This is a genomic window from Pseudoalteromonas sp. NEC-BIFX-2020_015 (assembly GCF_012952265.1).
Lineage (GTDB): Bacteria > Pseudomonadota > Gammaproteobacteria > Enterobacterales > Alteromonadaceae > Pseudoalteromonas > Pseudoalteromonas neustonica.
In genome coordinates, this window is sequence record NZ_JABCJL010000016.1 from 1 (window position 1) to 115343 (window position 115343).

The 115343-nt window shown below is 40.2% G+C and carries 92 protein-coding genes, 1 tRNA gene and 1 other RNA gene; 70 read left to right on the plus strand and 24 right to left on the minus strand.

Going from position 1 to position 115343, the window contains the following annotated elements; all coding sequences use genetic code 11:
* Positions 1 to 8 precede the first annotated feature (8 nt).
* The 3 genes from HH219_RS12905 (at position 9) to HH219_RS22030 (ending at position 11214) form a co-directional block, all read left to right on the plus strand.
* Positions 9 to 9746 (plus strand): Ig-like domain-containing protein, encoded by a 9738-nt coding sequence (locus HH219_RS12905; RefSeq protein ID WP_349251622.1) that lies wholly within the window; start codon positions 9 to 11, stop codon positions 9744 to 9746.
* A 148-nt stretch (positions 9747 to 9894) separates the two neighbouring features.
* Complete coding sequence (gene yeiP / locus HH219_RS12910) at positions 9895 to 10467, plus strand: elongation factor P-like protein YeiP (RefSeq protein WP_054206052.1); 573 nt, start codon at positions 9895 to 9897, stop codon at positions 10465 to 10467.
* A 552-nt stretch (positions 10468 to 11019) separates the two neighbouring features.
* Positions 11020 to 11214, plus strand: coding sequence for a hypothetical protein (locus HH219_RS22030; RefSeq protein ID WP_054206051.1), 195 nt, complete (start codon positions 11020 to 11022; stop codon positions 11212 to 11214).
* On the opposite strand, the gene HH219_RS12915 is transcribed toward HH219_RS22030, so the two are convergent.
* Positions 11211 to 13448 carry an EAL domain-containing protein gene (locus HH219_RS12915; RefSeq protein WP_054206050.1) on the minus strand — a complete coding sequence of 746 codons (2238 nt, stop codon included), beginning with the start codon at positions 13446 to 13448 and terminating at the stop codon, positions 11211 to 11213. The two genes, HH219_RS22030 and HH219_RS12915, sit on opposite strands and share 4 nt — an antisense overlap.
* Positions 13449 to 13500: 52 nt before the next feature.
* Entirely contained in the window at positions 13501 to 16221 is a 2721-nt protein-coding gene (locus tag HH219_RS12920; RefSeq protein WP_169327699.1) for an insulinase family protein, read from the minus strand.
* 181 nt (positions 16222 to 16402) lie between these two features.
* On the opposite strand from HH219_RS12920, the gene sixA reads away from it, so the two are divergent.
* The 4 genes from sixA to HH219_RS12940 all read left to right on the plus strand — a co-directional run bounded on the left by sixA (position 16403) and on the right by HH219_RS12940 (position 18644).
* Positions 16403 to 16879, plus strand: a complete 477-nt coding sequence (gene sixA, locus HH219_RS12925; RefSeq protein WP_211842132.1) for a phosphohistidine phosphatase SixA — start codon at positions 16403 to 16405, stop codon at positions 16877 to 16879.
* A gap of 211 nt (positions 16880 to 17090) precedes the next feature.
* On the plus strand, positions 17091 to 17441 hold the full coding sequence (locus HH219_RS12930; protein ID WP_054455223.1) for a RidA family protein: 351 nt from the start codon (positions 17091 to 17093) through the stop codon (positions 17439 to 17441).
* The gene (locus tag HH219_RS12935; RefSeq protein ID WP_054206046.1) at positions 17422 to 17895 is read left to right on the plus strand and encodes an ASCH domain-containing protein; all 474 of its coding nucleotides are present in this window, start codon (positions 17422 to 17424) and stop codon (positions 17893 to 17895) included. The genes HH219_RS12930 and HH219_RS12935 overlap by 20 nt, the downstream gene beginning before the upstream one ends.
* Before the next feature lie 11 nt (positions 17896 to 17906).
* Complete coding sequence (locus HH219_RS12940; RefSeq protein WP_169327700.1) at positions 17907 to 18644, plus strand: SDR family oxidoreductase; 738 nt, start codon at positions 17907 to 17909, stop codon at positions 18642 to 18644.
* Between the two features lie 4 nt (positions 18645 to 18648).
* On the opposite strand, the gene HH219_RS12945 is transcribed toward HH219_RS12940, so the two are convergent.
* Together HH219_RS12945 and smrB are read right to left on the minus strand one after the other, a co-directional pair.
* Positions 18649 to 19572 (minus strand): AEC family transporter, encoded by a 924-nt coding sequence (locus HH219_RS12945; protein WP_169327701.1) that lies wholly within the window; start codon positions 19570 to 19572, stop codon positions 18649 to 18651.
* Between the two features lie 26 nt (positions 19573 to 19598).
* Positions 19599 to 20156 (minus strand): endonuclease SmrB, encoded by a 558-nt coding sequence (gene smrB / locus HH219_RS12950; RefSeq protein WP_054206043.1) that lies wholly within the window; start codon positions 20154 to 20156, stop codon positions 19599 to 19601.
* A gap of 128 nt (positions 20157 to 20284) precedes the next feature.
* Here smrB and prmB point away from each other — a divergent pair, with 128 nt between their 5' ends.
* The 8 genes from prmB (at position 20285) to HH219_RS12990 (ending at position 27459) form a co-directional block, all read left to right on the plus strand.
* On the plus strand, positions 20285 to 21220 hold the full coding sequence (gene prmB, locus HH219_RS12955; RefSeq protein ID WP_054206042.1) for a 50S ribosomal protein L3 N(5)-glutamine methyltransferase: 936 nt from the start codon (positions 20285 to 20287) through the stop codon (positions 21218 to 21220).
* A 65-nt stretch (positions 21221 to 21285) separates the two neighbouring features.
* Positions 21286 to 22383, plus strand: a complete 1098-nt coding sequence (gene aroC / locus HH219_RS12960) for a chorismate synthase (protein WP_054206041.1) — start codon at positions 21286 to 21288, stop codon at positions 22381 to 22383.
* A gap of 131 nt (positions 22384 to 22514) precedes the next feature.
* A complete protein-coding gene (locus HH219_RS12965; RefSeq protein ID WP_169327702.1) occupies positions 22515 to 22919 on the plus strand; it encodes a DUF4112 domain-containing protein in 405 nt (134 codons plus the stop codon).
* An 84-nt stretch (positions 22920 to 23003) separates the two neighbouring features.
* On the plus strand, positions 23004 to 23651 hold the full coding sequence (locus HH219_RS12970; protein ID WP_169327703.1) for a glutathione S-transferase family protein: 648 nt from the start codon (positions 23004 to 23006) through the stop codon (positions 23649 to 23651).
* A gap of 111 nt (positions 23652 to 23762) precedes the next feature.
* Complete coding sequence (locus tag HH219_RS12975; RefSeq protein ID WP_169327704.1) at positions 23763 to 24317, plus strand: elongation factor P hydroxylase; 555 nt, start codon at positions 23763 to 23765, stop codon at positions 24315 to 24317.
* Positions 24307 to 25428, plus strand: a complete 1122-nt coding sequence (locus HH219_RS12980; protein ID WP_169327705.1) for an ATP-NAD kinase family protein — start codon at positions 24307 to 24309, stop codon at positions 25426 to 25428. The genes HH219_RS12975 and HH219_RS12980 overlap by 11 nt, the downstream gene beginning before the upstream one ends.
* A 35-nt stretch (positions 25429 to 25463) precedes the next feature.
* Positions 25464 to 25739 (plus strand): YfcL family protein, encoded by a 276-nt coding sequence (locus tag HH219_RS12985; protein ID WP_054206036.1) that lies wholly within the window; start codon positions 25464 to 25466, stop codon positions 25737 to 25739.
* Positions 25740 to 25899: 160 nt separating this feature from the next.
* Positions 25900 to 27459, plus strand: coding sequence for an AbgT family transporter (locus HH219_RS12990; RefSeq protein WP_054455213.1), 1560 nt, complete (start codon positions 25900 to 25902; stop codon positions 27457 to 27459).
* Positions 27460 to 27971: 512 nt separating this feature from the next.
* On the opposite strand, the gene HH219_RS12995 is transcribed toward HH219_RS12990, so the two are convergent.
* The 4 genes from HH219_RS12995 to HH219_RS13010 form a co-directional block, all read right to left on the minus strand.
* Positions 27972 to 29804 carry a DEAD/DEAH box helicase gene (locus HH219_RS12995; protein WP_054206034.1) on the minus strand — a complete coding sequence of 611 codons (1833 nt, stop codon included), beginning with the start codon at positions 29802 to 29804 and terminating at the stop codon, positions 27972 to 27974.
* A 160-nt stretch (positions 29805 to 29964) separates the two neighbouring features.
* On the minus strand, positions 29965 to 30228 hold the full coding sequence (locus tag HH219_RS13000; RefSeq protein WP_054206033.1) for a GrxA family glutaredoxin: 264 nt from the start codon (positions 30226 to 30228) through the stop codon (positions 29965 to 29967).
* A 169-nt stretch (positions 30229 to 30397) separates the two neighbouring features.
* The gene (locus HH219_RS13005) at positions 30398 to 32482 is read right to left on the minus strand and encodes a TonB-dependent receptor (RefSeq protein ID WP_211842133.1); all 2085 of its coding nucleotides are present in this window, start codon (positions 32480 to 32482) and stop codon (positions 30398 to 30400) included.
* 127 nt (positions 32483 to 32609) lie between these two features.
* On the minus strand, positions 32610 to 33104 hold the full coding sequence (locus HH219_RS13010) for a TlpA disulfide reductase family protein (RefSeq protein WP_169327706.1): 495 nt from the start codon (positions 33102 to 33104) through the stop codon (positions 32610 to 32612).
* Between the two features lie 280 nt (positions 33105 to 33384).
* On the opposite strand from HH219_RS13010, the gene HH219_RS13015 reads away from it, so the two are divergent.
* Positions 33385 to 33831, plus strand: a complete 447-nt coding sequence (locus HH219_RS13015; RefSeq protein ID WP_054206031.1) for an Hsp20 family protein — start codon at positions 33385 to 33387, stop codon at positions 33829 to 33831.
* Between the two features lie 112 nt (positions 33832 to 33943).
* Here HH219_RS13015 and HH219_RS13020 read toward each other — a convergent pair whose 3' ends face one another.
* The 4 genes from HH219_RS13020 to HH219_RS13035 all read right to left on the minus strand — a co-directional run bounded on the left by HH219_RS13020 (position 33944) and on the right by HH219_RS13035 (position 38662).
* Positions 33944 to 34483 (minus strand): hypothetical protein, encoded by a 540-nt coding sequence (locus tag HH219_RS13020; RefSeq protein ID WP_169327707.1) that lies wholly within the window; start codon positions 34481 to 34483, stop codon positions 33944 to 33946.
* Complete coding sequence (locus HH219_RS13025; RefSeq protein ID WP_169327708.1) at positions 34480 to 35673, minus strand: peptidylprolyl isomerase; 1194 nt, start codon at positions 35671 to 35673, stop codon at positions 34480 to 34482. Before HH219_RS13025 ends, HH219_RS13020 begins: the two co-directional genes overlap by 4 nt.
* Positions 35670 to 36683 (minus strand): phospholipase, encoded by a 1014-nt coding sequence (locus HH219_RS13030; RefSeq protein WP_054455203.1) that lies wholly within the window; start codon positions 36681 to 36683, stop codon positions 35670 to 35672. The genes HH219_RS13025 and HH219_RS13030 overlap by 4 nt, the downstream gene beginning before the upstream one ends.
* A gap of 425 nt (positions 36684 to 37108) precedes the next feature.
* Complete coding sequence (locus tag HH219_RS13035; protein WP_169327709.1) at positions 37109 to 38662, minus strand: cryptochrome/photolyase family protein; 1554 nt, start codon at positions 38660 to 38662, stop codon at positions 37109 to 37111.
* 382 nt (positions 38663 to 39044) lie between these two features.
* On the opposite strand from HH219_RS13035, the gene HH219_RS13040 reads away from it, so the two are divergent.
* The 22 genes from HH219_RS13040 to HH219_RS13145 all read left to right on the plus strand — a co-directional run bounded on the left by HH219_RS13040 (position 39045) and on the right by HH219_RS13145 (position 64561).
* Positions 39045 to 39737 carry a hypothetical protein gene (locus HH219_RS13040; RefSeq protein ID WP_169327710.1) on the plus strand — a complete coding sequence of 231 codons (693 nt, stop codon included), beginning with the start codon at positions 39045 to 39047 and terminating at the stop codon, positions 39735 to 39737.
* 276 nt (positions 39738 to 40013) lie between these two features.
* Positions 40014 to 40090 (plus strand) — tRNA-Met (locus HH219_RS13045).
* 268 nt (positions 40091 to 40358) lie between these two features.
* Complete coding sequence (gene rimP / locus HH219_RS13050) at positions 40359 to 40814, plus strand: ribosome maturation factor RimP (protein ID WP_054206025.1); 456 nt, start codon at positions 40359 to 40361, stop codon at positions 40812 to 40814.
* Between the two features lie 38 nt (positions 40815 to 40852).
* Positions 40853 to 42352, plus strand: coding sequence for a transcription termination factor NusA (nusA, locus tag HH219_RS13055; RefSeq protein WP_054206024.1), 1500 nt, complete (start codon positions 40853 to 40855; stop codon positions 42350 to 42352).
* Positions 42353 to 42377: 25 nt separating this feature from the next.
* Positions 42378 to 45035 carry a translation initiation factor IF-2 gene (gene infB, locus HH219_RS13060; RefSeq protein WP_054206023.1) on the plus strand — a complete coding sequence of 886 codons (2658 nt, stop codon included), beginning with the start codon at positions 42378 to 42380 and terminating at the stop codon, positions 45033 to 45035.
* A 110-nt stretch (positions 45036 to 45145) separates the two neighbouring features.
* Positions 45146 to 45607: a 30S ribosome-binding factor RbfA gene (gene rbfA, locus HH219_RS13065; RefSeq protein WP_054206022.1), complete on the plus strand. Its 462-nt coding sequence runs from the start codon at positions 45146 to 45148 to the stop codon at positions 45605 to 45607.
* Positions 45591 to 46550: a tRNA pseudouridine(55) synthase TruB gene (gene truB, locus HH219_RS13070; RefSeq protein WP_054206021.1), complete on the plus strand. Its 960-nt coding sequence runs from the start codon at positions 45591 to 45593 to the stop codon at positions 46548 to 46550. The genes rbfA and truB overlap by 17 nt, the downstream gene beginning before the upstream one ends.
* A gap of 152 nt (positions 46551 to 46702) precedes the next feature.
* Positions 46703 to 46972, plus strand: a complete 270-nt coding sequence (gene rpsO, locus HH219_RS13075; RefSeq protein ID WP_016707659.1) for a 30S ribosomal protein S15 — start codon at positions 46703 to 46705, stop codon at positions 46970 to 46972.
* Positions 46973 to 47326: 354 nt separating this feature from the next.
* Positions 47327 to 49453, plus strand: coding sequence for a polyribonucleotide nucleotidyltransferase (gene pnp, locus HH219_RS13080; protein ID WP_054206020.1), 2127 nt, complete (start codon positions 47327 to 47329; stop codon positions 49451 to 49453).
* 139 nt (positions 49454 to 49592) lie between these two features.
* Positions 49593 to 50471, plus strand: a complete 879-nt coding sequence (gene nlpI, locus HH219_RS13085; RefSeq protein WP_054206019.1) for a lipoprotein NlpI — start codon at positions 49593 to 49595, stop codon at positions 50469 to 50471.
* 52 nt (positions 50472 to 50523) lie between these two features.
* Positions 50524 to 51633, plus strand: coding sequence for a hypothetical protein (locus tag HH219_RS13090; protein WP_169327711.1), 1110 nt, complete (start codon positions 50524 to 50526; stop codon positions 51631 to 51633).
* 246 nt (positions 51634 to 51879) lie between these two features.
* Positions 51880 to 54672: a monovalent cation/H+ antiporter subunit A gene (locus HH219_RS13095; protein ID WP_054206017.1), complete on the plus strand. Its 2793-nt coding sequence runs from the start codon at positions 51880 to 51882 to the stop codon at positions 54670 to 54672.
* Positions 54672 to 55019 (plus strand): Na+/H+ antiporter subunit C, encoded by a 348-nt coding sequence (locus HH219_RS13100; RefSeq protein WP_054206016.1) that lies wholly within the window; start codon positions 54672 to 54674, stop codon positions 55017 to 55019. Before HH219_RS13095 ends, HH219_RS13100 begins: the two co-directional genes overlap by 1 nt.
* Positions 55016 to 56533 (plus strand): monovalent cation/H+ antiporter subunit D, encoded by a 1518-nt coding sequence (locus HH219_RS13105; RefSeq protein WP_054206015.1) that lies wholly within the window; start codon positions 55016 to 55018, stop codon positions 56531 to 56533. Before HH219_RS13100 ends, HH219_RS13105 begins: the two co-directional genes overlap by 4 nt.
* Entirely contained in the window at positions 56533 to 57069 is a 537-nt protein-coding gene (locus HH219_RS13110; protein ID WP_054206014.1) for a Na+/H+ antiporter subunit E, read from the plus strand. The genes HH219_RS13105 and HH219_RS13110 overlap by 1 nt, the downstream gene beginning before the upstream one ends.
* On the plus strand, positions 57063 to 57332 hold the full coding sequence (locus tag HH219_RS13115) for a K+/H+ antiporter subunit F (RefSeq protein ID WP_016707651.1): 270 nt from the start codon (positions 57063 to 57065) through the stop codon (positions 57330 to 57332). Before HH219_RS13110 ends, HH219_RS13115 begins: the two co-directional genes overlap by 7 nt.
* A 9-nt stretch (positions 57333 to 57341) precedes the next feature.
* A complete protein-coding gene (locus tag HH219_RS13120) occupies positions 57342 to 57674 on the plus strand; it encodes a Na+/H+ antiporter subunit G (protein ID WP_054206013.1) in 333 nt (110 codons plus the stop codon).
* Positions 57675 to 57787: 113 nt separating this feature from the next.
* On the plus strand, positions 57788 to 58393 hold the full coding sequence (locus tag HH219_RS13125) for a hypothetical protein (RefSeq protein ID WP_169327712.1): 606 nt from the start codon (positions 57788 to 57790) through the stop codon (positions 58391 to 58393).
* Positions 58394 to 59126: 733 nt separating this feature from the next.
* Positions 59127 to 60548 carry a DNA methyltransferase gene (locus HH219_RS13130; protein ID WP_169327713.1) on the plus strand — a complete coding sequence of 474 codons (1422 nt, stop codon included), beginning with the start codon at positions 59127 to 59129 and terminating at the stop codon, positions 60546 to 60548.
* Entirely contained in the window at positions 60545 to 61513 is a 969-nt protein-coding gene (locus HH219_RS13135) for a hypothetical protein (protein ID WP_169327714.1), read from the plus strand. The genes HH219_RS13130 and HH219_RS13135 overlap by 4 nt, the downstream gene beginning before the upstream one ends.
* Before the next feature lie 16 nt (positions 61514 to 61529).
* The gene (locus HH219_RS13140) at positions 61530 to 63623 is read left to right on the plus strand and encodes a hypothetical protein (protein WP_169327715.1); all 2094 of its coding nucleotides are present in this window, start codon (positions 61530 to 61532) and stop codon (positions 63621 to 63623) included.
* Complete coding sequence (locus HH219_RS13145; RefSeq protein ID WP_169327716.1) at positions 63623 to 64561, plus strand: hypothetical protein; 939 nt, start codon at positions 63623 to 63625, stop codon at positions 64559 to 64561. Before HH219_RS13140 ends, HH219_RS13145 begins: the two co-directional genes overlap by 1 nt.
* Positions 64562 to 64722: 161 nt before the next feature.
* On the opposite strand, the gene dapD is transcribed toward HH219_RS13145, so the two are convergent.
* The 3 genes from dapD to map all read right to left on the minus strand — a co-directional run bounded on the left by dapD (position 64723) and on the right by map (position 69031).
* Positions 64723 to 65550, minus strand: coding sequence for a 2,3,4,5-tetrahydropyridine-2,6-dicarboxylate N-succinyltransferase (gene dapD / locus HH219_RS13150; RefSeq protein WP_169327717.1), 828 nt, complete (start codon positions 65548 to 65550; stop codon positions 64723 to 64725).
* A gap of 9 nt (positions 65551 to 65559) precedes the next feature.
* Complete coding sequence (gene glnD, locus HH219_RS13155) at positions 65560 to 68175, minus strand: [protein-PII] uridylyltransferase (RefSeq protein ID WP_054206009.1); 2616 nt, start codon at positions 68173 to 68175, stop codon at positions 65560 to 65562.
* A gap of 70 nt (positions 68176 to 68245) precedes the next feature.
* Positions 68246 to 69031 carry a type I methionyl aminopeptidase gene (map, locus tag HH219_RS13160; protein WP_054206008.1) on the minus strand — a complete coding sequence of 262 codons (786 nt, stop codon included), beginning with the start codon at positions 69029 to 69031 and terminating at the stop codon, positions 68246 to 68248.
* Positions 69032 to 69304: 273 nt separating this feature from the next.
* Here map and rpsB point away from each other — a divergent pair, with 273 nt between their 5' ends.
* The 13 genes from rpsB (at position 69305) to lpxA (ending at position 82158) form a co-directional block, all read left to right on the plus strand.
* Positions 69305 to 70033 carry a 30S ribosomal protein S2 gene (gene rpsB, locus HH219_RS13165; protein ID WP_054206007.1) on the plus strand — a complete coding sequence of 243 codons (729 nt, stop codon included), beginning with the start codon at positions 69305 to 69307 and terminating at the stop codon, positions 70031 to 70033.
* A 103-nt stretch (positions 70034 to 70136) separates the two neighbouring features.
* Positions 70137 to 70988 carry a translation elongation factor Ts gene (gene tsf, locus HH219_RS13170; protein ID WP_054206006.1) on the plus strand — a complete coding sequence of 284 codons (852 nt, stop codon included), beginning with the start codon at positions 70137 to 70139 and terminating at the stop codon, positions 70986 to 70988.
* A gap of 156 nt (positions 70989 to 71144) precedes the next feature.
* Positions 71145 to 71894, plus strand: a complete 750-nt coding sequence (pyrH, locus tag HH219_RS13175) for a UMP kinase (RefSeq protein ID WP_016707641.1) — start codon at positions 71145 to 71147, stop codon at positions 71892 to 71894.
* A gap of 14 nt (positions 71895 to 71908) precedes the next feature.
* Positions 71909 to 72466, plus strand: coding sequence for a ribosome recycling factor (gene frr, locus HH219_RS13180; RefSeq protein WP_054206005.1), 558 nt, complete (start codon positions 71909 to 71911; stop codon positions 72464 to 72466).
* Positions 72467 to 72547: 81 nt separating this feature from the next.
* Complete coding sequence (locus HH219_RS13185) at positions 72548 to 73327, plus strand: isoprenyl transferase (RefSeq protein ID WP_169327718.1); 780 nt, start codon at positions 72548 to 72550, stop codon at positions 73325 to 73327.
* 16 nt (positions 73328 to 73343) lie between these two features.
* Positions 73344 to 74210 (plus strand): phosphatidate cytidylyltransferase, encoded by an 867-nt coding sequence (locus HH219_RS13190; RefSeq protein WP_054206003.1) that lies wholly within the window; start codon positions 73344 to 73346, stop codon positions 74208 to 74210.
* Positions 74207 to 75412 (plus strand): 1-deoxy-D-xylulose-5-phosphate reductoisomerase, encoded by a 1206-nt coding sequence (gene ispC / locus HH219_RS13195; protein ID WP_169327719.1) that lies wholly within the window; start codon positions 74207 to 74209, stop codon positions 75410 to 75412. The genes HH219_RS13190 and ispC overlap by 4 nt, the downstream gene beginning before the upstream one ends.
* A 1-nt stretch (position 75413) precedes the next feature.
* Positions 75414 to 76766: a sigma E protease regulator RseP gene (gene rseP, locus HH219_RS13200; RefSeq protein ID WP_169327720.1), complete on the plus strand. Its 1353-nt coding sequence runs from the start codon at positions 75414 to 75416 to the stop codon at positions 76764 to 76766.
* A 104-nt stretch (positions 76767 to 76870) separates the two neighbouring features.
* The gene (gene bamA, locus HH219_RS13205; protein WP_169327721.1) at positions 76871 to 79342 is read left to right on the plus strand and encodes an outer membrane protein assembly factor BamA; all 2472 of its coding nucleotides are present in this window, start codon (positions 76871 to 76873) and stop codon (positions 79340 to 79342) included.
* Positions 79343 to 79353: 11 nt separating this feature from the next.
* Complete coding sequence (locus tag HH219_RS13210; RefSeq protein WP_054206000.1) at positions 79354 to 79872, plus strand: OmpH family outer membrane protein; 519 nt, start codon at positions 79354 to 79356, stop codon at positions 79870 to 79872.
* Between the two features lie 9 nt (positions 79873 to 79881).
* Positions 79882 to 80922 (plus strand): UDP-3-O-(3-hydroxymyristoyl)glucosamine N-acyltransferase, encoded by a 1041-nt coding sequence (lpxD, locus tag HH219_RS13215; protein ID WP_169327722.1) that lies wholly within the window; start codon positions 79882 to 79884, stop codon positions 80920 to 80922.
* Positions 80923 to 80932: 10 nt separating this feature from the next.
* A complete protein-coding gene (fabZ, locus tag HH219_RS13220; RefSeq protein ID WP_054205998.1) occupies positions 80933 to 81385 on the plus strand; it encodes a 3-hydroxyacyl-ACP dehydratase FabZ in 453 nt (150 codons plus the stop codon).
* 2 nt (positions 81386 to 81387) lie between these two features.
* Complete coding sequence (lpxA, locus tag HH219_RS13225; protein ID WP_054205997.1) at positions 81388 to 82158, plus strand: acyl-ACP--UDP-N-acetylglucosamine O-acyltransferase; 771 nt, start codon at positions 81388 to 81390, stop codon at positions 82156 to 82158.
* A 100-nt stretch (positions 82159 to 82258) separates the two neighbouring features.
* Here the strand turns inward: lpxA and cydC are convergent, their stop codons facing one another.
* Genes cydC through HH219_RS13250 form a run of 5 tightly spaced genes read right to left on the minus strand, consistent with a single transcriptional unit; the run spans position 82259 to position 88662 of the window.
* Positions 82259 to 83992, minus strand: a complete 1734-nt coding sequence (gene cydC / locus HH219_RS13230; protein ID WP_169327723.1) for a thiol reductant ABC exporter subunit CydC — start codon at positions 83990 to 83992, stop codon at positions 82259 to 82261.
* Positions 83985 to 85769, minus strand: a complete 1785-nt coding sequence (gene cydD / locus HH219_RS13235) for a thiol reductant ABC exporter subunit CydD (RefSeq protein WP_169327724.1) — start codon at positions 85767 to 85769, stop codon at positions 83985 to 83987. Before cydD ends, cydC begins: the two co-directional genes overlap by 8 nt.
* A complete protein-coding gene (cydX, locus tag HH219_RS13240; protein ID WP_054205994.1) occupies positions 85759 to 85911 on the minus strand; it encodes a cytochrome bd-I oxidase subunit CydX in 153 nt (50 codons plus the stop codon). Before cydX ends, cydD begins: the two co-directional genes overlap by 11 nt.
* 13 nt (positions 85912 to 85924) lie before the next feature.
* Positions 85925 to 87064 (minus strand): cytochrome d ubiquinol oxidase subunit II, encoded by a 1140-nt coding sequence (gene cydB / locus HH219_RS13245; protein WP_054205993.1) that lies wholly within the window; start codon positions 87062 to 87064, stop codon positions 85925 to 85927.
* The gene (locus HH219_RS13250) at positions 87064 to 88662 is read right to left on the minus strand and encodes a cytochrome ubiquinol oxidase subunit I (RefSeq protein WP_054205992.1); all 1599 of its coding nucleotides are present in this window, start codon (positions 88660 to 88662) and stop codon (positions 87064 to 87066) included. The genes cydB and HH219_RS13250 overlap by 1 nt, the downstream gene beginning before the upstream one ends.
* Before the next feature lie 301 nt (positions 88663 to 88963).
* Between HH219_RS13250 and lpxB the strand changes: the two genes are divergently transcribed.
* From lpxB to HH219_RS13280, 6 genes are all read left to right on the plus strand, one after another.
* Positions 88964 to 90121 (plus strand): lipid-A-disaccharide synthase, encoded by a 1158-nt coding sequence (lpxB, locus tag HH219_RS13255; protein ID WP_169327725.1) that lies wholly within the window; start codon positions 88964 to 88966, stop codon positions 90119 to 90121.
* Entirely contained in the window at positions 90111 to 90707 is a 597-nt protein-coding gene (rnhB, locus tag HH219_RS13260) for a ribonuclease HII (RefSeq protein ID WP_054205990.1), read from the plus strand. Before lpxB ends, rnhB begins: the two co-directional genes overlap by 11 nt.
* Positions 90707 to 94198 carry a DNA polymerase III subunit alpha gene (gene dnaE / locus HH219_RS13265; protein WP_169327726.1) on the plus strand — a complete coding sequence of 1164 codons (3492 nt, stop codon included), beginning with the start codon at positions 90707 to 90709 and terminating at the stop codon, positions 94196 to 94198. Before rnhB ends, dnaE begins: the two co-directional genes overlap by 1 nt.
* Positions 94199 to 94214: 16 nt before the next feature.
* Positions 94215 to 95171, plus strand: a complete 957-nt coding sequence (gene accA / locus HH219_RS13270) for an acetyl-CoA carboxylase carboxyl transferase subunit alpha (RefSeq protein WP_054205988.1) — start codon at positions 94215 to 94217, stop codon at positions 95169 to 95171.
* Positions 95172 to 95313: 142 nt separating this feature from the next.
* Positions 95314 to 96624: a tRNA lysidine(34) synthetase TilS gene (tilS, locus tag HH219_RS13275; RefSeq protein WP_169327727.1), complete on the plus strand. Its 1311-nt coding sequence runs from the start codon at positions 95314 to 95316 to the stop codon at positions 96622 to 96624.
* Positions 96621 to 96959, plus strand: a complete 339-nt coding sequence (locus tag HH219_RS13280; RefSeq protein ID WP_169327746.1) for a hypothetical protein — start codon at positions 96621 to 96623, stop codon at positions 96957 to 96959. The genes tilS and HH219_RS13280 overlap by 4 nt, the downstream gene beginning before the upstream one ends.
* Positions 96960 to 96999: 40 nt before the next feature.
* Here the strand turns inward: HH219_RS13280 and HH219_RS13285 are convergent, their stop codons facing one another.
* Positions 97000 to 97896: a GGDEF domain-containing protein gene (locus tag HH219_RS13285; protein ID WP_054205986.1), complete on the minus strand. Its 897-nt coding sequence runs from the start codon at positions 97894 to 97896 to the stop codon at positions 97000 to 97002.
* Positions 97897 to 98039: 143 nt separating this feature from the next.
* On the opposite strand from HH219_RS13285, the gene HH219_RS13290 reads away from it, so the two are divergent.
* Positions 98040 to 100016 (plus strand): cation:proton antiporter, encoded by a 1977-nt coding sequence (locus HH219_RS13290; RefSeq protein ID WP_169327728.1) that lies wholly within the window; start codon positions 98040 to 98042, stop codon positions 100014 to 100016.
* Between the two features lie 110 nt (positions 100017 to 100126).
* Here the strand turns inward: HH219_RS13290 and HH219_RS13295 are convergent, their stop codons facing one another.
* A complete protein-coding gene (locus tag HH219_RS13295; RefSeq protein ID WP_054205984.1) occupies positions 100127 to 101272 on the minus strand; it encodes a patatin-like phospholipase family protein in 1146 nt (381 codons plus the stop codon).
* Positions 101273 to 101448: 176 nt separating this feature from the next.
* On the opposite strand from HH219_RS13295, the gene HH219_RS13300 reads away from it, so the two are divergent.
* The 6 genes from HH219_RS13300 (at position 101449) to HH219_RS13325 (ending at position 107553) form a co-directional block, all read left to right on the plus strand.
* The gene (locus HH219_RS13300; RefSeq protein WP_054455170.1) at positions 101449 to 102321 is read left to right on the plus strand and encodes a DUF3014 domain-containing protein; all 873 of its coding nucleotides are present in this window, start codon (positions 101449 to 101451) and stop codon (positions 102319 to 102321) included.
* A gap of 140 nt (positions 102322 to 102461) precedes the next feature.
* Positions 102462 to 102558, plus strand: an RNA gene (gene ffs, locus HH219_RS13305) — signal recognition particle sRNA small type.
* Between the two features lie 133 nt (positions 102559 to 102691).
* Entirely contained in the window at positions 102692 to 103321 is a 630-nt protein-coding gene (locus HH219_RS13310; protein WP_169327729.1) for a TnsA endonuclease N-terminal domain-containing protein, read from the plus strand.
* Positions 103314 to 105137 carry a Mu transposase C-terminal domain-containing protein gene (locus tag HH219_RS13315; protein WP_169327730.1) on the plus strand — a complete coding sequence of 608 codons (1824 nt, stop codon included), beginning with the start codon at positions 103314 to 103316 and terminating at the stop codon, positions 105135 to 105137. The genes HH219_RS13310 and HH219_RS13315 overlap by 8 nt, the downstream gene beginning before the upstream one ends.
* Positions 105138 to 105139: 2 nt before the next feature.
* Positions 105140 to 106141 (plus strand): TniB family NTP-binding protein, encoded by a 1002-nt coding sequence (locus tag HH219_RS13320; protein WP_169327731.1) that lies wholly within the window; start codon positions 105140 to 105142, stop codon positions 106139 to 106141.
* A gap of 68 nt (positions 106142 to 106209) precedes the next feature.
* Positions 106210 to 107553, plus strand: coding sequence for a P-loop NTPase fold protein (locus tag HH219_RS13325; protein ID WP_169327732.1), 1344 nt, complete (start codon positions 106210 to 106212; stop codon positions 107551 to 107553).
* Position 107554: 1 nt separating this feature from the next.
* Here HH219_RS13325 and HH219_RS22035 read toward each other — a convergent pair whose 3' ends face one another.
* Both HH219_RS22035 and HH219_RS22040 read right to left on the minus strand, forming a co-directional pair.
* The gene (locus HH219_RS22035; RefSeq protein WP_249118525.1) at positions 107555 to 108268 is read right to left on the minus strand and encodes a hypothetical protein; all 714 of its coding nucleotides are present in this window, start codon (positions 108266 to 108268) and stop codon (positions 107555 to 107557) included.
* A 176-nt stretch (positions 108269 to 108444) separates the two neighbouring features.
* On the minus strand, positions 108445 to 109143 hold the full coding sequence (locus HH219_RS22040; protein ID WP_249118526.1) for a hypothetical protein: 699 nt from the start codon (positions 109141 to 109143) through the stop codon (positions 108445 to 108447).
* Positions 109144 to 109284: 141 nt separating this feature from the next.
* Here HH219_RS22040 and HH219_RS13335 point away from each other — a divergent pair, with 141 nt between their 5' ends.
* Genes HH219_RS13335 through cas6f form a run of 6 tightly spaced genes read left to right on the plus strand, consistent with a single transcriptional unit; the run spans position 109285 to position 115198 of the window.
* Positions 109285 to 109602, plus strand: a complete 318-nt coding sequence (locus HH219_RS13335) for a helix-turn-helix transcriptional regulator (protein WP_169327733.1) — start codon at positions 109285 to 109287, stop codon at positions 109600 to 109602.
* 11 nt (positions 109603 to 109613) lie between these two features.
* Complete coding sequence (locus HH219_RS13340; protein ID WP_169327734.1) at positions 109614 to 110306, plus strand: hypothetical protein; 693 nt, start codon at positions 109614 to 109616, stop codon at positions 110304 to 110306.
* 34 nt (positions 110307 to 110340) lie between these two features.
* Positions 110341 to 111516 carry a TniQ family protein gene (locus tag HH219_RS13345; RefSeq protein WP_169327735.1) on the plus strand — a complete coding sequence of 392 codons (1176 nt, stop codon included), beginning with the start codon at positions 110341 to 110343 and terminating at the stop codon, positions 111514 to 111516.
* Positions 111517 to 111519: 3 nt separating this feature from the next.
* On the plus strand, positions 111520 to 113571 hold the full coding sequence (locus tag HH219_RS13350; protein ID WP_169327736.1) for a type I-F CRISPR-associated protein Csy2: 2052 nt from the start codon (positions 111520 to 111522) through the stop codon (positions 113569 to 113571).
* Positions 113571 to 114599: a type I-F CRISPR-associated protein Csy3 gene (gene csy3, locus HH219_RS13355; RefSeq protein WP_169327737.1), complete on the plus strand. Its 1029-nt coding sequence runs from the start codon at positions 113571 to 113573 to the stop codon at positions 114597 to 114599. Before HH219_RS13350 ends, csy3 begins: the two co-directional genes overlap by 1 nt.
* Entirely contained in the window at positions 114596 to 115198 is a 603-nt protein-coding gene (gene cas6f / locus HH219_RS13360) for a type I-F CRISPR-associated endoribonuclease Cas6/Csy4 (RefSeq protein ID WP_169327738.1), read from the plus strand. Before csy3 ends, cas6f begins: the two co-directional genes overlap by 4 nt.
* The last annotated feature ends 145 nt before the right edge of the window (positions 115199 to 115343 follow it).

Below are 115343 nucleotides of genomic sequence, written 5' to 3' on the forward strand. Positions count from 1 at the left end.
TTGACGGTGTGACTAAAACCACCACAGCTGACACGAGCGGTAATTGGAGCTTGTCAGGTAACGAACTAGATATTAGCGCGTTGAATAATGGCACGCTTACGGTATCAGCAACACAAGCCGACAGCGCGGGGAATAGCTCAACGGCGGCCACAACGACGATTTTTTTAGATAATCAAACACCGAGTACACTCGTCATTAATACACCTATAGAGGGTGACGGCATTGTTAATAAAGATGAAGATAGCGATGTTGAGATCACAGGTTCGGGGGCTGAATCAGGTGCGACTGTATCCGTGGATATCGCAGGAGTAAGCCAAAATGTTGTTGCGAATGCCAGCGGTAACTGGACATTATCAGGTAGTGAATTGGATATTAGTTCACTAAATAATGGCACGCTAACGGTTAGCGCAACTCAGACGGATAGTGCGGGTAACCTGTCTGATTTAGCAACAAAAGTAATTACGCTTGATAATGTTGACCCTACAGGGCACAGTGCAGCAATTACGCAAACTGAAATTAATCGAAGCAATGAAGCAGCGTTAAGCTTTACTTTGAGTTCTCTAGAGGGAAGTGGCTCATTTACATACCAAATAACAGATGGTTCAAATATAGTATCTAGCAGTGCTGCTACCACCATAAGTGCGGTAACGGCAGAAATTACTGGCGTGGATGTAACCAATTTAAATGAGGGGACATTAACATTATCAGTGGCAGTATCGGATTCAGCTGGAAATGAAGCAGATGACGTAACTACTTCGGTTATCAAGCGTTACAATATCAAACCTGTGTTATCTGGTTCGCCAACAACGTCTATAGATGAAGATGCTGAATATAGCTTTACGCCAACACTCACAGATCCTGATACAGCTGACACACAAACCTTTAGCATAACAAATAAGCCTAGCTGGGCTACATTTGATACTGCGACAGGTTTACTTTCAGGCACACCTACCGATCAGGATGTTGGTACCACGACGAATGTGAGTATACAGGTATCAGATGGGACCGAGGACAGTGATCCACTGACATTTAATATTGAAGTAAAAAATACCAATGATGCGCCTATTGGCGAACACTTTGGGTTTAGCTTAGATGAAGGTGCGCTACTTACCAAAGTGGCTGCAGATGGTGTATTGAGTACGGCGACCGATGACGACACGGATAGTGATGATACATTAACAGCTGTAAAAGTAACCGACCCAACATCGGGGACATTAACATTTAATAGTGATGGTAGCTTTAGTTATCAACACGATGGCAGTGAAACAACAACTGACAGCTTTACTTATCAAGTAGTAGATACCGCAGGCGAAAAATCAGCAATCCAAACGGTGAGCTTTACAATTACATCGATAGAAGATGCGCCAGAGGTTGTTAATGATTCAGCTACTACAGATGAAGACACCCCGATTACCTTTAACGTGGTTGCTAACGACAGTGATGCTGAGAATAACATGGTTGTTTCTTCAGCGGCTGTTGTTGATGCAGCAACAAAGGGGCAGGTTAGTATTGCTAATGGCGTGGTAATCTATACACCATCGAGTAACGTATCAGGCACAGACACGTTTACTTATACAGTGAAAGACAGCACGGGGTTAACCTCTGAAAAAGCGACCGTAACAGTCGTTATTACCCCTGTAAATGATGCACCTGTAGCGAGTAACTTTAATGAAATGGTGGATGAAGATACACCAACAAGTGCATTAACAGTAAGAAGCACGGCCACTGATGTGGAAGATACTGTACCGACCGGTGATATTTCGCTTATCGCCCAACCAGTCAAAGGGTCTGTGAGTATTAACCAAAATGATGGCACTTTAATCTATACGCCTGCGGCTAATGAAAATGGCCAAGACACCTTCACGTACACCATTGCAGACAGTGATGGTTTAGTATCAAACACCGCAACAGTCACCGTTAACATAGGTGCAGTGAATGACCGTCCGGTTGTTGCGAATGATGCGGTGACTACCGATGAAGACACAGCGACAAGTGTGGCCATTTTAGCGAATGATTCAGACGTTGAAGACCAAGGGTTTAACGGCGCGAATGTATTGTTAGAAGATAAAGGCGACGGCGTCGGTGAATACAGCTTTGCCAGTGTAAGCGTGAATTTAGATGGTAGTTTAGCCATCACGCCAAAAGCGGATATAAATGGCGTTCACAGCTTTACTTACACAGTGACAGACAGTGAAGGGCTAGCCTCACAAGCAGCCACAGTGACACTGACGATTAACGCCATTAATGACGCACCAGTTGCGCTTGATAATACGGCGCAACTGCAAGAGGAAGGGCAGTTTGAGGTCAACGTACTGGGTAATGACAGTGACGTAGATGAAGGCGACAGCCTAGATGTAAGCAGTGTAACAATTGTGAGTGATGCAGCGAACGGGCAAACGCAAGTGACCAGTGCAGGGGCGATTATTTATACAGCCAATGCCAACTTCTTTGGTGACGACAGCTTTACCTACACAGTAAAAGACAGTCATGGTGCACTCTCAAATGTTGCCACAGTGACGATGACAGTAACGTCAGTGAACGACAAACCCGTGGCCAGCGCACAAGCGCAAACACTGGATGAAGATGGTTCAATCTTGTTGACGTTAGTCGCGACAGATGTAGACCAAGATACACTGAGCTATCGCATTGTGGATGAGGTTACAAAAGGAAGCCTAATCCAACAAAGTAATGACAGCTGGCTTTACACCCCGACAGCGAACGCGAATGGCGCAGACAGCTTTACGTTTGTGGCCAATGATGGCGAGGTTGATTCGGATGAAGTCACCGTATCATTAACGATAACCCCGATTAACGACAAGCCAACGCTCGCAGGGCAAGCAGTCTCAACAGATGAAGACACGGCATTAACCGTGACCTTATCGGGCGAAGACATTGAAGGGCAAAGCCTGAGTTATACCGTGGTGACGGATGCGGTCAATGGCAGCGTAAGCTTAACGGGCAATAGTTTGGTGTACACACCAAACAGTGACTTTAATGGCAGTGACTCAGTCAGCGTTGTCGCCAATGACGGCGAGTTAAATTCAGAGGTGGCGAATATTGCCATCACAGTGACGAGTGTTAATGACGCACCGTTGATAAGTGGTACGCCTGCGACGTCAGTGAACGAAGACAGCGGCTATCAATTTATCCCTACAGCAAGTGATACAGACAACGACACCTTAACGTTTAGTATCAGTAACAAACCAAGTTGGTTAAGCTTTAACAGCGCAACGGGCGAATTAAGCGGCACCCCGCTGAATGAGCAAGTAGGCAGTTACAGCAATATAATTATCAGTGTGAGTGATGGCACGCAAACGCAAAGCTTAGCGCCATTTAGCATTACGGTAATCAATACCAATGATGCACCAAGTATCAGTGGGGTACCCGCAACGCAAGTGAACGAGGATGAAGCGTATAGCTTTACACCAAGCGCACAAGACATGGACGGTGATACGCTGAGCTTTAGCATCACGAACAAGCCAAGTTGGGCAAACTTCGATGCAGCGACAGGTCAGCTTAGTGGCACCCCGACAAATGATGATGTAGGCACGCAAGCAGGCATTGTGATCAGCGTCAGTGATGGCAGTATGAGCACCGCGTTACCAGCCTTTAACCTGGAAGTTATTAATATCAATGACGCCCCAGTTCTATCGGGCACACCGAGTACAACCGTAGCAGAAGACAGTGCGTATTTATTCACGCCAACAATCAGTGATGTTGATAACAGTGTGTTTGTGTTCTCTATCAGTAATAAGCCAAGCTGGCTCAATTTTGATGTTAATACTGGCACGCTCAGCGGTACGCCAGCAGATGAACATGTCGGTATACAGCAAGGGATCGTAATAAGTGCATCAGATGGAACTGCGAGCGTAAGCTTACCGGCCTTTGCAATTGAAGTGACAAACACCAACGATGCACCGGTAGGAAAAAATGCAACATTCACATTGAATGAAGCACAAACGCTGACGGTGACAAGTGCCAATGGATTGTTAAATAACGCCACTGATGACGACACCGATAGTGGAGATAGTTTATCTTTGGTCATTGTAAGTGAGCCGCAATTTGGTGAACTCTCAGCGCAAGCGGACGGTAGCTTTAGTTATGCTCATAATGGTGGGGAGGATGTCAGCGACAGCTTTACTTATCAAATCAAAGATAGTTCAGGTGAGTTATCACCTTTATACACCGCAACCCTGACAATCAATGCAATAGCAGATGCACCAGTAGCACAAGATGATACCGCGCAGACCAATGAAGACACTGGTGTAACATTTAGTCTGACCAATAACGACACAGACGCCGAAGGCGATATGGTCGTAGCATCTGCTGCTGTGTTAGTGGCGCCTACAAAAGGTAATGTGACCATTGCCAATGGGGTTGCGACATATACACCTGCGCTAAACGAAACAGGCACTGATAGCTTTACGTATACAGTTAAAGACGCGGCAGGAAATACATCAAATACCGCAACAGTGACCATCGATATTACCCCTGTCAATGATGCACCGGTTGCGGCTACGATAGTAATTAGTACGCAAGAAGATACGGTATCTGACGCGACAGCACTCAAAGCACAAGCAACCGATGTTGAAGATACAATACCAACAGGCGCAATTACCGTGGTTCGCTCGCCAAGTAAAGGGCAAGTGGTTATTGATGAAACCGCAGGGACTTTTGTATACACACCAAATAGTAATGAAGTAGGCCAAGACACCTTCACGTACACTATTGCAGACAGTGATGGTTTAGTATCAAACACCGCAACAGTCACCGTTAACATAGGTGCAGTGAATGACCGTCCGGTTGTTGCGAATGATGCGGTGACTACCGATGAAGACACAGCGACAAGTGTGGCCATTTTAGCGAATGATTCAGACGTTGAAGACCAAGGGTTTAACGGCGCGAATGTATTGTTAGAAGATAAAGGCGACGGCGTCGGTGAATACAGCTTTGCCAGTGTAAGCGTGAATTTAGATGGTAGTTTAGCCATCACGCCAAAAGCGGATATAAATGGCGTTCACAGCTTTACTTACACAGTGACAGACAGTGAAGGGCTAGCCTCACAAGCAGCCACAGTGACACTGACGATTAACGCCATTAATGACGCACCAGTTGCGCTTGATAATACGGCGCAACTGCAAGAGGAAGGGCAGTTTGAGGTCAACGTACTGGGTAATGACAGTGACGTAGATGAAGGCGACAGCCTAGATGTAAGCAGTGTAACAATTGTGAGTGATGCAGCGAACGGGCAAACGCAAGTGACCAGTGCAGGGGCGATTATTTATACAGCCAATGCCAACTTCTTTGGTGACGACAGCTTTACCTACACAGTAAAAGACAGTCATGGTGCACTCTCAAATGTTGCCACAGTGACGATGACAGTAACGTCAGTGAACGACAAACCCGTGGCCAGCGCACAAGCGCAAACACTGGATGAAGATGGTTCAATCTTGTTGACGTTAGTCGCGACAGATGTAGACCAAGATACACTGAGCTATCGCATTGTGGATGAGGTTACAAAAGGAAGCCTAATCCAACAAAGTAATGACAGCTGGCTTTACACCCCGACAGCGAACGCGAATGGCGCAGACAGCTTTACGTTTGTGGCCAATGATGGCGAGGTTGATTCGGATGAAGTCACCGTATCATTAACGATAACCCCGATTAACGACAAGCCAACGCTCGCAGGGCAAGCAGTCTCAACAGATGAAGACACGGCATTAACCGTGACCTTATCGGGCGAAGACATTGAAGGGCAAAGCCTGAGTTATACCGTGGTGACGGATGCGGTCAATGGCAGCGTAAGCTTAACGGGCAATAGTTTGGTGTACACACCAAACAGTGACTTTAATGGCAGTGACTCAGTCAGCGTTGTCGCCAATGACGGCGAGTTAAATTCAGAGGTGGCGAATATTGCCATCACAGTGACGAGTGTTAATGACGCACCGTTGATAAGTGGTACGCCTGCGACGTCAGTGAACGAAGACAGCGGCTATCAATTTATCCCTACAGCAAGTGATACAGACAACGACACCTTAACGTTTAGTATCAGTAACAAACCAAGTTGGTTAAGCTTTAACAGCGCAACGGGCGAATTAAGCGGCACCCCGCTGAATGAGCAAGTAGGCAGTTACAGCAATATAATTATCAGTGTGAGTGATGGCACGCAAACGCAAAGCTTAGCGCCATTTAGCATTACGGTAATCAATACCAATGATGCACCAAGTATCAGTGGGGTACCCGCAACGCAAGTGAACGAGGATGAAGCGTATAGCTTTACACCAAGCGCACAAGACATGGACGGTGATACGCTGAGCTTTAGCATCACGAACAAGCCAAGTTGGGCAAACTTCGATGCAGCGACAGGTCAGCTTAGTGGCACCCCGACAAATGATGATGTAGGCACGCAAGCAGGCATTGTGATCAGCGTCAGTGATGCGCAGTTAAGTGCTAGCTTAGTATCGTTTTCAATTACGGTTAATGACACAAATGAAGCGCCAGTTGCGCAAAGTATTTCGCTGAGTTTACTTGAAGATAACGCAATTTCGTTTTCACCAACGATAACAGATGCTGATGGGGATGTATTAACATTAGTTATTATGTCACAACCGCAGTTTGGTACATTAAGTCAGCAAGGAACGTCGTTTACTTACACGCCAAACCTGAACTACTTTGGTGCTGATGGCTTTACGTATTTAGCAAGTGATGGCGCAGAACAATCTGCAGTCGCTACAGCGAGCTTAAATGTAACCTCGGTGAATGACCTTCCTGTGGCAAATCCTGATGTATTCTCGTTTGATGAAAACGAGCAGAACATTTACACGCTTGATGTGCTGGCAAACGACACGGACGCTGATGAGCAGCAATTAAATATAATAGGAGTAAATGCAAGCGTAGGGTCTGTCACTATTGAAAATGGATTGGTTGTTTATAATGCGCAAGCAAGTACGCAGGGTACTATTCAAATTAATTATTTGATTGAAGACCCTGATAAAGCGCGCAGTAAATCAACGGCTAAGTTAACAATAAATCAACTGGACATAGGTTTGCCAACTATTGAAACACCGGCCGATGTTAATGTTAATGCGAAGGGGTTATTTACTAAAGTGAACTTAGGGGTTCCGCTTGCATCCGACAGTCAAGGTAATCGAATCGGGGTATCATTGGTAAGCCCAAATATACTCTTTGCTCCAGGTAGCCATTTAGTGTATTGGAAAGCAGTTGATGGTAATGGACTTGAGGCAATCGCGACACAAAACATTAATATTAATCCACTGATTTCTTTGAGCAAAGATAGTCAAGTTGCTGAAGATCAGACACACATGTTTAGTGTATTCTTAAATGGTGAATCACCTGTATATCCAGTAACTATACCGTATACAGTTTTAGGAACTGCTGATAGTTCAGATCACAATTTAACATCAGGTGAATTAATCATTGAAAGTGGTGTTCAAGGGCGAGTTAACTTCACTGTATTTGCTGACTCAGAGCTTGAAGGCAATGAAACAATTACAATTTCACTGGCTGATACGCTGAACCTAGGCGCGAGATCAACAGCCACGATTACTATTGTTGAAGATAACGTAGCACCAACAATTACAACATCTGTTCATCAAGGTGGGCAAGGTAGATCGTTGGTGACTATCGGTGAGGAACTTGTCACCATTACAGGGCTTGTCGAGGATGTGAATCCAAACGATAACGTTAGCTTGAGTTGGCTATCTATTGATAATGAGCTTATCAATACCAGTGCGAATGAGAGTGAATTTACTTTCTCAACACAGTCTCTTACTGCGGGTATTTACAAAGTATCAGTAACGGCAGAAGATGATGGTGAACCTCGTTTATCAACAACCAAAGAAGTCTATGTTGAGGTTATTGAGGCTCTTGCAACATTAACAGAGCAAGACTCCGATGGAGATTTAATTCCAGATGATCAAGAAGGTTACAGCGATAGCGATAATGACGGTATTCCTGATTACCTTGATGCCATCAGTGAATGTAATGTTATGCAAGAGCAAGCCAAAGATAGTGATGAGTTCTTGGTTGAAGGTGAACCTGGCGTTTGCATCAGAAAAGGGATCACGGTCTCACAAAATGCAACAGGTGGTGTACAATTGCTCGATAGTGAATTGCCAGCAGATAATGATGCGGTAAATATTGGCGGGTTATTTGACTTTATCGCCTCAGGTTTACCTAATGCAGGCGATACTTACAGTATTGTGCTGCCACAAAGAAACCCAATTTCGCAAAACTCGGTTTATAGAAAGCTAAAAGAAGGCGAGTGGGTTGATTTTGTAACAACAGGCGAGAACCAAATACTCTCGGCGGCAGGCGAGCCAGGTTATTGTCCACCACCACGCAGTAATGAATGGACCACAGGGCTAATTGAAGGGTCATGGTGTGTACAACTACAAATTGTTGATGGCGGCCCAAATGATGATGATGGAAAAGCAAACCGCTCTATTGTTGACCCAGGTGGCGTAGCAGTTGTTCGCTCCACAAACCAATTACCGCAAGCTAATCCAGATGAGGTAACGATCGGTGCAGGTGAATCTATTACAATTGATGTATTAAAAAATGATACAGATTTGGATGGTGATTCACTGTCACTTACTGGTGTAACCGTTGATTTTGGCGAAGTGAGTATTGTTGAAAATCAGTTGCTTTATACTCCGCCTGCAGCGTTTGTTGGTGTTGCAACGATTGAGTACAGTATCAGTGATGGACAAGGTGGTACATCAAATAGCACCGCTAAAGTGAACCTTGTAACTAATAATGCACCAACTGCAGTGTTTGATACGGCATCAACAAACGATCAAGTATCAATAGAAATTGACGTACTTCGTAACGATACAGATATAGATGGCGATGAGTTATTTATTGTAAACGCAAAAGCCATGCAAGGAAGTACAGCAATTAATGTAAACGGTACATTGCAGTACACACCAAAAGTTGGCTTTGAAGGAGTGGATACAATTGATTACACTATTAAAGATAGTAAAGGAGCTAAATCAGCGGCGCAAGTTGAAGTCACTGTTAAAGCAGTTAAGTCAGTTGCCATTAGTAATAAATCATCAGGAGGCAGTATGGGAGGCTTAGGGTTATTATTGATTTCAGTGCTTGTTATTAGCCGTAGAAAGTCACTACTACCAGGTTTTGCAATTATTACCACAAGTTGTTTGTTGAGTACTAGTGCAATGGCTGATACATGGTCGATAGAGGGGACCTTAGGACAAGCTAAAGCAAAAAGTGCATTAGCTAAACCAGATAACGACGTAAATTTAATATCAGTGGATGATACAGATACAAGCTGGTCGCTGGGTGTTTATTATGATCTGACTAAAAATTGGCAGGTTGGTTTAAGATACATTGATTTAGGGCAAGGACGTGTTGAGCTAACGGCAGATACAATTAACCCAGACGGTGTTCATATCGACTACTCACGCTACGTACCAGTTCTTCCTAAAGGGATTGCTACTGAAATTGGCTATCGTTTTGAGCCAGTAGAGTCATTAAGTGCAACGTTATTTTTAGGTGCATACCGCCATCAGTATGAAATACAAAGCGGTATTACTGGAGGTGCGATGTTAGAGCATAAAGAACATGACACTAAGCCGTACGCAGGTGCTGCATTAGGTTATTCGGTATATAAAAATACCGAGCTACTACTTAAATACACCTATTATAAAGTGACAAAAAATGATGTTGGTGAGTTATCTGCAGGTGTAAAAGTACGCTTTTAAGATTGACTAAACTATAATCAGCGCCGCCATTAGGCGGCGTTTGATTGTTTAATTACGCAAAAACTATCGTTAAGTTGCTTTGTTTCTATTGAAGAATACCCAGTTCGTGGTATGTTTCTGTGGATTTATAAATTATGGGAATACACTAATGCCTAAGGCGAGTGAAGTTAAAAAAGGTACTGCTATAGAGTTTAATAGCCGCGTGCTAGTTGTTAAAGATATTGTTAGATCTGTACCGCAAGGCCGTGCTGGCGGTAGTTTGTATCGTATGCGTTTATACGATGTAGTCACGGGCAGTAAAGTTGATGAAACATTCAAAGATAGCGATATGCTTAAATTGGCAGATTTAATTCGCCGTGAGTCAATGTTCTCTTACATCGATGGTGAAGAGTATGTATTCATGGATAACGAAGATTATACGCCATACAACTTGAATAAAGAGGCTATCAGCGAAGAAATTTTATTCGTGAACGAAGAAACGCAAGGTGTTCACGTTATAGTCATTGATGGAGCACCTGTGGGCTTAGATTTACCATCAAGTGTTGAATTAGTGGTTGAAGAGACTGACCCATCAATTAAAGGTGCATCTGCGAGCGCACGTTCAAAGCCAGCACGTCTATCAACGGGTTTGATCATTCAAGTGCCAGAGCATATTTCTACGGGTGACCGCATTCGTATTAATACCGCAGAACAAAAATTTATGGGCCGTGCTGAAAAGTAAATCAGACATACCAACGTTATTAAAGTGAGAGAGTCAAACCTCACCACTTTAATGAAATAGGTATAGCGTAGTAATTTAAAACCAGCTTTGGCTGGTTTTTTTTTGCCATCATTTTTAGGGCGTGTTGACCTTTCGTGATTGATTTTGCAGCAGTATGTTTGGTATTTAGGCAAGGCAGAGCCTATGTCGTGTGGTTGTTCCCCATAAATAGGCGATAACGCAGTATAAATGCCAAACATGCGCTGCCCAAAAGGTTCTTTCTAGGGGCGATTGACTCTTTGTTGCCTACACGGATGTAGGTAAGGGGCGTGAGCAGGACGCGGAAGCTTTGCTCGGTTTTTACTTATTCTCACATGGATGTGAGCCAGTAGAATAACGCAGGAGCAGTTATCGAGCCCGCTAGGTTACAAACCTCGCGCCGCGATTAAATCGCCCCTAGATTGAACAAATTTCAATCCACAAAGGTCAACACGCCCTAGCATAACACTTTAAATTTATTTGAGCTTTGGTTAAACTGCCCGCCTGATTTTTGACCTGAATGGTGTTGTTGGTTTGCTTTATTTTTTAATCAGTATTGTGTTTGTTGTTATTATGTATTTAGAAGTGATTAAAAAAGGCATGCCAGTAAAGCGTTGGATAGTCCTTGCAGGGCTGTTAGGCCCTGTAGCGTGGTGTTTATTTAATTTACATTATCGACGTGCTCTTTTACGGTGTAACGGGAGGCAAGCGTGTATTTGGCTGCCTTAAGCTTGATGAACAAGGCTCAGTGCGGATTCACTTTGTTGCTTTTCTAAAAAAACAGTAAACTCAGCTTTAGAGAGCGGCTTAGAGTAATAGTAGCCTTGCATGGTTTCGCAGTTTAACTCTTTTAAAATAGTGATTTGGTCTGCTTGCTCAACGCCTTCAGCAACCACATGGAGATCAAGGTTATGAGCAATCGTTACAATTGAGTCAACCATGTTGCGGCCACGCTCTGTTTTCATGTCGTCTATAAATGCTTTGTCTACTTTTAATGTGTTTAACGGAAATTGTTTTAAATACGCCAGTGATGAATAACCAGTTCCAAAGTCATCCATAGCTAAATGAATTCCCCGTGCGCTAAGTGAGCGCATAATTGAAATGGCATCTTGCGGGTCATCCATTACCGTACCTTCAGTAATTTCGAGCTCTAAAAAGTATGAGGGGAGCTCATTCTTTTGCAGTATAACGTCAATGCGGGTGGTTAAATCGGGTAAACTAAATTGCTTAGCTGAGAGGTTAACGGCAACACGACCGTTGAATAAACCAGCATCTAACCATTCTTTTACATCTCTGCATGACTTGTTTAATACTACTTCACCAATCTCAATTATTTGTCCTGTTTCTTCTGCTATTGGAATAAATACACCAGGACTAATTATCCCTTTTTTAGGGGTGATAAAGCGCACTAATGCTTCCATCCCAGTGAACTTTCCAGTACGAATGTTCATTTTTGGTTGATAATACACTTCAAAATGATCTTCTTTTAAACCAAAACGCATAAGGTTTTCAATTTGTAAGCGTTTAACTGCTTGACGATTCATCGTGTCATTAAAAAACAGGTAGCTATTGCCCTTCTTTTTTGCGTGATACATGGCTGTATCGGCATTTTTAAGCAGCAGTTCAGGGGTATTACCGTCTTCAGGAAATAATACAATACCAACACTTGAAGTGATCACGAGTTCATGACCAGCCATTTTAAATGGAGTGGCTATGGCTGCTAAAAATTGTTTTGCCATGCGGGTAATGGTGTGGATATCGTTTGTACCAGACATAACTAAAGCGAATTCATCGCCGCCTAAGCGATAAAAAACATCTTTTTCTCGTGTTAGTTTATTTAAGCGCATTGCTAATTTTGCTAATAAACTGTCGCCAAGTTGATGGCCTAATGAGTCATTAATTTTTTTAAAATCATCTAAATCAAACACAAGTAAAGCATGGTGCTCATTTTGTCTGGCTAACTTTTTTAAGTTAGTAAAAAATAAGTTTCGATTGGGCAGGCCGGTTGTCCGATCGCGGTTTGATAAGTTATGCAATTGTGATTCGGCTTTTTTACGTTCTGTAAGATCAGAGTAAACGATTACGTAATTACATATTTGATTTTGTTCGTTTTTTATTTCATCAATTGAAATTTCAATCGGTAATAATTTGCGCTCGCTATTGCGTAGTTTTACTTCTTGCTGCCAGTGATCTGTTTGTTTTACGGTATTTTTTATTTCATCTATATAGCTTTGTTCGTAGCCATGCAAAGTAAAAGGTTTGTTTAGGTAGTTATCGCGATTTCCCCCAAATTGACTTAAAAAGCTAGGGTTTAAATCAACTAAATTAAAATCTTTGTCATAAATTGCGAGCGCATCAGTAAGCGACTCAACACATTTTGCAAATAAGTTAAGACGTGCCTCTGTGGATTTCAGTTGGGTGATATCACGCACAGTACCAGTCATGCGCAATGGATTTAGGTTGCCATCTTTTTCGATGATCTTTCCTCTATCAAGCACCCAATGCCAACGGTCTAAGCTATCTTTTATACGGTAGCTGGCTTCAAAAAATGCACTTTGTTCAGCAAAGTGCTGCTTTAATAACAGAGCGACATTTGCAACATCATTTGGGTGAATAAGAGTTTTATTAGGAGGGAAATCACTGGTGGCGTTTTTATCCATCATGTATTTATCATTTATTCTCAACACTGAGCCAGATTTTATATTCCAATCCCACAAAGTGTCTCCACTGCCTTCTACAGTGCTTTTTAAACGATGTTCTGACAACCGCAGTTGCTTTCGGGAACGGCGCAGTCTATATATGGTAAATAGCAGGTACGGTAAAACCAGCGCAACAAAGGCGCTTGGTAAATAGACCATTAAGGTTTGTTGATCAAGAGATTGCTCAGCATAGCTTTGTGGGCTATAGCTGAGAATAAATATGATGAACAGTAATGTTTTAAGTATTATTTTTTTTATTATCATTATGCACTTCTTTATTTAGCACTTGATAATTTAAATGAAGCGCCATGAAGTGTCAAAGAGAATGAGAATAAACAGCCTCTTTTGTCTGTTTTTTCATTTTGGGTACACTTAATAGTTCATATCTTGGTCTATTATCATCAAATGTTGAACGAATATAGATGATCATTTGCGCTAAAGTCAGTTCTTTTAGGGCGTTGAGTAATTTTTTCTGCATATGGAAATGGTGATCTTGGTTTCCAATAGCAAGCCAAAGCCGTTGTGATCTAAGACGTAAGTTCTTATCTTTTTCCGCTATATGAGTTGTTAGCCCGTGCTTTTGCTGCTGCCACTGCTGTTCATCTAATTGGCTCAATGTAGCTAAAAATTTAGCGATAAACTCATTGTGGCGCTCTAATAGTGTCAATGCTGAGTAATCGGGTGATTGTACATAAAAGGCCATACCAGCGCGGGTATTAAATGGTGCGTAACCTGCGCCAACTAAGTAGCCTAATTGTTGGTTTGTCCGTAGCTCGTTAAAGTAATCTTGATTAATAAGGTGGTTTAGAGCCATCATTTTTACTTTTTCAGCGACCTCATCAGTTTGGGCTTGGTAATAAATGACCATGGCATGATCATTACAGTTAAGCTCTAACTGAGTGCGTGTAATTTTATCTATCTCAAATAATGGGCGTGTTAAATCAGCAATCGTGGCTGACTTTGCCAAATGCTGCGCTACTTTCTTTTGAAATTCTATCGCGTCACTTTCTCGCCAGTTGCCATGTAAAAATGACTCCACATGCAGAGCGTTAAAAAACTCCTTTCTAAAGCAATTAAACTGATGAAAGCTGGTGTCTTTAAGTGCAGTTGCTAACTGCTCTGGTTCTGGGTTCCACGGCATAACTTTAGCGCCAAGCACACTGAATAATTCCCCTACAGGTTTATTTTGATTACTGTTTCGCCAATGACGCACCAATTGTTTTTTATATTCAGCAAAGCGCTTTGCACAAATAGTGACATTAAATAATGCATTAAGTAATTCGTCGACTAATTCTAATTGACTTGATGATAATCCTGCGGTGTGCAGTGTTAATCCACCTTGATGGGACGTTAAGTGATAGCTAAGCCCTGCAAGCTCTGCGGGGTAAAATTGCTCAGCCACACTGTCCATAAATAAGTCGGCAAAAAGACGCGTTAATGCCATGTGTTTTATATCTTTAACGGCAAAGTCAGAGTCCATAGCTAAGTAGAAATGACCCTTCGCAACGCGAAATGTATTATCTTGCTTAAACCAAAAGTCAAATCCAGGTTCTTTTACTAATAGTCGAGGGTGCGGCTGTGGTTGATCTAGTTCGTGTAAAGTAACTTCTTTTGTTAAGTATGGGTTTGCAGTTGGCAGTAGCATTTCTGGTAATGGTGTATTTATTTCACATAGGGCTTCAAGCCAGCACGTTGAAATGCTCTCAACACGGTAAGGGGTGTGATACCACTTAGTTTTATGCTCTGGCTCTACATCTGGGTGGATCAACACCAAGCGCATATTATGCGGTGTTAGCCATTGCATCGCCATGTTGTGAGCACTTTCATTAAAGCCCACCATTAAATAATCACCCTGTACGTAATTGGGTTCATCATAATGTTGCATATTGATACTTAAATTACTGACCCAGTCGATTAAACGGGCTTTTTCTTGATTATCAAATGCAATTTGCAAGAGATTTTTTTTATCTTGATATAAACGAGGCAGCTTATCGACATTTTGATTGATTAAGCAAATATACTCAAATATCATTTCAACAATATCTTCATAGTATTCAATGCCTTCATCGGTTAGCGCCACGCTAATATTAAAGTCTTTAAAGTTACTGCCATTAATTCCGCCACCAGCAGAAAGTGCGTTTATCCAGCCTTGTTCTTTTAAGGTTGAATATAATGACCCTTGCCCTTCATACCCTAGTAAGTGAGCAATAAAACTCACTGTTTTATGGCGATAAAAATCATCAATATTAGGCATGGCAAAACTTACTATGAGCTTTTGCATATGTTTATGTGGTTCAATATGCAGCACTTTAGACAAATCTTGCGGGCGATAGAGTGGCGCTTCAATAACTGGCTTTTTAACTGCTTGGCCTTTTATAGCACCAAATAAAGACGTGACCCAATTTTGCATGGTCGCAATATTTGCGCTTGAACATACAACAAGGCTCATCCACTGGGCTTGATAATAGCGTTCAAAAAAACTTTTAAGTTCGTCGCTGATACATAATGTACGATCAGCTAAGGTTTGTTGATTACCAACTGAAAATTTGGAAAAAGGGTGAGCTGGATTAACGGTTTCTTTGTGGGCTTGATAAATGCGTCTGCCATCGTCTTTAATTTTTAGTTTGAATTCTGCATCAATTGCATTGCGCTCTTTTTCAGTTTCAGCAGGGCTTAGTAATGGCGAGATAAAAAAACGGCTAAATTGTTCAAGCGCGTGTTCGAACTCTTGATCGTTAATATCGAAAAAATAGCAAGTATGCTCAGTGCCTGTCCATGCATTGGTATTACCACCAGCTTGAGATACAAAATTACCAAAGCTTCCCGACTCTGGAAACTTATCTGTCCCTAAAAAAAGCATATGTTCTAAAAAGTGCGCCAGCCCTTGTCTATCAAGAGGATCATCAAAATGACCTGCGTTTACAGCCATCGAAGCGGCGGCTTTGGTTGAATCTTTATCTTGCACTAACAGTACTTTTAGACCATTGTCCAGTGTGTGGGAGTGGTATGTTCTGTTATCATTGCGGCTGATATTCAAATGATGCTCCTGAAACTTAGCGTTTACTTGTTAACAACAGATGATATCTTCAGGACAGCAATTATAGAGCTTGGTTATTTCTTCCTGAATATCATAAGCGATAGGTGGGACGTTGTTTTAATATAGCGGACAAACGGGCAAACTGGCTACTGTTTTATATTCTTTAATCGGTTGATTTTTTATGAAAACAATCCTAATAATGCGCCACGGCGAAGCAACACCGATGCAAGCTGACGATGCAAGTAGAAATTTGACTTTGATTGGTCAACAGCAAGCTGAAAAAATGGGTTTATGGTTGCACGCAACACATGAACCAACGGGCTTATTAGTGAGCCCTTATATACGTGCTCAGCAAACTGCGTTAGAGGTTAAAAAGCATAACCGCTTTTTATTTGAAGAAACCTGTGGTGATATTGTTCCTGAAGCAAATCCACAAGTGGCAGCCGATTATCTTGAAACACTCATTGCGATGCACCCTGAGTGTGATTCATGGCTAGTGGTTGCTCATATGCCAATTGTGAGTTATTTAGTCGATCAATTAAGTATTGGTAATATGCCAATTTTTAATACGGGGGCTGTTGCGGTGCTTAGTTATGATGAAAGTCATCAAAAAAGCGAATATTTAAGCATTCATGCACCGAGTAACGTTGATGTTTAGCTTTTAAACCAACCCTTTGGGCGTTTCACAGACGCTTACTCTCTACGTTGTTACTTCTTAAAAGGGGCGACCATTATTGCAAAGTAGCGCCTTGATGTTAAGCCCCTGTGAAACGCTGAATTCTGCATCTTGAGCTGGTTTGGGCATACATACCTTGTTTTCAGTCCCAAATTTGCTAAATTAGTGCCAAATTAATTTAGCAGAGATCCCCATGACAATTGAACGTCTTCAAACTGGTGCGCGTATGAGCCGCATCGTAAAACACAACGGCACTGTTTATTTATGTGGCCAAGTGTGTGCTGATGCTGAAAAAAACATCACTGAACAAACGCAAACCATGCTTGATAAAGTAGAGCTACTTTTAAATGAAGCTGGTAGCTCAAAAGAGCATATGCTCAGCGCCACAATTTATGTAAAAAGTATGGAATACTTTGCCGATATGAATACGGTTTGGGATGCATGGGTACCACAAGGGCATGCACCTGCACGTGCATGTGTTGAAGCTAAAATGGCGCGTGATGCCCTGTTAGTTGAGATTTCAGTTGTTGCCGCACTTAAGTAATCAGCATGCTATTGAACGGCTAATTTGTGCTTTTAATAAAGCAACAGGCCGTTCATTGCAAACACTGCCAGCGTGGTATTTTTGCGATAATGAAATTGATGCTAATGACTGCGCTAATTTAGTGCTACAAAATATTAAAACAGCCACCACAACATCACTTTATTGGTTTGAGCATAATAACGAAGCGTTACCTACCGCTGGTGATTTAAATATTTTCACCGATTGGCAAGGCAACCCCCTTGGTATTATCGAAACCACACATGTCGCCATAATACCTTATAATGAAATCACTGCACAGTACGCCGCTTTAGAAGGTGAGGGTGATAAAAGCCTCGCTTATTGGCAAAAAGTCCATTGGGCTTACTACCAGCGTGAACTTGCAGGCACTGATTTTTCACGCAGTGAAACAATGCCGTTAGTGTGTGAGCAATTTAAACGGGTGTTCGTTGTATAAAAGGACTGATAATGAAAGCTAACCCCGTAGTGCTTATAACAGGTGCCAGCAGAGGCATAGGCGCGGCGACAGCACTTTATTTTGCACGCCATGGCTATGATGTATGCATTAATTACAAAGCCAATCAGCAAAACGCTGAAAAAGTAGCAGAGCAAGTACGCCGCGTGGGAAGGCGCGCAGAATTAGTGCAGGCTGATGTATCAAAAGAAGCAGACGTTGTTGCTATGTTTCAATCACTGGATAAGCTGTTTGGTAAGCTCACAGTGCTTGTTAATAACGCGGGTATTTTAAAGCCACAAATGCGGTTACTTGATATGGATGCACAACGTATAAATGAGGTATTGACTACTAATGTAACTAGCGCCTTTTTATGTAGTCGTGAAGCTATTAAGCGCATGCCCAATGGCGGCAGCATTGTTAATGTTTCATCGGCTGCATCACGCACTGGCTCTCCAAACGAATACATTGATTATGCTGCATCAAAAGGGGCTATGGATACATTAACCGTTGGCTTAGCTAAAGAGGTTGCGGGACAAAAAATTAGAGTGAATTCAGTTAGACCTGGGCTTATTTACACCGATATGCACCGTGATGGCGGCGAAGTCAATCGCGTAGAACGTCTTAAGGATAAACTGCCGTTGGGTCGAGGTGGGCAACCAGAAGAAGTCGCTGCTGCAATTTATTTTTTAGCGTCTGATCAAGCGTCTTTTACAACAGGTAGTTTTATTGATGTCGCTGGCGGTTTATAAAAAGCTATAATAATACTGATAACCAAAAGCTAAAGCTAAATACACTTAATACCGTTGAAATAACGACGGTACTTGCCAGCGTAGCTTGATGCTGTTTTATTTGGCAAGCAATCAAATACGCATTTACACCCAAAGGTGATGCGCTTAATAATACCAGCACATTTAACAGTGCAGGCTGGAGTTGAAATATTGTTTTACCTATTAAAAATACTAAGCTGGGTAAAATGAATAGCTTTAGTATGGAAGCAATAATGGCGCCGCGCCAATTTTCAGCTACTTTGTAAAATGCTAAATTAGCCCCTAACACAAAAAGCGCACACGGGATTGCTGGCTGAGCTAAAAGCGTTAAACCAGTGTTTAAATTATCAAATAGTGATATGCCAGCTGTATTAAATGCTATGCCACTGCTGATGCTTAAGACCACAGGATTGAGTAGCATGTTTTTAGCAAATTTTGACCAAGAAAAAGCGTGCTCACTCCCTTTGGCGCTTATTAAAAAAGTAAAGGTAAACAGCAGCGCACTATGAAAGGTAATGATCATAAAAATGATCCCCATCATTTGATCGCCCATGGCTGCAATAATAATGGGCAACCCGACTAACACGGTATTTGAGTAGCTACTGCCCAAAGCAAACACGCTATGGCGTTCATAATGAGATTGTTTAGATAAATAAAAGCGATCAATTACCAACGCGAGTAAGAAGATAAGTATGACGGGGATATAAAAGCTCAAAAAGCCATACAAGCTCACACTATTTTGTAAATCAGCTTTGGCCATGTTTAAAAATAAAAATGCTGGAACACTAATATAAAAAGTAAATTTACTTAAGCCTTCAACATGCCCTTGCGACAAAAATGTGCTGCGGCTACAAATAAACCCACATAAAACAAGAAAGATCAGTGGAAAGATAATCGAAAAAATATGCACTGACCAGTGGCCTTAATATGGGTTAATTAACGTCTAAACTCATCGCTTTGCGGTAAATTTATTAATATAAGTACTGCGCCTTTACCGCCATACTCAAGAGGTGCTTGGTGCATTGCTATCACATCAGGGTGCTGTACTAAATATTGTGGTACTTTGTGCCTAAGGATATGCCCACCAATGCCATGCACAACGCATGCACAATAATAATGTTTCTTTTTACACTCATGGAGCAGCCCCGCGAGTTCATCTTTGGCTACTTCTTTATTTAATCCGTGCAAATCGAGTGTGAGATCAGGCACAAAGTCACCTCTGCGTAGCTGTTTAGCTAAAAAGCGATCTTGACCATCTTGAACATAATTAACTGTACCATTGGTATCAATATCGGGCACATATTCATCAGAGAAGAAAAATTCTGACTGATGTTGCTTTTTTTGCTGGGCAAATTGCTTAGCTTGTGACACTTTAGGTTTATTGGTAAAGCGGTGAGTGTCTTGTTTAAAAACGCGCGCACCACTGATACTTTGACGAAACAAGTCAATGTCATCAGTGCTAATAGGGCTGTTTGAATGGGGATCTTTTTTCATAGCGGCAGTCTAAACAAAAAAACGCAAAAAATCGAGTTAAAAGGCGTTACAATAAGTAGGGCAATCATGAGGCCGATGATGGCCTCGGTTGGATTAATAATTTTGAAAGTAGCAGGCAGATAACACACATGAGCGAATTACTAATAGAAGAAGCAACCTTAGATGAAGCTGTGGCAGAACTTTCAACGTTACACGATTGGTTACGATGGACCACAAGTCAGTTTGCCAGCAGTGGTATCTTTTTTGGACACGGTACAGATAACGCCTGGGATGAAGCGGTCAGTTTATTATTACCAGCATTAAGCTTACCAATAGATGCACCAAAAGAGTTGATGCATGCGCGCTTAACTAGCACCGAAAAAAATCGCTTAGCGGGTCTGATTGCAGAACGCATTAACGACTGTACACCAGTACCTTATCTTACAAATATTGCATGGTTTGCGAATATGCAGTTTTATGTAGATGAGCGTGTATTGATCCCTCGTTCTCCATTTGCAGAGCTTATTAATAACCGCTTTACGCCATGGCTTGAAGAGCCAGAATCAGTCAACCGCATTTTAGATTTATGTACAGGGTCGGGTTGTATCGCTATTGCTTTGGCACAAGCTTTTGAGCAAGCACAAGTAGACGCGGTTGATATCTCTTATGAAGCCCTTGAAGTGGCAGATATCAACATCACAGATTACCAATTAAGTGATCGCGTATTACCGATTCAATCTGATGTATTTAGTGGCGTTCCAGGACAAAAATATGACCTGATCGTTGCAAATCCGCCATACGTTGATGCAGAAGACATGGCTGATTTACCTCGCGAATTTCACCATGAACCAGAGCTAGGCTTGGCATCTGGTCACGATGGTTTAGATGTAACGCGTACTATATTGAGCGATGCAGCAGAGCATCTAACTGATAACGGTTTGTTATTTGTCGAAGTAGGTAACTCTATGGTACATATGGATGCACTTTACCCAGGTGCGCCGTTTGAATGGGTTGAATTTGAACAAGGCGGTCTTGGCGTATTTGTGATCAGTAAAAAACAATTAGTAGCGTATTTTGCTGACTGAGCACACTAAAATTAAAGCCGAGCCCTAGGCTCGGTTCTCAGTAGTCATTAGGAATGAGGAAAGCAATGGCAGGTAATAGCATTGGGCAGTTATTTAAAGTGTCCACCTTTGGCGAAAGCCACGGCGTTGCCTTAGGCGGTGTTGTGGATGGTACGCCCGCAGGCCTTGAAATCACAGAGGCCGATTTACAAATCGATTTAGATCGTCGTAAACCAGGACAAAGCCGTTATACAACGCAGCGCCGTGAAGACGATCAGATCAAAATTCTTTCAGGTGTATTTGAGGGTAAAACCACGGGCACTAGCATTGGTTTACTGATTGAAAACACCGATCAACGTTCAAAAGATTACGGAAAAATCAAAGACGTATTTCGCCCAGGTCATGGTGATTACACTTATTGGCATAAATACGGGCTACGTGATTACCGCGGCGGTGGTCGTTCATCGGCACGAGAAACCGCTATTCGCGTTGCAGCCGGTGCAATAGCTAAAAAATACCTAAAACAATTTCATGGTATTGAAGTACGTGCGTGTTTAAGTCAACTTGGGCCAATTAAAGCCGAAAATTACGATTGGGATGAAGTTGAAAATAACCTTTTCTTCTTCCCAGATGCAAGCAAGTTAGACGCACTTGATGAATATATGCGCGACCTTAAAAAGCAAGGTGATTCAGTGGGGGCAAAAGTCAAAGTGGTTGCTAAAAACGTACCGGTTGGCTTAGGCGAACCAGTATTTGACCGCCTAGACGCAGAGCTTGCGCATTCACTAATGAGCATTAACGCAGTCAAAGGCGTTGAAATAGGTGATGGTTTTGATGTGGTAGAGCAAAAAGGTTCGCAGCACCGCGATGAACTTACACCTGAAGGTTTTACATCAAACCATGCCGGTGGCGTACTTGCAGGTATATCTACAGGGCAAGATATCATTGCTTCAATTGCGCTTAAGCCAACATCGAGTATTACTATTCCCGGTAACAGTATTAACACCGAGAACGAAGCGGTTGAGATGATCACTAAAGGCCGCCACGATCCCTGTGTAGGCATTCGTGCAATCCCGATTGCTGAGGCGATGATGGCTATTACTTTAATGGATCATTTGCTACGCCAACGCGGTCAAAACCCACATGTAAACCACGAACATGGGCCAATTAAAGGCTCAGTTTAGGTATTTATAACACAATAAGTATTACTAACTAAAAGCGCGTTAAACGCGCTTTTTTGCTTTTTACAATTTAAATACAGCTTTCAGGATTAGTTCAACTTCACATTTGTATAATTTTTTTGGAGGTTATTACTATGCAAAATTCTACTTATGTAAATACAGAGCAAGTTAAGCAAACTAAACAAAAAGCAACACTTGCAAGATTAGAGCGTTTTAGTCAGATAACCGATAGCAGTATCCGAATCCCCTTTACCAATTTTAAATTCGGGGTTGACGCATTAATTGGCCTTGTACCATTTATTGGAGATGTAGCAGGCTTAATTCTATCGACCTATATATTATTTGAGGCTCAAAAATTAGGCGTAAGCTGGCATATTAAGCTACGTATTCTATTCAATATGGCTATAGATTTTATAGGTGGGCTAGTGCCTGTGTTTGGGGATATTTTTGATGCATTTTTCAAGGCCAACACTCGTAATACGCGTTTGTTAAAAAATCATATAACTAAACAGTTAAAAGCAAGGGGGATTGAAAACTAAAATAAGCTTATTAGGATTAAAGTTTTGATGAGTTATTGCACAGTTGTAGGTATATTGAGTTTCATCTACAAGCAGGATTTTAAAATGCAATTATTTATCGGTAATAAAAACTATTCTACCTGGTCGCTTAGAGCGTGGTATTTAATGAGTAAATTCAATATGGATTTTACTGAGGAGCAGTTGGTACTCGACACTCCTGAGTTTTATAAAACACTTAGTACGCAATTTGATGTGCAAAAAGTTCCCGCATTAATCGATGGTGGTTTGCACGTATGGGACTCTCTCGCAATTTGTGAATACATCAACGATGCTTATCTAGCTGGTTCAGCCTGGCCGAAAGATATAGCTCAGCGAGCCAAAGCGCGTAGTTTAAGCGCCGAAATGCATTCAGGGTTTATGGCGTTACGTAATGAAATGCCAATGAATATTCGTGCAACTCGTTTTGTTGAGCTATCTGATACTGCTAAAAATGATATAACACGGATAGATGAAATTTTTACGCAACAACAAGCCGATTACCCAAATGCTTGGCTATTCGGTGAATTTAGTATTGTTGATGCTATGTACGCGCCTATTGTACTGCGCTTAAAAACTTATCAAATTAATTTATCCGAAGCGGCAACTCGCTATACTGAGCAAGTGATTAATTGCCCAGTATTACAAAGCTGGATAAAACAAGCACTAACAGAAACAGATATTGTCGAATGTGATGAAGCTGGCGTTGATGTTTAACTTGTTTTGCTAACCTATATGGCTTTTTACTTTCCTTTGAAAAGCCAGTACAATTCGCCACGTTTTTAATTGCATTAGCAGTATTATATCAAGGTGAGTTATCGAGTTTTTATGCATCAAATCGCCGATTTAATTTCTATTTTTGATAGCACTTTTTACCAAAGCCACAATACGCGCTTAATAAAAGGTGAGCATGAGCCAATTTATACGCCTGCTAACGAGCATACGTCATATCATCAAATCGTATTTGCCCATGGCTTTTACGCCAGTGCTCTGCATGAAATTGCGCATTGGTTAGTCGCGGGTGATAAACGCAGGCTTTTAGAAGACTATGGGTACTGGTATTGCCCAGACGGGCGAGATGCATCTCAACAAGCTAAATTTGAATCTGTTGAAGTTAAACCACAAGCAATAGAGTGGGCACTAAGCGCAGCGGCGGGGTTTGATTTTAATGTCTCTGTTGATAATTTAAATGGTGAGCAAACATGTCGTTTTGATTTTCAAGTACGTGTGCATCAGCAGTTAATCCAGTTTTTAGATGATGGTTTTAATCCGCGTACTAGTACTCTTTTAAACGCATTAAGTAAATTTTATAACACGCCGTGGCCATTGAGTACGGCGCAGTTTTTATGGCAACATCCACAGGAGCTTTGTAATGGCGTTTAAATTAGGATTAATTGTTAATCCTGTTGCGGGTTTAGGTGGTAGTGTGGCGCTCAAAGGCAGTGATGGTGCTGACACTGCAGCCAAAGCGATTAAGCTTGGGGCGCAACCAAAAGCAAATTTACGAACTCAAGCTGCACTTGAAGTATTAACACCTTATCAGAACCAGCTTACTATTTATACTGCCAATGGTGCAATGGGCGAGCATACAGCCAAAGAGCTTGGCTTTACCACTGAAGTTATTTATTACAGTGAACATATTACTACCTCTGTGGACACAGAGCAGGCTGCAAAAGCATTATTAGAATTAGGTGTCGATCTTATTTTATTTGCTGGAGGCGATGGCACCGCCCGTAATATTTGTCATGCGGTTGAAGACAATGTCCCTGTGCTTGGTATTCCTGCAGGATGCAAAATTCATTCAGGTGTGTACGCTATTACGCCAAAAGCAGCAGGGCGTGTAGTTGAAATGCTGGTTAAAGGGGAACTTGTTACTCTTGGTGATGCCGATGTTATGGATATTGACGAAGATGCGTTTCGCCAAGGCACAGTAAAAGCAAAACGTTATGGTGAAATGCAAGTCCCGAGTGAAGTGCGTTATGTGCAAGCTGTAAAAAATGGTGGCAAAGAAACCGATGAACTTGTATTGGCTGATATAGCCGCACATGTTGTGAGTGAAATGGAAGAAGACACGCTCTATATTATGGGCAGTGGCTCAACAGTTGAAGCGGTGATGCATGAGATGGGCCTTGAAAACACGCTATTAGGTGTCGACTTGGTCGAAGATCAGCAGCTGATTGGGCGCGATCTTACTGCACAGAAGTTACTTGAATTAACAAAAAATCGAAAAACCAAGTTAGTGATCACGCTTATCGGTGGTCAAGGCCATATTTTTGGTCGCGGTAACCAACAATTAAGCCCTGCACTAATTCGTGCTGTAGGTTCACACAACATTATAGTGGTGGCAACAAAAACCAAACTACAGGCTTTAAATGGCCGTCCTCTCATTAGCGATACTGGCGATACTGAGTTGGATGATGAATTAAGCGGTTATATTCGTGTTACAAGCGGATTTAACGACCATATTATGTATGCAGTAGGCCACCAAGATTAATGGCTAACACACTGCAAAATCAGGAGAAGTAAGTAATGAGTTTAGTAAGCTATATAGATGCAGCCCAGCAGTATTTTGACGACTTAGTGATCAAAGCCACTGATGACGAGCTTTTTGCCGGTGGTTATTTACGCGGTCACTTTGATTTGGCTGTAGGGTATGCGCAAGTTGAAGAGCTCAACTTAGAAGTGTCAGAACTCAACGAGACGGTTGAAAAAAGCTTAGTAAAAGCGTATCGCAATGGCGAATTAAATGAAGATGACAAAACACTGGTTGTGAGAATTTGGGAAGAAGTAAAAGCGCTCGCATAATTTGTTCTAAGGTAACAGAAATAAAAACGGCAATCTTGCCGTTTTTTTGTGCTTTTTTATAATTCCGTCCCTAAAAACGCATTTTTATGTTTACTTAAAATTTACCTAAAGCGGCATTTACGGTAATGTAGCAAAGTATTAATTCTAGGGAACAAGCGAAATGAATAATAATAATGATGTGGCAATGCCAACAGGTGTTGTTGCTCGATTTTTAAACTTTGTTGAACGGGTGGGTAATAAGCTACCTGATCCGGCAATTATATTTTTGTTTGCCATGTTATTAATTTGGTTTTTATCATGGTGGTTTTCTGGCGTAAGTTTTGACGCCATTGATCCACGTACTGGTGAAGCCATTATAATTAACAACATGCTGGCAAGTGATTCTTTGGCCACTTTTTTATCTTCTATGGTAAAAACGTTTACAGGTTTTGCACCGTTAGGTGTGGTATTAGTGGCTATGCTAGGTGTAGGTGTTGCTGAACATTCAGGTTTCATCAATACTGGCCTTAAGCTAATGCTTAAAGTAACTCCGCAAAAGCTATTAACTCCTTCGATTATCCTAGTTGCTATTGTTAGCCATACAGCAACCGATGCTGGTTATGTATTGGTTATACCATTAGCGGGTGTGATTTTTTACGCTGCAGGACGCCATCCTCTTGCCGGTATTGCAGCCGCATTTGCAGGGGTAAGTGGTGGCTTTGGGGCTAACTTTATTCCATCAGGAATTGATCCACTATTACAAAGCTTTACGCAAAGTGCAGCGCAAATAATTAACCCTACAATGACGGTAAACCCATTAAATAACTGGGCATTTGCATCGGCGTCAAGTTTGTTTATCGTATTAGTAGGCTGGTATATCACTGATAAAATTATCGAACCACGTTTACAAAAAACAAAAGTTGATGGCGCAGAAGAAGACTTACCCGTATTTGAAGATGCGCGCAGTGATGAAAAACGTGCCTTTTTTATTGCAAGTAGCGTGATGATAGCAGGTCTTGCATTGTTAGCGTTTGTTTCAGCACCAGCAGATTCTGCAATGCGCAGCAGTGATGGCTCGCTTACTAATTTTAGTTCGCCTTTAATGCAGTCAATTGTGCCGTTAATCTTTTTACTCTTTTGGATCCCGGGTGCTGTATATGGCTTTACAGTCGGCACGTTTAAAACCACCAAAGACATGATAGATGCTATGAGTAAAGCCATGAATGGCATGGCGTACTATATTGTTATGGCGTTCTTCTGTTCGTTATTTATTGCCGCATTTAGTAAATCAAACTTAGGTGCATTACTGGCTATTGAAGGCGCGCAGCTTTTAAAAGCGATGGAATTACCCAGTGCTGTAACTGTCGTTGGCATCATCTTTTTAACAGGCTTTGTTAACTTATTTGTAGGCTCAAGCTCAGCTAAGTGGGCGCTGCTAGGTCCTGTATTTGTGCCTATGCTAATGCAGTTGGGCATTTCACCCGATCTAACGCAAGCAGCTTATAGGGTTGGAGACTCAAGCTCTAATATCATTACACCGCTTATGCCTTACTTTCCGCTAGTTGTTGTTTACTGCCAAAAGTATGTCAAAGGCACCGGAATCGGCACGCTCATTGCGTTGATGCTGCCATACTCAATCGCCTTTATGATTGGCTGGAGCTTATTTTTACTCGGCTACTGGGCACTTGGTTTACCGCTAGGAATAGACGCAAGTTATGTTTACCCTGCCGTAGCGCCTTAGATATTGGAATAATCATTTAAAAAATAGCCCCACCATGAAAATGATGGGGCTTTTTTGTTTCATAATTTTAAGATAAGCCATATTCTTCGCTTTTTAATATGGAAAGCGAATGCGTGTTTTTTCTACAATAGCATTAACATTATATAGAGCATGGAGAATAATAAAGAGCGTGACTTGTAAGGTTTTATTTAATTAAGTAGTCACATTAATAAAGGATTAAAATGAATAGGGACGTTAACCTTCATACTAATAAATGAATGGAAGAAATGTTTTTTTGGGGAGAGGGTAAACCCCTTTCTTGGTTTTTAATAAGATACAAGTGAGCAGTGTTGTCCATTAAGTAATATGGAACAACCACAACTTACAACTTACCGCTTAAGGCTTAAAACTTACGGTGTAACTTCTCTAAAACTTTATTCTCGCTAACTTCCTTCTACTAACTTTACTTTATTCCAGACACAAAAAAACCTTACCATTTACATGGCAAGGTTTTTTTATTAAAGACGCGTTGCTTATTTAGCTGTGAAGCTTACTGGGCGACGTTCTTTACGAGGGCCGCTGCGCTTATCACCACGAGGGCCATCAGTGCGCTTTCTGTCACCTGATGGACGCTCAGAGCGTTCGCCACGAGGTTCAGCAGGGCCTTGATCTTGTGTAATTGTTAAGCCCATTGGACGTTTACAAATAAACACTTTTTGGAAATGATCAAGTACATCTTTTGGCATGTTTTGCGGTAATTGAACCGTACTGTGATTATCGTGTAAACGAATATCACCAATAAACTTGCTTGAGATATCAGCTTCGTTAGCGATAGCGCCAACAATGTTCTTAACTTGCACACCATGCTCACGACCTACTTCGATACGGTAAGTATCCATAGGGCCTGCATCACGGCTGTTACGTTCGCGAGGTTTACGCTCAGCGCGTTCACCACCACGCTCGCCGCCACGTTCGTTACGACGTCCGCGGTCACCGCGATCGTTACGTGGGTTGCGGTCGTTACGCTCGTTACGTTCACGAGGTTGAATCTTAACTTCTTCAACTTTAATTGGTGATTGTTGCTGTGCTAAACACAGTAACGCACCCGCTAGGTCTTCAGGAGCAAGTTCAAGTTTTTCAGCCATTTTAATAGCTACTTCATTGAAGAAGGTAATATCTTTGTTTTCAAGTGCGATAGCAAGTTTTGCTTGTAACGCTTCGATACGTTTTTCTTCAACTACTTTAGCTGTAGGCAATTCAACCTGTGCAATATCTGAATTCGTATGACGCATGATATTTTTAAGTAAATAGCGTTCATTGTGTTTTACGAATAAAATTGCTTTACCAGTACGACCAGCACGACCTGTACGACCGATACGGTGAACGTAGGCTTCAGAATCTTGTGGGATATCGTAGTTGATAACAAGGCTTAAACGGTCAACATCTAGACCACGTGCCGCAACGTCTGTTGCGATAACGATGTTCAACATGCCGCTTTTTAAGCGATCTACAGTGCGTTCACGTGCTTGCTGGTTCATATCACCATTAAGCGGAGCTACAGAGAAACCTTCGCGCTCTAATAACTCAGAAAGCTGTACTGTATCGTTACGAGTACGCACGAATACAATAGCGCCTTCATATTGCTCAGCTTCTAAAAAGCGAACAATGGCTTTATTCTTGTGTACGCTTGCATTCCAAAACACTTGCTCAACAGATGATACAGTTGAGTTACGCGCAGAAATATGAACCTGTTCAGGGTTATTCATATATTTGCTGCTGATATTTTGAATTTGCTTAGGCATAGTCGCAGAGAAAAGACATGTTTGCTTTTCGCGCGGTGTTTTTTCCATGATGTTTTCAACATCATCGATAAAGCCCATACGTAACATTTCATCGGCTTCATCAAGTACCAATGCTTGTAAAGCATCAAACTTGATAGTGCCACGGTTAATATGATCGATTAAGCGACCTGGAGTAGCGACAATAACTTGCGCGCCACGACGAAGTGCACTTAGTTGGATACTGTAGCTCTGGCCACCATAAAGTGCCAATACTTCAATACCACGAACATGTTTAGCATATTGTTCGAATGCCTCAGCTACTTGGATCGCAAGCTCACGGGTTGGTGTGAGTACAAGGATCTGCGGCTGCTTCACAGACGGGTCAATATTATTAAGTAATGGCAGTGCAAATGCTGCGGTTTTACCTGTACCCGTTTGAGCTAGTCCCAGTACGTCCTTTCTTTCTAGCAATAACGGTATACATTGAGCTTGGATTTCAGATGGTGTCTTGTAACCCAACTCTTCAACTGCCTTCAAGATTGCAGGAGAAAGATTTAGAGATTCAAACGTGACTGGTTCTGACATTAATACGCCTCAACGAATTTAAAGAGGCGCGCATTGTATAGGATTTGTGAGGCAAATGCTTGTATAAATTACAACTAATTTATATGTGGTTGATGTTGATTGAAATTTAACCAGTTCGATTTTTAAGCAAGTCAAGCTGGTTAACATATTAGACACACAGTTATTGGTAAAGGCCGAGGTTTTCTTTTGCGTACGCTTCAAATTCTGTAAAGCCCCCAATGTGTTTTTGGTCAACAAATATTTGCGGTACAGTTGGGCAAGGCTTGCCTGCTGATTGCTCTAAGTCAGCTTTGCTAACACCTTCTTTGATTATATCAACATAGCGGTATTTAAAGTCATCGCGCTGGCTTGCTAATTTTTCAGCAACGTCTTTTGCACGAACACAGAATGGGCAGCCTTCACGGCCAAAAATTACAGTTAACATATCGCTCTCCTCGATTTGATTTAAAGTGATACTAATCACTAGATATAAAAATATACAGTGCAAAAAAACGATTGGACAGTTCTATTTTTATGATTTGAGGTTTTATGATTTGAGCAATTATAAGTGAGTCACTCGAGGGCACGCCATGGAGTGACTCACTTATGCTACGTTAAAAGGTTAAGCTAAAACCAATAGACGGGCGCATTTCAAAGTCATCTTCACTTTCTTTTATGATCAAATCATTGGTTGAGGTGATTTTTTGATAATCTAAATCTATGCTGCTGGTGTTTGCTTGGCCGTAGGCGTTCATTAACTCTAAAATTAACACGCCATCTAGGCCCCAGAAGTCCGTTGTGCGCTCAAAGCGTAAATCAAGGCGATGATATACATCAAAACGTTTTGAGAACGGGTCACCGTACTCGGGCAAAAAGCGGCCTTCAAATTCAGGGTTTTCTTTTACACCAATAATAGGGGTGTAAGTTTGACCACTGCGTGCTGTGAAGTTAAAGCCACCTTGCCACTTTTCACTGATTTGATAATTAAACACCATATTGACGACTAAAGGGGTGTCAGCGTAATAGTCTCGGGTGATGTTTTGGCGTTGATCAGTACGCTCACTTTTAGCATAGCTCACAGCGAGCCAGCCATACCATTTATCCGTTTTATTTTTATTAATTAATAAGTCAACACCGTAAGCACGCCCTGTGACATCGTTGCTGTAAAGCGTTGCTGCATCAGGGTAGTTATTTAATGCTAATGGTAAATCGTCCATGGTTTTATAATACCCTTCAACAGACCATGTCCAATCACCCGCAAGTTCTTGTGCAAAACCTAGGCTGCCATGTTTTGAGGTTTGCGAACGTAAATTAGGGTTACCATGCTCTGGTAATATGTAGTCAACATCTTGCATACGGTTATAGTGGCCATATTTGGCGTTAATACTGTTACGATCATTAATAAAGTAGGTAAGCGCAAGGCGTGGCATAACAAAATCTTCATCGGTGTAATCATTGCTCTGATACTGTACACCAACTTCACTTTGCCATTGGTCATTGATATCCCAAATATGACTAGCACCAACAAAGTATTTATCAAGCGCGAGGCTGTCTTTCCCCGTGATGCGTTCGCCTTTATTTAAATCACAATCAGGGTCCAACTCAGTACAAAGATACTGAAAGCCATCGTAACTGTAAGTTGTGTCGTTATCAAAATAAGCAGCATCAAATACAAGTTGCTGAGCTTTATTGATGCGCCAATTTAAGCGGCCTTTATAGGTGATTTGTTTTTCCTGTTCTTCTTCAAAAAAACCATCACTCAAGGTGGCGCGTTTACCGTATTCTAATCGCCCTGAATGATCGAGTGCACCAATACCTAACCGTAAACTAAAGTCTTTATTAAAGTGATCCCACAAAATACTTTGGCTGGTAAATTCGCGAATGAAATCAGCATCTCCTTGATATTCTGGATTTTTTAGTGATAATTCGGCACGCTGATTAAAACCTGCTGCAACTGAATCTTTAGCGCCTGTAAATGATACCGTAAGTGCATTTTTATCATTGATGTCCCAAATCCACTTTCCTTGATAGTCATGATCATCAGGCGCATCGTTGATGGTGACACCACTGAGCTCTCCATCGTCATCTTCAAGCTCTTCACCCTTTGAGAAAAATAGGGGTAAGGTACTTTTTCGCCCTGATAAATAAAATGCGGTGTTTTCTGTTAACTGTCCTTCCATAAAAACACCGGCATTAAACATTGTAAAATCCAGTGTGGTTGTAATCGGTTGGTACTTTGGGTTACGCAGTGTTACGTCAAATACGGCACCAGTGGCATTGCTATAGCTGGAACCGTAGCCTGCAGAGTAAAGCTGGAAATCTTGAATTAAATAACGATTAAAAATAGAGCTGCCAAAATCATGAAAGATATAGCCTGCAGGCATAAAGTCAACTTCAAATAGGTTGTCATCAGGTGATGAACCACGTACAGCTGGCTCACTCATTGAGCCACCCGCAGCAACTACACCTGGTAATGCAAAAACAGCACGTAGCGGGTCGCCCATTGCGCCGGGCATAGTGACTAATTTTTCGGTGTTTTCTGTTATTTCACTGGTGATACTGCTGCGTTTATAGACAACGTCTATATGTTCCATAGTGTCTTTATTTGTTGATGTATTAGTATTTGCCTGTGCTAAAAGTGGCAAACAAAGGGCAAGCGGTGTTAAACGAAAAAGTGTGTGCAGTTGGTTGGCTATCATGTCTCTTCCATGGTTGTGAACAAATGTGATTGCCACGTATGATAGAGCTAAAAATCGTATAAATGCTTAGAAAAATGTTGTGAAAATGTACCTAAATGTAGGGAGCTGTTACAAAATGTTTCGTGGTTTATAAAGCATTTATTTTTATGCCAAGTTCACTTGAATACCCCATTGAGCGTGCGGTGATTTGTAACTGTTCGTTGATGATATAATAAGTTGGAAACGCGCTTATTTTATAATTGCTTTGAGTATGGCGATCACCTAATAGAATTGGCATTGTTAAGTTAAGATCTGATACAAAATCAACTACTTCCTGTGGGTTTCTATAATCAAGCGCAATACCAATTGCATTAATATTAGAGTCCTCTGTTACAGATTCTAGATTCGGCATACTGTATCGACAAATAGTACACCATGGTGCAAAGAAATAAACGACGGTGGTTTTGCCTTTTAGCATCGCAATATTGATCCGTTGCTCGTTGTCATTAACTAGGGGTAAATTAAAATACGGGGCAGGGCTGTTGCTTGTCGCGAGTAAATTGCGCTGCTGATATGCTGTAACTGCAAAAAAGACCACAGCAATGATGATTAGGTTGATCATCAAGCTTTTTACTTTTTTCATATTTATCTCTGTGATTAATTTTTCAGTTTATTTTAACCTTGAAAAGTAAACATCGCACCCTTATTAATTTGAGTAGGCAAAAGTAGTTTTGAAAAAATAAAATATTTTTTCAAAATAATCTTGAAAACAATTTTGCCGTCCATATATAGTTTAGTGAGGACGCCTGATGGGTCCCAATTAAACAGAAGTAATTGAAATTTATATTATTAATTAAACTTTGCCTGTGCTTGTTCAATGGAAAAGCACTTGCAAAATATCGCTTAAATATGAGGATATTATTATGCGTACAGTAGATTTATCACCACTTTATCGTTCATTCATCGGCTTTGATCATTTAGCATCTTTAATGGATGCGGCAGCTCGTACTGATAAGCAGCCAAGTTTCCCTCCGTACAATATTGAGGCGCTCGATGAAGATAAATATCGTATTACTATGGCCGTTGCTGGTTTTAGTGATAATGAGCTGACTATCGAGTCAGAAAACAACACTTTAAAAGTTGCAGGCATTAAAGACAATAAAGATGAGAGCGCACAGCGCAAGTTTATTCATCAAGGCATTGCTGAGCGTAACTTTGAGCGTAAATTCCAATTGGGTGATCATGTTAAAGTGCTCGGTGCGGACTTAGCTAATGGTTTGTTAAGTATCGACTTACAGCGTGAAATCCCTGAAGCACTTAAGCCACGTAAGATTGAAATTGGCAGTGGCAACCTGCTAGAAGGTAAATAACCAGCCCTTTGATATTCCCCTGATTTAATGTTATTTTTAGCCGCCTCTTTTGAGGCGGTTTTTTGTTTTCTGTGCGTAAAGCTCACCTCCGCGCGCACTTAAGGGTATTAGGTCAGTTGCTACCTTTGCTTTCTAACTTGGCTTGCATATTTTTTAGAACGGCTATTTTATCAATAGCCTCTTGTAACTGCGTTTGCGGGAGTCCATGTTGACGTCCTTTTTCAAGTAGGTTTTCTAGCTTTACTATTTTTTCTTTTGCTGCAATAACAAAACGTTGTTCAAGCCGTGTTTGCTGTTCGTTATGAAAGTCTAAGTAAGCTTGATGATCTAATATGTCACCTTCAAAATTGGCTGCGTTGACGGTTTTCTTTGTTATATTGGGTATATAATGAGGTGTTGTTATAGGCGTTTGTGACTGACGGCTATTGATAGTATTTACTGCCATATGGCTTTTGCTAGTGGAATTTACAACTGTTTGGTTTTTGCTTGGTGCTTTTGAATCAAAACTGATATTTGTGATGGGTAGTGACGGGGTTATATGTGGTGTCGATACAGTAACATCATTGATATATTTATGCTCTGAGAAAAAATTCACGGCTAAAAAAATTAAGCAAATAATGCCACTAATAATAAAAATAGTTTTTTTGTTCATAACAGTATTGCATTTTGTTGTTGCCAAGCTAGCCAGTTTTGTTGATAACTGTGCTTTGCTTTTTGTATTGCAATGGCTTTTTTAGCTTGGTATATAACGGTTTCGTCCGCCGAGGTAAAATATTTATAGTGGTGGTTATTGCTCATTATTACCACCCATAAACCGTCAGGTGATCGAATCACGTGGGATAGTTCATCTTCTTTTTGTGTAAAAGCCAACTGTATGACCCAATTACTTTTATTTTTACGGGTTAGCATATTTTGATACTGAGCATAAATATCATGCTGCTTAAAAGATGTTAATGCCTGAGTGAATGAGCTGTTATGTACCGCTTTTCTAAATTTAATCGCATCTTCTCGGCTTGTAAATTCAACTCCGTAAGCAGTAACGTTATTTAGATATTTAAATCTTTTTTTATTTGCTTGGTAGTAAATTTTAATTTCTTCGTCAGATATTTGCTGCTCAAGGCTATCAAGAATAGGGCTTTGTACGTGCATCATGTTTTTAATACCTAGCCAGCTTTGAATTGAAGGGCGTAAAATTTCGCCTTTAGCTAATTCCTGCAAGTGGTCAATATTTATCCCTTGTTTTAAAAGTAGTGGTGTTGCAGCTAAAAGAGCAGCATTAAATTGCCGCTTTTTAAGCACTTCACTTCTAAATAAATTACTATCACCTTGGTGTAGTCTAAAGCGTACTTGCATAGATAGCGGTGTAATAAAATCATAAAGAGTAATAGGGTTTACAAACAGTTTATTTAAACTAGTTTGCTGTAATTTAATTACTTGTTCGGCAGTATATTTACCATCTGCTGGGTAGTTAGCTAATACTTGAATAAGCCATTGGGTAGTGTATTGCGTAAAATTAACCGTTTTTATATTATGCCCAGATAAACTCAGTTGAGAGTTAAATATGTTCATTAAATAACGCTCAACATGATATTGCGTACTAAAGCCAACCTCTGATTGACGTGCTATCAGTTCAGGCATGTTTTGTTCAGCTTGCTGTAGTAAAAATTGGTTCTCAAATACGCGGGTACGAACCTCTTTGATGCTAATGTTCGTATTATGTTGTTTATATACTTGATGCATAAAGCGAACTTCCGCATTAGTATATTGGTTAAATGATGCCACTGTTAAGGGGTTATAAAGCACCCCTAATAGTAACAACAAGATTGTAGTCAATCCTTTCATTGGCGAGCTACCATCGCATGATTAAGTAAATGTACGACCATTGCAATAGCATGGGGAATAACCTGTTTTGCTGTATCTAAACGGTCGTAGTGATCTTTTGAATTAAGTACAATACCGCCTTGGGAATAAGAAAATGCTCCTCCTTGTGTTAGTAAAGGTCGAACATCTTGGCTGTTAATATCCAGTGCTGAAAATGTTTGCATTGCTTGTGTGATCAAAGCAGTGTCATTCAGTTTTTCTTGATCGTAGTAGTCTTTTACCCAACTTTCCCAGCTTGAATGATTTAGATCTGATGTTGTCCAGGTATGGTGTGGTTGCAGTAAATCAGTGGTATGGAAAACAAAACCTAATACTTGCGGGTTCCCGCTTTGTAAATAACTTTGATACCAATATTGACCTAAGTTATCAATGGGTTGAAATGGCATTTCTTCAAAATCATCATACATGCTATAGGTAGAATCACTGTCGATTCTATAATTGGCTTCAGTAACACCATAGCTATTATATTTTGACGAATCAGCATTAAACCAACCTGTCTCGCCTCCTTTTCCATCGTCAAGGTAGTCACCTTTTAACCACGCTGATGCTAGGTTATCAACAGTGCCCCATACAGTCAGCTTTTGGTAATTATAGCCGCCAAAGTCGTTACCATGTTGATCTGCTCCTTGTGTATGATTTTGAAAGTGCCAATAGCTTGTGTATTTAACAATACTTTCAGCTGCTCCCCAGACAGGAGCTTGTACGCATGAACCTGTGACTGCGCCACAAAAGAACGTATCTTCAAAGTCATCTACATCATAGGCGGCTTGACCGAGTACGTCAGCCAGTTGTGTTATGGTCATATTATTTTGCTGAGCATAGCGACTCAAAGCCAAAAATTCCGTGCTACTTGGGTGCTGCTGCATATAATTTACGGCATCAATAACAATGCGCTTATGTGTTTCTTGGCTAAACGCTTGAGCTTGGCTAGTACTTAAAAGTAATAGTGCTGTTAAAAGCTGTTTTTTCATCGTGTTCTCATAGTGTTGTGAAATAATTACTAATATTAAAAAGTAGAGTAGTTACACTATAATGACAAATTAATTAAACATTAAATTAACAACATTACCTATTTTGATACTTTGGTGCTAGGCCTGTTTATCTTTCGAGGTTGAATTTTCAGCAGTGAGTTTGGTTTTTAGGCAAGGCAGAGTCTATGATGTGTGGTTATTCCCCATAGGCGATAACTCAGTATAAATGCCAAACATGCGCTGCCCAAAGTGTTCTTCCTAGGGGCGATTAACTCTTTGTTACCTACACGGATGTAGGTAAGGGGCGTGAGCAGGACGCACAAGCTTTGCTCGGTTTTTACTTAGCCCACTCGATTACAAACCTCGCGCCGCGATTAAATTGCCCCTAGATTGAACAAATTTCAATCCACAAAGGTCAACAGGCCCTAGAGTTTTTCTATATTAGTTAAGCACCACTGCGCTCTTTTTAAAGTTGCCGATTGTTGAGTTTCGTTTTGCTTTTGCCAATTTTTATAGACCATACCTATGCGTGGGTTACGCGATAAGCGGGCTTCGTGGGTATGCATAAATAGCCAATATAAACTATTAAACGGGCAGGCTGTTTCTTCACTTTTTTGTTTGACGTTATAATGACAACCTTTACAGTAATCACTCATTTTGTTTATGTAGTTTCCGCTCGAAGCATACGGTTTTGTTGCAATTAGCCCACCATCAGCAAACTGGCTCATTCCTCGTGTGTTAGGCATTTCTACCCATTCAATGGCGTCGATATAAATTCCTAAATACCAGTTATCTACGTCATCAGGCTTGATGCCGGTCAATAAGCAGAAGTTGCCTGTGATCATCAATCGTTGAATGTGATGCGCATATGCCGTGTCTAAACTTTGATCGATTGCCTGCTTCATGCAGTTCATTTTTGTGTTACCGTGCCAAAAATAATCGGGCAATGCCCGTTTTGCATTTAGTTCGTTTTTAGTCGCGTAGTCTGGCATATTTTGCCAATAAACACCCCTTACGTATTCTCGCCAACCTAAAATCTGCCTAATAAACCCCTCAACTTGCGCCAAGTTAATTTCATTTTTTCGCTTATCAAATTCACTCAACACTTGGTTAATAACGTGCATTGGATGCAACATTTTTGTGTTAAGAGCAAAAGCGATACGACTGTGATAAAGGCTCCATTTGTGTGATGTTTGACACGTCATGGCATCTTGAAACTGACCAAAATGAGGTAAAAGGTGGGTGCAAAAGTAATCTAGTAGTTGTTTTGCTTGATTGCGACTCGTAGGCCATAAAAGAGTTGAAGAGCAATGACCTAGTGTACTTATTTTATGATTATTAATTCGCCGTAAAATAATTTCAATATCATTACTGAATACTTTAGGTTCAGGGATTGTTGCTAAGTCGGCTTTCTTTAATTTATTACGATTGTCTTGATCAAAGTTCCATTGTCCGCCTTGTGGTGCGCCATCTTTCATTAAGATATTAAAGCGTTTGCGCATCATGCGGTAAAAGAACTCCATTTTCACATGTTTATCTTTTTTAAAGTGGGCGCTAATATCACTGTAAGGTAATAGAAAATGTTCGCTATCACAGGCGCTTACTTTCAAAGATATGTGTGATTCTAACTGCTGCATTTGCTGATATAGCCGATATTCATCTGGATACTGATACTGGATTTCCTGGCATTGGTATTGCTCAGCTAAACGCTTTAAAAGAGTTGTAATGGACTCATCATGTTGGGTGTCATCAAGGGTTAAATGCAACACATTTAATTGTGATTTTTTAAGGGCACTGGCAAAGTTTTCCATAGCTGAAAAAAATGCTGCGACTTTTTGTATATGATGCTTTACATAATTAGTCTCTTGTTTTAATTCAGCAATGACATAAAGGTATTGCGCTTGGTTTTCTTCTTTATACCAAGTGTGATTTGCATTGAGCTGGTCGCCAAAAATAAATCGTAATATTTTATATGCCATAAACTTAACCTAAAACACTTTTATACGATTGACCTCTAAAGTTGGATCTCATTATGTAAGGCGTGCTGGCCAAAGCGTTCTTCCTAGTCTTTGTTGCTCGGTTTTTACTTAGCCCGCTAGGTTACAAACTTCGCGCCGCGATTAAATCGCCCCAATATCTACGCAGATTGGTATTAACCCCCTGTGAAACGCTGAAGTTTGCATCTTGAGGTTGTTTGTATATAAATGTGGTATAAAAAGAAATTCAAACAAAGGAATGTAATCTGTGATTAATCGTCAGTACCATAGTGAAATATTAAAAATTGCTTTATCTTGCCTGATTACCCTTTGTTACGTGGGGCCTTTACATGCCAACGTTTATAAATGTGAGAACAAAGGGGTCGTGGAATTTAGTCAATTTCCATGCGGGGAAAATGCTGAGTTTATTGTTGTAAAAGAACAAAAAAGCGTACCTACACCAAAAGTTATACTGGAGGCAACGGGGGAGTCTGATATTGATAGCTATATTCGTTTGAAACAGATTGACGCGCAGATCCAACAACATCAAGATAAGATCGATACACTTAGCGTTAAAATGAATAAAATAATTGCAGCGTTAGTAAATCAATCTGATGCGCAGCTTAATAACTTATCGGGTGCAAAAAAGGATATTGCAATAGCAAATCAAATGACTAACGCTTCACAACGATTTACTGTGTTAATTGAACGTGAACAGCATGACATTGATCGTTTAGTCAGTGAAAAAAAACATTTAAAAGAAAACCAAAACAGTGATGTTAAAAGTACACAAACGCCACAGAGTAAAGGTATAGATTCATTTATTCGTTTACAGACAATTAAGCGAGAGATGCAAAGGCATCAGGCAAAAATAAATACATATCAAATCAACATGAACCAGCAAATATCAGCGCTTGAGGATGAAGTAAGTGAACAGCCAACGAATATCACGGATGCGACTTATGATGATTCATTATCCAGAAAGATGGAGGCGGTAACATCTAAGTATCATACATTAATAGACGTAGAGCAGCGTCAGATCGATAGACTTCATTCTGAAATGATTAGCTTACAGTAATCACACGGCATCAATTGGTTCGTCATATATATTACTCAACGCTGTGATGATATTTGCTTTTTAATTGTTTATTGAGAGATACGATACTGGGTTTGATTATTGCAATGCTATGCAATAATTGTTGTTTATCGTGAGTGTTTATCCCATGGATTTCGATTGTGTTTTCTTTACTAGTTTTTGGTTGCTAATTACAGCAACCCTCTTTATAATAGGCGTTATTGTTTAGCTTAGCTTACTTTTGCTAAATATGTATCAAGGACACTTGATGCTAGTTGTCGCGGGATGGAGCAGTCTGGTAGCTCGTCGGGCTCATAACCCGAAGGTCGTCGGTTCAAATCCGGCTCCCGCAACCACAACTTTGAGTAGCGATTTTTTGTTACTGATTTGAAATCGCGCATTCTATGTAATGCGCGTTTTGCGTTTAAGCAGTTGTGCTTATTCAGGTGGCCTTTAGCTACCCGCAACCAAGCTTGGCCCATGGCCACACAGTTTTATGCTTTAGGTGTGACGCCCCGCTTGGTTCGGGGCGTTGTTGTATCTGCACCACTTGGTTTTATACCAAGGAATAAGTTAAGTATTTTAGGGCTATAAGCCCTTTTTTTGTTTGTATGGAGGATTTTCGTGACAAAACTTGAGCAAGATTTATTAACCATGCTTTCACCGTCAGTAGAGATGTTAGGCTTTGAATTACATGGTCTTGAGTTTGTGCAAGCCGGTCGCCATTCTACGCTTAGAGTCTACATTGATCATGAAGCGGGGATTTCAGTCGATAATTGTGCTGACGCAAGTCGTCAAATTAGCGCAATTTTAGACGTCGAAGACCCAATTACAAACGAATATGATTTGGAAGTGTCGTCTCCGGGTGTTGATCGTCTATTATTCAAACAAGACCATTACGAGAAGGCGCAAGGAGAGGAAGTACGCGTACGTACTAAACTTCCACAGGATGGTCGTCGTAATTTTAAAGGCGACTTAGTATCAGTTAGCAGTGATATGATCACACTATCAAGTGATGGTGCTGAGCATCTAATCATGCTGAGCAACGTTGAACGTGCGAACATCATCGCAAAGTTTTAATACGAGTGCGAAGGAATAGGGCAAGCGAGGCATTACCCATGGCAAAAGAGATATTATTGGTTGCTGAAGCCGTTTCCAATGAGAAAGCGGTTCCAAAAGAAAAGATTTTCGAAGCGTTAGAGTTCGCATTAGCGACAGCGACTAAGAAAAAACATATTGGCGAAATTGAAGTTCGTGTAGCAATTGACCGTAAAACGGGTGACTACGACACATTTCGTCGTTGGCAGATTGCTCCAGTACTTGAAGATGGTTCACTTGAAAACCCATACAGCGAAATTACATTAGAAGCTGCACAAGTTGAAGATGAAAATCTACAAATGGGTGACTTTGTTGAAGAGCAAATTGAATCAATCAAGTTTGATCGAATCACAACACAAATGGCCAAACAGGTAATCGTACAAAAAGTACGTGAAGCTGAACGCGCATTAGTAGTTGAAGCATATAAAGATCAAGAAGGCGAGTTAGTAACGGGTGTTGTAAAAAAAGCAACGCGTGATGCAATCGTGCTTGATTTAGGTAATAATGCAGAAGCGGTAATTTACCGTGATGACATGTTACCTCGTGAAAACTTCCGTCCAGGCGATCGTATTCGTGGTCTACTTTACGAAGTAAAACCAGAAGCACGCGGCGCACAGTTATTTGTAACGCGCTCTAAGCCTGAAATGCTGATGGAGTTGTTCCGCATTGAGGTGCCAGAAATTGGCGAAGAGATGATTGAATTACGTGCCGCTGCACGTGATCCAGGTTCACGTGCTAAAATCGCTGTAAAATCTAACGACAAACGTATTGATCCAATTGGTGCGTGTGTTGGTATGCGTGGCGCACGTGTACAAGCTGTGTCTACAGAGCTTGGTGGTGAACGTGTTGATATCGTACTATATGACGATAATCCAGCACAGTTTGTTATCAATGCAATGTCACCGGCTGAAGTTGCATCTATCGTAATGGATGAAGATACGCATTCTATGGATATCGCTGTTGAAGCTGATAACCTAGCACAAGCAATTGGTCGTAACGGTCAAAACGTTCGTCTTGCTAGCCAGTTAACTGGTTGGGAATTAAACGTAATGACAGTTGAAGACATGCGTACTAAGAACGAAGCTGAGTCAGACAAGCTAATTAACTTATTTACACAAAACCTTGATATCGATGATGATTTTGCGTCATTGCTTATTAATGAAGGTTTCTCAACACTTGAAGAAGTAGCCTATGTACCAGCTGCTGAGTTTTTAGAAATTGATGGTTTAGATGAAGAAATGGTTGATTTACTTCGTTCGCGTGCAAAAGATGCATTAACAACGAAAGCATTGAAAACAGAAGAAAGCCTTGAAGGTGCAGAGCCTGCTGAAGATTTATTAGCACTTGAAGGGTTAGAACGTCACCTAGCGTTTGTTATGGCAAGCAAAGGGGTTGTTACGTTAGAAGATTTAGCAGAACAAGGTATTGACGAATTAGTAGATATTACAGAGCTTTCTTCTGAGAAAGCGGGTGAGCTAATTATGGCTGCACGTAATATTTGTTGGTTCGCAGACGAGTAATTTATTAACGGAGGTATTAGAGACTATGGCAGAAGTAAATGTTGAAAAACTAGCCGGGGATATTGGTACAACTGTTGATAAATTACTTCAACAACTATCGCAAGCCGGTATCACTAAGCAAGCAGGTGATAATGTAACTGAAGCTGAAAAAGCAACGTTACTTGATCACTTAAGCAAGCAACATGGCGGCACAGGCTCAGATGGCCCTGCACGTATGACTTTACAACGTAAGAGCAAAAGCACACTGAGTGTAACTGGCTCTACAGGTCAAGCAAAGTCTGTACAGGTTGAGGTTCGCAAAACCCGTACTTACGTGAAGAAAAGCGCTATTGAGCAAGAGCAAGAACAAGCACGTATAGCAGCTGAAGAAGCCGCTCGTCGTGAAGTTGAGCAAAAGGCAGCGCAAGAAGCTGCTGAGCTTAAAGCAAAACAAGATGCAGAGCGTAAAGCCAAAGAAGAGGCTGACCGTAAAGCAAAAGAGGAAGCTAAACGTAAAGCAGATGCTGAACGTGCAGCAAAACAGAAGCAGATGACCCCAGAGCAAAGCGCTAAGTCAGAGAAAGATCGCGTTGAAGCTGAGCGTCTGCAAAAAGAAGCAGAAGAGGCCGCATTGAAGAAAGCTGAAGAAGAAGCGAAACGTCAAGCAGAAGAAGCAAGAAAGCTAGCTGAAGAAAACTCAGCACGCTGGAAGAAAGAAGAAGAAGAACGTAAGAAACGCGAAGAGACAGCGGATCACCATCTTACGACTTCAACTTACGCACGTGAAGCAGAAGATGTTGCCGATGCTCGTGATGAGCAAGGTACACGCCGTGCGAAGAAAAAGAAAAAAGCCCCAGCGAAAGAGAAGTTTTCTCCTTCGAGAGGCAAAAAAGGTAAGCTAAAAGCACCAGCATCATTACAGCACGGTTTCCAAAAACCAACTGTTGATGTTAAAAACGAAGTGCGTATTAGTGAAACAATTACAGTCGCTGAGCTTGCATCACGCATGGCAGTTAAAGGCGCTGAAGTTGTTAAAACAATGATGAAAATGGGTGACATGGTTACCATTAACCAAGTGATTGACCAAGAAGCTGCACAGTTAGTTGCAGAAGAAATGGGTCACAAGGTTATCATTGTTAAAGAAAATGAATTAGAGCAAACAGTACTAAATGACCGCCATGAAGATGGTAAGTCTGAGCCTCGTGCTCCAGTAGTAACTGTAATGGGTCATGTTGACCATGGTAAAACATCAACACTTGATTACATTCGCTCAGCGAAAGTGGCATCAGGTGAAGCGGGTGGTATCACACAGCATATTGGTGCTTATCATGTTGATGTTAATGGCAACATGATCACGTTCTTAGATACTCCAGGTCACGCGGCGTTTACATCAATGCGTGCTCGTGGTGCTAAAGCGACTGATATTGTAATCCTAGTGGTAGCAGCAGATGATGGTGTAATGCCACAGACTAAAGAAGCAGTACAGCATGCGCGTGCAGCTGGCGTTCCTTTAATCATTGCTGTTAACAAAATGGATAAAGAAGGCGTAGACCCAGATCGCGTTAAGAATGAGCTTGCTCAACTAGACGTTATTCCTGAAGAGTGGGGCGGTGATACACAGTACGTGCATATTTCTGCTAAAACTGGTTTAGGTATTGATGAGCTTCTAGAAGCGGTATTAAACCAATCTGAACTACTTGAGCTTACAGCCCCAAGTGTTGGTATGGCGGCTGGTGTTGTTATTGAATCTCGTCTTGATAAAGGCCGTGGTCCAGTTGCATCTGTACTTGTTCAATCAGGTACGCTTAACCAAGGTGACATTGTATTATGTGGTCTTGAGTATGGTCGTGTTCGTGCAATGCGCGATGAGAACGGTAAAGACATTCGCTCTGCAGGTCCTTCTATCCCAGTTGAAATCTTAGGTTTATCAGGCATTCCAGCTGCTGGTGATGAAGCAACTGTTGTTAAAGATGAGCGTAAAGCGCGTGAAGTTGCACTTTACCGTCAAGGTAAATTCCGTGATGTTAAGTTAGCGCGTCAGCAAAAAGCGAAGCTTGAAAACATGTTTACTAACATGACTGAAGGCGATGTGTCTGAAGTTAATGTAGTACTTAAAGCAGACGTTCAGGGTTCTATCGAAGCGATTTCTGATTCATTGACTCGATTGTCAACAGATGAAGTTAAAGTGAAGATTGTTGGTTCTGGTGTTGGTGGTATCACTGAGACAGATGCAACACTTGCTGCAGCATCTAACGCAATCGTGGTTGGCTTTAACGTTCGTGCTGATGCATCTGCTCGTAAAGTGATTGAGACTGAAAACTTAGATTTACGTTATTACAGCGTGATCTACAGCTTGATTGACGAAGTTAAACAAGCCATGTCTGGCATGTTAGCACCTGAGTTCAAGCAAGAGATCATTGGTCTTGCTCAAGTACGTGACGTATTTAAGTCACCAAAAATTGGCGCTATCGCTGGTTGTATGGTTACTGAAGGTACGATTAAGCGTAGCGCGCCAATTCGTGTATTACGTGAAAACGTGGTTATCTACGAAGGTGAGCTTGAGTCACTGCGTCGCTTTAAAGACGATGTTGCTGATGTTCGTAACGGCATGGAATGTGGTATCGGCGTTAAGAACTACAACGACGTTCGCGTTGGTGACCAAATCGAAGTATTCGAGACAGTTGAAGTACAACGTACTCTTTAATTGCTCGTAAGCTAAGATTATAAATGGGGGCTTAGCCCCCATTTGTGTATCCATTATTTAAATAACTTATTTATATTTCTCAATGAGTTATAATTTTAGAGTAAAGTATAATGAGAGAATTTTCTCGTACTGATCGTGTTGCTCAGCAAATTCAAAAAGAAATTGCTGTTATATTGCAACGTGAAATAAAAGATCCACGCTTAGGCATGGTGACAGTGTCGGCTGTAGAAGTATCACGCGACTTGTCTTACGCTAAAGTATTCATTACTGTTTTTAATATAGAAGATGAAAATGCAGCGAAGCAAAGTGCTAACGTATTAAACGAAGCAACAGGATACATCCGCTCATTATTGGGTAAACGTATTCGCGCCCGTATTATGCCGGAGCTGAAGTTTGTAGTTGATAACTCACTGATGGAAGGCATGCGCATTTCTAACTTAGTGGATTCAATCATTCGTGAAGACAATGCTAAGCATGTAGATGACGAAGCTGATAGCGTTGATGACGTTAATCAAGTAGATGACGAAACAGATAGCGAAGAAGGCACAAATACAGATGGCAAAGCGCAGTAAAGGCCGTCCTGTTGACGGTATTTTGTTGTTAAACAAACCACACGGTATTTCATCAAATAAAGCATTACAGCAAGCTAAGGGTGCTTATTTTGCACAAAAAGCGGGGCACACAGGTGCTCTTGACCCGCTTGCAACGGGTATGCTGCCGATCTGCTTTGGTGAGGCTACCAAGTTCACGCAGTTTTTACTTGATACTGACAAAACCTATGTTGTGCGCGCCAAATTAGGCGAGCGTACTACAACGTCTGATTCTGATGGTGAAATTGTCAGTACCAAAGATGTCAATGTGACGCGTGAGCAACTGATAAAAGAAATTGCCGCATTTGTTGGCGAGTCTGATCAATACCCGTCAATGTACTCAGCACTTAAGTATCAAGGGCGACCTTTATATAAGTATGCGCGCGAAGGGATTGAAGTACCTCGTAAATGCAGAAAAATAAATGTGTTTAGCTTAACGTTCGATGAGTTTGATGAACAGCGCAATGAAATTCAAATGACGGCCCACGTCTCAAAAGGGACGTATATTCGTACCATCGTAGACGATCTAGGTGAAAATTTAGGCTGTGGCGCACATGTTATTATGCTACACAGAACCGCTGTTGGTCAGTACCCTGCAGATAAAATGGTCTCCTTGGATGAAGTTGAAGCGCTACTTGCAAAAGCGAAAAGTGAAGAAATTGTTCTTTCAACTTATTTAGATGCGTTGCTATTACCAATTGATACTGCGTTAGTTGATTTACCGGTTGTTGAAATAACGAAAGCGCAAGGCTCTGTGTTTAGTCACGGGCAGGCGGTCGAATTACCAATAGCGTTACCTGATGGTTCAATTAAGGTATTGGCTGATGGTGTTTTCATCGGTACAGGCGAAGCGAATGCTAACGGTCACTTAAAAGTGAAGCGTGGACTTGCCAGTCAGCAAGATGATTACGTAAAACCTGAATAGCTGAAGTTGTTATTTAAAGCTGGCTATTAGCCATAGATGGGGATAATTAACTTGTAGTTATCCCCATACTTGGTAGAATACGCCCGCTTAATCGTTTTGGCTGAATTAGTGATCGGCTAAGACACCTTTTAAATTTTATTTTTGGAGTTATTATGTCACTAAGTAATCAAGAAAAGATCGATATCATTGCAAAATTCGCACGCGCTGAAGGCGACACTGGTTCACCTGAAGTACAAGTTGCACTTTTAACTTTTGATATCAACAAGCTTCAAGGTCACTTTGCTGATCACAAGCATGACTTCCACTCACGTCGTGGTCTGCTTCGTAAAGTAAGCACTCGCCGTAAACTGCTTGATTACCTTAAAGGTAAAGACATTGCACGTTATACTGCGTTAATCCAAGAACTTGGCCTACGTCGCTAAGAACTAGATTACATAGAAAGGAGCTTTTTAGCTCCTTTTTTTGTGTCTAAAATTTGTCAAATATTTTGCTGCTTTTATCCTAAAACGCTTGAAAAGTAGGTTGAAATCCCCACCATAACTTCTGGACTATACGTGTAAGCAAAGTGACATCAAGAGTCTGTATTATCTAGTCGCTAGACTCGCATTTTTATGTGGCTTTGGTATATACTACGCGCGTAGATAAAAAGGTTTGTCTACGCTTATTCGCATCATTGCCAATTGTAGTACTTAATTGATTTCCAACTGAATACAATTATGTACTGTAATTGGTACTTTGATGACAACTTATTAGAACACATTTAAGGAACATTTTAAGTGCAAGCAATTATTAAAGAATTCCAACTAGGTCAGCACACAGTGACCATCGAAACAGGTGCTATCGCACGTCAAGCTGACGGCGCAGTACTAGCAAGCATTGGTGATACATCAGTTTTAGTAACTGTTGTTGGTAAGCGTGAAGCGCAACCTGGCCAAGACTTTTTCCCGCTAACAGTTAACTACCAAGAGCGTATGTACGCTGCTGGTCGTATCCCTGGTGGTTTCTTAAAGCGTGAAGGTCGTCCTAACGACGGTGAAACACTTATTGCACGTCTTATTGACCGTCCAATTCGTCCACTTTTCCCAAGCGGTTTCGTAAACGAAGTACAAGTTATTGCTACTGTTGTTTCTGTTAACCCTGAAATCCAACCTGATATGGTTGCGATGATTGGTACTTCAGCAGCGTTAGCTATTTCAGGTATCCCATTCAGTGGTCCAATTGGTGCTGCTCGCGTTGGTTATATCAACGGTGAATATGTACTTAACCCTACATTAAAAGAGCTTGAAGAAAGCCAACTTGATTTAGTGGTAGCAGGTACTGATAAAGCGGTACTTATGGTTGAGTCAGAAGCTAACGTACTTGCAGAAGACGTAATGCTTGGTGCTGTTGTATATGGTCATGAGCAATCTCAAGCGATCATTACTGCAATTGAAGAGTTTAAAGCACAAGCAGGTAAGCCTACATGGGATTGGACTGCACCTGCGAAAAACGTAGCGCTTGAAGATAAAGTAGCCGCTATTGCAGCTGAGAAAGTAGGCGAAGCTTACCGCATCACTGATAAAGTTGCTCGTAAAGAAGCACTTGGCGTAGCTAAAGATGAAGTTGTTGCAGTATTAACAGCCGAACTTGCTGAAGGCGAGTCTCTAGACAAGCAAGAAGTTGGCAAAGTATTCGGTTCATTAGAGAAGAAAATCGTTCGTGGCCGTATCGCTTCTGGCGAGAAACGTATTGATGGTCGTGAACCAGATATGATCCGTGCACTAGACGTAATGACTGGCGTATTGCCACGTACTCACGGCTCTGCAATCTTTACGCGCGGTGAAACTCAAGCACTTGTTACAGCTACACTTGGTACAGAGCGTGATTCACAGTTAATCGATGATTTAACTGGCACGCACAAAAACCACTTTATGCTTAACTATAACTTCCCTCCGTTCTGCGTAGGTGAAACTGGTTTTGTTGGTTCTCCTAAGCGTCGCGAAATCGGCCATGGTAACCTAGCTAAGCGTGGTATTGCAGCTGTAATGCCAACATTGACTGAGTTCCCTTACTCAATCCGTGTTGTATCTGAGATCACTGAATCAAATGGTTCATCTTCAATGGCCTCTGTATGTGGTACTTCACTTGCACTTATGAATGCAGGTGTACCAATCAAAGCTTCTGTTGCGGGTATCGCGATGGGCCTAGTTAAAGAAGATGAGAAGTTCGTTGTTCTTTCTGACATCTTAGGTGATGAAGATCACTTAGGTGACATGGACTTTAAAGTGGCGGGTACTGCTGCAGGTATCACTGCACTACAGATGGATATCAAAATTGAAGGTATCACACAAGAAATCATGCAAATTGCGCTTAAACAAGCAAAAGCTGCACGTTTACACATTCTAGGTGTGATGGACGAAGCAATCTCAGCACCGTCTGAAGAACTTTCAATGTTTGCTCCACGTATCTACACAATGAAGATACCACAGAAGAAAATCGCTGAAGTTATCGGTAAAGGCGGCGCAACTATTCGTCAACTTACTGAAGAAACAGGTACTACGATTGAAATCGGTGATGATGGCACAATCAAAATTGCAGCAACTGACGGCGAAAGCGCAGCAAATGCAATTAGCCGCATTGAGCAATTAACAGCTGAGCTTGAAGTAGGTACTATCTACGAAGGTAAAGTTGTACGTATCGTTGATTTCGGTGCGTTCGTAAACATTCTTCCTGGTAAAGATGGTCTAGTACATATTTCTCAAATTAGTACTGAGCGCGTAAATAACGTTGCTGATCACCTTTCTGAGGGTCAAGAAGTTAAAGTTAAAGTACTAGAAGTAGATCGCCAAGGTCGCGTACGTCTAAGTATCAAAGAAGCAATGGAATCAGCAGCACCTGCAGCTGACGCACCTACTGACGCTTAATTGTTGATATTTAATCCAGATATTCTCTGGATAGCATAAAAAAGGGGCTGTATAGCCTCTTTTTTTATGCTTTAATGAAACCTCTTTGGATAGCACTTGTCTTATCTGTTTGCTACTTATCTAGGTATTAAGGATTTTAATGATACTTAAACACATCGCTTTAGCATCGTTTGCTGTTTTGTCTTTAAGCGCTTGTCAGTCAACGTCTCAAGCTGAACCAACGCCAATTGTAAACGTCCCTTTTACAGCTCCTTTAGCGTCTGATTTTCGTAGTGAAATAGCGATAGCGCGTTACTCAGAGCTATTAAATCGTACTGATTTAGAGCCAGAACAACAAGCTAAGTTATATTACGACCGTGGAGTATTATTCGATAGCTTAGGGATGCCGACGCTGGCACGTATTGATTTTAATCGCGCTGTACAATTAAAGCCCAACTTGGCTGAGGTGTATAACTTTTTAGGTATTCACCACACCTTGATGCAGCAATATGAAAAAGCTTACGAACTTTTTGATTCTGCACTAGAGCTCAATGAACAGCATGAATATGCATATTTGAATCGTGGTATTGCGCTCTATTATGGAAACAGACCTGTATTAGCATCGGCTGATCTGTCTGAGTTTTTAGCCCGTGCACCAAGTGACCCATATCGTGTTTTATGGCTTTATCTTGCGCAAGCTGATGATGAACCAATAAAAGCTCTTGCAAATCTAAAAGCAAATGCACAAGGACTAGACGATAGCCAGTGGGCATATGGGCTAATTTCATTGTATTTAGGTGATATGAGCGAACATTCTTTTTTGGCAACCATCAGCGAAGGTGTAAAGTCAGAGCAAGAATATGCTCAACGTTTATGTGAGGCTTATTTTTATCTTGCAAAAATGTATCAAGCAGAAGGGCTTAATTATCAAGCAGCAGACTTTTTTAGGTTAACACTTGCAACTAATGTCCATGAATTTGTTGAATATAAATATGCACGTTTAGAGCTTGAGTTAATGGCTGGTGATAACGCTAGTTAAATGGCTAATCAGCGTTGTTGTTATACTGAGCTTAGGAGGGTTACCTAGCTCGGTGAATCAGCATCACGCTCTTGCTTTTTGGCATGTAAAACATACCCCGACTTCGATTTTTATAAACTATTACCGCTTTGCTGATGATTTTAAATCCCTGTTGAGTTCTTTGCCCGATCCTACATTATATTTATTAGCTTTGAGCGGTGAAGCTGATGCACAGTTTGTTTGGGCATTACGCTTATTAAAAAATGGTAAGGGGCAATCTGCCTTACCTTTTTGGCGAGCGAGCGCTGCCCAACAAAATGCTGATAAACGCCGTAAACTCAGTGCGTTATTGCTGAAATTAGAGCGTTGGGACGATTTAACCGCATTATCACAGCTGCATTTGTTGCCTGAAAGCGATGCAGCAGAGCAATTAAAATTACAATATAGTGCGGCGCCAGCGAGTATTGATCAACGCTTTGCAAGCCATGAGGGTTTTTTATTATCTTTTGCACAGCAACAAGCACAATCGCATTGTCAGTTTAATGTGCTGATGATGACAGATCATCGCCAAGGCTTAGCACAACTCAATATATTTAAAACCCGCTATCAAATAGAACCTCAACCAAGAGCAGGAAGCTTTTGTTTTAGTAAACCCATTTACTTAGGGGACTCAATAAACTGTCAACAACATCCAGAGCATGCAGCACGATGCGATTGGCGGCCGCTTGTTAACAATAAAGTATGGCCAACTGGATTTGACTTTATTGTGATGATGACACGCAGTGGTTTAGGTAACGTCAGTGGTGGAATCATGCACCTAAATTCAGCGAGTCACTACGGATTATTTTTACATGAGCTCATGCATTTCAGTGGTTTTGAAGATGAGTACGTTTTACCAGCAACTAAGCAAGCATGGTTATGCCAGCAAAAAGGCTTTGTAGCGCCAAACTTATTTATTGCAAATGGAGTGACGCCGCCTATTGGTTGGCAACAAAGTGATAGTTGTCAGACAGCAATAAAAGCGTATAAACCCAGTGAAAATTGGTCAATAATGCAATATCAACAGATCCCACTCTCGCAACAATATCAGCAATTATGGTTAAAGCAAATAGCAAACCCAGCAGAGCAACCGATACGTTTTGGTGATTATTTCACGCAGCTTGAAGAGAAAATTTCTTTTTAGATAAAATGATAAATAAAACGAATAGGCATAAAAGTTGTAAATAATATAAAATCGACGTTAAATTTGTTCAAAATAACGGCGGGTAGGTGCCCTCACTATAGACAAAATGATCCCTGATCAGTATAACTATACCCACTATAATTGTTTTAATAAGCAAAAATAAATAACCATTCACAATGACCAGTACACAACTAAAATTAACTAGCGACGTATTGATATTCTTATGACTTTAAAAGGTTTCTCACTATGACTTTGCTCTGGATACCCTTGCTATCCTTAATTGGCAGTGTTATTTCTTCATGCACCGGCAAATTGACTCGTAACCAATCTACGAGCCTTACTATGATGGCGCCACTGTGCGCTTTAGCAATTGCGATTTATCATACGCCCGCCGTTTTGGCTGGTGAGACAATTCGCTTTACCGCGCAGTGGATCCCCGCTCTTGGCATGGAAATAGCCTTTCGTTTAGATGGTTTAAGCTTACTGTTCATTTTTATGATTCTAGGTATTGGCTTACTCGTTATTTTTTATACCCGTTATTACTTAAGTAGTAATGATTCAATGCCTAAGCTATACAGCTATTTAATGCTGTTTATGACGGCAATGCTGGGTATTGTTATGTCAAATAACGTCATCCAGCTCTGGTTATTTTGGGAATTGACCAGTATCAGCTCATTTTTATTAATTAGTTACTGGTGGCATAAATCTGAAGCGCGAAAAGGTGCTCGTATGGCACTGGCCGTTACAGGTGCCGGTGGCTTAGCGTTACTTGGTGGCTTGTTATTGCTAGGTGATATAGTTGGTAGCTATAATTTAGATGTTATTTTAGCTAGCAAAGCGTTGATCCAATCGCATGATTTATATGAGCTTGCATTAGTACTTGTATTGTTGGGCGCCTTCACTAAATCTGCACAGTTTCCGTTTCATTTTTGGCTGCCACATGCAATGGCTGCGCCGACGCCAGTTAGTGCATATTTACATTCGGCAACAATGGTTAAGGCCGGTATCTTTTTATTAGCACGATTTTACCCTGCACTGGCGGGCACTGATACCTGGTTTATCTTGGTCGCTATGACTGGCTTAGCAACGTTATTAGTCGGTGCTTATATCGCTTTATTTAAGCATGACTTAAAAGGGCTATTGGCGTACTCAACGATTAGTCACTTAGGTCTAATAACGCTGTTACTTGGTTTGGATACTGAGCTTGCCACTGTCGCGGCGATATTTCATATCATTAACCATGCGACCTTTAAAGCGTCATTATTTATGGCCACGGGTATTATCGATCACGAAACTGGCACGCGTGATATGCGCAGGCTCAACGGAATGTGGCGTTTTATGCCTTATACCGCCACTCTTGCGATGGTTGCAGCCGCTGCAATGGCAGGAGTACCGTTATTAAATGGTTTCTTGTCAAAAGAAATGTTTTTTGCAGAAACGCTACACCAACAGATATTAGGCTCAATGTCGTGGCTTATCCCAGTGTTAGCAACGCTAGCGGCTGCTTTCTCTGTGGCTTATTCTGCACGCTTTATTCACGATGTGTTTTTTAATGGTGACCCAATTAATTTACCTAAAACACCGCACGAACCACCGCGTTATATGCGTGTACCAATCGAAATTCTGGTTGTGTTGTGTTTATTGGTCGGTATGTTTCCACACTTTGTGGTTGACGGTATTTTATCAGCGGCGTCATTAGCGGTGCTTGGAGAGGCTACACCAGAGTTTAAATTATCAATTTGGCATGGCTTTAATTTACCATTACTTATGAGCGCGATGGCTGTAGTGGGTGGCGTGTTTATTTATATTCAGCGTAAACATTTGTTTAAATTCCAGGCGTCATTGCCGCCATTAAATGCCAAGAAAACTTTTGAACGTTTTGTTTATAACATTATTAAATGGAGTCGAGATAAAGTACGCAGTGTAGAGAATGGCTCATTACAACGCTACATTGTTGTAATGTTAGGCGTGGTGTTATTGTGCGCGGGTTGGCCATTATTCGAAATGGAAGCACTGGCAGGCACAGCGCCGCGTACTCCGATCGATTTTCATAATGCAATTGGCGCTGGGCTGTTGATTATAGGTGCAATTAGCACCGTAATTTGGCATCGTTCACGCGTGGTATCTTTATTAATGTTGTCAATTGTTGGGTTGATGGTGTCAGTGGCGTTTACACGTTTCTCAGCACCTGATTTAGCACTAACACAGCTAACAGTCGAAGTAGTTACGGTGATTCTGCTGATGCTAGCATTGTTCTTTTTACCACAGCGTACACCAAAAGAATCAAGCTCATTACGTGTAATACGTGATTTAAGTATTGCTTCTGCAATGGGAGTTGTTGTAGCGAGTATTTGTTATGCGTTATTAACAAGGCCGCTTGAGTCAATATCAGACTTTTTTATTGCTAATGCTAAAACTGGCGGTGGTGGTACAAACGTAGTGAACGTAATTCTTGTCGATTTTAGGGGGTTTGATACGCTCGGTGAAATCACGGTATTAGGTATTGCTGCATTAGGTATTTATAAAGTACTTACTAACTTACCTTTATTTATGCCAGCAAGTGATAGCGAAGGTCGCCCATGGGCACGTGAGCGCCATCCACTATTATTAGCAAGTATTTCACAAAGCTTATTACCATTAGCGCTATTAGTGTCAGCATATATCTTTTTACGTGGTCATAACTTACCTGGTGGTGGATTTATCGCAGGCTTGGTAACCGCTATTGCATTTATTTTGCAATATATGGCTCACGGCTCTATTTGGATCACTGAACGCTTTGATGTTAATTACCGTAAAATTATCGCCTCAGGTATTGCTATCGCAATGTTTACTGGATTGGGTAGTTGGGCATTTGATAGGCCTTTTCTAACAACATGGTTTGATTATTTTGACTTCCCATTTGTGGGCAAAACAGAATTGGCAAGTGCCATTATATTTGATTTAGGTGTGTATTTGACGGTTGTGGGCGCGACATTAATGATTCTCGCCAGTTTAGGTAAATTAACAGCCGATACTCCAAAAAATGAGGTAAATATTTAATGGAATTGTTATACGCATCATGCGTTGGTGTATTAGTCGCTTGTGGGGTCTATTTGATCCTACGAGCACGGACTTTTCCGGTTGTATTAGGGCTTACAATGCTTTCATATGCAGTGAACTTGTTTTTATTCTCGTCAGGGCGTTTAACTATTAATAAAGCAGTAGTATTAGGTACCGGTGCTGATTATGCAGATCCGCTGCCACAAGCACTGGTATTAACAGCAATAGTAATAGGTTTTGCAATGACCGCATTTGTTGTGATACTTGCAATTCGTGGCCGTGCAGATTTAGGCAATGATCATGTTGATGGTCACTTAGGAAAAATTGAACATAAGGAGCACAAATGATTCAGCACATTGCTTCTTGGCCCATTTTATTACCTATGTTGGCTGGGGTTATTTTACTGCTACCACCGTGTGGAAAAAGTATTCCAATTCGTCGTGTAGCTTCTGTATTTATGGCTTTTCTAAGTACGTTAGTGAGTGCGTTCTTATTATGGGAAGTGTTGCATTCAGGCATCATTGTTTATGCCATTGGTGATTGGCAAGCGCCATTTGGTATTGTACTTGTTGCTGATTTAGTCTCTGTGTTATTAGTGTGTCTTACTTCACTCTTAGGCTTGGTTGTTACTTTATATAGCTGTGTAGGTGATGACGAGAAAGGAGGCTTTTTTCACCCATTAGTACATTTCCTTGTACTGGGTGTTAATGGCGCTTTCTTAACAGGTGATTTATTTAATCTATTTGTATTTTTTGAAGTGCTATTAATTGCCTCATATTCATTATTGATGCATGACGGTGATAAACATAAGACCCGTTCAGCCATTCAGTACGTTAGCTTAAATCTAATTGGCTCTAGTGTTTTTTTGATTGCACTTGGTATTTTATACGGTGTACTGGGAACATTAAATATTGCCGATATGGCGCAAAAAATGTCTCAGTTGCAAGGTGATGATGTCTACCTAGCCAAGATTGGTGGCTTATTACTACTTGTTGTTTTTGCACTCAAAGGCGCGTTATTGCCATTGCATTTATGGTTACCTAATACTTACGCTAGTGCAATGCCCGTAGTGGCTGCGTTATTTGCGATAATGACGAAAGTAGGCGTGTATACAATGTTACGCGTATATACGGTTATTTTTGGCGATGAAGCAGGGCAACTTGCCCACATGGCACAACCTTGGTTGTGGGGATTAGCTGTGGCAACAATTATTGCGGGTGCAATCGGTGTTATTGCAGCTCAAGATTTGCGTAAACTCACCGCTAACTTGGTGATCGTATCGGTTGGTACGTTGGTGGCTTTAGTGGCAATTCAAAATATTAATGCTACTGCTGCATTATTGTATTACCTTGTACATTCAACGTTAGTGTGTGCAGCATTATTTTTAATCGCTGATTTAATTTCTCATCAACGCGGAAAAGTCGCAGATCGTTTTGCAGCAGGGCGAGCGGTAGGACAACCTCTATTGCTAGGTGCTTGTTTTATTATTGCCGCTTTGAGTGTGATCGGCATGCCGCCACTTTCAGGGTTTGTAGGTAAAGTGTGGATTTTAAAAACAGCATTAGATAGTGAAAAAGCACTGTTGTTTTGGCCTGTTTACTTAATTGCCAGTTTTGCGCTGTTGGTGGCATTATCACGTGCTGGGACTAGTCTGTTTTGGGAACGTAAACACCAAGATAGTGAGTTAACTGAAGGCGTAAAAGCCCAGCCACTACAAATCATTGCGGTAATCGGTTTATTAATATGTTCGCCTTTATTAGTTATATTTGGTGGTCCAGTGAGTGAATATATGATCGCTGCTGCTACGCAGCTACATGATATAACCGGTGGTATTAACACTGTACTTGGGGGAGGTTCATAATGCGTTTAGAATCACGTTTTAGTTGGTTGCCAACGCCTTTTCGTAGTGGTCTATTGTTTGTGGTATGGCTGTTACTTAATAATAGTGTATCTGCTGGGCACTTAGTATTGGCTACGGTTTTTGCTATTTTAATTCCATTGGCGACATTTCCATTTCGTGTCCCACAGCCACTGATCATTAAGCCAGGGTTAGCCCTAAAGCAGCTAATTATTGTGTTATATGACATTATTACTGCTAATCTACAGGTGGCATTACTGATACTAGGGCCGACTAAAAAATTACGTCCTGCGTTTGTTAAAGTTCCTTTAGATTTAAGCCACTCAATGCCTATTACTATTTTGGCAAGCACTGTATCGCTAACCCCGGGAACAGTAAGTGCGGAAGTGTATCCAATTCCAGAATCACTGCCAAAAGGTGAGAAGCCAAAGCAACGTTATTTACTAATACATGTATTAGATTTGAATGACGAACAAGAGCTTATCAATACAATTAAAAAACGTTATGAAGCGCCACTGAAGGAGATATTTCAATGTTAGAAACGGTGTTCTTAATCGTCTTTGCAATGATTGGCCTATCGCTATTACTCAATTTATGGCGTTTGGTTGTTGGTCCGTCAGTACCAGATAGAATTTTAGCGCTTGATACTATGTATATAAATACCATAGCACTGATCATTTTATATGGTATGAGCATGGGCACTGGGCTTTACTTTGAAGCAGCGCTATTGATAGCAATGCTCGGCTTTGTAAGCACCGTAGCGGTATGTAAATATTTGTTACGTGGCGACATCATCGAATAAGGAAAACGTATGTACAGTGAATGGGTAGTGTCTATTTTATTACTTATTGGTGGCGCATTTATTTTAATAGGCTCAATTGGCCTTATTAAAATGCCTGATTTTTTTATGCGTCTACATGGCCCAACAAAAGCGACCACACTCGGTATGGCTGGAGTACTCATTGGAGCTATGGTGTTTTTTAGCAACACTCAAGATGGTATAAGTGTTAAAGAACTGTTGATCACGATATTTTTATTGATCACAGCGCCTATCAGTGGGTATATGCTTATAAAATCCGCGATACATCATAAGCTTAAAGCTAAAGAAGGGACTAAGGGATTAGACAACATTGAAGACGATTAATTACTTATACTAATTGTTATAATAAAAAGCCCGCAAGGTTTAACTTAGCGGGCTTTTTATTGGCTGTTTTTATTTGTACACTCAATAACATGATTTATTACCAACGCTTATAAATGATTAAAGATAAAAAACGCATTATCGCGTATTTACTGATATTAGCTCCTTTAATTGATAGTTTACTTATACCTACCGCCTTTGGCCTGCAATGGCATAGCGCAAAAAGTATGTATTTATTTAGTGCGTATTTAATACCTATCAAGTTAGCCCTTGTGATTATGGGCGGCTTTTTTCTTATACATCATACCCGCCGTCAAATTTATATAGATGCGCCGCGTTCGTGGTTTTTAAAAGTAGTTGATGTCGGTATATTTATTTTGGCAGGTATTCAGTTTATTTTATTTACTGTGATTAGTGTATTGTATGTAGTAGTAGGAACTCAGGCCGACGACTATAAACAACAAGGAAACATTAGTGTTTATACGTCCGATGTAGGCGCGTTTGGCAAAGCGACTCATTACTTTTCATATCAATGTACCGATTCAACCGGTTTTTATACACTTCAACCTATCGTGACGCTCGACTGGCTTGGCACATTTACATTTAAAGAAAAAGCAAATACGTTGATCATCACGCATAACGCCCAAAGTGATAAAGGTGAGAAAATTAAACAAATTGATCTGAGTGGGTTTAGTTGTAACACGTTAAATTTTAAGCGGTAAGCTTTCAGTTGTTCTGAGTTAAATTTAATATCAGCTTGATAAGTTTGCAGGTTTACTGTACAAAATTAATAAGCGAATGATTGTATTTTAGATACTAAAGGAAGCTTTCTAACCGTAATCTCATGTTATTATTTTCATTACCTAAGAGGGGTAATGGGTGCCACCTAATCCTAGCCGCACGTAAAAGACAAACTAGTTAGTTTTAATTGTAGGTCGGGCTTTAGCCCGAGAAAGTGAATTTCACTACCGAGACCATAGAGGCGCTTCGTTGCACCGAGGGCGAAACTTTCGCCACCACTGTTGATTTATTAAGTAAAGGCATAGCCCTTGACGTCGCGGAAGAAGGAATAAGACGGGACAGGCATAAGTTTCTAAAATAGGGTGAGACAAGCATAAATTTTTCTATTTTGTGCCTGTCCTTTTTAGATTCTTCTCGGGTTAACCACTTTTTGCTAGGAATAAGTGTCAGGCCTTTACGCTTTTTGCTAACTAATAGCGATCGCTAGGCTAAAATATGTCTCGCTAACGCGTAAAAGTGCCTTAGGGTGAGCTTCAATGGTCGGTATGATTTATTCAGTTTTCCCTACTTTTTCTAATACATTCTAAATTATAGATTTGACGGTATAGGTTTAAGGAAAAAACTTAAGATATTCAGAGTTAAAAATGTTATCTTTACTTATTTAATTTTTACAAAAAAGATCAATACTTGGCGGGTTAATTGTAATAGATGAAGTTGAATAATAACACTTTTTATGAGTTTAAGGCTCCAAGTGATAATAAAAGTGACCACTCAAAAGAAGTTACTGCCAATGAGCAGTCTATAGATTTAGCTTTGTTAAGCTTCATTACCACTTATAAGCTCACTAAACAGGCAATAGAGGTGGATTTTAGAGAATTAGTTAACTGGGTACCTTATTCAGATTCATATACTCATTATGTACATGCTTACCCTGCTAAGCTATTAAAACATATACCGATATTTTTCTTAAATTCAAATTATTTACTACCAGAGAAAAATAGTTACGTACTTGACCCTTTTTGCGGTTCGGGAACAGTTCTATTAGAAGCTCTATTAAGTGGACATAATGCTTTTGGCTGTGATGCCAACCCCCTAGCTCGCCTGATTGCAAAAGTTAAAACAACAAAACTGAATAGTTCAAAGCTACAAAAAGAATTAGATTCGGTTCTAGCTAGTGCAAAGAGGTTAAGAAAGTTTTTACCTATAAATGTCGTTAATATTAATCACTGGTTTCCGAAAATAACACAAAGAGACTTATCTAGAATCGCTCGCTCCATTGAACAACTTGCAGATAGTCATGAAAAAGACTTCTTAAAAGTTACATTTTCAAATGTTGTCAAAAAAGTAAGCTACGCAGATCCAAATCTAAGTGTTCCCGTAAAACTAAAGCCTGAAAAATACAAAAATCCAGAATATAAAAGTAAGGCTCAAAAAAAGCTAGCCTACATAAATAATCTAAGTGTATTCACCGTTTTCGAAAAACAATTTAAAGATAATTTGAAAAGAATAAAAATATTAGAAGACACGGTAATAGACGCTAAAGCCACAGTTATAAGTAAAGACGCAAGAAAAATAACAGAATCACTGGAGTTACCGAACAAAAAGCTTCCAAATGAAACTGTCGATCTAATTTTGACATCACCACCTTATGCTGGAGCTCAGAAATATATTAGATCATCTTCCTTAAGTTTAGGCTGGCTAGGTTTTTGTGAAAAAAATAGTTTACGTGATTTTGAACGAGAAAATATAGGTCGAGAACATTACTCTAAATCAGAATACGAAACGGTCATTCAAACAGGAATTGCCGACATTGATAATGTGCTAAATGACATATGGCACATAAACCGATTAAGAGCACATATCAACGGGAACTACTTATTAGAAATGCAAAATGCAATATCTGAAATGTATCGAGTTCTTAAGAAAAACAAGTACTGCATAATCATTATTGGAAACAATGAAGTGTGTGGTAAACAATTTGACACTCAAAGATTCATCAGACTTATCGCAGAGAAAATTGGGTTTACCACTGAATTAGTACTAGTGGATGATATTCACTCAAGAGGATTAATGACTAAAAGAAATAAAACTGCCAGTGTTATTAACTCAGAATGGATTTTGGTGTTTAAAAAATGAACGAAACAGAATTTAAAGAAATGTTAGAAATGAAGATCATGAATCTATCCCAGAATGTTTGGGAGCATCGCATTTCAACAATTCACCTAAACGAATGGCTAGATAACTTTCTTCAGGCGGAAAAGCCAGAGAATTGCGAAAGAACACACGCATTATTTCTTCTTAGCAATTTTATGTACTTTGGGGTTCGAGAAATCCGTGAGTTATTAAAATCCATCTACAGAGACAAATTTTTTAATCCGTTAATACAGGAAGTTAGGAAAAGAAACAACGACACTAAGAATATCAAAGATATTGAAAATGAAATAGTATCTGAGTTAGCCTCAACCCGATTTTTAGGGGTTGGAAACCCATCAGAGAGTGGAACCCATTTACTTTATTTCTTTAGGCAAGAAAACGCCTTGGGCAAAGATGATTTTATTCATACGCACGAAATTTTAAATTATAGGCGTGATGAAAATGACTCTCTACAGGTTTCTCTTAAAAATGAAGATATAAAACGTTATATTTTCATAGATGATGTTTGTGGTAGTGGAACGCAAGCAATTGAATATTCAGAAGAATTAATAAAAGAATTAAAGAACTTAAACCCTAACATCAAAGTGTATTATTTTTCCTTATTTTCAACTTCACATGGATTAGAAAATATTAGAAATAATACATTATTTGATAAAGTAGAGTGTGTTTTCGAGCTAGATAACACTTTCAAGTGTTTTTCTGAATCATCTCGGTATTTTAAGGGTTCTCCAAACTCCCCAATATCAAAAGAGTTCACTGAGCAATTTTGTCGGAAATATGGAACTCAATTATTCGGAGCAGATGCTTTAGGATATAAAGATGGCCAACTTTTACTAGGCTTTTCACACAACACACCAGACAACAGTTTACCTATTATTTGGGGGAAAAGTCATACTTGGAACCCCATTTTTAAACGCTATAACAAAGCATACGGAACAACATATTAAATTATAGAGGTTTAAAATGGATTTATTACAACGTAACCCTTTTACTACAATAAAAGCAAATGACCTTGATGATACAGAAATCAATGAACAATGGGTGGATATTCAAGGCACGGGGTTCGTAGATTTTTTCTGTCCAACGCATAAAATTTCACAATACTTGATTGGTGGTAAAGGAAGTGGCAAAACCCACTTAATGAGGTATTTTTCCTACAAGCCCCAAATATTACGTCACGAAGAAAGCCTACTCGAAGGCATAGAAAATGATGGTTATTTTGGCGTTTATTTTCAGGCAAGCGGTTTAAATGGAGCTAGATTTGAAAATTTACCTTATAAAAATGAATTAAAAGAAGCAATGTTTGCGTACTCTTTTGACTTGTGGTGTGCTGGTTTAGTCATTGAATCTATAATAACTTTACAAGGTTTGCATCCAGACGTACTAGATAAAGAACAAGAATTTTGTTCTGATGTGCTTTCATTATTTAGCGCTCTGCCTGCTAACTATCAGGAAATATCCACACTAAAATCACTAAAAGGGCTAATAGTAAAGCTATCCAACGAAGTTGACTTAGTGGTTAATAATGCATTCTTTATAGAGAAACCAGATCTTAATATACTTGCGAGTAGGGGGTCCTTAATTTTTGGAATACCCAAACTATTAAATACTCACTCCACTACATTTAAGGATATAACTTTCCTGTACCTCATTGATGAACTTGAAAATATTAGTGAAGAACAGCAAAAATATTTTAATACATTAATAAGAGAAAAAAAGCTGCCTTGTTCATTTAGGTTTGGTGCCAGAAAACACGGTATAAAAACTTATAAAACATTAGGTTCTGGCGAAGAAAATAGAGAAGGTCATGAGTTTGAAACGACTAAGCTGGACAATGTTTTTAATGAGATAAAGCATTTCGAAGATTTCGCAATTAATTTAATAATGAAAAGGTTAATAAAGGCCGAATTCATAACGAAAGATCAAAGATATTTAAGGACATTTGAGAACAATAGCGACAATAAAAAAGAGTACTTAATCAGTCTATTTGAAAAACCAGATATCAACGCAATCGTACAAAATGTTAAATTAAAAAATAATGGATTAAGTTCTGCATTAAACTCATTTAATGGCCGTATAAACGCTAAAATAGATGCTGAATCAGCACTATCTATATGTAAAAATTTATCATTCCCTGCCGATTCAACAGTAGAGTTAGCAGCTATTCATTTATTTTCTCAGTACTGGTCAAGTAATTCAGTTGATATAGATTTGCTGAAGTTAAAATCAGAAGAAATAGCAAAAGAGATAAAAATCTATGCTTCATCCGATGGTGAAGCTTCTAAAACATCTATTGCTAATAAATTTAAATACTATAAAAACAATTATACAGCATCAGCAATTCGTTCTATTTCCCAGAGTAACTTTGATGAATATTTGGGGTTAGAACAGCTTTTACAATTAACGAAAGGCTTTCCTAGACATATATTAACTGTTTTAAGAAATATTTATAAAATTGAAGTTTTTCATGGTAATAGCCCATTTACTAGCTCTAAACAAATATCATTGAAATCACAAAGGTTGGCACTAAAAGAATCATCAGAGTGGTTTCATAATGATTGTACAAGCGAAGGCAGCCTAGGAAGTAATGTCTCTGAAGCTTTATCAAAATTATGTGAAATATTAAGAATAGAAATGTATTCTGACAAGCCAGTCGAATGTTCAGCATCAGGTTTTACAGTTGACACGGATCGCATTAGTAAAGAAGCAAAAGACATTTTAGACTGGGCGGAATTAATAAGAGTCATTATTGAAGTCGCGCCTAGACAAGACAAAAACTCTCAGAAACTTATTCCTAAATATCACTTAAATGGTCTTTTATGCCCTAAATGGGGCTTATCCCTCTCTAAACGCGGGGCAATTTCATTTACACCTGAGAATTTCAATAAAATTTTTGATCCACAACATCAAGCTGAATTTCAAAGTTATAGATCAGAATTTCATGATGCTAGGCATTCACCGTATGATATTCACCTGTCTGAGCTTGTAGCAAAACCAAAACCAAAACCAAAACCAAAATCCCCTGGGAATGATGATCAAATGGAAATCGGATTCTAATGCATTATTCACTATATTATAGAGATGAACTAAATATTGAAGAGCAATGGGATAAGTGGGACTTATTTATCTCGGCCTTTAATTTAAGTGAACGGTTGAATGCCGTTTATGACAAAGTTAATGCGAATAAAAAATACTGGCTAGTTTTTCCTGAGTATGATTTTGAAGCTGACGAATTGCCGACCGAAGGAAGCTATATTTCTATTGATAAGGGTACTGAGGCACAACAACTTCTACCAGTATTTAAAAACATAAACTTGAGTGATTATAAATCACAAAGCATTTGTATAGATGCAACAGGATTTATGAGAGCACAGCTATTATTTTTACTAGCTTTTTTGAAAAAAAGTGGGTTTACTCATGTAGATTTTATCTATAGTGAGCCTAACCATTATTCAAAAAAAGAACACACTACTTTTTCAAGTGGTTCTATTTATGAAACAAGGCAGGTTCTTGGTTATCAAGGTGTTAATCAACTAATTGATAAAAAAGATTTGTTGATCATAGCAGCTGGCTACGACTCTAGTTTAATCGCGAGAGTAGCCCAGCAGAATGAGAACGCAGAGATAGTACCTCTGCTAGGTTTCCCATCACTTAAAGCCGATATGTTCCAAGAAAATATTTTAAGAACTGTAGCGGCAGAAGAGTCTTTCACTGCAAATTCTCTGAAAGATCCTATATTTGCACCAGCCTCAGACCCATTTGAAACGGCACATTCTATATATGATTACATACATATCAATAAGTGCTTAGATAAGTATAATCATATTTACATTTGTCCTTTATCTACCAAGGCACAAACTCTAGGCATAGGACTCTGCTATCTAAACTCTTTTGAAGGCTTACCTGTCAGTGTTCTTTACCCATTTACAGAAAGGTATTCTAAAGAGACGAGCAAAGGAATTTCAAAAATGTGGCTCTACCGTTTTGAGTTTTAAATGCATTATTCTGTACTGCTTATCAACAAGGCCCAGCGATAATGGGTATATATTTAAGTCGTTTTAATCTTGAGAATTAAATTGCTGGGGCTGATATCACCAAACCCAGCAATTTATTCAAATCAGCTGATCGCTTACGGCTGAAAGCTTACAGCTTTCTCTTAATCGTCTATCGATCTCAACAATGCATTAATCCCTACTTTTTCACGAGTTTGTTGATCTACTTTTTTCACGATGATTGCAGCGTACAAGCTGTGACTACCATCTTTTGATGGTAATGCACCTGGTACAACAACAGCACCTGCTGGAACACGGCCATAGTGGATTTCGCCAGTTTCACGGTCGTAAATACGCGTGCTTTGGCTGATGTAAACGCCCATTGAAATGACTGCACCTTCTTCAACAACAACGCCTTCTACGATTTCAGAACGTGCGCCAATAAAACAGTTGTCTTCAATGATAGTAGGGTTAGCTTGTAACGGCTCTAAAACGCCGCCTATACCCACACCACCAGATAAGTGTACGTTTTTACCAATTTGTGCACACGAGCCAACAGTGGCCCATGTATCAACCATGGTGCCGTCATCAACGTATGCGCCAATGTTTACGTATGATGGCATAAGCACTACATTTTTACCTACAAAACTACCTTTACGCGCGACTGCATTTGGTACTACGCGCATACCACCTTGTTGAAACTGCTCTGGCGTGTAGTCACTAAATTTAAGCGGTACTTTGTCGTAAAACTGGTTTACGCCGTCATGCATTGGTTGGTTATCGCGGATACGGAACGACAGTAACACGGCTTTTTTCAACCATTGGTGGACAACCCACTCACCACTGATTTTTTCAGCAACGCGTGCAGCGCCGCTATCAAGCAGCTCAAGTGCATCAATAATGGCTTGTTTAACTTCATTTGATACTGTGCTTGGGCTGATGTTATCGCGGTTATCCCAGGCGTTTTCAATCATGGTTTTTAAATCTGACATAAGGTCCTCTTATTCTGTTTCTGCGTTGAGTTTTTTACGCAATGCTTGATGAATTTTTGCTTGTTCTTCGTCCGTAAGGGCTTGGTATTCGTTGTTTGATACTACGAAGAAATCTTCTGCACGCTCACCCACAGTGGTGATCCGTGCGGCGTGTATGTGTAATAAATGTGCTTGAAATACTTCAGCAATTTTGGTCAATAAACCAGGTATATCTACGGCTTGAATTTCAATTAAACTGCGATCTTTACGCGGATGAGGACGCAAAATTATCTTTGGTTTAATATTAAAATCTTTAAAGCGTTGCGAGCGATTCTTTTTAAAACGAATTTTCTTTCTTGGATCAGCAAGTGCCAAATCTAGACCGCGTTTAATTGATTGCGCACGGCCGCTGGCAATGGGCTCACCGCTTACTTCAAGTACTACAAAGCTAAACAAGACATAACCATCGCGGGTGGTAAGTACTTGTGCATGTTGGATCTGTGCCTTTTTTGAGCCAATCACACTCACTAAACGGGCAAATAAACCACCCGAGTAGGGGCTGTAAACAAATACTTGTGTGCCACCATGCATGGCTTCATTAGATACCACAACACTGGGTTGGCTTAAATCAGCTTTTAACAAATGCTCACTGTGCCATGAGATTTGTTGCTCACTGAATGCGGTAAAGTAGTTTGCTTTAAAGCGGGCCCAAATTAAATCTATTTGTTCTTCGCCAAAGCCATGATTAAGTAGGCGTTGTTTTGCTTGATGCTTTTTATCGCGAATTTGGTCGCGCTGATCCATTGGGTTTTCAAGCCCTAATCGCAATGCGCGTTGCGTGTGTAAGTAAAGCTCACGTAGTAGCGTATTTTTCCAGTCATTCCATAAGTTGTCATTGGTCGCACGAATATCAGCCACGGTTAGGCAATAAAGGTAATCAAGTTGACGTTCGTTTTTTATCCGTGTGGCAAATTCTTTTATCACATCAGGATCATTTATATCTTTACGTTGCGCAGTAACCGACATAAGTAAGTGGTTACTTACCAGCCACGCAATTAACTTACCATCTGAGTTTGTGAAGTTATGCAACTTAGCAAAAGCAATGGCATCAACAGCGCCAAGTTCAGAATGATCGCCACCGCGACCTTTGGCAATGTCATGAAAAATTCCTGCGAGATATAACAGCTCGGGTTTATCCATTCGTGTGACAATTTCACAACAAATTGGAAATTTGTTGGCACTTGATTTATCAAAATACTGATAAATATTATTGATAAGTTTATGCGTGTGTTCGTCTACGGTATAAGCGTGGAATAAATCAAACTGCATTTGTCCAAATATGTTACGCCACTGCGGGAGATAAGCCGCTAACATGCCATGTTTGTGCATTAACGTAAATGCACGACCCATGCCATTGGGATGTTTAACAAGGCGCAGAAAGGCTTCTCTACAGGCCGCGTAATCTTGTAAGTCACCTAATAGACGACGACGCACTTGGCGAATTGTTCTTATGGTACTTGGATAAATGTGCGTCATTGTTGGGTTATCGGCAATATGCTCAAATAAGACGAAGAGTTGATCGCGGCGAAAAAATACTGATGGGTTTTTAACTCTTATTTGATGACCAATGCGCTCAAAGTTGCGGTCAAGTTCAATAACCGGTTGCTCGCTTGATTCCGGTAAAATGCTTTGCTCAAAGTACGACAATAGCATTTGATTTAACTCACGAACACGGCTCATTATTCTAAATAAGCGCTTCATCATTCGCTCAACTGACGCTTTGCCATCACTACCAAAACCGAGTAAATCAGCAGCCAGTGGTTGGTGGTCAAATAATAAGCGGTTTTCTGATCGCCCTGCAGCTAAATGCAGTGCAAAACGAATATTCCATAAGTTTTCTAAGCACTCAAGTAGCTCTTGGTATTCTTCGTGAGTCAGGTAACCGTGACTAATAAGCTCTTGTAAGGTTTCAGCCCTAAAGTGCTTTTTTGCAACCCAAATGATAGTTTGTAAATCACGTAAACCACCGGGGTTTTCTTTAATGTTTGGCTCTAGGTTATACGCTGTGCCATGGCATTTTTTATGGCGTAGTTGTTGTTCTTGTACTTTAGCCAAAAAGAATTCATCAGAGTGCCAAACAGGGGTGTCGAGGATATGATTTTTAAGTTTTTCATACTCTATATGATTGCCAAACAATAGCCGGCTTTCAAGCAAGCTTGTGGCAAACGTAACATCTTCACGTTTTTGTTCAATAGCTTGTTCTATGGTACGTACACTGTGGCCAATTTCTAAATTAAGGTCCCACAGCATAGTGACAAACTGACCAATCTTTTCACAAATTGCTTCACTAGGTTGTTGTGTAACAAGTAATAAAAAGTCGATATCAGAATAGGGGTGTAATTCACCGCGGCCATACCCACCAACGGCAATCAGGGCTAAATCTGGCTCATGGGCTAAATCATAAACATGAAAAAGCTTTATTAGTAACCGATCGATAAACTCAGCCCGGGCATTAATTAAATTACCGACTGGTTGTTTTGAAAACTCGTTTTGTAACCATTTATAAAAATAATTAGAGCAGTCTTTGTAATCGGTGAGCAACTCAGCATCGCTGAGTAGCTTTTTAACTTTATTAGGTAATGCCACGTGGGCTGGCTCCTTAGAATACTAATTCGTCCAATTAATTGGGCGAATCAGTATTTATACCAAATTGGTATTAATGCTCAATGATTCTATCGATAGTATCATCTGATCTAAGCGTTAAAATTTCAACACCATTTTCAGTAACTAACAATGTATGTTCCCACTGCGCAGATAAACTACGGTCTTTAGTAACAACCGTCCATTCATCTTTAAGCAGTTTACATTGGCGTTTACCAGCGTTAACCATTGGCTCAATTGTTAAACACATACCCGCTTTTAGGGCTTCACCAGTGCCAGCACGACCATAGTGCATAATTTGAGGCTCTTCGTGAAACTCAGCACCAATGCCATGGCCGCAATATTCGCGCACGATTGAATATTTATGGCTTTCAGCGTATTTTTGAATCGCTTCGCCAATATCACCTAAACGTACACCTGGTTTTACCATTTTAATAGCAAGGTATAAGCTTTGTTGAGTTATCTCAGCAAGGCGTTTGCCTTGAATATCAGGTGTACCAACATGAAACATTTTAGACGTGTCGCCATGGTAACCATCTTTGATGACAGTGATGTCAATATTGACACTGTCGCCATCTTTTAATGCTTTGTCGTTAGGAATACCATGACAAATTACATGGTTTACTGAGGTGCAAATTGATTTAGGGAAGCCATGATAATTTAATGGAGCCGGGATGGCTTTTTGCACATCGACAATATAATTATGACAAATTGTATTTAATTCATCAGTGGTCACACCAGGGACTACATGCGGCTCTATCATTTCTAGAACTTCTGCCGCTAAGCGCCCGGCTACACGCATTTTCTCTATTTCTTCAGGGGTCTTTATCACAGCACTCATGGAGGCTCCATTGTCGAGTTTTAACACATTTATTGTCGCACAAATTTTGCACGCGACGTTGAGTATTTGTTTTTAATATGGTATAAAGCGCGCCGTCTTTTTACAAATAAATTCTTAAATGATTTTTTGTATTTTAAGGCAAACACAATTTTATTTTAACACACACACGTATCGTCACATACACTTGGGTGCATTTCAGTTTCATTTAACTGCGGTGTTGGTGCTATGGGATATGTGGAGGCCTAACCCTAAACTAAACAGAGGAAATACAAAATGGCAAACGTTTCAATGCGCGATATGCTTCAAGCTGGTGTTCACTTCGGTCACCAAGCACGTTACTGGAATCCTAAGATGAAGCCTTTCATCTTCGGCGCACGTAACCGTGTTCATATCATCAACCTTGAGCAAACAGTTCCAATGTTCAACAACGCACTTAAGTTTTTAACTGGTGCTGCGTCAAACAAAGGTAAAGTTCTTTTCGTTGGTACTAAGCGCGCAGCAAGCGAGTCGGTTAAAGAAGCCGCTATCGCAAGTGACCAGTATTACGTAAATCACCGTTGGTTAGGTGGTATGTTGACTAACTGGAAAACAGTTCGTCAATCAATCAAGCGTCTTAAAGACCTTGAAATCCAAAGCCAAGACGGTACTTTCGAGAAATTAACTAAGAAAGAAACGTTAATGCTTAACCGCGAAATGGACAAGCTTGAGAAGAGCCTTGGTGGTATCAAGAACATGGGTGGTCTTCCAGACGCACTTTTCGTTATCGATGCTGACCATGAGCATATCGCTATCCGTGAAGCTAACAACCTAGGTATTCCAGTTGTTGCGATCGTTGATACTAACTCTAACCCAGACGGTGTTGATTTCATCGTACCTGGTAACGATGATGCGATCCGTGCAATCAACCTTTACACTGGTGCAGTTGCAGCAGCTATCACTGAAGGTCGTGAGAGCAATATCGTTGCTCAAGCTGAGAAAGACGACTTCGTAGAAGCTGAGTAATTAGCTGTCATCAAGTCTTCATCTAATTTTAGGTGAAGACTTGCTATTCTTGTAGAGCGGGAACCCGCTTATCTAACCAGATTTCAGATTTGAGGATTTACTAATGGCTGTAACTACTGCCCTAGTTAAAGAATTACGCGAGCGTACAGGCGCTGGCATGATGGATTGTAAAAAAGCGTTGACTGAGACTGATGGTGACATCGAGTTAGCGATTGAAAACATGCGTAAAAGTGGCGCTGCTAAAGCTGCTAAAAAAGCAGGTAACATTGCTGCTGAAGGTACTATCATCATCAAGCAAAATGCCGGTGTTGCTGTACTAGTAGAAGTTAACTGTCAAACAGACTTCGTTGCAAAAGATGTAAGCTTTTTAGCATTTGCTAATAAAGTTGCTGACGCTGCAATTGCTGACACAATGTCTATCGAAGACTTACAAGCTAAGTTTGAAGAAGACCGTGTTGAGCTAGTTACTAAAATTGGCGAAAACATCAACGTACGTCGCCTGCAGTACATCACAGGTGAAAACCTAGTTGAGTACCGCCATGGTGACCGTATTGGTGTTGTTGTTGCGGGTGTTGCTGATGAAGAAACACTTAAGCACGTTGCAATGCACGTTGCTGCTTCACGTCCAGAATACTTATCGCCTTCTGACGTACCAGCTGACGTTGTTGAAAAAGAAAAGCAAGTACAAATCGAAATCGCGATGAATGAAGGCAAGCCTGCTGAAATCGCTGAGAAGATGGTTGTTGGTCGCATGAAGAAGTTCACTGGTGAGGTTTCTCTTACTGGTCAAGCTTTCATCATGGAACCTAAAAAATCTGTTGGCGATATTCTTAAAGAGAAAAACGCAACAGTTACTAGCTTCGTACGTGTAGAAGTTGGTGAAGGTATTGAGAAGAAAGAAGAAGATTTTGCTGCTGAAGTAGCTGCGCAAATTGCTGCAGCTAAAGGTCAGTAAGATTAACTATCTGTGATGAATGAAGTAATTATATGCAATTAATATGCTATTTGCTTTTGCGTCACGGCTAGAAATTCTTTAAAATAACCGCGCTCTTTATGTTTATCATAAGCGCGGTTATTTTTTATCCTTTTTTTAAAAGTTGGCCCAAATACTATGACTATCAATCGTAAACCTATTTTTAGACGCGTTCTTCTCAAATTAAGTGGTGAAGCACTGATGGGAGACGAAGGCTTCGGCATCGACCCAAAAGTACTCGACCGTATGGCGCAAGAAATTAAAGAGCTTGTAGAACTCGACGTAGAAGTGGGTTTAGTTATCGGTGGCGGTAACTTCTTACGCGGTGGTTCGTTAGCTGAAGCAGGTATGAATCGCGTTGTAGGCGATCATATGGGAATGCTCGCGACTGTAATGAATGGCCTTGCAATGAGAGATGCGTTGCATCGTGCATTTGTTAACTGTCGTTTAATGTCAGCTATCCCACTTAACGGCGTGTGTGATGCATACAACTGGGCTGAAGCAATTAGCTTATTAAAAACAGGTCGCGTTGTTATTTTTGCAGCGGGTACAGGTAATCCTTTCTTCACAACTGATTCCGCAGCGTGTTTACGTGGTATCGAAATTGAAGCAGATACCGTTATTAAAGCGACGAAAGTAGACGGTGTTTACAGTGATGATCCTGTTAAAAATCCGGAAGCGACACTTTATCGTCACTTAAGCTACAATGAAATTATTGAAAAAGAATTAAAAGTAATGGATCTTGCGGCATTTACACTTGCGCGAGATCACAATATGCCATTGAGCGTATTTAATATGAATAAGTCAGGCGCATTAAAGCGCGTTATTATGGGCGAAGAAGAAGGCACACTTATCTCTTCACAAGCCTCAGATGAAGTTATTAACTAGATTAGGATTGAACCGTGATTAACGATATTCAAAAAGATGCTGCAGAACGTATGCAGAAAAGTGTAACGGCACTTGGCAGTCAACTATCTAAAATTCGTACTGGCCGTGCTCATCCGGCACTTTTAGATGGCATTATGGTGTCATATTACGGTGCACCAACGCCGTTAAATCAAGTTGCTAATGTGTCGATTGAAGATGCCCGAACACTGGCGATCAGTGTGTTTGATAAATCACTTGCACAAGCAGTAGAAAAAGCAATTATGGCATCTGACTTGGGTTTAAATCCAATGTCAGCAGGTACGGTTATTCGTGTTCCACTTCCTCCACTAACAGAAGAACGTCGTAAAGACTTAATCAAGATCGTTCGTGGTGAAGTTGAAGGCGGTCGTGTTGCTGTTCGTAATATTCGTCGTGATGCAAATGGTGATGTTAAAAGCTTATTGAAAGATAAAGATATTTCTGAAGATGAAGCACGCCAATCTGATGATGCAATTCAAAAGCTTACTGACAAATTTATCAAAGAAATGGATACACTGTTAGCAGCAAAAGAAACTGAATTGATGGAAATCTAAGCAGTTAAATAACCTGAATTTGGGTTATGAAATTTATTAGTTTTGGGACGCCGTCTAGGGTATACTAGGCGGCGTTTTTTTATGGAATACTCGATATTTATGGTTCTTAACGCTGATAAAATTTCCCAGCAATGTTTACCCAAGCATGTCGCTATAATCATGGATGGAAATGGTCGTTGGGCACAGGCGAAGAATAGGCCTCGTGTGTACGGTCATAAGAAAGGCGTTGATGCAGTTCGTCAGTCGGTGCAATTTTGCGCTAAGTTAGGTGTACAATCGTTGACTTTATTCGCTTTTAGTAGTGAAAATTGGCGACGCCCTGATGATGAAGTTAGTACCTTAATGGAATTGTTTTTATTTGTACTGAGCAAGGAAGTTAAAAAGCTTCATAAAAATAATGTTAAATTAACTATTATTGGTGACTTATCTCGGTTTTCAGATACGTTGCGAAAAAAAGTCGATGCAGCACATCAATTGACCGTGGATAATACAGGGCTGCAACTTAATATTGCAGCAAATTATGGCGGACGATGGGATATAGCTAATGCGGCTAAGCAGCTTGGGAAACAAGTCGCTGCTGGAGAGTTAGATCCCAATGATATTACAGAAGAGCACTTAGCCTCGCAGATGAGTATGCAGGATCAGGTTGAACCTGACTTGTTGATCCGCACCGGGGGCGACTTACGCATTAGTAACTTTTTATTATGGCAAGTTGCTTATGCCGAACTTTATTTTACCGATACGCTTTGGCCTGACTTTAATGAAGCTGCTTTTGCTGATGCGATCGCTTGTTACGTTGCCAGAGAGCGACGATTTGGTTGTACTGGCGAACAAATAAAACAATTACTCGCCGAAACCTAATTAAAAGGGTAATACTTTGCTAAAACAACGAATTTTAACCTCTTTAGTGCTAGCCCCTTTAGCATTACTTTTGGTTTTTTATACACCACTTACATTATTTAGTTATATTGCTGGCGCGATAGTTTTATTAAGTGCGTGGGAATGGTCTGCATTTATGGGCTTGTGTGACAAATTAAAGCGTTTTTCATTTGTCGTATTTATTGCGCTGCTACTGGTACTGCTTAACTGGCATTGGCCAATTGAGAGTTTGTGGTTTGACGGCCAATTAGTGGGGGATGCAAATTATATATTTACTCTGTCATTTTCTTGGTGGATTGTGGCTACCTACTTAGTGTGGCGTTACCCAGCCATGGCAAAAGCATGGAATGAAGGCATAGTAATGCGTGCCATTGCAGGTATTTTGACGTTAGTGCCATTGTGGCTTGCGTTGAATACATTACGAAGCGCAAATTATGGTGAGTCAACGCACTTTGGTTCTATGCTTATTTTAGTGGTATTAGGTATCGTATGGAGCGCAGACATTGGTGCGTACTTTACGGGTAAAAACTTTGGTAAACATAAGTTAATGCCAAAAGTGAGCCCCAACAAAACGATTGAAGGTTTAGCTGGGGGGGTAGTCGCTGCAGTAATATTTGTTTTGGCTTTTTGTCATTTTACCAATGTTGATATGTCAGTTTGGCCAATTTACGCTGTTATGACTGTATTTATCGCATTATTTTCAGCGATAGGTGACTTACTCGAAAGTATGTTTAAACGTGAGGCTGGTCTCAAAGACAGTGGATCATGTTTACCTGGGCATGGCGGTATTTTAGATCGCCTTGATAGCTTAACCGCTGCAGCGCCTATTTTCGTTTTATGCTATGCGTGGACGCTTAGTCTATGAGTTGTAAACAGCAACTAGTGATTCTTGGTGCGACGGGGTCAATCGGTTTAAGTACCTTAGATGTTGTCGCTCGAAATCAAGAGCAGTTTTGCGTATTTGCACTTACGGCAGGTAAAAATGCAAAAAAAATGGCGCAGCTATGCGTCGCTTATCGCCCTCGCTTTGCTGTTATGGCGGATGAGCATGCTGCGCAGCAGTTAACTCAGTACTTATCTGGTTCAGAATCTAAAACGATTGTGCTCAGCGGTATTGCTGCAATGAGTGAGCTTGCTGCACACCCAGATGTTGATGCTGTTATGTCGGCGATAGTTGGTGCCGCGGGGCTCATTCCTACACTCAGCGCAGTTGAAGCGGGTAAAAAGGTTTTATTGGCAAATAAAGAATCCTTAGTGATGTCAGGCCAGTTGTTTATCGATAAAGTAAAACAACATAAAGCCACATTGTTGCCAATTGATAGTGAGCATAATGCAATATTCCAATGCCTGCCAAGTGCTCTGCAAGGCTCAAAAACAAACGCACAATTGCATGAGCATGGTGTGAGTAAAATCTTACTGACAGGCTCTGGCGGACCTTTTTTAACTCGTGATATTGACACTTTAAATACTGTCACGGTGCAAGAGGCCGTTACTCACCCTAATTGGTCAATGGGGCAAAAGATTTCAGTCGATTCGGCTACGATGATGAATAAAGGCTTAGAGTTTATTGAGGCTAAATGGCTATTCAACTGCAAGGCAACAGATATTGAAGTGGTTATTCATCCGCAAAGTATTATTCATTCAATGGTGCAGTATCAAGATGGCTCAGTACTAGCACAAATGGGTAATCCTGATATGCGCACACCCATTGCGCATGCTTTAGCATACCCGCAGCGCATTGATGCGGGGGTTACGCCACTTGATTTTTCACAACTCGCCGATTTTACTTTCACTAAACCTGATTTTACTCGTTACCCAAATTTACAGTTAGCAATTGCCGCTTGTAATACAGGGCAGGGGGCAACCACTACGGTTAATGCAGCCAATGAAGTTGCCGTTAATGCATTTTTGCAAGGGATGATTGGCTTTACGGATATTTACCGTATTAATGCACAAACATTAGAAGCAACGGTTGATGTAAACGTGCATACATTGGATGAAATTCTTGAATGTGACCGTTTAGCTCGACTTCAAGCGACGCAACTCATTGCAAAGGTAGTACGCTAATATGTTCGATTTTCTGTGGAATTTAGGGTCTTTTATTTTAGCGCTGGGTATTTTAGTTACAGTGCATGAATATGGGCATTTTTGGGTAGCTCGCAAAGCAGGCGTTAAAGTTCTGCGTTTTTCAATTGGTTTTGGTAAGCCATTGTTAACATGGCGCGATAAGCTCGATACAGAATATGTAATAGCTGCTATTCCACTAGGCGGTTATGTAAAGATGCTCGATGAGCGTGTCGATGATGTACCGTCAGAACAACGTCATTTGTCGTTTAATGCCAAGTCAGTGCAAGCGCGTATTGCGATTGTAGCTGCAGGACCTATGGCAAATTTCATTTTTGCTATTTTTGCACTAGCTGCAATGTATATGATTGGTGTGCAATCAGTTAAGCCAGTTGTTGGTACAATCAATGAGGGGAGTCGCGCTGAACAAGCCGGTATATTACCCAATCAACATATACTCAAAATTGGCGATGAAGATATAGGTACATGGCAAGATGCTACATTTGCATTAATGGCAAACCTTGGCAATAAAAGCGTCGCTGTTACTGTGCGTAATGAGCAATACCAAGAACAAATTAAAACCATAAATATTGATGGCTGGAAACTAGATCAACAAGATGTACCGCCTTTAGCATCTTTAGGCATTGTGCCTTTTCGTCCACAAGCGACATTAACTATCGCAGCAATTACCGTAAACTCAGCTGCGGCTGAGGCTAAATTACAAGTTGGAGATACAATCTTCGCAGTAAATGGTGAAACAATAGGCAGTTGGCAGCAATTAGTTAATGTTATTGAGCAATCCGCTAACAAATCATTACAATTTAGTGTAAAAAGACAAGATAGTATGGAGTTGCTAACAGTGACTCCTAAAGGGCGTGCTGGCAACGAAGGGCAGCTTCAAGGGTTTTTAGGTGTTGCACCGGTTGTTGAAAAATGGCCCGATGGTTATATTGAAACTAGACATTATGGCCCACTCGATAGTATTGTGCGTGGCGTAAATGAAACATGGCGCTTGATTGCCTTAAGTTTCGATATGATTGGTAATTTAATTACAGGCCAAGTGTCAGTAAAGAATTTAAGTGGTCCAGTAGGCATTGCCGTTGGGGCAGGAACTAGCGTAAGCTATGGCTTAGTCGCCTTTTTAGGCTTTTTGGCTTTGATCAGTGTGAACTTGGGTGTATTTAACTTATTACCCTTGCCAGTGCTTGATGGCGGTCACTTAATGTATTACATAATTGAACTTTTTCGTAAAAAGCCGGTCTCTGAAAAGACACAAGAGTTTGGTTTTAAAGTGGGAGCTCTGCTACTCATTTTTCTAACATGTTTCGCTTTGTTCAATGATGTATCGCGATTATAACAATCCCGACAGTCTCGAATTAAAAACACGATTGTAAGACACTGCTAAATTATAATTTTATGGTGTTGAGCGGTAATACAGTTGTAAAGGATAAAGATAATAAAATGGCTATAAAAAAACATTTGGCAGTAACAAGTTTATTAGGCGCCAGCTTTGCAGCCCTAGGCCAAACCTCCTTTATTGTTGAAGATTTAAAAGTTGAAGGCTTACAGCGAGTTGCACTAGGTGCTGCGCTCACACACATCCCAATAAATGTGGGTGACGATGTTGATGAATATACAATTTCAAAAACAATTAAGTCACTGTACAGCTCAGGTCACTTTGACAATATCAAAGCATTACGCGATGGTAACAACGTTATTTTTAAAGTAACTGAGCGCCCAACGATTAGTTTGATCGAATTTGATGGTAACAAAGACATCAAAGATGAGCAGCTAACACAGTCACTTGATCAACAAGATATTCGCCAAGGCGAGCCGCTTGATAAAACCGTGATTGATAACATTGAAAAAGGCTTAATTGAGTTTTTTCATAGTATTGGTAAATACAATGCAAAAATCGATGTAAGCATCACTAAATTGCCACGTAACCGCGTTAAGTTAAAACTTGAATTTGATGAAGGTGATGCAGCATCTATTCGTCAAATTAACTTAGTTGGTAACGAGTTATATTCAGATGAAGAGCTGTTAGCGCTTGCAGAGTCACAACAAGATTTACCTTGGTGGCAGTTTATGGGGAGCGATCGCTATCAGAAACAAACCATTGAAGGTGACCTTGAGAAAATTCGTAGTTTTTATTTAGATCGTGGTTACTTACGCTTTAATATTGATTCAACTCAAGTATCAGTGAGCCCAGAACGTGAATCTGTGTATGTAACAGCGAACATCAATGAAGGTGTTAAATACAAAGTTAAAGGCTTTGACTTTATTGGTGATTTACTCGGTCGCGAAGAATTAATTAAAAGTGTGATACCGCTGCGTGCTGGTGAACTTTATAACGGTTCAGTGGTTACTTCATCTGAAGAGTTTATTAAAAGCTATTTAGCGCGTTTTGGTTATGCGAATGCTGAAGTGCGTACAATCCCTGAAATTGATGACGAAACCAAAGAAGTACAGTTAACGCTATCAGTTAAACCTGGGCAGCGTGTCTATGTTCGTCGTATTATAGTTGGTGGCAACCAAAATACGGCAGATGAAGTACTGCGCCGTGAAATGACACAGCTTGAAGGTGCATGGTTATCAAATCAAAATCTTGAACGTTCAAAATTACAAATCCAACGCTTACCATATATGGAAAAAGTGGATTTTAACGTTATACCTGTGCCAGGCGTTGATGATCAGGTTGATGTAGATTTTACAGTTAAAGAACAGTCAGCTGGTAGCTTTAACGCAGGCCTTGCTTATGGTTCGTACCTAGGTTTACAGTTTAACATTGGTGTAACTGAATCTAACTTTTTGGGTACTGGTAATCAGATTGGTCTGAATATCAATACTTCACGTGGTTCAGAGCGTGTTAGTTTATCGTACACTGACCCTTACTTTACGCCAGATGGTGTGTCACAAGGTAGCAGTATTTTTTACAGTAATTATGATGCTAGTAAATTTAGCCTTATTGATTATAAATCAAAAAGCTATGGTATAGGCACCAACATAGGCTTCCCAATCGATGCAGTGAACCGTATTAATTTTGGGGCACGTTGGATTGAAGAAGAGTTATCTGATATTGCTGTCTACGAACAAACGCGTGTATTACGTGAGACATTCTTAGATCCTGAGAATCCAGATGCAGGTTATAACTTTACTAAATATGAACTAAGCGTTGGTTGGTCACGTGTTACTGTAAACCGAGGTTTATTCCCAACAGCAGGTTCTCGTCAAACGTTAAATTTAACAGGTACTACGCCAAATTCAGATTTGACTTACTTTAAGTTAAATTATGACTCGCGTTTTTACTGGCCAATTAGTGATGATCATCGTTGGGTATTTTCAACGCGTGCAGCATTGGGGTACGGTAATGGTTATGGTAATACAAATGGATATGATCAAACCCTCCCATTTCAAGAGTATTTTCGGATAACTGAAATGGAACTGCGTGGTTTTGATCGTAACACTATTTTGCCGAATGCAATTTCCCGTAGCCCGTTAGTTATACCTGGTACCCCGGATAAAGATGGTACAGGAACAGGAGGTATCGGTGGTGCACCAATTTTTGATAAGCTAAGACCTGCCGGTCGTATTGGTGGTAATGCAAAAGCGGTTGCTGGTATGGAATTAATTGTTCCTACGCCGTTTTTAGACGAAGATAATACCAGTTCAGTGCGTACCAGCTTTTTTGTTGATGCAGCGAACGTGTGGGATACTGAGTTTAACGTAGAACGCTATCAAAACTTAGGGGTCGACGAGCGCGCATTACTTGATGATTATTCAGATCCGATGCGTTTTAGAGTTTCAACGGGTTTATCATTACAGTGGATCTCTCCAATGGGTCCAATGTTGATTAGTTTTGCGTATCCATTACAACAAGAAGAAGATGATAAAACTAAAACTATCAGCTTTAATATTAGTAATACATTCTAAAGGAGTTATTTGTGAAAAAATCAATTAAATCATCGGCGATTGCCATTTTAGCAACACTTATGATGGGTACATCTGCGAGTGCTTTTGCACATAAAGTCGGTATTGTAGACATGCAAGAAATCTACAAACAAATCCCACAAATGGCGTCAGTTGAATTAGCATTGCAAACAGAGTTTGCTGAGCGCCGCCAAGAGCTTGAAAAACTTCAAGGTGACATTCGTTTTGAAGCTGAAAAATTTAAACGTGAAAGCACAACAATGAGCCAAGCTCAAAAAGATGCGCTGCGTACAAAAGTTGAAGGTATGCAAAAAACACTTGCTGAAAAGGGTCGACCTTTAGAGCAAGAAATTAAAACTCGTCAAAATCAAGAGCTAGCTAAAGTACAAGCACTGATCATAAAAGCAATTGAAGACGTTGCTAAAGATGGTAATTTTGATGAAGTTAAAGTAAAAGATACTACAATTTACTTTAACCCTAAAAAAGTATCTGACTTATCAAGCAAAGTTGTTGATAAAGTAAGTAAGCAATAGAACGAATATATGCAAAATTATACGCTTTCGCAGATAGCGGAACTTCTAGGCGCTGAGCTTCATGGTGATGGCGCCTTAGAAATATCAAAAATTGCTACACTTGCAAATGCCCGCTCTGGGCATATTGCATTTTTAGCGAATAAGAAATATCGCCCACAACTCGATAATACGAACGCCAGTGCTGTAATTTTATCTGCCGCAGACGCACAGTATTATTCGGGTAACAAGTTGATTGCAGCTAACCCTTATAATAGTTATGCACAATTAGCACAAATAATGGACACCACACCGGCATCTGCTGCTAAAGGTATCCACGTAAGTGCTGTTGTTCACCCTGAAGCTTGTATTGCTAATACGGCCTCTATTGCAGCTAATGCAGTTATTGAAGCGGGCGCTACGATTGGTGAAAACACACAAATTGGTGCAAATTGCTTTGTTGGTCAAAATGCTAGCATTGGTGATAATACTAAGCTTTGGTCTAATGTTAGTGTGTATCACAGTGTTGAAATTGGGTGTGATTGTTTAGTTCAAGCTAACGCTATTATCGGCAGCGACGGGTTTGGTTACGCAAATGATAAAGGTCAGTGGATTAAAATTCCACAATTAGGCTCAGTGATCATTGGCGATAAAGTTGAAATTGGCGCAGGTGCAACTATTGACCGTGGCGCAATTGACGACACTATTATTCACAGCAATGTAATTATCGATAACCAAGTTCATATTGCCCATAATGTTGAGATTGGTTCTGGTACTGCTATCGCAGGCTGTACGGTAATTGCAGGTAGCACAACCATAGGTAGGAATTGTCAGATTGCTGGACTTGTTGGTATAAATGGTCACATAGAAATATGTGATGGTGTTATACTAACGGGCATGAGTATGGTGACAAAAGCGATTAAGGAAGCCGGTGTTTATTCATCAGGGCTCCCACACTCTTCAAATAAAGAGTGGCGTCGCAATATTGCCCATTTGCGTAATTTGCCAGAGATGAAAGATCGCCTAAAAGCGCTAGAGACTCTGACTAAGTCATTAAACCTTGAGAATGAATAAGGATGCTATTTTGGCAAACGAATTAAATAGCCTTGATATACAAGAAATTTTAAGCTTACTACCACACCGTTACCCAATGTTACTGGTTGACCGTGTACTTGATTACACGCCAGGTGAATCATTACATGCAATTAAGAATGTAACATTTAATGAACCTATTTTTACAGGCCACTTTCCTAATCAGCCAATTTTCCCTGGTGTGCTTATTTTAGAAGCTATGGCACAGGCAACGGGTTTATTAGGTTTCAAAACTGTTGAAAACCGCAGTGAGAATGAACTGTATTTGTTTGCAGCCGTTGATAACGCACGTTTTAAGCAGCCTGTGGTACCTGGTGATACCATGCATTTGCATGTACAGTTTTTAAAAGAGCGCCGCAATATATGGAAGTTTGCAGCAGAAGCTAAAGTTGATGGCAAAGTTGTTTGTGCTGCCGAAATCATGTGTGCGAGAAGAGAGCTTTAATTGTGATCCATCCTACAGCGATAATCGAATCAGGTGCAAAGCTAGGTAATAATGTATCGGTTGGTCCATATAGCTACATTGGTGACAATGTGGTTATTGGTGATGATTGTATTATTGAATCTCACGTTGTGGTCAAAGGGCCATCAACAATAGGTTCTGGCAATCATATATTTCAGTTTGCGTCAGTAGGTGAAGCCTGCCAAGACAAAAAATATAATAATGAGCCAACCACGCTAATTATTGGTGATAACAACATTATTCGTGAATGTGCCACTATTCACCGCGGTACGATTCAAGATCAAGGCGTGACTAAGATTGGTAGCAATAACTTATTTATGGCTTACACTCATGTTGCCCATGATGCAGTAATTGGCGACAACGTTATTTTTGCTAATAATGCATCGGTTGCAGGGCATGTACACATTGGTGATTGGGTTATCTTAGCAGGCAATTCAGGTATTCATCAGTTTTGTAAAGTAGGTGCACATGCGTTTGTTGGCATGTATTCAGGTGTAAATAAAGATGTTCCACCGTTTGTAACAACGATTGGCACCCCTGCAGGCCCTGTAGCGATTAATACCGAGGGTATGAAACGCCGTGGCTTTGAAAGTGATGAAGTAATGGCAACGCGCCGTGCCTATAAAACACTGTATCGTAAGAGTTTAGGTGTTGATGAAGCGCTTGTTGCACTTGCAGATGACGCTGCTAAGTACCCTGCAGTACAGTTGATGGTTGATTTTGTTAAAAATTCAGAGCGTGGTATTGTTCGTTAATAGTTCGCTTTATAAAAAAAGCCACCGATTATGAGTAATAGTCGGTGGCTTTTTCGTATTACTTACCTTGAGTTCAAGCTGTTTCAATTGGTGAAAATGATTAAAACCGTGTGATCAAGTTTACGTACTCTGGTTGCGCTATTAATAGTTGCTGATGAGTTGCAATCGCTTTTACACAACCTTGCTCTAACCAAATTACCTGATCCATATTGGATAGCAAAGCAGGATCGTGAGTAATACTCAGCACGGTACATTGCTGCATGCTGGTCAATATTGCATCCATCACGTGATGCTTAGATTGATTGTCTAGACCTTCTGTAGGTTCATCAAGGATTAAAATAGCCGGTGCGCGCAGTAATGCTTGTGCCAAAGCTAAACGTCGAGATTGCCCGCGAGATAAACTTCTACCACCTGTGCCTAAGCGAGTATTTAACCCTAACTTTAACTCACAGAGCCAGTCTGCTAATTGCACTTGTTGGCAAGCGTTGATCATTTGCTCTTTCGTCGCCGCAGGTGCTGCGTAGCGTAAGTTTTCCGCAATTGTGCCATCAAAAATATGATGTTGTTGTGCGACGATACTTATAAGTTCGCAGCGGTTTTGTTGGCTGGTCATATTAATAGGCATCGTTTTGTGTGCAAATGTTAAGTTTATTTCACCGCTTTGCTGTGGCCATAAGCCACTGAGTAAATTAACCAGGGTACTTTTTCCACTGCCACTTTGGCCCACAATGGCTACTTTTTGTAGTGGCTCAATTACAAAGCTTAAGTTGTTAAGCGCAAAAGTATCGCTGAGATAACAGTAGCTAACGTCTTTAAATTCAAGTCCTAAAGGCTGTACAGGCACTGACTCGTGAGCATTTTTAGCAACAGGGCGTAGTTTGTCTTCTAAATCGAAAATACGGTTTGCAGCGCTTAATGCGACCGGTAGTTGGATAAATGCATTGGGTAGCGTGAGTACCGTTTCAAAACTGGCAAGTACGAATAAACTGAGCATGGCCAATTCAACATTAGCCATTGTACCGTTATAAACCAATGGGGTGATAACTATAATGGCACCTAACATACTTAGTTGTACTATCAGCAGTGATAAGCCATTACTACGTGCCTGTGCACTATGGCGTACAAACAGCTGCTGATTATAATGTTCGCTGGCATCACGGCATTGTTTAACTTGCTGCTCGGTGGCTTGATAAATAGCCAGCTCTCTCAAGCCATTTAGGGTATCAGATAATTCAGCGCGTAAAGTGGCAGAGTACTGCGTTTCGAGGTCTGCAGTGTTCTGTAGTTGCCTGCTCAGTATTAAAGGTAGGGCAACACCCACGAATAACAGCGCAATAAAGCACAGCAGTGCCACATCAGCGTTGTATGCAGCCATAATCGCAATCACAATTGGCACACTTATTATCGCAACAATCATGGGTAATAATACATTTAAGTAGAATTTATCGAGGGCTTCAACATCATTTTGCATACGATTGAATAGATCGGCACTGCGGCTCATAGCCAAGTCAACATTACTTAATTGGCTTAGCGTATTAAAAACACTGACGCGAATTTCACTTAACAGTAAAAATGTGGCGTTGTGAGTGACTAGACGTTCACCATAACGAGACGCTGTTCTCACTATTGCTAAAAAGCGTATGACGCCAGCGGGCGTAAAGTAGTTCATTTGTGTATTAGCTAGACCTGCAGCAGCCATTGCGGCTAAAAACCAGCCAGAAACAGCCAACAAGCCTACATTTGCAAGTACCGTTAATGTAGCTAAAAATGCCCCTAGTAACATTGCCCCAAGGTGTGGCTTGCACAGCTTTAATAAGCGTAAAAAGTTAGTCATGCTGTTGACTCCTTGCATGCACTAAATCAAATAGTGCGCCTTTAGCAGCTATGAGGGTGTTAAAGTTACCCAGCTCAATAACAGCACCGTCTTTCATTACAATAACTTGCTTAGCGTGTTCAATGGTATTTAAGCGATGGGCGATCACTATAACTAAATGCTTTTTTGCATAATCATTAATAGCTGTTTGGACAAGTTGCTCGGTTTGACTATCAAGGTGAGCTGTTGGCTCATCAAGAACTAAAATGGGAGCTTCTTTTAAAAAAGCCCGTGCTAACGCGATGCGCTGTTTTTGTCCGCCGGAAAGTCCTTCGCCTTGCTCGCCAATAGGGGTGTCAAAACCTTGAGGTAAAGCAAGAATAAACTCAAGCGCACCCGCTTGCGCTGCAGCATTTTCGAGTTCTTGCATACTGGCATCTGGTTTTGCTAATAGTAAATTGGCTTTTATGCTATTAAATAGCAAGGTGGGTTGCTGTGGGATCCAAGCAATATGCTGTTGCCACTGTTTAATTTGCGAGACTGATAATGAGCGTTGATTGACCGCGATGGAATTTATTACTTGTGGATGAAAGCCCAATAGACAGTCAAGTAGGGTACTTTTCCCCGCGCCACTTTGGCCAACAATGGCATACATACCAGAGCTTGAAAATGTCAGGTTTATATTGCTAACGCCTTCATTACTATTTGGATAGTGAAAACTTAAATTACCAATACTGAGCTGCTTTATGTTCGGCACGTCTAATCTACTTTGAATATTTGTTTTTGTGCTTATAAGGCTCTCATCTGGTAATGGTTCATTTAATATCTTGAGCATATCAGCAGCAGCACTTATGCCTTCTAATCGTGCATGATAATGACTACCAAGTTGACGCAGCGGTAAATAAAACTCTGGTGCGAGTAATAACACTACAAAGCCGGTCGAGAAATCTAAGGTACCAAAAAATAACCGAAAACCGATTATTACGGCGACTAATGCGACGCTAAGAGTTGCAAAAAACTCTAATGCAAAAGAGGATAAAAATGCTATTTTTAATACGCTTAAAGTGGCATGGCGAAAATCATCTGAAATTTTGGCAATTTGTTTTAACTCACGTGCTGTGGCGTTAAACAATTTAAGTTGAGTGAGTCCTTGTAAACGATCAAAAAAGTAATTACCTAACACTGCTAATTGTTGCCAGCGTTGCTGGTTTAGCTGTTCGGCTTTGTGACCAACTAAAATCATAAATAAAGGAATTAAAGGCGCTGTAAATAAAAAAATCAATCCCGCTTTCCAGTCAGTAGGAAAAATCACCATCAGAATCGCTAAAGGGATAAGTGCGCTATACGCCACACTGGGTAAGTAATTAGCATAATAGTCGTGCAGTGCTTCAACACCATTATGCAAGGTATTTAAAGTTGCACCATGGCCTTGTTGTTCAATATAACTTGGGCCAAGGAGTGTCAGTTTTTCAAGTAAAGTGTGGCGCATCGCAGTTTTAATTTTTAGTGCCGCTTGCGCGCTAATACGTTCAGATAAACTCAGTAATAGGCCGCGCCCTAAAATCAATATAGATAATGGCCAAAGTAAAGGAGTAACTGTTGCTAAATCAGCATGTTCAAACATTACTAGATGAATTGAACGTGCTACCAAATAAGCACTAGCAATCATGAGTATTGCATTTAAAGTACCTAACGCAATACTCAGTTTTAGCAGACTACCAGCGTGGTTGGAGTGTATTTTTAAGAACGCGCGCAGGGTAGTTTGCTGCGCGCGATCTGGTCGGGGGTTAGTCGTCATTTTGGCGATTAAGCCTATCGTGAAGATCTTTTTCGTCGTCAGCAATACTGTCTTTATTTTGTTGAAATTCGTACCACATAACGTTGATAACTCCTAGCGTACAGGCTAAAAGCACACCGAGTATCCAAGCAAAATACCACATAGTTTATGTCTCCTTAGTAGCTGCCATGGCTGTTATTTTCAATTTCTTCAACGGTTACCTTGCGCCACATTTTCACATAACACCATGTTGTGTAAGTTAAAATAAGTGGTACAAAAATAACAACCGCAATAAACATGACATTTAGCGTCATATGACTTGATACTGCATCCCATAATGTGAGGCTAATGTTCATGTTATTACTCGATGGCATCACAAATGGAAACAGTGAAATACCTGCGGTCATTATTACGCCAATTAACATCAAGCTTGTGCATATTAAAGCAAGGCCTGATTTATTCACTTTTGATAGCACCCATGCAAGCGCAGCCATAACAAACGCTAAAGTAGGAAAAATAACGGTCCATGGCATTAACGTATAGTTATTCAGCCATGCGCCAGCTGAGGTTGTCACTACTTTACCAAGAGGGTTAGCAAAACTTTGTTTGTCAGGCATCGACACAATTTGGTAGCCATCAATATTAGCAACCCAAAACCCAGCTATAGCAAATAGCACAATAAAAACTAATAATGCGTAGCGGCCATACTGCGCTGATCTTCGAGCAACATGGCTATCGGTTCTAAGTTGCAGCCACATGCCAGCATGTGCAATCAGCATAATGACACTTATCAAACCTGTTAATAATGCAAATGGGTTGAGTAGGGCAAAAAATGAACCTTGATAGCTCGCTCTTAAATACTCATCTAAATTAAAAGGCACACCTAAGAATAAGTTACCAAATGCCACACCAAACACCAATGCGGGGATCACACTGCCACCAAATAATGCCCAATCCCAATTGTTACGCCAGCGCTTAGAATCAATCTTAGAACGATAATCAAAACCAAGCGGCCTAAAAAACAAGGCGAATAACACGAGCATCATAGCGAAATAAAAGCCTGAAAACGCAGCCGCATACACCATCGGCCATGCTGCAAATAAAGCGCCACCAGCAGTAATAAACCACACTTGATTGCCATCCCAATGCGGGCCTACAGTATTAATTACAACGCGGCGTTCAGAATCTGTTTTACCAACAAGGCGTAATAATATCGCTACGCCCATGTCCATGCCGTCAGTGATTGCAAAGCCGATAAATAACACACCGATGATCACCCACCACAATAGCTTTAATGTTTCATAATCAAAAATCATCAGTTTGCTCCTCGGTCATCACTTAATTGTTCATTATGCGAGTTGTCATTTTGGTGTTCAAAATGATATTTACCTGTGTGTAATGAGCTTGGACCAATTTTAATAAATCGGAGCAATAACCAGCCCTCTACAATAGCTAAGCCAATATAGAACAAGATAAACCCAGTTAAACTTATTAAAATATCATTCACAGTCAGTGACGAGGTAGCTAAAAAAGTCGGCAATATTTCTGATATAGCCCAAGGTTGGCGGCCATATTCTGCAACAATCCAGCCAAATTCAATAGCAATCCATGGTAGAGGAATACTCCATACGGCAGCCCATAACAGCCAGCGTTTTTGCTCAATTACACGCTGTGCATTGTAGTAAAAGGCTAATATAAACACGATAAGCATGATCATGCCGCAGCCAACCATAATCCTAAATGACCAAAACATCGGGCCCACTTTGGGAAATGAGTCTTTTACTGCTTTTTGAATTTGCTCCTCAGTCGCATCCACCACATTTGGGGTGTAACGTTTTAGTAATAAGCCATAGCCTAAATCGTCTTTTAAGGTATCAAATTTTGCTATGTTTTCGGGTGTGTCCTGACCATTTCTTAGTTTTTCTAGGTATTGGTAAGCAATCATACCGTTACGAATTCGCACTTCATGCTGTTTTTCTAAATCGTTAATACCTGTAACTTGCTCATCAATAGAACGAGTAGCAATTAAGCCTAAAGCGTAAGGGATCTTAACTGCGCCGTAGGTAACTTGCTTCTGTGAGTCAGGTATGCCGACTAACGTAAATGCAGCAGGTGCTTCTTCGGTATGCCATTCAGCTTCAATGGTGGCGAGTTTTACTTTTTGTACTTCGCCCACTTCATACCCTGATTCATCACCTAGCAAAATAACACACAGTATTGACGCTAAACCAAAGCCACTGGCAACAGAGAAAGATCGTTTAGCAAAGGCTAAATCGCGGCCTTTTAGAATGTACCAACTGCTGATCCCCAGTACGAACATCGATGCGGCTACATAACCGGCAGAGACGGTATGAATAAATTTAACCTGCGCAACAGGATTAAATACCAGCTCGGCAAAACTGGTCATTTCCATACGCATTGTTTGGTAGTTAAATTCAGCGCCAACAGGATTTTGCATCCACGCGTTAGCAATCAAAATCCATAATGCTGACATGCTAGTACCAAAGGCCATTAGAAAAGTAACGGCTAAGTGTTGGCGTTTGGTTAGTCGTTCCCACCCTAAAAAGAACATACCCACAAAGGTAGACTCTAAAAAGAATGCCATTAAGCCTTCAATAGCAAGGGGAGCGCCAAACACATCGCCCACATAATGAGAGTAATAAGACCAGTTAGTACCAAATTCAAACTCCATGGTCAGGCCTGTAGCCACACCAATAGCGAAGTTGATACCAAATAATTTACCCCAAAACTTGGTCATATCTCGGTATATCTCACGACCAGTCATAACGTAGACCGATTCCATGATCACCAAAATCCAAGTCATACCTAGGGTCAGTGGTACAAATAAAAAGTGAAATAGGGCGGTGACAGCAAACTGTAATCGCGATAGATCCACAAAGGTTTCATCTATCATTTTTTATAGCTCCTAGTATGTGATGACGAATCACACAACAGATTAAAGTAGCAAACATTTAACGCACGAAGTTTCAGTAATTACTGAAACTTCGTACATTATTTACTTTTGATGAAATATTGTCAATATATATTAGAAAAACATAATATATATAATAAATGCTACATTAGAATTATGAAGATGCAAATCAGGTGGGCTATTTATATTATAAAAAATGAGATCTCTTAAACGTTTATAGAAACCTTAAAACACGGTAAACTACTCCTTTTATACACTCGAGTTATTTGCGAAATAAATTCATATGAATAAACATAAACAGCCACTGCGTATAGCGATTGTCGTTGGGGAACTCTCTGGTGACATTTTAGGCGAAGGCTTAATTAAAGCACTTAAAAAGCGCTACCCTAATGCCACTTTTGAAGGCATAGCAGGGCCTAAAATGCAGGCGCAAGGCTGCAAAAGCTTATTTGATATGGAAGAATTAGCCGTTATGGGCTTAGTTGAAGTGCTAGGTAGATTACCGCGGTTATTAAAAATTCGTAAGCAACTGGTACAGCATTTCATTGATAATAAACCGGATGTTTATATTGGTATTGATGCTCCTGACTTTAACCTTCGAGTTGAAAAACCGCTTAAAGACGCCGGCATTAAAACAATTCAATATGTGAGCCCATCAGTATGGGCGTGGCGTGAAAAACGCATTCATAAAATTAGCGCAGCAACTAACATGGTGTTGGCTTTATTACCGTTTGAAAAAGCGTTTTATGATAAACATAACGTCCCCTGTACTTTTGTTGGGCATACACTTGCTGATGATATCGCTCTTGAGCATGATGATAGCGCAGCACGTCAGCAGTTAGGTTTAAACCTCGATGATAAAGTATTGGCATTATTGCCCGGTAGTCGAGGCTCAGAAGTGGGCTTGCTTAGCGAAACGTATATAAAAACAGCTGCAGGGCTACAAGCAAAAAACCCGCTTTTAAAAGTTGTAGTGCCATTAGTGAACCCGCAACGTAAAGCGCAGTTTTCTACTATTTTAGCCGCCACAGCACCTAACTTAAACGTACAAATGCTCGATGGTCAATCTGATCTTGCTATGCAGGCAGCAGATGTAATACTTATAGCCTCTGGTACAGCAACCCTTGAGGGCATGTTGTATAAAAAGCCGATGGTTGTTGGGTATAAAATAAAAGCGATGAGTTACTGGATTTTTAAAACGCTGTTTACCTTCAATATCAAATATTTTTCCTTACCAAATTTACTCGCTGATGAAGCACTTGTGCCTGAGTTTATGCAACAAGACTGCACCATTGAAAACTTAACTAACGCGCTAGAGCCGATGCTAAACAGTGACAATAGCGAACTCAAAGCACGCTTTTTAGCCATTCATCAACAAATACGCTTAAACGCCAGTGAGCAAGCTGCCACGGCTGTTGCGGAGATTATAAATGCAAATTGAACGACCAAACCTAGCGCTTATCGCGGGCGTTGATGAAGTAGGGCGCGGCCCATTGGTAGGAGATGTAGTCACTGCAGCGGTGATCCTCGATCCTACTAAACCGATTGCAGGTTTAGCTGATTCAAAAAAATTAACGGATAAAAAACGCCAAGCGCTTGCTATTGAGATTAAAGAAAAAGCGTTGTGTTGGTCAATTGGCCGTTGCAGTCCCACAGAGATTGACGAATTGAATATTCTCCAAGCCACGATGCTTGCCATGACGCGTGCGGTAGAGGGTTTAAGCACCGCACCTGAATTTGTGTTTGTTGATGGTAATCGCCTGCCAGCATTGGCTATGCCAGCGCAAGCGGTTGTCAAAGGAGATAGTTTAGTTGCCGAGATTTCCGCGGCGTCTATTATCGCTAAAGTAGCGCGCGATGACGAAATGATAGCGCTCGATAAACGCCACCCAGAGTATGGTTTTGCGGGACATAAAGGCTATCCAACCAAGGCGCACTTTGCCGCGCTTGAGCAATACGGTGCAATTGAAGAGCATCGAAAAAGTTTTAAACCAGTGCAACGTGTACTGGCAATGCAGGAGAAATAATGGCCGCTCCAGATTTTGTGCATTTACGGGTTCACTCAGACTTTTCGATGGTTGATGGTTTAGCCAAAACCAAACCAATTGTCGCCAAAGCGCAAGAGTTGCAACTACCCGCATTGGCAATAACTGATCAAATGAACTTGTGTGGCTTAGTGCGTTTTTATGAAACATCGCACAACGCAGGCATTAAGCCCATCGTCGGTGCTGATTTTTGGCTACATAGCCCAGAGTTCCCTGAAGGACCATGTCGGTTGGTTATCTTAGCGAAAGATAATACCGGCTATAAAAACTTAACCTTATTAATATCTAAAGCGTATCAGCGCGGGCATTTATTTCACCGTCCAGTGATTGACCGTGACTGGCTTATTGAACACAAAGAAGGGCTTATATTACTTTCAGGTGCTAAAGATGGCGATTTAGGTAAGGCGCTATTAAAGGGTAACCCCGCGATTGTAGAATCGGTGGTGAGCTTTTATAAGCAGCATTTTAGTGATAACTATTACATTGAATTAGTGCGCACTAAGCGCGCACAAGAGGAAGAGTACCTCCATTTAGCGGTTGAGCTTGCCAGCATTGAGCAATTACCTGTTGTTGCTACTAACGAGGTGGTCTTTTTAAAGCCTGAAAACTTTGAAGCGCACGAAATACGCGTGGCCATTTTTGATGGCTATACGCTGGATGATAAACGCAGGCCAAAGCGCTTCTCCGAAGAGCAGTATTTAAAAACGCCTGAACAAATGGCTGAGATTTTTAGCGATATTCCAGAAGCACTACAAAATACGGTAGAAATTGCAAAACGTTGCAATGTAACAGTACAACTAGGCACGTATTTCTTACCTGATTACCCAACAGGTTCACTGAAAATTGACGAGTTCTTAGTTAAAGTATCGCAAGATGGCCTAGAAGAACGGCTACTGTTTTTATTTCCTGATGAAGCAGAGCGCGTAGGAAAACGCGTTGAATACGACGAACGTTTGCAAATCGAACTTGATGTAATCAACCAAATGGGGTTCCCAGGCTACTTCTTGATCGTAATGGAATTCATCCAGTGGAGTAAAGATAATAACATCCCTGTAGGCCCTGGGCGTGGTTCAGGTGCCGGTTCATTAGTGGCCTACGCACTAAAAATCACCGATCTTGATCCACTCGAATTTGACTTACTGTTCGAACGATTCTTAAATCCAGAACGTATTTCAATGCCAGATTTCGACGTCGATTTCTGTATGGATAGACGAGATGAAGTAATCGATCACGTATCAGCCTTATATGGGCGCGATGCGGTATCGCAAATTATTACTTTTGGTACCATGGCGGCCAAAGCGGTTATACGCGACGTTGGACGTGTGCTCGGTCATCCATATGGTTTTGTTGACCGTATATCGAAAATGATCCCAGGTGATCCAGGGATGACGCTCGCTAAAGCGTTTGATGTCGAGCCACGTTTACAAGAAGCCTACGATGGTGACTCTGAGGTAAAAGATCTCATTGATATGTGTCGCATCCTTGAAGGCTGTACGCGTAACGCCGGTAAGCATGCCGGTGGTGTTGTTATATCACCAACCACCATTACCGACTTTGCTGCACTGTATTGTGATGACGAAGGTAAGTTTCCGGTTACTCAGTTTGATAAAAATGACGTAGAAACCGCAGGCTTGGTAAAATTTGACTTCTTAGGCCTTCGTACGCTCACCATTTTGCAATGGGCGGTTGATATGACCAATGTGCGCTTAGCCCGAGAGGGCAAAGAGCCAATAGATATCAACACCATAGAACTCAATGATAAAAAGAGCATTGAGTTATTGCTAAGAGCTGAAACGACCGCAGTATTCCAGCTTGAATCGCGCGGTATGAAAGACTTAGTTAGGCGTTTAAAACCAGATTGCTTTGAAGATATGATAGCCTTGGTTGCTTTATTCCGCCCAGGGCCATTGCAATCGGGCATGGTAGATAACTTTATCGACCGAAAGCTCGGACGCGAAGAAATATCTTACCCTGATGCGCAATATCAGCACGAAAGTTTAAAGCCTATTTTGGAGCCAACTTACGGCATTATCTTGTATCAAGAACAAGTTATGCAAATTGCACAGGTATTGGCAGGTTACACCCTTGGTGGCGCCGATATGCTACGTCGTGCAATGGGTAAGAAAAAACCCGAAGAGATGGCCAAGCAGCGTTCAACCTTTGAAGATGGTGCACGAAATAACGGCATTGACGGCGAACTAGCGATTAAAATCTTCGATCTGGTAGAAAAATTCGCAGGTTATGGCTTCAATAAATCTCACTCTGCAGCTTATGCACTCGTGTCGTATCAAACGCTTTGGATGAAAACCCATTTCCCAGCTGAATTTATGGCAGCGGTTATGTCAGCGGATATGGACAACACTGAAAAAATTGTCACCTTGGTGGATGAGTGTGAGAACATGAAACTCACTTTATTACCGCCAGATGTTAATGCAGGCGAATACAAATTTACGGTTAACCTCAAAGGGGAAATTGTTTATGGTATCGGTGCGATTAAAGGAGTGGGCGAGGCGCCAGTTGATGCGATATTAGAAGCGCGCGCTGAAGGCGGTCCATTTAAAGATCTTTTTGATTTTTGCGCACGTGTAGATTTAAAGCGTATAAATAAGCGTGTTACTGAAAAACTTATTTATGCTGGCGCTTTGGATCAACTTGGCCCGGAGAAAACACAGCCAGCACGCGCCACTTTATTAGCCAGCTTAAAAGACGCTATGCGCGCTGCTGATCAGCACAATAAAGCGGAGTCGTTAGGGCAAACTGATTTATTTGGCCTGCTAGCCACAGAGCCTGATGAAGTGGAGCAAGCGTTTATAAAAGCGATACCACTGACTGATAATCAGTGGCTTGATGGAGAAAAGGAAACTCTAGGGCTTTATTTAACGGGTCATCCGATTAATCAGTACCGTAAAGAGCTAAAATACTACACCAGTGGTCGATTAGTAGACTTACAACCAACAAATCGAGACGTGCAATCAACCGCCGCAGGCCTAGTGATTGCAGCAAGAGTACTGGTAAATAAAAAGGGAAATCGCTGGGGACTTATAACTTTAGATGACAAGAGTGCCCGTATTGATGTACGCTTATTCCCAGAACAGTTTGAAATGTACCAAGATATGCTGCAAATCAACAATATCTTGGTAATATCCGGACAGGTCAGCTTTGATAACTTCTCCGGTGGCATTACAATGACCGCCAGAGATATATGCACGATAGCGCAAGCGCGAGAAAAACGTATAAAAGCGATTAAAATGACGCTGAATATGGTGCAAATCGACGCAAACTTTTTCGATAAGTTACAAAAAGTACTCGAACCTTATAAGTTTGGTACTTGTCCGATTAAGGTTTTCTATCAGCGTCCAGATGCGTTGGCCCAGTTAACCCTCGGGACAGAATGGTGTGTTACGCCAAGTGATGACTTAATTCATAAGTTATCGTTAATGGCGGCGCAAGATGTAGAACTAGAATTTAACTAATTAGGTAGTTTAGAGCATGAGCCTCAATTATCTTGATTTTGAGCTTCCAATTGCAGAATTAGAAGCAAAAATTGAAGAGTTACAAAATATAAGCCGCGCTGGCGAATTAAACCTTGAGTTAGAAGAGGAAGTCAGCCGATTAAAAGAGAAAAGTGCCCAGCAAAAAGAGGAAATATTCTCTAAGTTAGGTGCTTGGCAGGTTTCTCAGTTAGCCCGTCATCCGTTGCGTCCTTATACTCGTGATTATATCGAGCGTATTTTCACGGAATTTGATGAGTTTTCTGGCGATCGCACTTTTGCTAATGATCCCGCTATTCTTGGTGGTATTGCGCGTTTTGAAGGCCAACCAGTCATGGTTATTGGTCAACAAAAAGGACGAGATACTGCAGAGAAAATAAAGCGCAACTTTGGCATGCCAAAGCCTGAAGGTTACCGTAAAGCATTACGCTTAATGGAAATGGCTGAGCGTTTTAAAATGCCAATCATGACTTTCATTGATACGCCAGGCGCATACCCAGGTGTAGGCGCTGAAGAGCGAGGTCAATCAGAAGCAATTGCACGTAACCTTAAAGTAATGGCAGCATTAAAAGTGCCTACTATTTGTACGGTTATAGGTGAAGGCGGCTCAGGTGGTGCACTGGCAATTGGTGTTGGCGATCGTGTTAACATGTTGCAGTACAGCACTTACTCGGTTATTTCACCAGAGGGCTGCGCATCAATTCTATGGAAAAGTGCCGATAAAGCACCTCTTGCTGCAGAAGCGATGGGCGTAACCGCTGCACGTGTTAAAGAGCTTGATTTAATTAATAGTGTGGTAGATGAACCTCTTGGTGGTGCACATCGTAACTATGAAGCGATGGCTCGTAACCTTAAAGCTCAGCTTAAGCGTGATTTAAGTGATTTACAGGCATTGAGCCTTGATGAAATGCTTGATCAACGTTACAAACGTTTAATGTCATTTGGTTATTGTTAATTAATACCAAATTACTGAAAAAAGCCGCTTTTGCGGCTTTTTTGTTTTAAAATGTTTATCAGCTATCAGCTATCAGCTATCAGCTATCAGCTATCAGCTATCAGTAGCAAAGTAATCATTAACTTAGGCAGCGGTTTAATTCATGCATTCAACGTCTTTATATCAACATGTAAAAAACGTCATAACACCTTATGTAGTTGAGCATAAAATCTCATTTACGGTGGCACTTTCTGGTGGCGTGGATTCAGTGGTATTACTGCATGTAATGAATGCGCTGAAAGCTGAAGTACCGCAATTGCAATTAAATGCCGTATATGTAAATCATGGTTTAAGTGAGTATGCTAATAACTGGCAGTCTTTCTGTAAAAAATTATGTGCAACACTGAATATTACTTTTTATCCAGCGCAAGTAAATATCGAAAACAAAGCCCGCACTAGTTTAGAAGAGCTCGCGCGTGATGCTCGCTATCAAGCACTTGATCACCATAGTCCCACAGGCAGTATTATTTTACTTGGGCAACATTTAAATGATCAAATAGAGACGTTCTTACTAAGATTAAAACGCGGCTCAGGGTTACAAGGTTTAGCCTCTATGCGACAAACTAGAACGCTTAATTCTGGTCGCATGTGCTTACGACCCTTGTTAAATGTTACGCGCCAGAATATTGAGCAATTTGCAGATGATTTTAACCTATCACACATTACAGATGATTCAAATTCAGATGAACGCTTCGATCGAAATTTTTTAAGAGGGAAAGTTGTACCCGTTTTATCGGAAAAATTTACAGGATTTGAAAAAAGCGCATCTCGTAGTATTTCGCTTTTGCAGCAACAGCAAGATGTGTTAGATGAATATACCCAATTAGATTTAGCACAATCTCAAAATGAGCATCGAGGATTAAGCTGTGAAAAGATGGGTGTATTTAGCCTGCCTCGTCAAGCGAACGTATTACGGTGTTGGCTTGGGCAGTTCACCCGTTTAATGCCTTCGCAAAAACAAACCCAGCAAATATTATTACAAGGTTTAACGGCGCAACGCGATGCGCAGCTATTGATTCAACTTGCAGAAGGTCAAGTACGTCGTCATCAAGGCTATTTGTACTTTGTTAATGAAAGTGTAACGGCCCAAAAAGAACAGTCAGTCACGAGTGATAATCAAAAGTTGTCTGACGGGTGTTATTTAATGTCATTTTGCGGAGAGGGAGTGAGATCACCATTTGCAGATGAGCAAGTAACTGTACGTTTTAATTGTCCGCAAGCGCGTATTAAGCCATTAAAAAAACCGGGCCATAATACGCTTAAGCATTGGTTTAAAGATGCTAAAGTTGCCCCTTGGTTACGTGCAAATATACCGCTTATTTTTTATAATGAACAATTAGTTTTTGTAGTTGGGCACTTTGTAAGTGCAGAACACTATGAACAAGAAGGTATATTTTGGAAGATAAAAATATGACGACACAACAGCCACACGTTGGCTTATCGTTAGTAAATAAAGCGCCGTTAGGACTTATAGTAACAGCAGTGATTGCAATTATTGCTACAGTTATGTTTGAACTAGACATCATAACGTTGGCTTACTCTATTGCTGGTGGCTTGATCTGCGCAATGATTTTAATTGCCTATTGGTTGGGCAAAGGCGGGTTATTCTTTATTGCGGGAGTGAGTATACCTTTGTTAATGGTGATAGTTATACCACTGACAACGATGGCCGCACTATTATATTTAATTAGTGGTTTCTTTTTTGGTTTTTGCTTAGCGTTATTAGGCTACAAAACATTCACTAAATAGTAAATTAAAGCCTAGAGGGGGAAGCTAGGCTTTTGGTTAGTTAATAGGCTTTAGCGCAATTTCGACCAGATGCTTTCGCTTTGTATAAGCCCTTATCTGCGCGTGCAAAAATTTCATTTTCGCAGTCTTGGCTATTGGCTAAAGTGAAACCAATACTGGTTGTTACTTCATATTGCTTCATTAAATTTGACTCAGTGACTAGGCGCATTACTCGCTGGGCAATGACTTTGTTGGTCGTAAACTCAGGGTCATCAATTAAAACTGCAAATTCATCGCCGCCAAAACGAAATACGCAATCAGTACCACGAATACTACTGCATAACACGCTAGAAAATTCTTGTAGCACATCGTCACCGGTTTTATGACCAAAATTATCATTTACTTGTTTAAAGTTATCTAAATCAAGCAACATTAAACTAAATGGGCGATGGTGACGGCGACAACGCTCTAACTTTTGCGCCAAAACATCATTAAATTGGCTGCGATTATTTAACCCTGTCAATGCATCTTTGGTTGCTAGCTTTAGTACGCGGTTATACATCAATGCATTACGTAAAGGATAAATTAATACGCTGTGTAAGCCTGCGAGTTTTTTTTCAATATTGCCAGTGAGTGGATATTGGCAAAAGTAAATTAACTGGCCTAAATGTTCGTTGTTAATATCTAAATCAAACGAATAAGGCGGTTTGCTATTATCACTGCTAGCGATTTGAGCAACCCCAAGAGAGGATTGAAACTGTAAGCCCGAAAAATTGATAATTTGCTTAGCGTAGTTTGCATAAATCGTCAAAAGCTCTTCTACATTTAGAGTCGTTTGTAATTTCTCTAGTAAACTGTGTAGAGCCGCGGGTTCATTTTTACGGTAGTGCTCTGCCGAAAACGGCAAAAACTCGCCCCGCGCTGAGACTCGTTGTGTCAAAATATGGACGTTTTCCATTGAATTCTCCCCCCAGGAGTTAGTTACTCACTTAACTAAGCTATTTTTGTGCCACAATTTCAAACTGGCTGAAAAACAGATAGTTGCTATAGTTAGAATAAGAACTGATGGATTTTTGACAGCAGCATCGCGAGGAGGCCTCATTGCAAACAGTATTAGCCCAAATATTTGGTTTGCTCCTTGGCGCTGTGGTGCTGGTTTGGCTATTTAAACGCGTAGGTTTACCGCCAATATTAGCTTATCTCGCTACGGGCGTGCTTGCAGGCAGTCATGGCATTGGCTGGATGGCACAAAGCCATGAGATACACTTTATTGCAGAGCTTGGTATTGTTTTTTTATTATTTAGTTTAGGTCTAGAATTTTCACTGGGCCGATTAATGGCAATGCGCAATATTGTATTTGGTCTAGGAACCTTACAAGTTATTGTGACAAGTATTGTTCTGATGCTTATTTTACTCTTACTGAATCTTTCGCTACTCACCAGTTTTACCATCGCGACATTAATGGCGCTTTCATCAACAGCTGTTGTTGTTAAGCTATTAAAAGAATCTGGCGATTTAAAAGAGCGGCGCGGGCAGCTTGCAATCGGTATGTTATTGTTTCAAGACATAGCCGTAGTCCCCCTTTTAATTATTTTACCTCTTTTGGCGCAAAGCAGCGGCTCAGAAGGCATTGCATTTGCGCTAATCATCGCACTTACTAAAGGAGCTTTTGTATGTGCATTATTATGGGCCATAGGCAAATGGATATTACCTAAGGTATTTAATGAAGTCGCTTTAATGCGTACGGACGAGCTATTTGTATTAACCACACTCGTGGTCGCTTTATTTGCTGCAGGGCTAACCTACCTATTTGGTTTATCGATGGCTTTAGGAGCATTTTTAGCAGGTATGATGCTGGGTGAAAGCCAATATCGACATCAATTAGAAGCCGATATTCGACCATTTCGCGATATTTTAATGGGATTGTTTTTTGTTACCGTGGGCATGCAGCTTGATATTTTATTTGTGCTTGGCGTGTGGTATTGGATCATTGCAGCATTGGCTTTAATGTTAGTGCTAAAAATAGGGGTGATCACATTACTTGCCCAACTAATGGGGGAGCGCAAACAAGATGCAATAGCCGCTGGCATTATGCTTTGGCAAATGGGGGAGTTTGGCTTTGTATTAATTGCACTGGCTACTAAGCATCAATTATTAGCTTTGGAGCATGCCTCATTTTTAATCGCAATAGCAGTGATGTCGATGGGTTTAACCCCGTATTTAATAGAACGCACACCATGGTTATTAAAGCAATTTGGTTTCTTAAAAATGCCTCGTAATAAATGGCAGCAAGAGCCGACGAGTAGTATTTTATATCGTAATCACGTAGTTATTTGCGGGTTTTCTCGGGTTGGCCAAACAATAGCACGATTTTTAAAGCCTGAAGCGATCGAATATGTTGCCATCGAACGCAACCCAATACTCGTACAAGAAACTAAAGTAGCAGGCGAACCAATTATATTTGGTCATGTAAAACAAAAAGATATTTTAAAATCAGCAGGAGTAGAGCATGCACGTTTAGTGATTATAACATTCACTGATTTTGAACAAACCCAAGTAGTTATTGATGCGATTAAACAAATAGCGCCTACGGTAAAAATTTTAGTCCGCATGCGAGATGACAGCCAGCTAGAGGCACTTAAAGAGCTAGGTGTAACAGAAGTTGTGCCCGAAACGCTCGAAGCCAGCTTAATGTTAGTATCGCATGTTTTGTACATGTCAGGTGTGCCGATGACACGAATTGTGCGCCGAGTGAGTAAAGAACGACGTAATCGTTATCAGTTTTTACATGGTTTTTTTGCAGGTGATAAATTTGATAGCGAAGAAACTAATGCAGATCGCTTAGAATACCTGCATGTTATTGCGTTACCTGAAAACGCCTTTGCGGTAGATAAAAACATCAGCGAACTTAAACTCGAAAAGCGCAAAGTGTCGGTACGTGCATTACGCCGTCAAGACCGAGAAATAGACACGCCGTCAGTAAAAACGATTTTACTCGCAGGCGATATATTAGTGTTACAAGGCAAGCCACGCAGGGTGGAACGAGTTGAACGTTATATTCTAGACGGCAGTGAGTAGCTAAGCGTATAGAGCAGCTATAATACCCAAATATTAAGCCCCGCGAACGCTGAGTCCTGCATCATGAGGTGACTTGGGTATAAGTTGTAGCCTGAATAGAGAGTCGTGAGCTAATCTAATTCTAAAAACTCACGTATTTGTGGTAACTTTTCTAAACCGTCTTTATAACCAATATCAATTAAGTGTTGGGTATAGCGTTTTTCAAAAAGTAAGTAGCTGGTTAAACTCGATTGTGAGCGTTTTTTAACCCCGATCATACGCAATAAAATCTTAATAGGCAGTGGCATATCGTCATAATATTGCGCTGCAATCGCATTAAAGTTTTCTGATGGATTGATCACGTAAGAATCAATTTGTTTTAGTTCTTGATGTTTATCACGCCCGGGTAAAAGCCCCAAAGTACGATTGATCCGTTCAAGTCGCTCAAGGTCCGATTGCAATGTATCGGTAAATACACTATCGAGTAAGTGGCCAGCAATAGACGACAACCCCGGATAGTGTGGTAAATAACCCGGAGGGTGCAACTCTTTCGGTTGATCAACACCAATAATAAATATTTTTTCAGCGCCAAGGTGTACGCATGGACTCAGAGGTGAAAGCTGGTGGATAGAGCCATCACCAAAGTAATGGTTTTGTACATTTACACTCGGGAACACCATAGGTATAGCACTCGACGCCATTAAATGCTCAACATTTATGCGCGTAGCTTTACCTTCACGCTTAGCACGTTGCCAAGGTAATTGCGTATTAGATTGAAAAAATGCAACAGAATCGCCCGTTGTATAACTTGATGCTGTAATAGATAAAGCATCTAAATAATTGCGGTGTAAGTTACGTTCAATACGGTTTAAATCTAAAATATCGTTAAGTAAATTACGTAAAGGCTGACTGTTTAATAAGCTCGCAGGGGGATGATTTATATGCTCAGACTGAAAACTAGTGAGCATGTTGCGTGTTATATGCCCAAAAACACTGATAAAGTCACTTTTATACACCATAGAAGTAGAAAAGTTTTTCCATACAGAATCAAGCTTTCGTACCGCCAAGTGTGCACATGAAGCATAACTAGCTAAAGCTGCAGAATTAATAGCCCCTGCAGAGGTGCCATTTATAATCGTAAAAGGCAAAGGCGCTGTACGAGGCATGCTTTGCGCGAGCGCTTTAAGCACGCCCACTTGGTACGCTGCGCGTGCGCCACCACCGGTTAATAATAGTGCGATTTTAGGTTTATCTTTATTGACTTGCTTGATTCTCATAATTGCAATTAAACTGTTGACCGTCTTTACTTTATTTATTAACTGTAAGTCTTTAAGCTAGAAGAATCAAAGGATACCTTAGTGATAGTAAATTTTTTATCATTAAGTTGTGAATTATAATCACTTAGGTAACTCTAAGTGAGATAAACGTGCATTTTAATTTTTATGGAGTTCGTATGTCAGATCAATCAACACCGCCAGATATCGAAAAACGTCCACCAAACAATAACTTACTCTTTGCTGCTGTAATACTGGTTATTATTTTATGCGCCGGAGCATTTGTATTATTGAGCTCTGATGAGCAGCCTCAACCCATTGTAGAAGTCGCTCCCACAGCACAGCCTATACAAGAATATCAAACAGTTGAGGAACCACAGCCTCAAATTGAACAAATTGAACCGCCAGCAGCTCAGCCGCAGGTAGAGCGTCCACCAACACGTAATGTTGAACCCGCGCCAGTAGTAGCACCTCTTCCATCATTAAATGAAAGTGACGCTGTAGTGGTCGCGCGCATAGATGATTACTTAAGTGATCAAGCAATGGGCTTACTACTAACAGACGATGTAATACGTCGTGCTGTTGTATTTATAGATAACTTAGCAAAAGGCAAAGTAGCGGTTAAACATGCGCCAGTAGAGCGTCCACAAGATGGTTTTAGCGTGATGGAAGGTGACATTCTCACTATCGACCCAAACAGTTACGAGCGATACACGCCGTATGTAAAAGTATTTACCAGTATGAGTGCGGCACAAATTGTGCGTTTGTATGATGAATATAAACCACTCATTAATGACGCGTACACCGAAATTGGCTATTCAGGTGATGCATTTAATCAAACACTTCAAGAAGCCATTGATTTATTACTAGATACACCAGAGCCAAAAGGTGACATGCCGTTACTGAGAAATTCAGTAACGTACCAGTACGCTTATTCTGAATGGGAACGTTTACCCGCAGCGCAAAAGCAATTATTGCGCATGGGCCCTGAAAACATGAAAAAGGTAAAAGCAGTATTACGTAACGTTCAAAAAGAGCTAGATAACCAGTAATCTTGATAAAGTAGCTTAAAAAACAGTGCGATTGTATGTTTAACACGCAATCGCACTTTCTTTTTGTGTTTACCCTTGAATAACACAGCAAAAGTAGCGATAATCTCTCCCGCGCCAACCAAGGCCCTCAATGGTAGTCTTATTGGTCCTCTCGCAACACTAGCAGGCGAATCTGGTCAGGCCCGGAAGGGAGCAGCCACAGTTTGTGACGTGTGTGCCGAGATGTGGCTGGTAAGACTGCCACCCAAATTCCTCATTTGGGTGTTGTTTGAAGTATAAGTTGACATATTTGTACTAAAAGATGGCATAAATTGGAAGTATAAGGTGGCATAGTCTAGTATTTAACCAAGTGGTTAGATGGTTGACTCACATGTACAGAAGAAAACTCAAACACTCCCGTGTTAAAAACCTCCATAAATTTGCTAGTCAAAAAAATAAATCTACCTGTTTAGTTGAATCCTCTTTAGAGTTTGATGCTTGCTTTCATTTTGAATTTTCACCATCAATAGCCGCATTTGAAGCACAGCCACTAGGTTACGAATATCAGTTTGATAACCGTACTTGCCCTTACACGCCTGACTTTTTACTTACCCACACAGATGGCACGCAAAAATTTATTGAAGTAAAACCGCAAAGCAAAATTGCTGATGAAGATTTTCGTGCACGTTTTATTGAAAAGCAATCTATCGCTAAGCAAGGTGGACGCGATTTAATACTGGTTACTGATAAGCAAATCCGTGTATACCCAACACTCAATAACTTAAAGCTTTTGCATCGCTACTCTGGATTTCAGTCTTTAACAGAGTTGCAAGCATCGGTGCTAAAGCTTGTTAAGCAATACGGCTCTATTAAAGTAGGGCAGTTAGTTAGCTTTTTAAAAGTAACTGCCGGTGAGCTACTTGCTACGGTGCTACGCTTATTATCACTAGGGCAGTTATTTGCCGACTTAACTACAAATGAAATATCAATAGAAACAGCAATTTGGTCTAACAATGTTTAATGACGGGCTGTTTGAAGATGAATTTAACCAGCCATTACCAAAAGTAGAAACCAAACCACCTCAAAATTACGCCAAAGATTTACAAGCCCTTCCTGAAAAAATAAAAACAACAACATTTGCTAAACTTAAATATATTCAATGGCTTGAGGCTGATATTCAAGGCGGTTGGACACAAAAAAACCTTGAGCCTTTATTAAAAGTAATGCCTGAAGTTGAGGGAGAAAAAAAGCCCAGTTGGAGAACCGCTGCACGATGGTATAGCGCTTATACCAATGCAGATAAAAATATCATGGCGCTAATACCAAGCCACCAAAAAAAGGGAAACAGGGAGCGCGATACAGCCACCGATAAGTTTTTTGAAAAGGCACTTGAGCGTTATTTAGTAAAAGAAAAACCATCGGTGGCTTCGGCTTATAAGTATTATGCAGACTTAGTTGTTATTGAAAACGACAGTGTTGTAGGCAGTGTTTTAAAGCCTTTAACATACAAAGCGTTTAAAAACAGAATAGATAACTTACCGCAATACGAAGTAATGATTGCTCGTTATGGTAAGCGCCTTGCTGATATTGCTTTTAATAAAGTAGAAGGGCATACACGGCCTACCCGAGTACTCGAAAAAGTTGAAATTGACCATACGCCACTTGATCTTATCTTATTAGATGATGAGCTGCATATCCCACTTGGTCGGCCAACACTCACTATGTTAGTAGATGTGTATAGCCATTGTATTGTTGGCTATTACTTTAGTTTCAGTGAGCCCAGCTATGATGCAGTAAGGCGAGCAATGCTAAATGCAATGAAACCTAAAAGTGATGTGGCAAAACTATACCCAGATACGATAAATGAGTGGAAATGTGCTGGCAAAATTGAAACTCTCGTTGTTGATAATGGCGCTGAATTTTGGAGTAACAGCCTTGAACTTGCTTGTGAAGAAATAGGCATTAATACTCAATATAACCCTGTCGCAAAGCCTTGGTTAAAACCCTTTGTAGAGCGTATGTTCGGCACCATTAACACTGAATTATTAGACCCTGTTCCTGGTAAAACCTTTTCTAACATTTTACAAAAGCATGAATACAATCCCAAAAAAGATGCAATCATGCGCTTTACGACCTTTATGCAGCTATTTCATAAATGGGTAGTAGACGTTTTCCATCAAGATGCCGACAGCCGCTTTAAGTACATACCAAGCCAATTATGGGATCAAGGCTTTAATAAGTTACCACCAACAATGCTGAGTGATGCTGACCTTCAACAACTAGATGTTGTACTCAGTATTTCAAACCATCGGGTGCTTCGTAAAGGTGGAATAAGGCTAGAAAACTTAAGCTACGACAGTACTGAACTAGCAAACTATAGAAAACAGTTTAGCCACAAAGTATCTCAAGAAGTTTTAATTAAATTAAACCCCGATGATATTTCTTATATATACGTTTACCTCGATAAGCTAGAGCATTACATAAAAGTGCCATGCATAGACCCAAACGGTTACACCCAAAATTTAAGTTTGAATCAGCATAAAATAAATATACGTATTCATCGCGATTTTATTTCGGGCTCTATCGATAATGTAGGCTTAGCAAAAGCGCGTATGTTTATTCATAATAAAATTCAAAATGAGTTTGAAGAGTTAAAAAATGCGCCAAAACACTCAAAAGTAAAAGGGGGTAAAGCATTAGCTAAGCATCAAAATGTAAATAGTGACTCACAAAAATCAATAGCTCAGAGCGAGCCAGTAGAACCCAAAAAGGTTACACCTAAAGAGCAACCAGCTGATAGTTGGGATGACTTTATCTCAGACCTAGATGGATTTTAACTATGCTGACCGATAAACAAAAAGAAAAGCTGAATGAATTTCGTGATGTATTTATTGAATACCCAATAATAACCACTGTATTTAACGACTTTGACAGATTAAGACTTGGTAAAGGGTTAACAGGTGAAAAGCCTTGCATGCTGTTAAATGGAGATACAGGCACAGGTAAAACAGCACTAATAAAACAGTATAAAGAACGTCACTTACCGCAATTTATTAATGGAGTGATGAATCACCCCGTATTAGTCAGCCGCATACCTAGTAACCCAACATTAGAATCTACTTTAGCCGAGCTTCTTAAAGACTTAGGTCAAGTAGGCAGTACAGAGCGCAAGCTACGAATAAACGGTACTCGGTTAACGACATCATTAATAAAATGCCTAAAAACGTGTGGCACAGAGCTTATAATTATTGATGAGTTTCAAGAGCTAATTGAACACAACCAAGGTAAAAAACGCCGCGAGATTGCCAATCGATTAAAATACATTAACGACGAAGCGGGTGTATCAATTGTATTGGTAGGTATGCCGTGGGCAGAAAAAATAGCAGACGAACCGCAGTGGTCATCGCGTTTATTAGTAAGGCGGCAGCTGCCTTATTTTAAACTATCAGAAAACCCAAAGCACTTTGTGCAGTTAATAATTGGCCTAGCCAACCGTATGCCATTTACCGAAAAGCCAAACCTAAGTGAACAAGCAATAGTATTTGCTTTGTTCTCACTATCAAAAGGCTGTTTTAGAACGCTTAAATACTTTTTAGATGATGCCGTACTTTATGCACTAATGGATAACGCGAAAACCCTCACAACCAAGCATCTAGTTAAAGCATTTGGAGTACTGTTTCCTGATGTACCAAACCTATTTACCTTGCCTGTTGCAGAAATAACAGCAAGTGAAGTCGAGCGCTATTCACTTTATAAACCTGAAAGCGCCAAAGATGAAGATCCGTTCATAGCGACTAAGTTTACTGACCGGATGCCGATCAGTCAGTTGTTGAGGAAATAGGTTATACGGAGTCATGAATCTAGATTACTATTATTCTAATATTAAAAAGTTAAATTATTAGGGAAAATATGAACAACACATTTGAAAGTCGTGATGAGTTTCATCGCAAGCCTGTAGCAGAAAACATAATTAAACTTTTGAGTTCATCTTTGGATATATCTCCTATGATGCTTGATGGGAGTTGGGGAACGGGGAAGTCTGAATTTTGTCAAAAAACAATTAATTTATTCAAATTAAAGGACACTCACCATTTAATCTATGTAGATGCATTTAAAGCTGATCATGTAGGTGAACCACTTGTCACGCTTCTATCAGAGATAATTAAGTTACTGCCAGAAAAAGAGCAGCCAGGCTTTATTAAAAAGATTATACCAGCTACAAAATTTGGACTTAAAACAGGAGGAAAAGCTTTTATTGGACATATTCTTAGGCAAGATTTTGCTAGTGTCGCTGATGACTATGACAAAGATATTCAAAAAGCCGCAGATAAAGCCATTGATGCTACAGTTGAGTCAATTATAAAAGATCAGGTACAAGCTGATAAAAATCTAACTTCCCTTAAAGATGCGATATCCAAAGTAGCAGAAGAAAAAGCTATAGTGTTTTTTGTTGATGAGCTAGATAGGTGTAAGCCTAGCTTTGCTGTAGATGTTCTAGAGCTTATTAAACACGTATTTGATATCGACAATGTTCAATTTGTATTGATTACTAACTCCCAACAATTGAGAGCATCTATAAATCATTGTTATGGTACTGATGTTGACTCTCAAAAGTATTTAGATAAGTTTTTAAAATTCACTATTAAACTCAGTAATAAAACTATACCAAATAGACTTGAACCAATTTTTGCTTCCATGACCTTATTTGAAAAGTTGGTTCGGGAAAATCAGCATTTACCAACAAACCTTTACTCACCTGCATTACCTAAAAAATTTATTGAGTCGATAATTATTAACCTAGAGCTATCTTTACGAGAAGTCGAAACGCTTGTTAGGTATCTGGAAGTGTTGCAAGTCTTAACCGAGGGAAAGGCATTTTCAGAAAACAATCATTTGGGGTATTTATTGTTAAATACACTAGCTGTTGTTATCTATTGTTTCAAGCCCGATTTAGCTAATGAAATAAGCAACTCTAAGTATGATGCTAAAGAGATTGCTAATATCTTAGGAATAAAGAAAGTTAACCCATATCCTGAAGGTCATAATAGACCTTCGGTTCATGAAGTTCTAATGGTCGTTTTAGCTAAAGATTGTGATGTTAATACCGCTGAATTTATTCCTAAAGAAGATCAGGAACGTTGGGACAAAACAATAAATGGCGGCTTTTTTAATTGGGGCATAGACCCTGGCTACGCCATTCTAGAGCTTAAAAATACATTCGAAGTATTAGGGCTGCAACCTTCCGGTGCTTAATTTATTTGATTGAAGGGGACATTTGCAATCTCAAGTTGTAATTTCTAAAAAAAACACCAGAGATTTTTTCAACAGCAAGTGTCTCCTCAAAAAATGATAAGCAAGTATTTATAATACTTTCAGGCTTTAGTAAGTGATCTAATTTATATGAAACATTCATTTTATCTGCTTGCTCGACAAAAAATTTGTAATTATGGGAAAGTGGAAATTCATTTTTTAGTAGCTCAAATATGTATTTTGTATCTATGGGTGTACCTATTGGGTAGCTGTCAATAAACTCTGTTAATTTACTAAATATTAATATGTACCAGCGATCAAACATCCAAAGCTGAGGGTGTGAATTATTTGTTTTTAATAGAGCTGGATACTTGGGATTTTTAACATTAAAATTTTCGTTGGGAGCCATATCACTTTGTGAAGTTAGCCACATTTTCCATTTAGGGTAATCATTTGAAAAATATCTATCTTGTTCTAATGCATAAATGTCAGCATAGTTTGTTACATGATCTATAAACTTATATTTTTCTAGCTGCTCTTCTTTTTCAGAAATAGCTATAAATTTTGCTCTTTCTAAAGCCGAACCTGGAGGTGTAAAGTTTAGCCATTCGAACTTAAATTGTTTTGATTTTTTTATTCGACCTACGATTATTTGGCCTGAATCTTTTTTGAGGATATCGGGGGTATCATTTTGAAATAAAAGAGCAATATTTAACACTCGTTCTTGGTTAGAATTATTAAGAGCTACGCACTTCAATAGTAAAAAATTTTCATGCTCTACTTCAAGTGAAACTTTTTCGAACTTTATACTTTTACTTTTTACTACTTGGGCAGATAAATCGTAATTTTCACCTTTGATATTATGGTTAAATCCAATGTTGTGGCTGGGTATTTTTAGTTGTTGTCGTTTTTTAAGTTATCAAATTTACGTAGAGCTTGTTTTCTTGACTCTTCAATTTGTTGTCTAATTTTTTTATTCATTTCTATTTGGTTGAGTTCAACTTTTTGATTAATCTCTTCTCTTAATTGATCCTCACACCAACCAAATAACCAATTAGACGTATCATCATTATGCTTAAGCGCACAATTTACATCGGTATAATCAGAATCAATATAAGCAGATAAATCATACTCTAAGGAAGCGATTGTTTCGTCACGGTAAAAGTTAATTTTTTCTGCGGAGCAAGGCGATGTTACCTTGATTTCCACTAATAAATCACCAATATCAGTTTCTAACTTCACATCGGCGATGTATTTGTTATGAATGCTATATTCAAGTTTTACAGAGTTAATTAAGGCTTTTCTACTAGTTTCAGTTTTACTGTAACCTCGATGATAAATAGTAACTTCTGGAAGGTTTATTGTTTTAGCCGTTAAAAAATATTCTTGAGCGTACCGATGCAAAGCGGTCATTAAGCATGTTCTAGACTCTTCTTTTGTAGTGTGAGCAAATGAGTGTGCTTTTATTTTCCCTCCATTGCGTGCAATTAAAGGGTCATTACATGCGATACAAAAACAGTTACATGCTTTACCATTTTTGACGTTATTTATTGAAACAATCTTACCAGAAGCTTCACTAGCAAAAACAAGCATAAAATCCCTTTTAACTCATGAATTTATAGTTTAAGACATTACTAATTAAGTGTATATTTAAAAACTAAAATATCCTTAGTACACTTATGGGTTAGATACTAAGAGAATCTTAGCAATATATGTTTTATAGCTAAGGTTCACATGGAAACTCCAACACCTTCACGCCTAAAATCTGCAAGAAAAGCAGCAGGCCTTACTCAGCAACAGCTAGGTATGGCATTAGGCATGGAGCCAAACACGGCTAGTGCTCGCATGAACCAATACGAAAAAGGCAAACATGCCCCTGATTTTTTAACCATGAAACGCATCGCTAAAGAGCTAGATGTACCAGTAGCTTACTTTTATTGTGAAGAGGATAAACTGGCCGAGCTAATACGTGTGTGGAGTAATATGAGTGAAGATGTGAGAAATCAAATTATTCAAATAACGAAAGATAACTCTAGTGAGTCAGATCTATAGTGATGAACTTCATGGCTAACACTCAAATTGAGTTGCAAGAGGTAATCGAGGAGCTAAAAGTCGAAGTTTTGCCACGAGGAAAAGGCAGGACGTCAGAGCAATGTGAGCAATGGGTTTTTCGTGAATCATTAAATCTATTTTTTTGCTCTAACGAGGTGGAATTACCATTCAAAGTGACAAAAAGAGAAAAACCGGATTTTCACGTTGAGATGGCTGGAACTAATTATGGAGTTGAATTAACTGAAATAATCCACTCAGATCACGCTAAGGCCTTGACTTTGCATCAAGCAAACGTGGTAGACCCTTCACTCTTCAAGTTGAAACAGCCGCACAGAACGAAGCAAGAATTAAAGGAAGTTGCCTCTAGGAATAAGCTGACAGGTACCCCTTGGATGGGAGATAGTAGTGTTGAGCATGAGTTTGCCCAATCTGTTTACGATACCACTTTGAAGAAGCATAAAAAACTCAAGTCACATTATACTCAGTACCCTGTAAACTGCTTGCTAGCTTATCATAATCATTCAAGCCCATGCCTAAACTACGAAAAAGCCCTAAAATTTACCGAAGAAAAGCTGAGCCTATACTGGGGGAATGGTTTTGATTTCGTTCTAGTTTTGAAGCATGGAAGCTTATTTGTTTTTTCCAAAAGAAAAGTGTTCATATTGAAGCCAAATGAATTTGACGAAGTAATAAATACGAACTAAACCTAAACTAAGATTTTCTTAGTTTAGGTTGGCGATGCATTTTTTAGTTCAAACAAAACCTTATCCTGATGAGGCGCTTGAAAGCTATTTGCTAAGGCTTGCAAGGAATAACTCATACGATGGCTATAGTGAGCTTGCTGATATTTTGTGGCAATGGCTTGCAGAGCAAGATCATGAGCTTGAAGGTGCGTTGCCGTTGGAGCTAAGTAAGGTTGATGTTTATCATGCTAGGCAAGCGAGCAGCTTTAGAATAAGAGCGCTTAAGTTGGTAGCTCAATTAGCAGATGTTAACGCTGGTGATATTCTTGCGCTTGCATGGCGGCGCAGTAATTTTAAATTTGGCAACCTTGCCGCAGTAAGCCGAAATGAGCTAACAATTCCCCTTGAGCTACTTCATACTGATAACATACCTGTTTGCATTGAATGCTTGTCTGAATCTTCATATATTCCTTTTTACTGGCATTTAAAGCCCTATAAAGCGTGTCATAAGCATAAAACACAATTAACCTCACAATGTAGAGAATGCCATAACTTAATTGATTACAGAGCTTATGAGGGGTTTTTAGAGTGCAGTTGCGGTTGTAAACTAACCAATAGTGAACAGTTAAACGATGCAGACTTTAAAATTGCATTTGCTCTTGCAGGTAATAACAGCCAAAAAATAGTGGGGTTAATATCTTGGTTTGCTAAGGTTAAACAACTTGATGTATGCGATGCTGACTTTAACAGTACTTTTGTTAATTACTTTAGTACTTGGCCTAATGGTCTTACAGCTGAATTTGATTTACTTACAAACAATGCGCGACTCAAACAACTTAACCCTTTTAATAAAACTAAGTTCAACTCTGTCTATGGCAATATGATCCGTGATGGTCAAATAGCTGCAACAAGTAACCGTAAGAACAAAGTAATTGATGAGATTATTAATTATTTTGTCGAATTAGTTGATAGTAACCCTAAAGCTAAACACCCAAATATTGCAGACTTACTACTTTGTACTTTTGATACCGCAGTATTGTTAAACACTACCACAGAGCAAGTTTACAGGCTTCATCAAGAAGGCTTTTTAAACTGTGCTTATCCACAAAAAAAGCACGAACAGCTCAGAGCTGATAGCCATGTATTTTATTTACGCCAGGTAATTGAGCTACAGCAAGCATTCGCAGCTGAAAAGCCTCAAACAAAAAAACAATTTATAGCGCCGTGGTAATTTATGAACTTACAAAACGCACTCGTAATTGAATCACTAAAAGAAAAAACCACAACACTTAGAAAGTTGTTTGCCTCATATACGCCTTGCATTGCGGTAGATGGCTTTGAAGAACAAGCGCTGACTGTGCTCATTAACCTAGTTTATAAGCGAAGTGAGATTGATGATTTAACAAGTGTAAGAACTGCTAAAAGTGTATTACGCGATGAAGTGTTATTGAGTAAGTGCATTAACGAAGTGAAATGGTTTCATACTCATAATTTAAAATACCCTGATATACGAGTAAGCCATCAACGTTTAATTAGTGAAGTTGTAAGTGAAGATATTGCGGGTATTTGTAGCCGGTCATTACCTTTAAGTTTTGGCTGGTCGCACAACAGTGCTGAAATTAATCATGCAAAGTTATTTTTAACCTCATTTAGTTGGCAGGGCGAAGTGACTTGTTTAGCAAAGTTATTAATAACTGAAGAGCCTGTTTGGATTGATTTAATCAGAGCCTACGAGTTTACTAAAAAGGCGGTTTTAGAAATCGCGGGTAAAATAAAACAGCAGTTGCCAGTGGTAGAGCTCCCATTAGAAGTAAGCTCTTTTTCACCACAATTACAAATGCCATTTCAGCAAAGCTACCTTGCGGTTACGCCTGTAGTAAGCCACGCAATGCTGGCTAAAATTCAGCAATTAACAACAGATCGTAAGTTAAATTTTGCTTTAGTTGAGCAGTCAAGACCTGCCAATGTTGGCGATTTAGCAAGCTCAGTAGGTGGTAATATAAGAGTCCTGCGTTACTTTCCTAAAACATATTCAAAGGCTGTTAACCGCTCTAAAGTAGCCGATAATGATATAGAGAAAGCATTTAAAATTCGTGCGCTATTAAGTAGTCAATTTCAACAGGCGCTTTTGGTATTGGTTGGTATTAAACAGTTTAGTACGTTGAGGCAAAAGCGATTAGCGCGAGTAGCGGCTATTAGGCAGGTACGTGTTAGTTTGCAGTTATGGCTTGATAACATTCTGGAAGCTAAAAATAACGTGCAAGAGCAAGCTTACCCTGAGTGGGCAAAGCATTACTTAGATCAGAGTATTACTAACTGCATTAGCCAATTTAGTAACGTACTAAATGAGAGCCTTGGTAATTTAAGTAAGCTCAAACGCTTTGCGTATCACCCTAATTTAATGGGGCTGTTTAAAACGCAGTTAAACTATGTATTTACTCATTGTACAACTGAAGAAGAAACATTAAATGATGAGCAAATAGTGTATGTACATTGCCAAGATATGCGAGTGTTTGATGCTGAGGCAATGGCTAACCCATATATTCAAGGTATGCCGTCACTTACAGCTTTAAATGGGCTTGCTCATAACTTTGAGCGTAAGCTAAAAAACTTTATAGACCATTCAATTAAGTGTATTGGCAGTGCTATTTACATTGAAAACTATCAATTACATACAGGTAAACCATTACCTGAGCCAAGCAAGTTAAAACAAGTTGCTGGCCGTAGTCATGTAATAAGAACTGGTATTATCGATAAACCCAAATGCGACATAACACTCGATTTAGTATTTAGGCTTTTTGTACCAAATACTGAGCTTTTAGATAAGTTAAATAGTCAGCTTATAAAGCCCGCACTACCATCTATGTTTGCGGGCGGGACTATGCATCCACCTTCGTTATATCAAAATATAGACTGGTGCCATGTGCATACTAAACCGAGTGAACTTTTTAAAAACCTTAAAGCAAAATCGTCAAATGGCAGTTGGTTATATCCTACAAAAAAAGTAGTTAAAAGTTTTGAACAATTAATTGATGCCCTTAACGGTAACTTTAATTTAAGACCCGCTGCAATTGGCTTTGCTGCGCTTGAAGAACCCGTAAAGCGAGATGCAGCATTACATGAATACCATTGTTATGCTGAACCCGTAATTGGTTTGTTAGAGTGTGTTAGTAATACATCAGTAAAGTACGCTGGGGCTAAGCAGTTCTTTCATGACGCATTTTGGGTTATGGATGTTCAAAAAGAGTCTATGCTTATGAAAAAGTCTAAGTTTGAGTATGAATAATGCAATTACCTCGGCACTTAAGTTACACGCGTTCGCTTTCACCCAGTAAAGCGGTGTTTTTTTATAAAACACCAGCGTCTGATTTTGAACCGCTACAAATAGAGCAAAATAAATTAGTTGGGCAAAAGTCAGGGTTTGGTGATGCGTATCAAAAGCAAAATGAGGCTAAAAACTTAGCGCCACAAGATCTCGCTTTTGGGAACCCACAAACAATTGATGTGTGCTACGTGCCTCCAACAGTAAATGAGCTAGTTTGCCGTTTTTCACTCAGGGTTGAGGCCAATAGCAATGAGCCACATGTTTGTGATGACCCTAAAGTTATTTATTGGTTAAAACGTTTTTTTGAAACCTATAAAAAGCACAATGGCCTTAATGAAGTGGCAACTCGCTACGCTAAAAATATACTGATGGGCAACTGGCTTTGGCGCAACCGCCAATCACCAAATGTTGATATTGAAATCCTCGCAGAACATTTAGACCCAATAATTGTTGAAGGTGCACAAAAATTAAAGTGGCAGGGCAATTGGCAAAATAATCAAACAGCACTAACAACATTAGCAGAAGTTATTCAAGAAGGGCTTAGCAACCCTCAAAGCTACTGTTATTTAGATATAACCGCCAAAATTAAAAATGCATTTAGCCAAGAGGTTCACCCTAGTCAAAAGTTTGTAGATGCTGTTGAACAGGGCATGTCATCTAAGCAACTTGCATATACTCAAGTCGGCGATAAAAAAGCAGCAAGTTTAAACTCGCAAAAAGTAGGCGCTGCTATTCAAACTATCGATGATTGGTATGACGGAGGTTACAAACCATTACGAACTCACGAGTATGGTGCAGATAAGCAAATATTAGTTGCACACAGAACACCTAAGACCCATTCAGACTTTTATTCATTACTCCCGCGTATTGCTTTGCATATTAAGTACATGGAAAAGCATGGTTTAGAGCAAAGTGAAGATTCAAACGCAGTTCACTTTATTGCGGCAGTGTTGATCAAAGGTGGCTTGTTCCAAAGGAGTAAAGCTTGAAGCGCTATTATTTTACCATTACCTATTTACCTAAAAATTGTGATGTAAGCCTTCTAGCTGGCCGTTGTATCGGTATTTTGCATGGGTTTATGAGCTCACGTGAAATAAGTAATATTGGTGTGTGCTTCCCTAAATGGAATGAGCAAACAATAGGTAATGAATTAGCGTTCGTATCAACAGATAAAAAGCAATTAACCAATTTATCTCAGCAAAGCTATTTTGAGATGATGGCTCATGACAAGTTATTTGGCTTATCAATAATACTCGAAGTACCAACAAACCAAAGTGAAGTCATGTTTGTTCGCAACCAATCGGTAGCTAAAGCATTTGTGGGTGAAAAGCAAAGGCGATTAAAACGCGCTAAAAAACGAGCTGAAGCTAGAGGCGAGATTTACAACCCTAAATACCAATTTGAGGCAAAAGTCATAGGTCACTTTCATTCAATACCTGTATCAAGCAAAAGCAACGGGGAGAATTTTATACTTCACATACAAAAAATTGAAAATACTGAGTCCATAAAAAATCAATTCAATAATTATGGCCTTGCTACAAATCAAACATTTCAAGGCACTGTTCCCTCTTTGAATACCCTTTTTTAATAGTTATAAAACACTCTTTTAATTTTCAATGGGTTATCTGGTTGATTAAAAAGGGGGAATCATTTAAAAATGATTTAACATTTTGGTATTTATAGAAATTTAAACTAACCTTTATAGTGAACTGCCGAGTAGGCAGCTGGAAATT

Excerpts from the sequence above, each read along its gene's own strand:
- yeiP (WP_054206052.1), top strand. The coding sequence starts at position 9,895 with ATGCCTAAGGCGAGTGAAGTTAAAAAAGGTACTGCTATAGAGTTTAAT.
- HH219_RS12915 (WP_054206050.1), bottom strand. The coding sequence starts at position 13,448 with ATGATAATAAAAAAAATAATACTTAAAACATTACTGTTCATCATATTT.
- sixA (WP_211842132.1), top strand. The coding sequence starts at position 16,403 with ATGAAAACAATCCTAATAATGCGCCACGGCGAAGCAACACCGATGCAA.
- HH219_RS12930 (WP_054455223.1), top strand. The coding sequence starts at position 17,091 with ATGACAATTGAACGTCTTCAAACTGGTGCGCGTATGAGCCGCATCGTA.
- HH219_RS12940 (WP_169327700.1), top strand. The coding sequence starts at position 17,907 with ATGAAAGCTAACCCCGTAGTGCTTATAACAGGTGCCAGCAGAGGCATA.
- smrB (WP_054206043.1), bottom strand. The coding sequence starts at position 20,156 with ATGAAAAAAGATCCCCATTCAAACAGCCCTATTAGCACTGATGACATT.
- prmB (WP_054206042.1), top strand. The coding sequence starts at position 20,285 with ATGAGCGAATTACTAATAGAAGAAGCAACCTTAGATGAAGCTGTGGCA.
- aroC (WP_054206041.1), top strand. The coding sequence starts at position 21,286 with ATGGCAGGTAATAGCATTGGGCAGTTATTTAAAGTGTCCACCTTTGGC.
- HH219_RS12965 (WP_169327702.1), top strand. The coding sequence starts at position 22,515 with ATGCAAAATTCTACTTATGTAAATACAGAGCAAGTTAAGCAAACTAAA.
- HH219_RS12970 (WP_169327703.1), top strand. The coding sequence starts at position 23,004 with ATGCAATTATTTATCGGTAATAAAAACTATTCTACCTGGTCGCTTAGA.
- HH219_RS12975 (WP_169327704.1), top strand. The coding sequence starts at position 23,763 with ATGCATCAAATCGCCGATTTAATTTCTATTTTTGATAGCACTTTTTAC.
- HH219_RS12980 (WP_169327705.1), top strand. The coding sequence starts at position 24,307 with ATGGCGTTTAAATTAGGATTAATTGTTAATCCTGTTGCGGGTTTAGGT.
- HH219_RS12985 (WP_054206036.1), top strand. The coding sequence starts at position 25,464 with ATGAGTTTAGTAAGCTATATAGATGCAGCCCAGCAGTATTTTGACGAC.
- HH219_RS12990 (WP_054455213.1), top strand. The coding sequence starts at position 25,900 with ATGAATAATAATAATGATGTGGCAATGCCAACAGGTGTTGTTGCTCGA.
- HH219_RS12995 (WP_054206034.1), bottom strand. The coding sequence starts at position 29,804 with ATGTCAGAACCAGTCACGTTTGAATCTCTAAATCTTTCTCCTGCAATC.
- HH219_RS13000 (WP_054206033.1), bottom strand. The coding sequence starts at position 30,228 with ATGTTAACTGTAATTTTTGGCCGTGAAGGCTGCCCATTCTGTGTTCGT.
- HH219_RS13005 (WP_211842133.1), bottom strand. The coding sequence starts at position 32,482 with ATGATAGCCAACCAACTGCACACACTTTTTCGTTTAACACCGCTTGCC.
- HH219_RS13010 (WP_169327706.1), bottom strand. The coding sequence starts at position 33,104 with ATGAAAAAAGTAAAAAGCTTGATGATCAACCTAATCATCATTGCTGTG.
- HH219_RS13015 (WP_054206031.1), top strand. The coding sequence starts at position 33,385 with ATGCGTACAGTAGATTTATCACCACTTTATCGTTCATTCATCGGCTTT.
- HH219_RS13020 (WP_169327707.1), bottom strand. The coding sequence starts at position 34,483 with ATGAACAAAAAAACTATTTTTATTATTAGTGGCATTATTTGCTTAATT.
- HH219_RS13025 (WP_169327708.1), bottom strand. The coding sequence starts at position 35,673 with ATGAAAGGATTGACTACAATCTTGTTGTTACTATTAGGGGTGCTTTAT.
- HH219_RS13030 (WP_054455203.1), bottom strand. The coding sequence starts at position 36,683 with ATGAAAAAACAGCTTTTAACAGCACTATTACTTTTAAGTACTAGCCAA.
- HH219_RS13035 (WP_169327709.1), bottom strand. The coding sequence starts at position 38,662 with ATGGCATATAAAATATTACGATTTATTTTTGGCGACCAGCTCAATGCA.
- nusA (WP_054206024.1), top strand. The coding sequence starts at position 40,853 with ATGGCAAAAGAGATATTATTGGTTGCTGAAGCCGTTTCCAATGAGAAA.
- infB (WP_054206023.1), top strand. The coding sequence starts at position 42,378 with ATGGCAGAAGTAAATGTTGAAAAACTAGCCGGGGATATTGGTACAACT.
- rbfA (WP_054206022.1), top strand. The coding sequence starts at position 45,146 with ATGAGAGAATTTTCTCGTACTGATCGTGTTGCTCAGCAAATTCAAAAA.
- truB (WP_054206021.1), top strand. The coding sequence starts at position 45,591 with ATGGCAAAGCGCAGTAAAGGCCGTCCTGTTGACGGTATTTTGTTGTTA.
- rpsO (WP_016707659.1), top strand. The coding sequence starts at position 46,703 with ATGTCACTAAGTAATCAAGAAAAGATCGATATCATTGCAAAATTCGCA.
- nlpI (WP_054206019.1), top strand. The coding sequence starts at position 49,593 with ATGATACTTAAACACATCGCTTTAGCATCGTTTGCTGTTTTGTCTTTA.
- HH219_RS13095 (WP_054206017.1), top strand. The coding sequence starts at position 51,880 with ATGACTTTGCTCTGGATACCCTTGCTATCCTTAATTGGCAGTGTTATT.
- HH219_RS13100 (WP_054206016.1), top strand. The coding sequence starts at position 54,672 with ATGGAATTGTTATACGCATCATGCGTTGGTGTATTAGTCGCTTGTGGG.
- HH219_RS13105 (WP_054206015.1), top strand. The coding sequence starts at position 55,016 with ATGATTCAGCACATTGCTTCTTGGCCCATTTTATTACCTATGTTGGCT.
- HH219_RS13110 (WP_054206014.1), top strand. The coding sequence starts at position 56,533 with ATGCGTTTAGAATCACGTTTTAGTTGGTTGCCAACGCCTTTTCGTAGT.
- HH219_RS13115 (WP_016707651.1), top strand. The coding sequence starts at position 57,063 with ATGTTAGAAACGGTGTTCTTAATCGTCTTTGCAATGATTGGCCTATCG.
- HH219_RS13120 (WP_054206013.1), top strand. The coding sequence starts at position 57,342 with ATGTACAGTGAATGGGTAGTGTCTATTTTATTACTTATTGGTGGCGCA.
- HH219_RS13125 (WP_169327712.1), top strand. The coding sequence starts at position 57,788 with ATGATTAAAGATAAAAAACGCATTATCGCGTATTTACTGATATTAGCT.
- HH219_RS13135 (WP_169327714.1), top strand. The coding sequence starts at position 60,545 with ATGAACGAAACAGAATTTAAAGAAATGTTAGAAATGAAGATCATGAAT.
- HH219_RS13140 (WP_169327715.1), top strand. The coding sequence starts at position 61,530 with ATGGATTTATTACAACGTAACCCTTTTACTACAATAAAAGCAAATGAC.
- HH219_RS13145 (WP_169327716.1), top strand. The coding sequence starts at position 63,623 with ATGCATTATTCACTATATTATAGAGATGAACTAAATATTGAAGAGCAA.
- dapD (WP_169327717.1), bottom strand. The coding sequence starts at position 65,550 with ATGTCAGATTTAAAAACCATGATTGAAAACGCCTGGGATAACCGCGAT.
- map (WP_054206008.1), bottom strand. The coding sequence starts at position 69,031 with ATGAGTGCTGTGATAAAGACCCCTGAAGAAATAGAGAAAATGCGTGTA.
- rpsB (WP_054206007.1), top strand. The coding sequence starts at position 69,305 with ATGGCAAACGTTTCAATGCGCGATATGCTTCAAGCTGGTGTTCACTTC.
- tsf (WP_054206006.1), top strand. The coding sequence starts at position 70,137 with ATGGCTGTAACTACTGCCCTAGTTAAAGAATTACGCGAGCGTACAGGC.
- pyrH (WP_016707641.1), top strand. The coding sequence starts at position 71,145 with ATGACTATCAATCGTAAACCTATTTTTAGACGCGTTCTTCTCAAATTA.
- HH219_RS13185 (WP_169327718.1), top strand. The coding sequence starts at position 72,548 with ATGGAATACTCGATATTTATGGTTCTTAACGCTGATAAAATTTCCCAG.
- ispC (WP_169327719.1), top strand. The coding sequence starts at position 74,207 with ATGAGTTGTAAACAGCAACTAGTGATTCTTGGTGCGACGGGGTCAATC.
- rseP (WP_169327720.1), top strand. The coding sequence starts at position 75,414 with ATGTTCGATTTTCTGTGGAATTTAGGGTCTTTTATTTTAGCGCTGGGT.
- bamA (WP_169327721.1), top strand. The coding sequence starts at position 76,871 with ATGGCTATAAAAAAACATTTGGCAGTAACAAGTTTATTAGGCGCCAGC.
- lpxD (WP_169327722.1), top strand. The coding sequence starts at position 79,882 with ATGCAAAATTATACGCTTTCGCAGATAGCGGAACTTCTAGGCGCTGAG.
- cydC (WP_169327723.1), bottom strand. The coding sequence starts at position 83,992 with ATGACTAACTTTTTACGCTTATTAAAGCTGTGCAAGCCACACCTTGGG.
- cydD (WP_169327724.1), bottom strand. The coding sequence starts at position 85,769 with ATGACGACTAACCCCCGACCAGATCGCGCGCAGCAAACTACCCTGCGC.
- cydX (WP_054205994.1), bottom strand. The coding sequence starts at position 85,911 with ATGTGGTATTTTGCTTGGATACTCGGTGTGCTTTTAGCCTGTACGCTA.
- cydB (WP_054205993.1), bottom strand. The coding sequence starts at position 87,064 with ATGATTTTTGATTATGAAACATTAAAGCTATTGTGGTGGGTGATCATC.
- HH219_RS13250 (WP_054205992.1), bottom strand. The coding sequence starts at position 88,662 with ATGATAGATGAAACCTTTGTGGATCTATCGCGATTACAGTTTGCTGTC.
- lpxB (WP_169327725.1), top strand. The coding sequence starts at position 88,964 with ATGAATAAACATAAACAGCCACTGCGTATAGCGATTGTCGTTGGGGAA.
- rnhB (WP_054205990.1), top strand. The coding sequence starts at position 90,111 with ATGCAAATTGAACGACCAAACCTAGCGCTTATCGCGGGCGTTGATGAA.
- dnaE (WP_169327726.1), top strand. The coding sequence starts at position 90,707 with ATGGCCGCTCCAGATTTTGTGCATTTACGGGTTCACTCAGACTTTTCG.
- accA (WP_054205988.1), top strand. The coding sequence starts at position 94,215 with ATGAGCCTCAATTATCTTGATTTTGAGCTTCCAATTGCAGAATTAGAA.
- tilS (WP_169327727.1), top strand. The coding sequence starts at position 95,314 with ATGCATTCAACGTCTTTATATCAACATGTAAAAAACGTCATAACACCT.
- HH219_RS13280 (WP_169327746.1), top strand. The coding sequence starts at position 96,621 with ATGACGACACAACAGCCACACGTTGGCTTATCGTTAGTAAATAAAGCG.
- HH219_RS13285 (WP_054205986.1), bottom strand. The coding sequence starts at position 97,896 with ATGGAAAACGTCCATATTTTGACACAACGAGTCTCAGCGCGGGGCGAG.
- HH219_RS13295 (WP_054205984.1), bottom strand. The coding sequence starts at position 101,272 with ATGAGAATCAAGCAAGTCAATAAAGATAAACCTAAAATCGCACTATTA.
- HH219_RS13300 (WP_054455170.1), top strand. The coding sequence starts at position 101,449 with ATGTCAGATCAATCAACACCGCCAGATATCGAAAAACGTCCACCAAAC.
- HH219_RS13310 (WP_169327729.1), top strand. The coding sequence starts at position 102,692 with ATGTACAGAAGAAAACTCAAACACTCCCGTGTTAAAAACCTCCATAAA.
- HH219_RS13315 (WP_169327730.1), top strand. The coding sequence starts at position 103,314 with ATGTTTAATGACGGGCTGTTTGAAGATGAATTTAACCAGCCATTACCA.
- HH219_RS13320 (WP_169327731.1), top strand. The coding sequence starts at position 105,140 with ATGCTGACCGATAAACAAAAAGAAAAGCTGAATGAATTTCGTGATGTA.
- HH219_RS13325 (WP_169327732.1), top strand. The coding sequence starts at position 106,210 with ATGAACAACACATTTGAAAGTCGTGATGAGTTTCATCGCAAGCCTGTA.
- HH219_RS22040 (WP_249118526.1), bottom strand. The coding sequence starts at position 109,143 with ATGCTTGTTTTTGCTAGTGAAGCTTCTGGTAAGATTGTTTCAATAAAT.
- HH219_RS13335 (WP_169327733.1), top strand. The coding sequence starts at position 109,285 with ATGGAAACTCCAACACCTTCACGCCTAAAATCTGCAAGAAAAGCAGCA.
- HH219_RS13340 (WP_169327734.1), top strand. The coding sequence starts at position 109,614 with ATGGCTAACACTCAAATTGAGTTGCAAGAGGTAATCGAGGAGCTAAAA.
- HH219_RS13345 (WP_169327735.1), top strand. The coding sequence starts at position 110,341 with ATGCATTTTTTAGTTCAAACAAAACCTTATCCTGATGAGGCGCTTGAA.
- HH219_RS13350 (WP_169327736.1), top strand. The coding sequence starts at position 111,520 with ATGAACTTACAAAACGCACTCGTAATTGAATCACTAAAAGAAAAAACC.
- csy3 (WP_169327737.1), top strand. The coding sequence starts at position 113,571 with ATGCAATTACCTCGGCACTTAAGTTACACGCGTTCGCTTTCACCCAGT.